The organism is Candidatus Magnetaquiglobus chichijimensis (genome assembly GCF_045865675.1).
GTDB lineage: Bacteria > Pseudomonadota > Magnetococcia > Magnetococcales > Magnetaquicoccaceae > Magnetaquiglobus > Magnetaquiglobus chichijimensis.
Genome location: NZ_BAAFGK010000004.1, coordinates 922,742 through 1,038,084, shown reverse-complemented (window position 1 = coordinate 1,038,084; position 115,343 = coordinate 922,742). Strand labels below are relative to the sequence as shown.

Genomic DNA, 115,343 nt, shown 5'->3' with positions numbered 1-115,343 from the left:
GGTGTGTATGGCATGCGGGTGTGGTGGGTGATGGGTGGTCAGTATCTCCAGTCGTTCTATTGATGGATCGAGGAATGGATCGCATGCCTGAAATCCGTAGACGCGAGTTTCTTGTCGCCAGTGGCACGCTCCTCGCTTCCGCCGCGCTGCCTGCACCGGCGAATGCCATGGAGTTGGAACTGGGTGGCAAGAGCTATCATCAGTTGCGCACCTTTCATCCCCGCGTGCGCAGCCATTACGCCTGCACCCTCTGTCCCTACTGCGACGGCGGCTTCACCTATGCCGAGAACGGTCACATCCAGAAGGCCGAGGGCAATCCGGATCATGTGGCCACCCGCGGGAAGTTCTGTGCCAAGGGGTTGGCTTCGTTTTTGAGCGCCTGTGATCCGGATCGCATCACCATGCCGTTGAAGCGCGTCGGACCGCGCGGTTCGGGCAACTGGCGCGAGATCGGCTGGGACGAGGCGATCGCCGAGGTGGCGGGCAAGGTGGCCGAAGCCCTCTCCCAACCGGATACCATCGTGGTCAACGAGGGGGACTCCCGCGATGGCGCGGCGGCCCGTTTCCTGGCCACTGTGGGTTCGTCTTCGCTTTTCCGCAGCTGTGCGCCGGGTTTGGGCGGCGCGGCCAGGCAGGAAGGGTTGCGGCGCATGGTGGGGGTCTCCTACCTGTTGCCGGATCTCGAGCATGCCCGCTACGTGCTCAATTTTGGCTGCAACATCCTGGAGACCGCGCTTCCCCTGGCCCAGCGGCTTACCGACGGCCTGGTCAACAACCGGCTCAAGCTGGTCACCTTCGACGTGCGCATGTCCAACACGGCGGGGCGCAGCCATGAGTGGATCCCGGTTTTTCCGGGCACGGACGGTTTCGTGGCCCTGGCCATGTGTCGCCACATCCTGGAGAAGGGGCTGGCGGATGGCGACTTCATCCGCAACTGGACCAACACCACCCCGGAAGAGCTGCTTGTCGCCCTGGCGCCCTACACGACCCAGAAGGCCGCCGAGATCAGCGGCGTGCCGGAGAAGAGCATCAAACGCCTCGCGGTCGAGTTCGCCAAGAACAAACCGGGCGCCGTGGTCACCATGAACGGTGTCAGCCGGCGCGACAACGGCATCGATGCCGAGCAGGCCTGCACGCTGCTGGCGGTGATCACCGGCAACATCGACAACGAGGGTGGTCTCTGTCTGCCGAGGCAATTTCAGGTTGGCGTGCCGCAACCCGCGCCCAAGCCGGTCGAGGGTGGGGAGAAGCTCCGTTTGAACCACACCCTGCCGTTCGAGATCCTCGACAAGAGCCGGGTGGTCAAGGTGCTTTTCAACCATTTGAGCAACCCGGTCTATTCGGCTCCGGCGGCGAGCATTTGGCGCGAGGCGCTCAAGAACGAATCCCTGGTGCCGCTGGTGGTCGATTTTTCGCCGTTCATGAGCGAAACCGCCGAGTGGGCCGATCTGATCCTGCCGGATGTGGTGGGGGTCGAACGGCACGATCTGGTGAGTGCGCCGACCGCCTTGTGGCCGTGGGTGAGCATCAGTCAGCCGTCGGTCAAGCCGGTGGGGAGTGCCCGTGACGTGCGCGAGACCTTCAAGAAGATCGTCGAGGTCATCGACGCGGATGGTCAGAAGGGGATGAAGCCTCTGTGGGCCTTCACCAGCGCCAGGCAGTGGGTCGAACAGGCGAGCGCCGCCACGCCGGGTCTGGAGGGTAACTACAAAAAATTGCAGAACAAAGGGTTCTGGCCAGACCACGGCAAGATCGATCCGGCGGATCGCAAGATCGTCAAGGATGGCGAGGCGTTGCCCGTGGCCTACCACACCTTCCAGAAGACGGGTTTTGCCACCCCATCCGGGAAGATCGAGGTGGTGGTCCCGGATCTCAAGCCCAATCCGCGGCATGCCAGGCTGGAGAAAGGACAGTTCGTGTTGGCCACCTACAAGGTTGCCTATCACGCCTTGTCGATGACCACGAACCTGAAATATCTCGCCGAGATCCATCATGCCAACCCCTTGTGGATCAACAAGGCCCAGGCGCGGGAGTTGGAGATCGCGGATGGGGATCTGGTGCGCGTCACCTCCGAGGTCGGCTATCTGGTGACCAAGGCCTTTGTCACCAACGGCGTGCATCCCAAGGTGGTGGGGATCTCCACGTCCGTGGGTCGCACCAGTTATGGCCGGGTGGCCAAGGCGGATCCATTCGGCAAGGTGCCGGATTATGCCCGGAAGGAGCTGGTGGACGAGGATATCGACGACAATATCTGGTGGCGGGATCGGGGGGTGAGTCCCAACGAGATCTTGCCCCTGGCGGTTTCGGCGCGGCACGGCGAGCAGGCCTGGAACGATACCGTGGTCACCGTGACCCCCGCAGACCCTGGAGATGTCTACGGCACGGTCCATGTGGACAATGCCAGGCATCTGGCCATTTTCAAGCAGATGACGGGTCATCGGGCCGGTTAGCCTGTTTCAAGCAGATGACGGGTCATCGGGCCGGTTAGCCTGATTCCCTCTGGATACCGACGCGCGAGGAGAGGTTGGGGTGAACGTATTCAAGAACAAGTTGGTCGCCATCGTGGCTGGCGGCATGTTGCTGGTCATCCTGGTCGGGCTGGGCTGGAGCGCCCATCGCTTCAACCGCATCAGCCTGTGTACCTCCTGTCACGAGATCTTCGTCAACTACGACGAGTACAAGCCGGTGGGACGGTTGAGCAACTCCAAGGAGGATTTCAACCCCTCCAAGAGTCTGAGTCCGGGACTGTTCAACGTCACGGTCGGATGCGCCGAGTGCCATGCCTACCCCTATGAGGAGTATCGTGCCTCTCCGCATTTCGACAACGAGAAGGGGGTCAAGCCGGGTTGCATGGGGTGTCACAATCCCCACTCGGTCTTTCAGTTCATGAACTGGAAGTTCTTCTATCTCAACAAGGGCGGTTATGGAGAGAGTCCGTTCCACGAGATCTCCAGCGGTCTGCGCGACATCCCGGAGTGGGAGAAGCTGCGCGTGGAGCTGGCCAAGCGGGTGCGCAAGGAGATGGTCGAGGAGAACTCCATCAAGTGCAAGAACTGTCACAAGCCGGATGGCAACTGGTTCAAGAAGCTCGAGCCCCACAAGGCCACCAACGACAAGACCTGTGTGGAGTGCCACCACAACATCGTCCACAAGGCCGTGAAGTGGGAGATGGACTGAGCAGTCAACCGAAAAAAACATCCAGGATGATCGTGTCATGAAGCTTTTGTGACCTGAAACCAAACGTTCGACCTGGACGTGTTGTTGATAAAAAGGCTTGAGGTGTCTGGAAGATGTGGATGTTCATCTGGACGCCTTAAGCCTTTTTTATTAAATTTTGATGAAGATTTACTGCTCTTGTGAATTTCTCCATAATTATATTGTATAAAAAATCTGCATGCAATTTGATTTTGGTCAAGAACGTGTGCGAACCATCCTGTTAACATCTATTTAAAGTTGATAGCCTTCTGACTTAGCTGATTTAACGACAAATTCAAGGCATCTTTTCCACCCCATTTTGTCTCAAGGAGTTTCAATATGAAGAAGAAGAACTTGTTGTCCGTGCTCGCCGGAGCTGTGATGGCCGTGGGCATGGCTGGCGTGGCCATGGCGAATGCCCCGGCGGCCCCCGCCCTGCAACCGGAACCCACGTTGACGAAGGAGGAGTTCCAAAAAGGTCAACAGATCTACTTCGACCGTTGTTCCGGCTGCCACGGCGCGCTGCACAAGGGCGCCACGGGTCCGGACATCACCCCGGCCAAGACCCGTCTGAAAACCCTGGACGCCCTGGACAAGATTCTCTTCAACGGCACGGATGGCGGCATGCCCGGATGGGGCAAGAGCGGCTTCATGACCAAGGACGAGACCGCCCTGATGGCCAAGTATGTGCAAATCGAGGCTCCCATGCCGCCGGAGTGGGGCATGAAAGAGATGAAGAGCTCCTGGAAGGTGCATGTCCCGGTTGACAAGCGTCCCACCGAGCCGCCGAAGGGCAAGAACTGGCAGAACTATTTCGGTGTGGTCGAGCGTGACAAGGGTCAGATCGCCATCATCGACGGCGACACCAAGAAGGTTCTCGTGACCATCCCGTCCGGCTTCGCCACCCACATCCTGCGCACCTCCATGAGCGGACGCTACATGTTCGCCATCGGTCGCGACGGCAAGGCCACCATGATGGATCTGTGGGCCGATCCGCCGAATCTGGTCGCCGAAGTGCGCACCGGTCTGGATGCCCGCTCCATCGACACCTCCAAGTACAAGGGCTTCGAGGACAAATATGCGGTGGTCGGCGACTACTGGCCGCCCCACTATGTGATCCTCAAGGGTGACACCCTGGAGCCGCTGAAGATTGTGGGCACCCGCGGTTACACCTACGACACCAACGAGTATCACCCGGAGCCGCGCGTGGCCTCGATCGTCGCCTCGCATCATGCGCCGGAGTGGGTGTTGACCCTGAAAGAGACCGGCGTCGTGCTGCTGGTGGACTACAGCAAGTTGAACGTCGGCACCGTGACCGAGACCAAGATCAATGCCGAGCGGTTCCTGCATGATGGCGGATGGGATGCTTCCAAGCGTTATTTCATGGTGGCGGCCAATGCGCGTGACACCATCTCGGTCATCGACACCGTGGATCGCAAGCTGGTCAAGAACATCAAGACCGGTACCAAGCCCCATCCGGGCCGTGGCGCCAACTGGGTCGATCCGGAGTTCGGACCGGTCTGGGCCACCGTCCACCTGGGCGAGGGTCTGGTTTCGATGATCAGCACCGATCCGAAGAATCCCAAGGCCTGGACCGTGGTGCGCGAGTGGAAGCTCGGTGGCAACTCGCTCTTCGTCAAGACGCATCCGAAGAGCAAGAACGTCTACTGCGACAACACCATCAATCCCAACAAGTCCAACGTGCTGACGGTCTTCAACATCGACAAGCCGACCGAGGCTCCGCGCGAGATCACCTTCGCCAAGAAGGTGGTGCATATGGAATATGACAAGGATGGCGGCGAAGTGTGGGTGTCGCTGTGGGACAAGGAGGGTGAAATCGTCATTCTGGATGACAAGACCCTCAAGGAAAAGGCTCGCATCACCGGTCTGAACACCCCGACCGGCAAGTTCAACGTCTACAACACCCAGATGGACATCTATTGATCCTTCTGAGCGGTTGATCGTCTTTACCGGGCCGGAGTTTCTCTCCGGCCCGGACAGTCCACAAGGAAAACAGGAGACGAAACGATGAAGATGCAGGGTTTGTTGGTCACGGTGGCCGCCTTCGGTCTGATGGCGGTGGTTGGCGGACAGGCGGTGGCCGCGGATCGGCAGATCCCGACCGCTCCCGCGGATTTCCTGAGCAAGACCAGTCCGATCAAGGTGGATGAAGCCGACGAGGCCACGCTGAAAGAGGGCGGCAAGATCTACACCAAGAAGTGCCAGAAGTGTCACGGCGAAACCGGTGACGGACAGGGTTCGGCGGCGGGTGAGCTGACCATCAAGCCGACCAACCTCTCCGCGCCCGGTTACATGGCCAGCCGCAAGGATGGGCAATTGCTGTGGATCACCATGAACGGCAGCCCGAACACCGAAATGAAGGGGTTCGGACCGGGTTCGGAGCAGAACTACTCCGAAGATGATTTGTGGAAGGTCATCGCCTACATGCGTTCCGCGTTCACCAAATAGTGGGATTGGTGGACGGAAGGGCCGTTGGATCAAACGGTCGCAGTGGATCCCATTGCGACCGTTTTTTTTACCGTGGAACTCCCGTCCGGGAGTGGCGCGGTCGGGGAGTGAGGGGGGGCTCCCCCCATCAGGCAAGTTTACCGCGCCCCTCCTGTCCGGGAGTGGTGCGGTCGGGGGTGAGGGGGTTCTCCTCCCATCAGGCAAGTTTGGTGGTGTTCATTTTTTTGTGCAGGTGAAAATTTTTATATTTTAAAATGGGGTTGTCATGTGGAAGCGGTTCGGATTGGCGGGGATGGTATGGGTCGCGGCGCTCGCGTGCGGCTGGGCCGAGGTTGTCGAAACGCGGGATGAGCCTCAACCCGCATGGCGCGAACCGCGCACGGACTTGCCCTTTGTTCACATCCCCGCCGGTTGCTTCGAGATGGGTTCAGCCGAGCCGGTGCTGGGCGCGGCGCCGATCCATCGCGTCTGCCTGCATGGCTTCTGGATGGGACGTCACGAGGTGACCAACGGGGCGTATGCCGCCTGTGTCGCCGATCAGGCCTGTCAACCCCCGGAACGGCGCGACTCCGGGATCAACGAACACTTTCGCACCGGCAACGAGGACCATTACGAGCGGTTCGGCATGGCGCTGGATGCTCCGGATCATCCGGTGGTGGGGGTGTCGCTGGTCGATGCCAGGGCTTTTGCCGCCTGGTTGAGCGCACAGGGGGAACATCACTACCGTTTGCCCACCGAGGCGGAGTGGGAGTATGCCTGTCGGGCCGGCGCGGGGGATCAACCGGTTGGCGAAGCGGAGAGTCTGGATGGGGTGGGATGGTTTCGCCACAACAGCGACGGTCGTCCCCATGCAGTGGGCGGGAAGCAGGCCAACGGCTTCGGGCTGTACGACATGCGCGGCAATGTCTGGGAGTGGGTGTTGGATCACTTCGATCGCGGCGCCTATGCGCACCATGCCGACCATTCGCCGCTCTTCGTGAAGGAGGATCTGTTCCACGTCACGCGCGGTGGATCGTGGTCGAGCGTGCCGGTCCATCTCCATTGCGCCTTTCGCGGCGTGGGCGAGGAGCGTGACCGGGACGACAATCTCGGGTTCAGGCTGGTGCGGGAGGAGTGAGCCATGGGACGGGCCTCTGGATGGTTGGAGCGGGCGTGTGTCCGAGGGTGGGCGTGGCGCGGTTTGTTTGTGTTGGGGGGGATGGTGGTGGTTTCCGCCGGCTGGGCGGGGGATGAGGCCATCCAGCCGACGCGTCAGAAGGAGCTGTTCCATCTGTTGCGCCAGGATTGCGGCTCCTGCCATGGCATGACCCTGAAAGGGGGGTTGGGGCCGGCGCTTTTGCCCGAGAATCTGGCCGGCAAGCCGGCGGATCTGTTGGAGGATATCGTCTATCACGGTCTGCCCGAGCGGGCCATGCCGCCCTGGGAAGGGCAGTTGACCCGCCAGGAGATCCGCTGGCTGGTGGAACGTTTGCGAAAAGGAGAGGTGCCATGAGAGGATTCTGGTCACGCGCGCTGCGTCGTCCCTGGTTGATGGCTGCCTGTCTGGCCTTGCCTTTGGCGCAGGGGTGCGCCCCGGTGCGCGGCGTCGGTGACATGGGGGTCGTCATCGAACGGGCCTCCGGGAGCGTGGAGGTGGTCGAAACGACGGGTCAAACCGTTCTCTCCCGTGTCGAGGGGTTGGGGGATCTCTCCCACGCCTCGTTGGTCTACTCCCGGGATGGACGGTTCGGGTTCGTTTTCGGTCGCGATGGCGGGTTGAGCAAGGTGGATCTTCTGACCGGCCAGCTGGTCGGACGGGTGATGCAGTCCGGCAACAGCATCGGTGGCGCCATCTCCCAGGACGGCAAACTGGTGGCGGTGGCCAACTATCAGCCCGGCGGGGTGCGGGTTTTCGATGCCGAAACCCTGCGACAGGTGGCCGACATCCCGGCCATCGGCGCGGATGGACGCTCCTCGAAGGTGGTGGGGATCGAGGATTCCACCGACGGTTGTTTCGTGTTCTCGCTGTTCGATTCCGACGAGATCTGGGTGGCGGATCTGAAAGTGCCGGCCAAACCGGTGGTCACCAAATTCACCGGGATCGGCAGCAAGCCGTATGATGCCCTGATCTCCCCGGATGGACGTTACTACATCGCCGGTCTGTTCGGCGAGGATGGTTTTGCGCTGTTGGATCTGTGGAATCTGGATGCCGGGGTCAAGCGGGTTCTGCCCGACTACGGACGCGGCGAGAAGCGTACCGCGGTCTACAAGATGCCGCACCTGGAGGGGTGGGGCATGACCGAGGATCTGGTGTTTCTGCCGGCCATGGGACGGCATGAGGTGTTGATCGTCGAGCGGGCCGGCTGGCGCGAGGTGGGACGGGTGCCGGTGGTCGGACAGCCGGTCTTCGTGATGGCCCAGCCGGACGGACGGCGCATCTGGGTCAACTTCGCCCATCCGGACAACGGCCATCTCCAGGTGATCGACGTGCCGAGCCGCAAGGTGGTCAAGTCGTTGCAGCCGGGACCGGCGGTGATGCACATGGAGTTCACGCCGCGCGGCGAGCATGTGTGGGTATCGGTGCGCGACGGGGATCGGGTGGAGGTGTACGATACCGCCACCTTCGAGCGGATCTCCACGCTGCCGGCCACCAAGCCGAGCGGCATCTTTTTCACCAGTCGCGCCCACAAGATCGGCTTGTGACGGCGTGGTTCGAAGGGGAGCTGGAAGGGATGCGCGCACCGCTTCATGAAGACGACCGGCAGCCGTTGGATCATCGGCTGCTCAACGATTTCCAGCACGATTTTCCCCTGGATCCGCGCCCCTTTCGGGTGATCGCCGAGCGGTTGGGGATTGCGGAGTCCGAGGTGTTGGAACGGCTCAATCGGTTGAAGGCGAGCGGTCACATCAGCCGGGTCGGGGCGGTGTTGCGGGCCCGGCGGGTGGGGATGAGCACCCTGGCGGCCATGCGGGTGCCCTTGGAGCGGTTGGAGGCGGTGGCCGAGATCGTGAACGCCATTCCGGAGGTCAACCACAACTACGAGCGCGAACACGTTTTCAATCTCTGGTTCGTGGTGACGGCCCGGAGCGCGGCGCGGTTGGCCGAGGTGATCGCCGCCATCGAGGAGCAAACCGGTCTTTCGGTCTGTTCCATGCCGATGGAAGAGGATTTTTATATCGATCTGGGTTTTCAGATTCACGGGTGAGACATGCTCGACGAACGGGAACAGCGGTTGGTGGCGGGATTCCAGAACGGTTTCCCTCTGGTGGAGCGTCCTTTCGAGGCGATCGGGCGGGCGATCGGTCTTGATGAGGCGGATGTTCTGGATGGCTTGCAAATGCTTAAAGAAAAGGAGATCATCAAGCGCATCGGGGTGGTGGTGCATCATCACGAGCTGGGCTATCGCGCCAATGCCATGGTGGTCTGGGATGTTCCCGACGAGCGTACCCGCGAAATCGGGGAGCGGATCCGGGCCTCGGGACTGGTGTCGCTTTGTTATTTGCGACGTCGTTGTCTGCCGCATTGGCCGTACAATCTCTATTGCATGATCCACGGTCGCGATCGCGAGGAGACCGCGCAACGGGCCGATTGGATCACCCAGGGTTGTGACATGCAATCCTATGCCAGGGAGATTCTGTTCAGTCGTCGTCGATTCAAGCAGTGCGGCGCCCGATATTTCTGATCGAATCTCCTCGAGCACCTTTTCAGGGGGGTGGGCATGCCGATGGATCCGCGCGCGATACGCATCATCAATGGTCTGCAAAGCGGTTTTCCGCTGGTCGGACGCCCCTACGCCATGGCGGCGGAATCCCTTGGGGTGTCGGAAGACGGCTTGATCGAGGGGATTTCCGAACTCGCCGCCACCGACCTGATCACCCGGTTTGGTCCGTTTTTTCACGCCGAAAGGCTGGGCGGTGGATTGACCCTCGCGGCCTTGCGGGTTCCGCCCTCGGATTTCGACTGGGTGACCGAAGTCGTCAACGCCCAACCCGAGGTGGCGCACAACTATGCCCGCGAACACCCCTTCAACATGTGGTTCGTGGTCGCCACGGAAAAGAGGGACGAGATCGCCGGGGTGTTGGAGCGCATCCAGACACTCACCAGTCTGGAGGTGTTCAATCTGCCCAAGCTCGAGGAGTACCGGCTGGGTTTTCAGGTGCAGCTGGATGAGCATGGCGGCATCGACACCACCCCACTGTTCGATGAACCGGTGGAAGAGGACGCGCCCTGCACCCCGGATGAACTCGACCGCGCCCTGATCGCCGCCACCCAGGCCGGTTTGTCGCTGGTGTCCGAGCCCTACCATCAGGTGGCCGGACAGTGTGGCGTGACGGTGGAGACGGTGATCGAACGGTTCCAGGCGATGCAGAGGCGTGGGTGGATCCGGCGCATCGGACTGGCCTGCAACCATCACCGCCTGGGATTGAAAGGCAACGGCATGTCGGTGTGGGATGTGCCGGACGACAAACTCTGCCTGGTCGGCAACACCGTGAGCGAACTGGATTTCGTCACCCATTGCTATGCCCGTCCGCGTCACCCCCCGGCGTGGCCTTACAACCTGTTCGTCATGGTGCATGGACCGGATCGCTCGGCGGTGATGGAGAAGATCCGCATTCTGGAGCGGATTATCGGCAAGCGGCAGAGGGGACATCTGGTTCTGCACAGCACCCGGATCCTGAAAAAGACCGGTTTACGCATCAAAGCTCCTGGAGCCGCCGACGGATGTTCCGTTTGACCCAGTTCATGCGACGTCTGTTCGCGCCCGGACAACAGCCCCGTCCCCGTTTGCCGGTCGAGGGAGGACCGGTGATCGTCTGGAATCTCCTGCGTCGCTGCAATCTCACCTGCGCCCACTGTTACGCCGCCTCGGCGGATCGTCCCTATTCCGGGGAGCTTTCGTTCGCGGAGTGCGTCCGGGTTCTGGAGGATCTGCGCGCCAACGGCGTCTCGGCATTGATCCTCTCCGGTGGCGAGCCGCTGCTGCGTCCGGATCTTTTCGAGATCGCGGCGATGGCCAAGGGGTTGGGGTTCTATCTCGGGTTGTCCAGCAACGGCACCCTGATGGACCCCGCGATGGCCAAACGGATCGCCGGAGCCGGATTCGATTACGTCGGGGTGAGCCTGGATGGACTCGAGGCCAATCACGATCGCATGCGCGGCATGGTGGGGGCTTTTCGGCGTTCGGTGGACGGGATCGGTCATTGTCGCGCCGAGGGGGTGAAGGCCGGGATCCGTTTCACCCCGACCCGCGACAACATCGATGATCTGCCGGGGCTGTTCGAGCTGATGCGCGCCGAGGGGACGGATCGCTTCTATCTCTCCCACTGGAACCATGCCGGACGCGGCAAGGTCAACCGGGAGGAGAACGCCGAACTGCGCGCCACCCGTGCCCTGATGGCCCGGCTGTTCGACATGACCTATGCGGATGTGCGTTCGGGCGCGGCGCGGGAGATCGTCACCGGCAACAACGACGCGGATGGGGTGTTCTTTCTTTTCTGGGTGCGGGAGAATCGGCCCGATCTGGCGGAACGGGCCGAGGCGATGTTGACCCGCTGGGGCGGGAACGCCTCGGGAGTCGGCATCGCCAACATCGACGAGTTGGGAGAGGTCCATCCGGACATCTTCTGGCGCCACCACTCCCTTGGCAACGTGCGTGACACGTCGTTCGGGGCGATCTGGGGCAATCCGGACGACCCCTTGCTGGCCGGTTTGCGTGCCCGTCCCAGACCCTTGAAAGGGCGCTGCGGGGCCTGTCGGTATCTGGCCATCTGCGGCGGCAACACCCGTGTGCGTGCCTGTCAGGTGAGCGGCGATCCCTGGGAGGAGGATCCGGGCTGTTATCTGACCGACGCCGAGGTTCTCCCCTGATCGCTCCCCCGCGCAAACAATCACATTCTCGAAACAAGGTTGACAGGATGAAATCGTTTTTCGTGTTTCTGGCGGTTCTGCTGTTCGTGTCGCAGGCCGAGGCCAACGACCTCTACCGCGAGCATTGCGCTCAGTGCCACCATCCGGATCGTCTGGGGGCCATGGGACCGGCCCTTTTGCCGGAGAATCTCGAGCGCGTGCCCAGGAAGGAGTCCGCCGAGGTGATCGCCAACGGGCGTCCCGCCACCCAGATGCCGGGCTTTGGCGACAAGCTCTCCCCCGAGGAGATCCAGGCCATGGTGGGGTATATCTATGGCCCGGTCACCCCGGCCCCAACCTGGAGCGACGCGGATATCCAAGCCAGCCGGATCACCTGGATCGCCAACGAAAAACTCCCGAAAAAGCCGGCTCACGACGCGGATATCCTGAATCTGTTCATGGTGGTCGAGCTGGGGGATCAGCATGTCACCGTGCTCGACGGCGACCGCTTCGAGCCGATCGCCCGCTTTCCCTCCCGTTTTGCGCTGCATGGGGGCATCAAGTACGCCCCGGATGGCCGCTTCGCCTACATGGCCTCCCGCGATGGCTGGATCAGCCGTTTCGATCTGTTCTCCCTGAAGATGACCCACGAAATCCGCGTGGGCATCAACACCCGCAACGTGGCGGTCTCCGGGGATGGCCGGTACGTGATGGTCGCCAACACCCTGCCGCGCAGCCTGGTGGTGCTCGACGCCCGCGATCTGTCGCTGGTCAAGACCATTCCCCTGGTCAACGCCAAGGGAGAGAGTTCCCGCCCGAGCGCGGTCTATTCGGCTCCGCCGCGCCAGTCGTTCATCGTCGCCCTGAAGGATATCGCCGAGGTGTGGGAGATTCCCCTGGCCGACAAGACGGGCAAGCCGGTCTCCGATTTCACCGTGCGTCCCATCGTTCTGGACGCGGTATTGGATGACTTTCTCTTCGATCAGGCGTATAAGCTGTTGATTGGCGCCTCGCGCAAGGGGCCGACCGGGCAGGTGGTGGATCTGGATGCCGCCAGAAAGATCGCCGAAGTGGCGTTGCCCGGCATGCCGCATCTGGCCTCCGGGATCATCTGGCCCTACAAGGATACCGAGGTTCTGGCCACCCCGAACCTCAAGGAGGGGGAGGTGACCGTGGTGGATCTGAAAACCTGGCAGGTGATCAAGCGCATTCCTACCCTGGGACCGGGCTTTTTCATGCGCAGCCACGAAAACAGCCCGTATGCCTGGGTGGATGTTTTCAACGGACGCGACAAGGATTCGGTGCATGTGATCGACAAGGCAACCCTGGAGGTGGTCAAGACGCTCCGTCCCGCGCCGGGTAAGACCTCGGCCCATGTCGAGTTCACCAAGAGCGGGGGGCACGTCCTGCTGAGCATCTGGGAGATGGATGGCGCGTTGGTGATCTACGATGCCAAGAGTCTGGAGGAGGTCAAACGCATTCCCATGAAGAAACCTTCGGGTAAATACAACGTTTCCAACAAGATCAACCGTTCCGCCGGGACCAGCCACTGACATGCCCATCGATCTGAAAAGTCCGTATCCGGAACCAGGGATGGTGCTTCTGGTCGGGGCTGGCCCCGGCGATCCCGATCTGTTGACCGTCGCCGCCCTGAAGGCGCTCCACAACGCCGACGCGGTGGTCCACGACGCCCTGGTCTCCCCGGAGATCATGGCCCTGATCCCGGATGGCTGCGAGAAGATCCACGCCGGCAAACGCGGCGGTTCGCCGTCGTCGAGCCAGAAGGACATCACCGAAACCCTGGTGCGTCTGGCCAAGGCGGGACGGCGGGTGGTGCGGCTCAAGGGCGGGGATCCCTTCGTCTTCGGGCGCGGCGGGGAAGAGGCGGAACGTCTGGCCGAGGAGGGGATCCCGTTTCGGGTCGTGCCGGGTCTCACCTCCGGCATCGCCGGTCCGGCCTATGCCGGCATCCCGATCACCCACCGGGATGTCAACGCCAACGTCGCCTTCCTGACCGGTCATGAATCCGCGGAAAATCCCTCCTTCATGGAGGGGTCCCCCTCGTCGCGCATCCATTGGGAGTCGGTGGCCCAGGCCTTCCCGGTGCTGGTGCTCTATATGGCCATGCAGAACCTCTCGGTGGTGGTGGAGCGGTTGGTGGTGGCGGGGCGTTCCACCGACACCCCGGTGGCGGTGATCCGCTGGGCCACCACTCCGGAACAACAAACCCTGGTGACCACGCTGGGAAGATTGGAGATGGACGTGGCGTTGCTGGATCTGCAACCGCCGGCGGTGATCGTGATCGGCGACGTGGTGAAATATCGCGCGCAGCTGCGTTGGTTCCAGGACGAGACGCTGGTCGTGCCGTCTTGAAGGGAGGTTTGAGATCATGCTCATGGTACGTGCGTGGATGGTGGGGGTTTTGGCGGCGCTGCTGCCGGTCGTGGCCCTGGGCAAGGGGGTTGACGAGACCCTGGTGGCCCGTTTGAAGACGGAAAAGAGCTGCCAGAAGTGCGATCTTCAAGCCACCAACTGGGAGGGGGTGGATCTTTCCGGTGCCGAGGTGAGCGGAGCCTTTTTCCTGCGCGGCAAGATGCGCGGGGTGAAGCTGGTCGAGGCCAAGCTGGTCTGGTCGAGCCTGGAGATGACCGACCTGACCGAAGCGGATCTGAGTCGCGCCGATTTGACCGGCGCCGATCTGCGCGGGGCGGATCTGAGTCGCGCCAAACTGGTGAAATCCTATCTCTACGGGGCCAACATGACGGGCGCCAAGGCCGAAGGGGCGGATTTGACCGATGCCTTCATGAAGGGGGTCAATCTGATGGGCGCGGATCTGCGCGGGGCCAATCTCAAGGGGGGAAATCTGGAGCGCGCGGTGTTGACCGATACCCTGCTGGATGGGGCCACCTGGACCGATGGTCGCGTGTGCGCGGCCCAATCCAGGGGGGCGTGCCGGTGAGGCGAAGCGTCGCTTTTGGGGTCTGGCCCTGGGTTGGGGTGTGGATGGTGTCCGTGGGGGTCCCCGTCGCCTGGTCCGGGGAGGGTGGGGTCGCGTCGCGCGAGGAGGTGATCAAAAGTCGCCGCTGCGTGAAGTGCGATCTGACCGGGGTGGATCTGTCCGGTGCGGCTTTGAAATCGGCGATGTTGCAGGGCGCGACGTTCGATCAGGCCAATCTGCGCGGAGCGGATCTGACCGAAGCGCGGTTGTTCAAGGCGCGCATGCGCCGCGCGGACGCCTCGGGGGTCAAGATGGAACACGCCCAGTTGCGCATGGCCGATCTGGGTGGGATCATCCTGCGCGATGGGGATCTGAAACGGGCCAGTTTCGAGCAGGCCAATCTGGAGGGAGCCGATCTGCGGGGCGCCGATTTGCGCAAGGCGACCTTCGAGGGGGCTTTCATGAAAGGGGTGCGATTGACTGGCGCGGATTTGCGCGATACCGTATTCTTCGGTGCCAATCTCATCGATGTGGATTGGCGCGACGCGCAATTGAGCGGGGCCTACTGGTTCAGCGGCCAGCGGTGTCGCGAGGGTTCGGTGGGTCGGTGTGATTTGGGTGAGTGAGGTGGGGGGCAAAACGATCCTGCGAACATGGTTCGGAATGGGTCGTCCGGGGGGCGGCGGACAGGCGGGGATCCGATCTTCGATCGTTTGTGATGCAAGGAGAAACACAGCATGACGCGTCAGGACCGACGTCAGGTCGGGATATGGTTGTTCATCTGTTGCGCGCTGGTCTATGCCATGCTGGCGCTGGGAGGGGTCACCCGTCTGACCGGTTCGGGTCTGTCGATGGTGGAGTGGCAACCGCTGATCGGCGTGCTTCCACCGATGGATCAGGCCGCCTGGCAGGAGCTGTTCGCCAAATATCAGCTCACCCCGGAGTTCCGTCATGTCAACCACGACATGGATCTGGAAGGGTTCAAGGGGATCTTCTGGCTGGAGTATTTTCACCGTTTGCTGGGGCGCTCGGTGGGCGTGGTCTTCTTCGTCCCCTTCGCCTGGTTCTACCTGAAACGAAAACTGGATCGCCCGACGCTGATCCGTCTGGGGGCGATCTTCTTCGTGGGCAGCATGCAAGGGGTGATGGGCTGGTTGATGGTCAAAAGTGGCCTGATCAACGATCCCCACGTCAGCCCGTATCGCCTGACCGCCCATTTGGCCCTGGCCTTCATCGTCTATGGCTGGATGTTCTGGACCGCTCTGGAGTTGGTCGTCGGGGGCGAGGGGTTGCCGACCGGACGTCCGCCGGGGTGGCTCAAGAGTTTTTCGTGGGTGGTGTTGGTGTTGATCTCGATCACCGTGATCAGCGGCGGCTTCGTGGCCGGGGCCAAGGCGGGGTATGGGTACAACACCTTCCCGACCATGCATGGTCAGTGGTTCCCGGACGCCTATTGGGATCTGCAACCTGCCTGGTTGAACCTGTTCGAAAACCCGGTCGCCATTCAGTGGGATCACCGGTTGCTCGCCACGATCACCTTTTTTTCGGTGCTCGCCTATGGCCTGTTGGGACGACGCGCCGGCGCGCCACGGCGAATCCATGTCATGTACCAGCACATCATGTTCGCCGTGCTGCTCCAGGTGGCGCTCGGCATCGCCACGCTGATGCTGCATGTGCCCATCGGACTGGCCTGGGCCCATCAGGTGTGGTCGATGATGCTCTTTACCTACGCCCTGTACATTCATTACTACATGCAAACCGGTCAATCGAGGGAGTCATGGAGCTGATACCGATCCTGCCTCATTTTCATGCGGCCTTGAATCTCGCTTCGGCGCTGCTGCTGTTTGCCGCTTTTCAGGCCATCCGGCGCGGCGACGCGGTGACCCATCGGCAGCGCATGGCCGGTGCCCTGATCGTATCGGCGATCTTTCTGGTCTCTTACCTGACCTATCACGCCGCGGTCGGCAACGTGAAGTTCGCCGGAACCGGTTGGGTCCGTCCGGTTTATTTCACCCTGTTGATCACCCATGTTGCCCTGGCCGTGGTCTCTTTGCCGATGATCTTCTTGACCGTGCGACGCGCCCCCTGGCGGCTTGTCACCACCAGCGATGCGCATCGCCGCATCGCCCGATTGACCTGGCCGGTCTGGATGTATGTGTCGGTCTCCGGATTGGTGGTGTATGCGATGGCGTTCCATCTCTATCCGCCGACCCCTTGACGCCAACGGGCGGGGCCGGCAGGTCCGGTTCCGGCAGGTCCGGTTTGTGGGGCTTGGCGAGGTCGTCTTGGTTACCTCCTCGCGGGGGGAGTCTTGGTTCGTGCCCGCGAGGGTCAAACGGTCATGGAATCACCAAACCGCCTCTAAGCGAGCTGCGTATACCGGAAGCAGTCGAGGGTGTGGTCCATGACCAGGCCGGTGGCCTGCATATGGGCCTGGATAATGGTTGTGCCCACGAAGTTCATGCCGCGTTTGATCAGATCCTTGGACAAGGCATCGCTTTGCGGCGTGGAGGTGGGGATCTCCTGCCAGGTTTTCCAGCTGTTGATGCGCGGTCTGCCATCCACGAAGCGCCAGACATAGGCATCAAAACTCCCGAACTGCTCCTGAATGGCCAGAAAGACCCGTGCGTTGCGGATCGCGCTCTCGATTTTCAGGCGGTTGCGCACAATGGCCGGGTTGAGCCGCAACGCCTCGACCTCGGCGACCCCGTATCGGGCCACCACCGCCGGATCAAAATCGGCGAATCCCTGCCGATACCCATCCCGCTTGCGCAGAATCGTATCCCAGCTCAACCCGGCCTGGGCTCCCTCGAGAATCAGAAACTCGAAGTGGCGCCTGTCGTCATGGACCGGCACCCCCCACTCTTCGTCGTGATAGGCTACGTAGTACGGCTTGGCCAGATCGACCCATCCGCAGCGACAGGGTGGTTCCATGGGGGTCTCCCGTAACATGTATCAAACCTGGTGATGACGAAGGATAAGCGAGGGGTGGACGATCAGCCCATCAATTCGGCCAGGGCCTCGTTCATCTTTTCGAGACGCTCGACGATGATGATCACCAGTTGCTGGGTGAGCTTGAGTTGAAAGGCGCATTCGAAATCGGCCAGGGCGGTGCGGTCGAGCCGGAAGACGTTCACCAACCCCTCGGCGATGACGCTGGCCATGCGGCGTCGTCCGCCGACCAGAAAGGCCGCCTCGCCGATGATTGAACCGGTCTCCAGATAGGCGATGATGTGCTCCGGGTGGTCATCCTTGCGCACGAAGGCCGCGCCGCTCAAGATGATGTAGAGCGCCGAGTCCTGGATATCCCCCTCCTGGATGATGGTCTGTCCATCCTTGAACAGCTCGAAGCAGTGGCCGTGATCGGCCAGGAGCCGTTTTTCCTGGTTCGTGAAGGGGTCGAAAAAGGGGATGGCCTCCATCATGTCGAGAATCGTGCTCATGTCCGCTTGCTCCTCGGATCCACCCGGATCCGGTCAGAAAGGCATGCGCTTGATGTCGGTGGAACGGGTGCCGTTTTTCTTTTCCTTGGTTTTCACGGAGGCGGCCAGTCGCAAACCCAGGTCCGGACGGCGTGAGTTGTCGGATTGGAATCCCCGGTTGGCGCAACGCAGGGAGTGGGCCTCATCCTGCCAGCCGCCACCACGGATGGTGAAGAATTCGGTTCCTCCGGCGCTGTTCGGAGCGGCTTTGTTGTTGGAGCCGTAAGAGGATTGATAGCGATCCTGAACCCACTCCCACACATTGCCGCTCATGTCCTTGAGTCCCAGCTGGTTGGCCGGACGCAATCCCACCGGCTGGGAGGTGCCGAGGCTGTTGGGACCGAACCAGGCGTAACGGGTCGGATCGCTGCCGCCGGGAAAGATGGTCCGCTGACCGCCGTTGCGACAGGCGAACTCCCACTCCGCCTCGCTGGGCAGACGGAACTGCACGTTGATGCGCGCGCGGGAGTTCAGTTGGGCGATGAACTCGTTGATCTCCTCGCGGGTGGCGTTTTCCAGCGGATAGTTTTCGCCCTTGCGAAAACGCGAGGGGTTGTTGTGCATCACGCGCCGCCATTGACCTTGCGTGACTTCGGTTTCGCCGAGCCAGAACCCTTTCACGCACTCCTGATGAACCGGTCCCTCGTCCGACTCCCGTCCTTCGGCCCTGGGTGGCGAACCCATGTCGTAGCAACCGCCGGCGATCCAGAGCAGGTTCACCTCGCTCATCGGATCGCGCCAGTTTTGACCGGGTTGAATGGTCACTGTCGGTTTGGGCCGGGCGGCTTCGGTGTCGAGGGGTTCCCACTCGTTGATGAGCGAGGCCTGGGCGGTCGATAACGGCATCAGACCGGCGGAAAGCGTCAGGGTCGCGGCCAAAAACCGGATCCCGGCCAACCGGGTCAGCGCATGGGAGTGGGTCACAGTTCTCCTCCGGTGCGGGTCAAACGCATCTGGGTCGGGACCGAGAGGATCGGATCCGCGGGTGGTTTGTTCTGGGCCAGGCCGACTTTCAGGTGGGCGAAGGCCTCGGAGAGATCGACCCAGCCATCCTTTTTGCCGACCGGAAAGCCGTCCCCCTCACCGAGCATTGATTTGAGCAGATGCCAGGTGAAGGCGCCCTGCTGGCCGGATCCGTGGATGGGCAGGCCTTTCTTGTCTGCGGCCACGGCGGTCGATTTGCCGGCGGTCAACAGCGCGCGGGGGGCGCTGGCGTCGGACTGCTTGCCCTGCACCGCGCACTCCGGGGTGTTGTTGAAGCAGGTATCCAGGAGCACGGCCACCTCCTTGTTGGGCAGACGCCCGAGGGCGCCTTGCAGCCAGGAGAGCGAAACCGCGTGGCTGGTATCCAGGTGATCGAGCTGGCTGTTGGCCGGAAGCAACAGGGCGTCGTTGCCGCTCGGCACGCCCAGACCGGAGAAGAAAAACAGCAGCGCGGCATTGGGATTGTTCTGGCCCTGCCGGATCAGCCACTCCAGATCCTGACGCAGGGTATCGAGATCGGCGGCGGCGTTGATGCGCAGACGCATGTGATCGGCATCGTCGTTGAAGATGCCGCGCCGGGTGATGAGTTTGTGGAAGTTGGTGGCATCGCGATCCGCGTAGTGCTTGGCGCGGATGCGTTTGTAGTGGCTCACGCCGACCACCACCGCATAGGCGTCCGATCGTTTCTGCCAGGCGGCGAGGGCGGGCAGGGCGGCGATGTGGTTGTCGAGCACCGCGCTCTGGTCATCGACGTCGCCGGTCTTGGCCCAGGCTTCGTGGGGCAGGGCGCGCGGGAAGGGGATCTCCGCTTCCGGATCGGTGAAGGCCACCAGGAGTTGATCCTTGGTGCGCGCGAAGGCCGCCTCGCCGGGATACTCTTTGGTCAACAGGTTGATCGACTGCCGCAACGCCTCCATCCGTTCGCCCTGGCGGAACTGACGCCACAGGGTTTCGGCCACGTAACCGGCGGCCATCTCCCGCCAGGACTGGATGCGCTCTCCCTTGAGTCCGGTGCCCGGTTCCTCGTGTTCCTGGACCTGCATGCGCATGATCCAGTCGTAAGCCTCCAGATAGTTGCCGCGCCGGAACAGCGCGAACAGCTTGGTGTGGGCGAGGGAGAGGTTGCCGGGGTGCTTGGAGAATCCTTCCGAGGCCAGAAGGTGCGCCTTGTGATCGTTGCCCTCCTCGAAGTGGCTCCAGGCGAGATTGGCGATGGTTTTAACGTGGTCCGGAAACGCTTCGTGGACCTGGGTCCAGACCGTCAGGGACTGCTGTTTCTTGCCGGTTTGATGGAGCGCGAGTCCGAGGTTGAAGCCGATGGCCACGTCGGTCGGGCAGGTGGTCCGCGCCTTTTCGAACGCTTGGATCGCCTCTTCGGGTTTGTGATCCAGCAGGGCGATCGCCTTGGTCTGGATTTCGCGGGCCACGGCGCACGGGTTGGATTGTACCGCCTCGGCGGGGAGGGTGGTCAATCCGATCAACAGGGTCAGAAGCGGGACGATGGGCAACAATGTCCTTAATCCTTGATGCTGGGATCCAGGCGTCCAGCCGCGTATTCGGCGGCCATGGTTTCCAGATCGATGACCCGGATTCGCGAGGCGTTGCCGGCGCATCCGAACTGCTCGAAACGCTCCTTGCAGACCCGATAGGCGGCATCCTCGGCGGGACGCAGATACTTGCGCGGATCGAACTCGGCGGGCTTTTCGGCAAACACCTTGCGAATCGCGCCGGTCATGGCCAGGCGCAGATCGGTGTCGATGTTGATCTTGCGCACCCCGAATCGGATGCCGACCTGGATCTCTTCCACCGGCACGCCGTAGGTTTCGGGGATCGAACCGCCGTGGGCGTTGATGATGGCCAGGAGTTCCTGGGGCACCGAGGAGGATCCGTGCATCACCAGATGGGTGTTGGGGAGTCGGGCGTTGATCTGTTTGATGCGGTCGATGGCCAGGATCTCGCCGGTGGGCTTGCGGCTGAATTTGTAGGCTCCGTGGGAGGTGCCGATGGCGATGGCCAGGGCATCGACCCGGGTGGCCGCCACGAAGCGGGCGGCCTCGTCGGGATCGGTGAGCAGACGCTCCTTGCTGAGGGTTCCTTCGGCGCCGTGACCATCCTCCTCGCCGGCCTTGCCGGTCTCCAGCGAACCGAGAACGCCCAGTTCGCCCTCCACCGACACGCCGATGGCATGGGCCATCTTGACCACCTCGGCGGTGGTTGCGACGTTGTAATCGTAAGAGGCCGGGGTTTTGCCGTCTTCCTTGAGCGAGCCGTCCATCATCACGCTGGTGAAGCCGGAGCGGATCGCGGCATAGCAGACCGCCGGGGATTGGCCGTGATCCTGATGCATCACCACCGGCAGGTGGGGATGGACCTCGAGGGCGGCGAGGATCTGGTGACGCAGGAAGGCCTCGCCGGCATATTTGCGCGCCCCAGCCGAGGCTTGGAGAATGACCGGGCTGTCGGTTTCGTGGGCAGCGCGCAGAATGGCGCGTACCTGCTCCATGTTGTTGACGTTGAAGGCTGGAATCCCATAATTGTGTTCGGCGGCATGGTCGAGGAGTTGCCGCATGGAAGCCAATGGCATGAACGAATCCCCCGATGGTGTTGACGGCGTGTTGGATAACGCGCTAATTTGGTACGATGCGTAATTTTGGATCAAAGTTGCATTATACACAAGTCCACATGAAATGAATCAGAAAGATTCACCGTCTTGCCCCCATTTCTTCCCGAGGCCGTCGTGAGTCCCCCTGGAGCGGACCAGACCGTCCCCCTGCTCTCCGCGCATGGGCTGTCGGTCACCCTCGGGGGCGAGACGCTTTTGCGCGAGATCGACCTGGCGGTCCATGAACGCGAGATCGTTACCATCATCGGACCCAACGGCGCGGGAAAATCCACCCTGCTCTCCGCGCTGTTGGGGTTGATCCCCCTCTCCGGCGGGTCGGTGGGGCGGCGTTCGGGTCTGGTGATCGGGTATGTGCCGCAACGGTTGAAGGTGGATGCGGTGCTGCCGATGACCGTGGCCCGTTTCATCGCCCTGTCCGCCATCGGTACTGGCGTTCCGGACGATACCCTGCGTCTGCTTGGCTGCGATCGTCTGCTCGAACGCCCCTTGTACGCCCTTTCCGGCGGCGAGATGCAGCGGGTGCTCATGGCGCGCGCCTTGAGTCGGAATCCCCATCTGCTGGTTCTCGACGAGCCGGCCCAGGGGTTGGATCTGGCCGGCGAGGAGCAGCTGCACCGTTTTATCGAAACCTTGCGTCGCGAACGGGGCGTGGCTGCCCTGCTGGTCTCCCACGATCTTCACTTCGTGATGGCCGGGGCCGACCGGGTGATCTGTCTGAACCGCCATGTCTGCTGTTCCGGCTCCCCGACCGCCGTGCGCGCCACCCCCGAGTTTCAGCTCCTGTTCGGCGACCGGATACCGGGCGTGGGCTACTATCAACACCATCACGATCACTGCCATACCCCGCACGGTGTGGAAAGGGAGCGCCCCTGATGGATGATTTCATGATCCGGGCCATGTTGGCCGGCGTCGGCATCGCCGTGGCCGCCGGCCCGCTCGGGGTGTTCGTGGTGTGGCGACGCATGGCCTATTTCGGCGACGCGCTCTCCCACTCCGCCCTGCTCGGGGTGGCGTTGGGGCTGGTGACCGGCTGGAACATGAATGGCGTCATCGCCGCGGTCTGCGTCGGCGTGGCCCTGTTCGTCACCTGGATGCACACCCGTCCCGAAATCCCGGCGGATGCCGCCCTGGGGATCTTCTCCCAGGGCGCCCTCTCCCTCGGACTGGTCGTCGCCGCGCTCTCCCAGGGGGCTCGGGTGGACATGATGGCCTTTTTGTTCGGGGATGTGCTTGCCACCAGTTGGGGGGATGTCGTCTGGATCTGGTGCGGGGCCGGCGTGGTGCTGATCCTGATGCGTTTTTACTGGCACGCCTGGGTCAACGCCGCCTTGCATGAGGGATTGGCGATTCTGGACGGGGTTCCGGTGGCCCGATTGCGTCTGCTGTTCATGTTTTTGACCGCGTTGGTGATCGCCTCGGCCATCAAGGTGGTGGGCGCGCTGCTGATCACGGCCATGCTGGTGATTCCGCCGGTGGCGGCCCGCCCCCTGGCCCGTACCCCGGAAGGGATGGCCCTGGGCGCGGTGCTGATCGGCGCGGCCAGCGCACCCCTGGGCCTTTGGGCCAGTTTCCGCTGGGATCTGCCCAGCGGTCCGGCCATCGTGCTGGCGGCGTGCGTTTTTTTCGGGGTGTCGCTCCTCTTCGGGAGACGTCGGGGGTGAACGGCGTCCTGCCGGGTCGTGATGCGCCCGGCTTTCTTCATCCCTCCCGGATCTCCTTCGGGTCCAGCCGGATCCGCGCCTTCTCCAGATACAGATAGATCACCGGCGTGATGTAGAGCGTCAGCCACTGAGAGAGCAGCAGACCGCCCACCACCGCCAGCCCCAGGGGTTGACGCGCCTCGCCGCCCGCGCCCATGCCCAGGGCGATGGGCAGGGTGCCGACCAGGGCGGCCATGGTGGTCATCATGATGGGGCGGAAGCGGACCAGGCAGGCCTCGCGAATGGCAGCCAGGGCGTCGTCGTTGCCCTTGCGGCGCGATTCGACGGCGAAGTCGATCATCATGATGGCGTTTTTCTTCACGATGCCGATCAGCATGATCAACCCCACGAAGCCGTAGAGATTCAGTTCCATGCCGAAGAGCTTGAGGGTGAGCAGCGCGCCGAGTCCGGCGGCGGGCAACCCGGAGAGGATGGTCAGAGGGTGGATGTAGCTCTCGTAGAGCATGCCGAGCACCAGATAGATCACCAAGACCGCCAGTCCCAACAGCCATCCCATCCCGGCCAGCGACGACTGGAACACCTGCGCCGATCCCTGGTAGTTCGAGGCGATGGTGTCCGGCATGCCCATTTTGGCGCGCGCCTGGTTGATCGCCTCGATGGCCTGGCCCAAGGAGACCTCCTGGGCCAGGTCGAAGGAGAGGGTCACCGACGGCATCTGACCGCGGTGATTGATGGTGGCCGGTCCCACGGAACGGGAGATGCGCGCGATGGATTCCAGAGGGATCAGGGTGTTGTTGGCGCCGCGCACATGCAGCAGTCCGAGCACCGAGGGATCGGTTCTGTATTGTTCGTCGAGTTCGAGGAGCAGGGCGTATTGGTTGCTCGGGGCGTAGATGGTGGAGATTTGTTTGGGGCCGAAGGCGGCATAGAGGGTTTTTTCCAGTTTTTCCGGGGTGATGCCCAGGGTGGCGGCCTTGTCGCGGTCGATTTCGACCATGGCCTGGGTTTTGGCGAGCTGCATGTCGGAGGTGACGTTCTGGAATCCCGGCAGATCGCGCAGGGTCTTTTCGACCTTTTCCGCCCAGGCGTAGAGTTCGCCGGTATCGGTTCCCTGAAGGGTGAATTGATATTGGCTTTTGGTGAGTTGCGTGCCGACCCGGATCACCGGCAGGTTCTGGATGAAGGCCTTGATGCCCGGCACCTGGGCCAGTTTCGGGCGCAGACGCTTGACGATCTCATCCGCGTGGGGACGCTCTTCATGGGGTTTCAGGCGCACGAACACGCGACCGTTGTTGAGTGCCGAGGCGGATGCGCCGCCGCCGATGAAGGACATGGCGATGCTCACCCCCGGATCGGAGCCGATGATTTCGGCCACCTTTTTCTGCCGCTCCATCATGGCTTCAAAGCCGATCTCCTGTTCGGTCTCCGTGAAACAGAGCAGTTGACCGGTATCTTCGCTGGGCATGAACCCCTTGGGCATGTCGCGTCCCACCTGCACCGACCAGGCGGCCATGAAAATGAAGAGGATCAAGACGATGCGCCGGTGGGCGAGACACCAGTCCAGGCTTCGGGCATAGCCGTTGCGCAGGGCCAGGAAACCCGCCTCGCTGGCCCGGATCAGCCGGTTGGGGCGGGTGGCGGTTTGATGGGGTTTGAGCAGCCGCGAGCAGAGCATCGGGGTGAGCGACAGGGAGACCAAACCGGAGAGAATCACCGAGGCCATGATGGCGATGGCGAACTCGTGGAGCAACCGACCGAGGATGCCTCCCATGAAAAGCACCGGAATGAAGACCGCGGCCAGGGAGAGGGTCATGGAGAGGATGGTGAAGGCGATCTGTTTGCCGCCGATCAGGGTGGCCTGCCAGGGCGAAAGCCCCTCTTCCTCCATGTGTCGGGAGATGTTTTCGAGCATGACGATGGCGTCATCCACCACGAAGCCCACCGACAGGGTGAGGGCCATGAGGGAGATGATGTTGATGCTCATGTTGAGTTGGAGCATGATCGGGAAGACCCCGACCAGGGAGATCGGCAGGGCGAGGCTTGGGATCAGGGTGGCCGAGGCGTTGCCCAGGAACAGGTAGATGACCAGAATCACCAGGAACAACGAAAAGAGCAGGGTGAGTTGCACGTCGCGCACCGATTCGCGGATGCTCTGCGAGCGGTCGTAGAGCACCTCCACGGCGGTGGCGGCGGGGAGTTGCTGGCGCAGGGTCGGAACCAGGTCGCGGATCGAGTCGGCCACGGCGATGGTGTTGGAGCCGGGTTGGCGTTGGATGGCCAGGACCACGCCGCGCACGTTGTTGAACCAGGCGGCGGCCAGTTCGTTTTCGGGTGCGTCGGTGACGCGGGCGATCTCGTGCAGATGCAAGGGTGCGCCGTTTTTCTGGGCGACGACGATGGAACGGTAGCTTTTGGCCGAGGGGAGGCGTTCCGGGGTTTCCAGGGAGATCATCCGGTTGGCGCTCAACAGGTAGCCGGTGGGGACGTTGGGGTTGTTTTGCTGGATGGCGGTCTCCACGTCGTCGATGGCCAGTCCGTTGACCGCCAGGGCGCGCGGATCGAGCCGGACACGCACCGAGGGGTTCTGTTTGCCGTAGATGCTCACCTGGGCGACGCCCGGCAGGGTGGAGATGCGTTGCGAGAGGGTGGTGTCCGCGAACTCCGAGACTTCGGTCAACGGCAGGGTTTCGGAGGTGAGGGCCAGGTAGAAGATGGGCAGATCCGCCGGGTTGACCTTGCGGTAGTAGGGCGGGGTGGTGAGGTTGTTGGGCAGGCGGCGCTGCGCGGAGGAGATGGCGGCTTGCACGTCCTGGGCCACGGAGTCGATGTCGCGGTCGAGGGCGAACTGCAGGGAGATCTGGGTCGAGCCCAGGCCGCTGGAGGAGGTCATGGATTCGAGTCCGGCGATGGTGGAGAACTCTTTTTCCAGGGGCAGCGCCACGGAGTTGGCCATGGTCTCCGGCGAGGCGCCGGTGAGCGCGGCGGAGACCTGCAGGGTGGGGTAATCGACCGTGGGCAGGGCCGAGACCGGCAGTTGCTGATAGCCCAGGATGCCGAACAGAAACAGTCCGGCCATGGTCAGGACGGTCGTGACCGGGCGGTGGACGAAAAATCCGGTAATATTCATGGCAGGGACACCGGTGCGCGGGATGGACTGGTTTGACCGCGGAACCTCCGTCAGGGAGGTCCGGGGTCGGGGGATGAGGGGGGGGTCCCCCCCATCATGTCGGGTTATTGGGCCGTTTTGGGATCCTGATCGGCCTTGGTGTCCGGGGCGTTTTGGGAGATCTCCACCTTGGCGCCGGGTTTGAGCCGCCACTGGCCGACCGTGACCACGCGCTCGCCGGCGGAAACCCCGGAGGTGATCACGATCTCATCCTTGTCCTCCTGGGCGATGGTCAGGGGGCGGGACTCGACGGTCAAGTCCTTTTGAACCACGTAGACGAAGGGGCCGCTCGAGCCGGTTTGCACCGCGCGGGTCGGGATCACCAGGGCATCGGGACGCTCGGTGAGTTTCAGCGTCAGGGTGACGAACAGGCCGGGCCAGAGATGACGTTCGCCGTTGGTCGCCTGGGCCTTGAGGCGGATGGTGCCGGTCTGGCGATCGACGAGATTGTCGAGGGAGAGCAGGGTGCCCGGTACGCTGGGACCGTTGCCGCGGTTGGGCTGGATCTCCAGGGTGAGGGGTGTTTTGGCGTGATGGTGGCGGATTTCGGCCAGATGGGATTCGGCGACCGTGAAGGAGATGCAGATCGGATCCATCTGTTGCAGGGTGACCAGAGGGTTGGTGTCGTTGGCCTTGACCAGATTGCCGGGCTGGATGAGGATCCGACCGGCCATGCCGGTGATCGGCGCGGCGATGCGGGTGAAGGCCAACTGCAACTCCCCCTCGGCGATGGCGGCGCGATCGGCGGCGACCGTGGCCTCGGCGGCCTGTCGGGTGGCGACGAGACCGGCCAGGGTCTCCTCGGACGAGAGGTTCTGCTTGTTGAGCACCGACTGGCGATGCTCCTTGGTGCGGGCGTTCTCCAACAGGGCCTGGTCGCGCTCCAGATTGGCCTTGAGCTGCCTGAGCCGGTACTGGAAGGGGCGGTCGTCGAGATCGAAGAGCGGTTGGCCTTGTTGAACCTCCTGGCCATCGAGGATATGGGCCTTGACGATCTCGCCGTCCACCCGTGACTTGATCGTCACCGCGTGGCACGCCTCGGCATTGCCCATGGCCTGGATGGTGACCGGTCTGTTTTTCTGCGTCACGGGCTCCACGGTGACCAGCACCGGGGGTGGGCCGGCGGGTTTGACGTCGTTTTTCTCCGCGGAGCATGCGGCCAGAAGAAAGGTCGTCGCGACCATGGTTCGAAATGCGAACCTTGTCAGAAGCGGTTGCATGTGTTTTGCTGCCTCGTTGGTGTGACTGGATGGAGGGTCCCGGCGCCGGGTGGCGCCTGGTGGTTTCGCAGACCCGCGACCGTGAGGGGTGAACCCATTGGGCCGGACCTGGAATCATGTGGACCGACCGTGCCAGTATAGTCCCATCTTGACCGGTTGACTACCTGTCTTGACAGGGAATTTTCGATTGAATCGGGCGTGGATGGAAAGGATGATTTTTTGGTAACTTGCATGATGGGGGGAGCCCCCCCTCACCCCCCGTACCGTGGACCTCCCTGACGGGAGTTCCATGGTAACCATTCAGGCACCCTGCATTTGGCGGGATCTTGAATGGTTACGATTTTTTTGATCCAGTGCGGCAAGATGCATTTTTTGCCGTCATGAGGCTGTGCTACAATGGTAAACTGGCATGATGGGGGTGCTCCCCTCACTCCCGGACCGTGCATCTCCCTTGCGGGAGTGCCACGGGAATATCCCATGATGACGTCCGGAACCGTGTCGCGGCGCGGCGTGTCCGGGGATCTCCCGCAGTCGCTTTTCGGGTGCGGTGAGGGACGGGCATCATGATGCGTCAGTCTTGAAACCTGGAAGGGCCTCGCGGATGAATCTTCTTCTCACCGGCGGCATGGGATATATCGGCAGTCACACGGCGGTCGCCCTGACCCTGGCGGGTCATCGGGTGGTGCTCTACGACAACCTCTCCAACAGCGCCCAGGTCATGGCCGAACGGTTGGAACGGATCACCGGCGTGTCTCCGCTGTTCGTATCCGGCGACGTGCGGGATACCGATCGGCTTTGTCATACCCTGCGCCACCATGCCATCGAAACGGTCATCCACTTCGCGGGACTCAAAGTGGTCGGAGAGTCCCTGGAGATTCCCCTCGACTACTACGCCAACAACGTGCAGGGATCGATCAGCCTCCTGCAAGCCATGCATGTGGCGGGCACGCGCGCCCTGGTCTTCAGCAGCAGCGCGAACGTCTATGGCGAACCGCGCTATCTGCCGGTGGATGAATGCCATCCCACCGGGGTCACCAACCCTTATGGTCGCACCAAGCTGCACGTCGAGGAGATCTTGCACGACCTGGCCCGCTCCGATCCGGCGTGGCGGATCGTCTGTCTGCGCTACTTCAACCCGGTTGGCGCGCATGAAAGCGGGTTGATCGGCGAACATCCTCAAGGGCTTCCCAACAATCTCATGCCCTACATCGCCCGGGTCGCCACGGGAGAGTTGGCCGAACTCCAGGTGTTCGGCAATGACTATCCTACGCCGGATGGCACGGGCGTGCGCGATTTCATCCATGTGATGGATTTGGCCGAGGGGCATGCCTGCGCGGTGGCATACCTGAATGCGCACCCCGGATGGCAGGTGATCAATCTGGGCACCGGCCAGGGGTACAGCGTGCTCGAGATGATCCGGGCCTTCGAGGTGGCCAGCGGTCGGCCCGTACCGTATCGGATCGCGCCACGTCGCCCCGGTGATTCGGCCAGTTGCTACGCCAATCCGGAGAAGGCGCACCGACTTCTGAACTGGACCGCCCGACGGACGCTTGCCCAGATGTGCGCCACCACCTGGGCGTTTCAGTCCGGCATGGGCACGGAGGGGCCCGCATGATCCCTGAACCCCCGGATCTCCCGATCGCGTCGGATCGTGTCCCGAGAGGATCTCCGTGATTCTCACTGCTGAACGTCGATCGAGGGGCTTTTTATCTTGAGCAGGCCATCGAATTGGCCGACAAGGATACGGATCGCGCATGGCCTGCGTCGGCTGTTTGGCCCGTGCCAACAGCCTCATGACAGACAATCAAACAAACCATCAACGATTGGTCGTCCATACCCCTTGTTGCAAGGATCATTGGTCAAAAGCATGATTATCGGACCCCGTGCCATCGTCACCCCACGTCGCAAGATCCCCTTGAAGATCCCGGAAGGGATGTCCGCCGTGGAATTTTTCAACAGCGCCGCCAATCTGGAACATCTGGCCAAGGAGAACGGCCTGCTGGTCAATGAGGAGGGGTTTTTGCTCTATCGCAAGCTGCTCGGGCACAGTGTCGAGTTCGATACCTCGATCATGCTCGACACCTCGCGGCGCATCCTCGATCCCCTGGGCCGTCCGGTGCGTCGCGATCAGCTGACCAGACAGCAGAAAAACGTCTGGAGTCGCATGACCCAGATCATCCTTGAATACATGCTGGAAAAATATCCGGATCCGGCCAAGGCCCTGATCGTGTGCGGCGAGGCGAGCCTGGATGCCACCTGGCCGCTCAACAAGCCGGGCGTGCCGAGCATCCGGATGATCCACAACCATTTCATCGTCTTTCCCCAGGCGTCGATCGTCAATGCCCCCCTGGCCAACCCGGATGATCCCAATCTCACCGACAGCGGCCACAACAGCCTGTTCCTGCGCCATCTCTCCGATGTCTACCGACGGTTTCTGGAGGTTCTGGACTTGCGGATCCTTAAACCGGTGGAGGACGACTCCGCGCGCATCGCGGTGACCGGCTATCCCCACGGACTGCCGAGCTGGGAGGTGACCGGTGGCGCCGAACAACTGGGAAATCCTTGTTTTTGGAACGAATACGATCTGATTCTTAAGGGCTTTCTGGATTTCTACCGCACCTTTTTCGCCCAGGTCTCGACCCGTGGGGCCGGCATTCCCGAAGGGGTCTATTTCCCGGAACAGGTGGAGAAGATTCTGCTGTTCAGCAACCAGTTCGCCCAGGTGGCGCGGGACGTGCGCGATCATGTCAAGGCCGATCCCCGCTTCGCCAACGACATCCGCTGGCGTCCGGCCTACAAGCAGATCCTCTACCGGGATGATCACGACCGGCTCATCGTCACCATCAGTCAAAACTCGGTGGGCAATGCCATCACCGAATTGCTGGGGATCGTGGTCAACCGTCAGGAGGACGAGTCCGGATACGACAACATCGAACCGGCCCTGGTGGAACGGCTGCTCGAGGTTCGGCGTCGTCTGATCGCCGCCGACCTCGGCGAACCGATCCATGCTCCGGAGTGGCCGGATGGCCGTTTTGTGGGACGCTGGAGTTGAGAGGTGCCGGGGAACGCCCGAAAGATCGCTTTTCTGGAAGGGTGTTCTCCCATTTGGCCTGTTTTTTTTGAATGAGCAAGGATGTCCACCATGGAAAAAGTCAGCGAGGACGAATCGCGCGTGATCCTGCCCGACAGTCCCGCGCGTCGGGTGTGGAACTATCTGATCCTGGTGGCCACGATCTGGTATACCTGGACCGTGCCGCTGTTTCTGGTGCCGAATATCGGTGTTCCAGAGTGGTCTCAGACGGTCAATCTGGTGCTGACTGCGATCTATGTCATGGATCTGTGGCTCAACTTTCGCACCGCCATCATGGATGACGGAGAGCTGTTGACCCGTCCGGAGGCGATTCGGGAAAAATATCTCAAAAGCTATTTTGTCAGCGATCTGCTGGCCACCATCCCCTGGGATCTGGCCTGCATCATTCTGGGTTTGCCGGAATTGGCGATGTGGGCTGCCGCCGTGCGCATGCTGCGGATTTTTCGTCTGCCGCACCTGCTGCGTGTGCAGGGGAGCGCGCTGCCGGCCACGGTGACCGAGCAGCTGTTCGTGATGTTCTTTTGGATTCTGACCATCACCAGTTGGTGTGCCAGCATCTGGATGATGATCATCGATCAACTGCCGGATGATAGTTTACGAACCTTCATCATCAAGGGGTACTATTGGACCGTGACCACCATGGCCACGGTGGGGTATGGGGACATCACCCCGCAAACCGATGGCGGACGACTGTTCGCCATGTTCGTGATGATGTTGGGTGTGGCGATCTATGCGTACATCATCGGTCAGATCTCCACGTTGATCGTGAATTCCAACATTCTGCGCAAGCAGACCAAGGAGAAGATCGCCCATCTGGCCGCCTTCATGCAGCAATACGATCTGCCGGCCTCGTTGCAGAACGATATTTTCAGCTTTTATCGCCACTATCTGATGGAACACAGCGCCGGAGGCGCGGAGATTCTGCGCGATCTGCCCGCCAAGTTGAGCGAACGGATCCATCAACATGTCAACGTCCATCTGTTGCGGCGCGGACCTTTGTTCGGCAAGGCCAGCCCGGAGCTTCTGGAGGCCCTCGGCGTGCGTCTGACCAGCGAGATGTTTCTGCCCGGCGAAGAGATCATCCGAATCGGCGAGGTGGGACGCGAGATGTACATCCTGGTGCATGGCGTGGTGGCGGTGAGCAATCAATCGGGCGATTTGATCGCCAAGTTGCGCACCAAGGATGTCTTCGGCGAGATCGCCCTGTTGCAGGATACGGTGCGCACGGCCAATATTCGCGCCATCACCGCCTGCAACACCTTGAAGCTTGACAAGAAGGATTTTGATGAGGTGATGGCCGCGTTTCCCGAGTTTCGCAAGGAGTTGCGCAAGATTCAGATGCATCGGGTCGGCCTGGAAACCAGCAAGTCGAGTGATGGCATGGCTTCCGATTCCCGCGAGCAGGAGAGACGATGAGTGTTCCCAAGGTTCGAATCAACATCCAGGCCATGTCGGCCTACGCGCCGCCCTGGACCGGTCTGGACCGGACGCGGTATCTGCGTCTGGATCTGAACGAAAACACCCGCGCCCTGCCGCCGGAGATCCGTCCCGCCCTGGAACGGCTCTGGGAGAGCGGGGCGGTGTCGCGCTATCCGGAGTATCAGGCGTTCTTGCCGAAACTGGCCGCGCATGTCGGGGTGGCCGAGGAGAACCTGATCATCACCAACGGTTCGGATCAGGGGATCGAAGTGCTGTTGCGGGCCTTCTTGAATCCCGGCGACGGCATGGTGGTGGCGCGACCGGAGTTTCCGATCTTTTCGCATGTGGCGCAGGTGATTGGCGCCACGGTCCAGGGCGTGCCCTTCGACACCGGGATGCGTTTTCCCGAGGCGCGATTTTTCGAGGCCATCGATGCGCGCACACGTCTGATCGTGCTGATCAATCCGAACAATCCAACCGGTACCGTCGTGCCCCAGGGGGTGATTCGGGAGGTGCTGACCCGTCATCCGGAGTTGCCGGTGATCGTGGACGAAGCCTATTACGAGTTCACCGGCGTGAGTTGTCTGGATTGGCTGCGGGAGTTCCCCAACCTGATCGTGGTGCGCACCTTTTCCAAGGCGTATGCCATGGCCGGACTGCGTTTGGGGTATGTGGTGGCGCACAGGGAGCTGATTCGCGAACTCTACAAGGTGCGCGGCCCGTTCGATGTGAATGTGTGCGCGTTGGCGGTGGCCGATGCCCAGCTGGGTCTGCCGCACGCGGCCCGGTACGTGGAGGCGGTGATGGGGGAGGGCAAGCCGTTCACCGAGGCGGCGTTGCGGGAGTTGGGGGTCACGTTCTATCCGGCGGCGGCCAATTTCATGCTGGTGGAGCCCGAGGATCGGGATGGGATGGTGGCGTACATGAAGGCCAACGGGATTCTGGTGCGTCCGATGGTGGCCCCATCCCTGGTCAAGACCTTCCGTTTGACCATCGGACCGTTGGAGGAGATGCGCCGGTTCGTGGAGGTCTTGAGGGGGTATTTCGAAGCCCCTGTGGCTTGAATCCGCACGCACGTTGAGCGCGGCGTGACTGCCGGATGGGATCGTCATTCGAAATCCGCCATCCTGCTGACCGGAACCCGGCCTGCATTGAGATCTTCCAGTCGGTGTTGCGGATGCAGAGCATGGGCAGCATTTTGGCGATTTGGCTGGTAGCCTCTATTTGTAATGTGTGCTTATCCTGCCTGGCGAATCAGCGGTTTTTTTATGCCCATCTCTGTCCTGCCTTGATTTTTGCCAAACTTGCTGGCGTGTCGGCCACATAGGCCGTGATGAAGTTGGCAGATCCAGATCCCGTCAAAGCAATCACAACGATGTAATTGCCCAATGCCGCACCAGAACTGATTTGGCGCTGTTAGGCATGAGGCTGCCATTGAACTTGGCACTGATCGCACCGGTCAGCACGTCGGTCAGTTGGATCAATACAGATTCTTCGGATCGAACAGCCTGCACGCCGGAAATCGTGGAGGATAGGTTTGTATAAGCGAGGCAACGTTGCAATGTTGCCAACCGACTCATCAAGCGGTTGCTTTTGTGGTCACAGAAAATGGCGTAACGGTTGAAAACCAATACCCAATGATGGAGTGTTTGATAATAAAAATTATAAAATCCAAGTTCCCGATCTCCGTCATGCAGATGCCAGTCAACTTGGTTCTGAGCAATCAAAATACAGCGGAAACGCACGGCAAGACCTTGTTCCGCAAACCAGTTCATCAATGCGGTGTAAAAGGGGAGGCGCGATGGGGAGACTTTCTGCTATTTGAATTCTCCACCTACCCGATGGGCATCACGCAAGGCGTGGATGGTCTGCGGGTCACACCAAACGGCACCAAAACGTTCAGTTGGTGCCGCCGGACCAACGGCACCCTGGAACGGGTCACGATTGGGCGTTGGCCGGAATTGTCGATTGATGAAGCGCGACGTATCGCCACGCATCTGAACGCATCCACAGCCGATGGGGAAAATCCGGCTGAACAACGACGCCAACGGAAAGATGAAACGACGTTCGCAGAACTGTTCACTGTCTATCTGGAACGTTGGGCAAAGGTCAGAAAAAGGACCTGGCGGGACGATGAAAGCAAGTTCCGTATTCATCTCCTGCCGTTGCACAACAAGAAGATTTCGACCATCACTCGAAGCGATATCTCTCTGATTCATACGACCATCGGCAAGAAACAGCCGACCTACGCAAACAGAGTCCTGGCGTTGGTTTCCAAGGTTTATAACGTCGCCAAGGAGGTTGGTTTGTGGAATGGGGAGAATCCGGCATCGGGAATTCGGCATTTCAGGGAGGCGAGCCGTGATCGGTTCCTGTCGTCCGAGGAGATTCAACGGATGATGAATGCACTGCTCGAAGAGCCGAAATGGATGGTGCGCTCCTTTTTCCAGATCGCCCTTCTGACCGGTGCGCGGCGTGCGAACGTGCTCGCCATGCGCTGGGAGCAGATCGATACGGATCGGGCGGTCTGGCGAATCCCGGAAACCAAGAACGGCAAACCGGTCATCGTGCCGCTGGTCCCCATGGCGCTCGACGTGCTCGCTCAGTTGCCGCGAGAATCCGAATGGGTTTTTCCCTCTGCCTCCCGAACGGGACATTTTCAGGAGCCTCGCAAAGCTTGGGAACGCATCTTGAAACGCGCCCAGATCGACGATGCCCGCATTCATGATCTGCGTCGTACCATGGGATCGCATCAGGCCATCACGGGGGCTTCATTGCCCGTCATAGGGAAAAGTCTGGGGCATGCATCCCAGCAAGCGACCGCCATTTATGCGCGGTTGAGCTTGGATCCGGTGCGGATCGCCATGGAAAAAGCGACGGAATCCATGCTCGGAGTCCGGCAGAAGCCGGAAAGTGTACAAAATTGAGTGGAGAGATTTGGCCGGCTGGGTGATTCCCAAGGGGGAGGCCCTGGCGGTGGGCGGCTGGGTGTTCGCCGAGGGCGAGGCACTGGCGGTGGCGGTGAAGAGGTTGGCCGCGTGGTGGAGGCCCTGGCGGTGGGTAGAGGTTGGCCGCCCAGCGTGGAGACCCTGGCGGTAGGCGACTGGGTGGTGTCCCGAGGGCGAGGCCCTGGCGGTGGGGAGGTTGGCCGCGCCGCGTGGTGAAGGCTCTGGCGGTGGGCGGCTGGGTGGTTCCCCGGGCGAGGGCGTGGCGGTGGGTGGCTGGGTGGTTCCCCGGGCGAGGGCGTGGCGGTGGGTGGCTGGGTGGTGTCCCGAGGGCGAGACCCTGGCGGTGGGTGGCTGCTCGCGCTGCGTATGAAGGTCCTGTCGGTAAGGAGGTTGGCCGGCGGGATGGAGTCGCTCGGGGGGTGTGCATGACGGAAGGAGGTTTGATGCATGCATCGTTTTCATCTTGTGTATCAAGGTTGTGGATGGTCGTGCAAAATCAAGGATTGATTTGGAAAGCTTGGCATGATAACCTGATAATCATCTGTAATGATGTACGGATGATACACAAACGCCTTTTCCTTTTCGTGTCTTGCTTCGATCGCGACACAACAACTTCGTGGAATCCTCATGGCCGCTGAACCTGTCACGCTCACCCGCATCCGTTCGTTGGAGTCAGACCCGGAGACCCCATTCATGGGGGATTTATTCGGACGCAGGCAATTGGCCGAACGTTTGACCGGGATGGTCGAGCGGATGGCCGATGGCTACGTGATCGGCATTGACGCTCCATGGGGGGATGGCAAGACCTGGTTTGCGCGGCACTGGGCTGCCGACTTACGCAACAAGGGATTCAGGGTGGCCTATATCGATGCCTTCAAGCAGGATTACGCCGAGGATCCCTTTCTGATGGTGTGCTCCGAACTGCTTTCCGCAATCAAGAGTGACGAGTCGTCCTATGATAAGGTCATGGATGCTGGCAAGAGGGTGGCCAAGGCACTTCTGCCGGCGGCTGCCAAGGCTGCCGTCAACATTGTAGGTAGAAGCCTCCTGGGTACGATGGACCTCTCGGATGAGCTGAAAAAAGTCGCCGAGGGGATGGAGATGAAAATGGCGGATGCTGTTGAGAAGCATTTCGCCAAACGTCTGGAAGCCCATGCCGAAGAGAAAAAAAGTGTGGAGGGGTTTGCTTCCGTTTTGACCGATGCAGCCGCCACATCGGAGAAGCCGATCATCGTTTTCGTGGACGAGCTGGATCGCTGCCGACCGGATTTTGCGGTGCGGACTGTGGAGCGTATCAAGCACTTTTTTGATGTTCCGAAGGTGGTCTTTGTCCTCATAGTGAACCGTGAGCAACTTGAATCCTCGATCAAGGGGGTCTACGGCCAAGGGCTTAATGCCGGGACTTATCTGGGCAAATTTGTGCAGTTGTGGCTTCGGCTGCCTAAAATGACCTCTCTCGATTCGAGTTACTCGTGTCACAATCGGACTTACTGTGATGATCTCGCCCAGAGATTTAGAGTCGTGGGGGCAAGTGGACACAAAGATTTCCAGGACGTGTTTATCACATTGGCGAACATCACCGGGCTTTCCCTGCGAGACCTGGAGCGAGGTTACACCCTTTTTTCATTCGGGCAACCATTCGGTGCATTAGGAGCATTTGCCGCATGGGCGATCTGGCTGAAACTGAAGCATCCAAAACTTTTTGCCGGGGTGATGGCTGGTCAGCCAGATGAGAATCGGGAGGCATCAAAGATCGCGTCAGAATTGAAAACTCTTGCCTGGTTTAAGCACTTTAAGGTGATGCATGATTATGCTGTTAGTGGAGACAAAACTCTTTATTCTCAAGAGTTAATAAACCATACAAATAGAATATGTTTTACATCAGGAATAGATTCATATGAGATAATTCCATATATTTGTAAGGCGATTGATTTGACTGTGGATTGATGGTGAATGTCTATCTGCCACAATCATCCGCGAACGGTGGATGATTGCGCGGGTATCGATGGGGCATCCAGGTTCTCAGAAGAACGGTTTGCCAGGGTCTGGGTAATCCATTCATTCAGATCCCGTCCAAGGCGCGCGAAGCCCAACAAGCGCGCGACGGATCTCACCAACTCCTCATCGCCTACCGACCCGCTCTCCGCTTCGATCATTCGTGCCGCAGCCAGAATCTCAAGGGGTGCGAGATACTCTGGCCTGGTCGTTGGAGCGGATTCGGACGCGCGGTCCCGAATGGGCACCTTCTCCTTGTGCTCAGGCAACAGCCAGAACGGACCTTCTGAAATGATGCGTTGCTGGTGTTCCGCCTCACGCAAGCCTGACAGGACGGCCTGGTCGATGCGCGCGCCGCTGCGTTGTTTGCCAAACGCCACCACGATCCGGCGGACAACTTCATCGGTATGAATCGGTCCCTCAACCTGGACCACCTTGCTGACATACCCCGCCATCTCCCACGGCGATACTTCATGCGGCTCACGTATCGTCGAGACACGCACATCGCTCTTTCGGTACGGGGGCACCTTCAGGCTTGAGGCCTTGAGCGCATCGTAATTCACCGGCGCATCATTCACCGGTTGAACGGACAGAGGGTCGGGCTTTTTCTTGTTGCTGGCATTGTGCAAAGCGATGGAAGTCTGGGTGGTACGCGCGTCCTCCAGGGCTTGTTTGAGTCGGGAGATTTCCGACTCGCGGCGTTGAAACCAATCCGTACTCCAGATGCGATGAAAGTTCCAGCCCAGTCCTTCCAGCACATCCTGTCGCAGCCGATCCCGTTCCCGCGCCCAGATGGCCGAATGCCATGTGGCGCCATCGCATTCCACGGCCAGGATATAGTGCCCATGCGTTTCCGGGTGCCGCACCCCAATATCGATCCTGAAGCCAGCACTGCCGACCTGTAGATCCGGTTGATAACCCAATCCGGCAATCACGCTGGCGACATCTGATTCAAATGGAGAGTCCGCCATGCCCCCGGCAAGCAACTGTTCATCCAATATGCCGGATTTGGCGAATTCGAGAAAACGTTTCAGAATCTGGGGGCCCTCGTTTTGCGTGCGATTCAGGTCGATTTGGCTTGGATCAAACGAGGCAAAGACCTCGCACCGAATCCTGGCGCGACTGAAAAGCACGTTCAGACGGCGCGGGCCGCCCTCACCGTTGACCGGACCAAAATTCATGGAAGCAAGCACACCATTGGGCTCGTGCGGCCCATAGCCAACGCTGATCAGAATCACATCGCGCTCATCGCCCTGCACATTCTCGATGTTCTTGACAAAGGCATCCTCGACCTTGCCTTCGCGCAAGAAACTATCGAGCACCTCATCCTTGCGACGACGTATTTCCAACACCTCGGTGATCATATCACTCTGGACTCTGGAAAAGGCCACCACGCCAAGCGAAAGGGTGGGCCAGTCGCGGGCATGCTTGGCCACCGCCGTCGCGATCTGTTCGGCCTCGATCCGGTTGGTGCCAGGACGCCCACCGCCATGACCCTTTGGGATGTAGACTCCGGCGACGCGGGTGAATTTGAGGCCGTAATCTCGGTTCATCTGCCGAGGAGACGGCGGCAGGATCAACTGATTCTCGTAGAATTCGTGATTGGACACCTGGATCAAGGACGGATCTTTGGACCGGTAATGCCACCTGAGCATGCTGGACCTTATCCCCCTCGCTTGGCACAGGGTCAGGATGCTCTCCAATTCCGTGGCTCTGGCCGTACCGTAAATCCTCCCGCCGGCATCCGCTTCGTCCGCTTCCTCCTCGGGCGCATTGTCCGAAAGCCGGTCAAAAAAGCTCGTTGGCGGCAACTGCTTCTGATCACCCACCACCACAAGTTGCTTGACCCTGGCGATGGCTCCCAAGGCATCCTCGGGGCGCACCTGAGAGGCCTCGTCGATCACGAGCATGTCGAATTCCAGCGATCCAACGGGCAGAAACTGTGCCACCGAGATCGGACTCATCAGGAATACCGGTTTGATCCGGCATACCATGCGCCCCGCCGCCTCCATTAACCTGCGAATCGATTTGTGACCGCGCGTTTTGCCAATCTCACCGCGAATGAATCCCATCTCCCCCGCCGCACCCTTGGGTAGTTGCTCAAGATGGCGGGCATGAATCGTTTTCTGCACATCCGTGAAATGTTTGCGGTCGAAATGGCAGAAGCTCTTGACCATCTGATCCCGGTTGGATTGAGCCACCTCGGTGAGTTCCGGCAACAGGCGCCTGGCATGCGTCCATCGAGACTCTGCCAGAGCATACAGGAATTCGTCCGTGGCGCGACTTGCAGGCAGGGATCTCTTCTCCAAGGATTCGATCAGGGAGAGGAGTCCGGAGGAAATCACCGTCTGTTTGTTGCGTTCCAACGATACCCATTCGGAATAACGGTGGATCTCCTGGCTCATGCGGGTGAAACGTGCATGCAGATCCTCAAGAGGATGCCTGAATAACCTGGTGTCATTTGCTTCAACGAGGTCCAGCCGGTCGGAGACAACACGCAATGCAACCGTCGCTGCCTCATGCAATCGCATCCAGTCCGCCTTATGATTCGCGGCAGTTTGTCGTTTGCTGGCCAGTTTTTGAATGACTGCCTGAGTCGCATTGTTTTTGTAGGTACTCCGCAAAGCCTGAACCCACTCGTGAATGCTGATCATCCTGGTGAAATCCGTGCTCTCGCCGCGCCAGAAGCCGCCAAGCGCAGAGGACAACAACGCCTCATTCTGGGCCAGCGTCGCCCGGATCCGTTGGAGTGACAACAGGGTATCGATGAGGGCCAGTTTCTTTTCCGGTTCTTTTGGTGTCGGCACGTTAACAAGCACCTGGAGTGCCCGTGATGCTTCCCGGTATCCACCAAACAGCCGTGACCAGAACGAGCAGACGCCGTGGTAGATGCGGGTCCGCAGGTCATCAAGTGGGAACGTCAAGGCTGCTTCCGTGTAAAGGGCTGCCTCCTTCTCCCGGACACTCTGCCAGTCCTGACCGGCATGCAATGCCGTTCCCAACGCCTGGTCATCGGGACGCGAGAGAAAGAGCATCACCTCTGCCTCGGAACAATCCGGCATGGATCGGGCGAATTCCAGAAAATCGATGATGCTCTTGGCGTCTTGCAGCCTGAGTTGACGGTTTCCTGCCGGGAAGGATCCTTTCAAGGCATTCAGAATGGAACCCATGGCCTTGCACACCTGGTTGAGTTCGTCTGCCAATCTTTGGAGGTCTGTTGGTTGCAGATCAAGGGATCTGGTGCCGGAAAATGGGTGAGCTTCGGGCGTGCCTGCCTTTTGCAGGGTCTCCACATAATTGGCTATCGCCGCGACAATCTGGTCACGCTGTGCATTGGTCAGCAGATGCAGATTTTCCATTCTTAATGTCGGAGGCGGGACTCTGCGACCAAAAAATCCTGAGATTTCCGCCATCGCCGAGAATGGACTGAAATCGCATCCTGGTACATTGCGATGCAACAAGTCCGCAATCCGGTTCAGTTGGTCTCTCGATTTTCGGAGGGCGTCCGGAGTGGTTGCGTGACCTGGGATGCTCAATCCGGCGGTTAAGGTGCGTCCGAGTTCCTGCACCACGGCCTTTTTGTTGGCGTTCCGGGAGTGAAGTTCCAGACAGATATCCCGTAGACCTGCTTTCACCAGTCGATCATGCACAATCTTGAGCGCGGCCATCTTTTCCGCCACGAACAATACGGATTTTCCATCGTATACCGCGGCAGCGATGATGTTCGTGATGGTCTGCGATTTTCCCGTACCAGGGGGTCCCTGGACAATCAGATTCCTGCCCGCTCGAACCTCCTCGATCACCCGTGTCTGGGAGGAATCGGCATCCACCACCTGGATGATATTCGAGGGATCAAGCCGCTGGTCGAGCTTTTCGTTATCCCCGAATAACGGCTCCTCGTGTGAAAAACCTTCGAGCAGCAATCGCTGAATGAGCGGATGGTCGTTCAGTGTTGTTTTGGTTCCGCTCCAGGTATCTGGATGCAAGTCTCTGAGCATGAGCAGTTTCGAGAAGGAGAAAAAGCCAAGTTGAATGGCCTCTTCATCGATGCTCCAACTGCTCTGATTGCCGATGGCGTCCCGAACCGCCGCAAAATAGCTTGAGGGCGACCAGTTGTCGCTCTCTTCGATTTCTGGCAGGGTGACGTTGAAATCGGCCCAGAGTCGTTGCCGCAATGGCATGTTGGTCACGATATCGTCATCTCGGGCGCGAAGATCGAATGTGGATCCGCGTTCGTTTCTGACCAACTCAACAGGGAGGAGGATCAGCGGAGATTCGCGCTGTACACTGGAGGCTTTGTCTTCAAACCACACCAGAAACCCGAGAGCCAGATACAGAATGTTGACACCCTGCTCCTCTTCGGCGGTCTTGGAGTCGGTGAACAGGCGCAGAAGTCGGCGCTGCAGCGTTGAGGGTCCGTATGGGGTCCAAAGCACAAGCTCTTGATACCCCCCTGCAATGGCGCAGTCATAATCAAAGTCAAACAGTGGCAGCTCATCCTGATCCTCATCCGCATCCTTGATCAGTTCCTTGAAACGCATCCGCCTGTTGGAGAGGCGCAGCATTTCAAAGAGATCCTCGCTGCGTCTGTTGACAATGTTGAGCGAGATCGCGCGTTTGTTGGCGCGGTTTGCATGGATCAGGCGATTACGGCTCCCGGTTTCGACCAGTTTCCTTCGCGCATCTTCCAGTAGTTTGTCTACTCGTCCCGCCATTCACGGCGCTCCTTAGCATGGATCGCTCAATTTTTGAATGTTATTGAAAAACAATACTATAACAGCATTGTTATCTTTATTATCATTTATTGAAATATAAAGAGTTTGAATTCTTTCCAGCTTATCCGATCACCATTCAAATTTCCAGTTTGCCCGTTGTAAAAAGTGAAGATGCTTTTTCATAGAGGCAATCCGAAGGGTGATTCTGACAAACCACCCATCCCGATGCCCGGACGGGTGGAGGGTGTTCAGAGCGACATCGCGTTGCTCAGATACCCCAGAGCATCATCAAAGTCGCCGCGTTTGAGATGGCGGGCGCGGCGAATCTCGAAACGCTTGTGCAGGCTGCTCCAGATCTTTTGATGGGAGTGGCCGGAGTGACTGACAACTTGCTCCACCAGGGCGGTCAGGATGGCATGCTGCTGGTCGGTGATGGGTTGCTGCTGTTGATGAAGGGGCCAGCTCCCCACGGCCAGTAGCACGCCCGCAAAAGCGGTGAGCAGGAGAGCGCGAAGAAAGTGAGGGAGAGTTTGCGGGTGTTGAGGGGATGGCAGTGGCGTGGCGTCGGTGATGTTCCCCAGAAGTGTGGCCATCTCCTGGAGTCGTGACTGTTGTTCGGATTCGAATGGCGTGTTGTGCATGGCGATTATCCCTGTTTACCGTAGGTTATCCCGTCCGACGTGGCCGGTAAGGGTTATAACGGTTATAACAGGAATATTGCTCAGTTCTTTTTGATTAACAATGCCATAAATAATTCTGGTTTTCTCAAAAAACGATGGTGCAGCGGTATTGTGGCTCGACAGATCATGAAGCCGGATTCTGTCCGCGTACCAGCGTTTGGAAGATGGCGGCAATAGAGGTTGGCGAGAAGGCACTATACCTCAATCCAACATATAAATCATTGATCATATCAAGATTCATACTTAAATGAACCTGGTATCCGGCTAGTTCCATATGCTGAATTCCGAACAGGATGGACGCTGTTTCATTGAAAAACATATAGCCGATTCTTCCAGTTTCCTGGGGGTCATCCATGACCATGAAGGGTTTGAGCTTCCGGATCCAAAAGGTGTAATGCCCGGCCTTTTTGATCGGGGCCGGACCATCTCTTTGCGGAACCTGCGATAGCGTGATATCAGCCTGCTCGAATGCTTCGGAGGCGATCAAGGAATTAAAGTGGGTATCCGACAAATGAAGGATGCGTTCGGTGACTTCTCCGCAGCGGAATAACAGTCGCTCACGTCGCCCTGGAATGGACAAATAATTCAGTGGGTTGCGGTTCCACGCTCATCGTGCACCTTGTTCAACATCTCACCCAATTGCTCCAATTCAGCTTGGTTCCTCTCCACGAAGGTGGAAAAAACGACCTCGGCACGGCTGTACTCCTCAGGCATGGAACAGTTCTTCATATAGGGGCGCGCAATTTTATGCCGCTCCTGTTCTGTCAACGCTCTTGGGTGAATGATTTGCATTTCCTTGCTCCCCAGGTTCAGTTCCACCGGGCGCGAGATGGTGTCTGCGCAATTTTGATTGCTTGGATGATTGCAGGTGATTCGTTTGTACGATTCTTATAAAATTAATGAAGCGAGTCAAGCCTTATTGAGCGGCTTCATCCGGTTCTCGCAGATTGCCTTTGCAATCCCTACGAGCTGGCGGCCTTGAGGAAATCGGCAAAGCTCTCCATCCGGATGACGTTGCCCTCGGGACTGGCTGATTCGCTCGGCTGGCGCTGGCGCTCCTCGGTCACCAGGAATTTGCACAGCGCCTTGACCATCTCCACCTTTTTGTCCGCTGGCATGACCTTGCCGTTCCTGGACAACCACGAATCGATGAACAGCACCACATCCAGCACCAGCGCGGTGCCGATCTCCGGGTAGTCCTGGAAATCGTTGGCGTGCCGTCCTGTAATGGATCGGACTCCGGTCAGAAGGTATTGCGTATCAACTCCTAATTGAGCCAACGCCATCAGAAAATCCACACTTGGCTTTGTTTCTCCAGCCTCGTAAGCACAATACGAACTTCTTGAAACAGAGCTGTTTTTTGCCATGGTTTCTATGGTGATCTTTAAGCGTTTGCGCTCCGTTTTGAGTCGATCAGAAAAATAGTCCGACATAGTAAATTTTCCTATTGACATAATCCAGAATGTTGGATTATTTTGACACCAATCCAACCATTCAACCCGTTACAAGCACACGGTGTGCCAGGGATGGATCAGGCACGAGATGGTGAAGAGAAAGGCCGAAAAGAGCTCGCGAGAGGCTGTCAGAAACGTGATGTCCAGGGAACCGGAAGCGAAGCAACGGAATGGGTGGGGTGAGAGGAAGGTGGATAGTGATCAGGCGCGAAGGGATCAATGGCCAAGCAGCGTTTTCAGGATTGGCAAGACGTTCACGATGATGATCAGGGCCAGCATCCATTTGATGACCGCCAGATCGGTGCGGATGGAGGCGAATAGTTTGTCTGCATCCATGCCTGTTGATCGTTCAATGAGCCGGAAACATTTTGAGAACGGTGAGAATGAATAGTGCCTGTCCAGCAGAGACGCCAAACATCCACTTGATGATGTCAACCTTGGCTTCGGCGATGGCTTCCTTGAGATCACCCTTGGTGGCCAACTCGTTGAGTTTGGCCTCCTGAGCCTCACGTATGGTGTCGGAAAGCGCTTCGGCTTGTTGTTCGTCAAATCCGGCAGCCTTTAGACGCTTGATTGCGGTATGCGTATCGAAAGTGATGGCGGTCATGGCTGACTCCGCGTTTTGGATGGGTGATGAAACAAGCATACCACGGAACGCGGATGGATGCCACAAAGCTTTCAGGGCTTGCGGGCCATGGCCTTGGCGGTGATCAGGAGAGCGGCGCGGCCCGCCTCGTCGGCGGCGCGGTAGGCCTCCAGCAGGGCGGTTTCGTCGGGGGTAAGGGTTGGAGAACTGGAGGAGCGGAACATGTTCCCTTCACTGGTAAGAAGCCAGTCAATGTTCATGTCCATTTGAGCCGATAATTTTGTCAGGCTTTCCGGTCCTGGATCACGTTCATCCGCAAGGTATCCCTGAATAGTGCGATACGGTATGGCTGATTTTATTGAAAATTCTTTTAAATTCAATCCGGTATGGCTAATAAAAATCTGCAATCTTTCAGAAATGCTCATTTGTGCATTTTCACTCTTGGCTGTAGGCTCAATTGAGCATATTTTTGACACCAATCCAACCATTCAACCCGATACAAGCACATGGTGTGCCAGGGATGAATCAGGCAAGGGTTGGTGAGGAGAAAGGCCGGAAAGAGATCGCGAGAGGCTGTCAGAAACGTGATGGCCAAGGAACCGGAGGCGAAGCAAGGGAATGGGGGTCGGTGTGGTGAGAGGAAGGTGGATAGTGATCAGGCGCGAAGGGATCAATGGCCGGGGAACATCTTGAAGAGGGTAACAATGAAGACAGCCTGACCGGCGGCTACACCAAACATCCATTTGATGGTTTCGGCCTTGGCGGTTTCAATGTCTTTGCGGAGTTCAGCCTTCAGGGTCAATTCCAACTCTTTCAGATCCCGGCGCGTGGCCAGTTCTTCTAGATTTGTCTTGAAGACACTGGACAAAATCTTGGTTTGCGCTTCGGCCTGAGCTTCCGTAAACCCGGCAGCTTTCAGTTCCTTGATAAAAGCATGCGTATCAAAGGTGATGACGGTCATGGCTGGGCTCCGGGTGAGAGGGCGTCGTTCATCCAAACAGCGTTCTCAAAACGGGCAAAACGGTCACAACGATGATCATGGCCAGCATCCAACGATTGAGGCGGATCCCACCCATGACGCGGGCTTCGAATTCGCGCATTTTGCCTTCAAGTTCTTTGATATCACCCTTGATGGCAAGGTCGTCCAGATTTTTGTCAAGCACGTCCGCTTGCACTGCCGCCAAGGCCTCGGCCTGTTGTTCGTCAAACCCGGCGGCCTTGAGGGTCTTGACGTACTTGAGCGTATCGAAAGTGACGGCGGCAGAGGTCATGGCTGGATCTCCAGGTGAGATGGACGACGAGACCAGCATAGCACGGAATGCGGGCGGATGCCACAAAGCTTTCAGGCTTTGCGGGCCATGGCCTTGGCGGTGATCAGGAGAGCGGCGCGGCCCGCTTCGTCGGCGGCGCGGTAGGCATCCAGCAGGGCGGTTTCGTCGGGGGAGGTGGTGGCGGGGATGGTCGGGGTGAGGCCTTCCGATTTGTATTTAGGGCCTTCTCCGGTGATAAGCCAATCCAGAGATATTCGTTCCCGTTTTGAAAATTCAACCGCTCGGTCCAACGGGATATCGTTACGTTCACCCCAATTGATCACCGTCGGTTGAGCTACCCCAAGGGCAGACGCAATATCTTGATTTTTATTTAAATTAAGATGCTCACATATGCGTGCCAGAATGGGAGGAAATGTTTTTTTCATTATGGGAATTTTCCCTGTTGACTAATTTTCAAAATGAAAATATATTGACACCAATCCAACCATTCAACCCGATACAAGCACATGGTGTGCCAAGGAAAAATGGGTGGGACAAAATGTGGCATGCGGATACCAACAATCAACTTCGGGGGGGATCCAATGGAGATCGATAACCATGAGGTCGGTGGGTTCGACATCAATGCAATCGATATGGATGCATTGTGTATATTCCCGGAGAGCGATCCCATGGATCTCGAACTCCATGAACTCATTCAGTGCAATTTTGATGCGGTATTTGACTCCCTGGAGAACAATGATCTCTCTTGCGCAGAGCCCGCCGTGTCGGTGTCTTGATTGATATCAGTGTGAGAGAGAATATGCCAAGGCATGGTGACCGTATGGAAAGCCAGACCACAAAATTATTGAGTCTCCCCGAGGTGGAGAACCTGGTCGGGATGAAGAAAAGCTGGATTTACGAAAAAATCCAAGAGGGGCTGTTCCCGGAAGAGTACCGGAAGTTTGGCCACAGGTCTTTGTGGTCTCTGGAGCAGATCCTTCATTGGATCAACCACGATTCCGCCCAACTCTGTTCGAAGGGTACGAAATGATCGGGGATCCAGACATCCCATGTCCGTGTCTTGATTGAACCACCAGCATGAGTGCAGAAGATGAATGACATGATCTCCTTGACCGCTGCCGCCAGTTTGGTCGGTGTGCATCCGAACACCATCAAGAACTGGTTCGATCGCAACGAAGGGCCGCCCCGGCACTATGTCGAGAGTTCGAACTCGTTCCACTACAAGCGGTCCGAGGTGATGGCTTGGAAAGAAGCGAACCCTGACGGACCACCCAGGAAGCCGCGTCAGGGAAGACCTCGTACTTGATCAGCGTGATCCGAACAGGCTCAAGAACTGGAGCTGTCAAGGCAAGGGGCCACCCCGGCATAGCGTCGAAGGTTTACCGGTAGTCATCTACTACCGCTTCGAGACGTTGGCCTGGAAGAGGAAAAAAACAATCAATGGAGAGCATCCATGGTTGACTTCAGCCAGTTGATGACGACCGAGGAAGCCGCTGCGTATCTCCAGCTGCATGCGTCTACCCTGGTGATGTGGCGGGTGAAGAAGACGGGTCCCAAGTTTATCAAGATCGGCAAGAACGTCCGCTATACGCAAGCGCATCTGAATGAATGGCTGCAATCGCGGGTCGTGGATCCGACTCCCAAGGCTTCGGACAAGCCGGTCATCATCATCCAACGGATCAAGCAACCGGGCAGACGCATGCGGGATCTCCTGGATGAGCAGTTTCCCAATCAGTACCGGGTGCCGGGAGGCAGACCCCGAAAGAAAACCGGGGCAGCCATGGATGCGTGATGACCGCCGGGTATGCGCACCGCTCTTGCCGGTGGATGTCCAGGAGATCCTACGCGCGTATCAGGAAGATTACCGCACTATGGAAACCTTGGCCAAGGCGTTTGATGTACCCCTGTCCCGGATCTTGAAGATCCTGGACGATCACAACATCCCGAGGCGGGCCAAAAGCGATTATTCGACCAGGAGAATCACACAGCATTTCGCGCGGTCCCCGGCTACCGGTTCTCCTCGGTAGTGCCCTCGGGCTGGCCAGAAAGGGTTCGGCCCCCTTTGGTTGGCCATGGTTTTGGGTGACTCCCCCATACGGACGGCGATATCGTCTGGCCCACGAGACGGGCCTTTGCGATATTACCTTTCCACCTCTATCCAGGATCATTACCTATGAAGAGCAGCAATAATCAAACGCGGGGAAATACGAACAAACCGTCCACCACGAAATCCAAGCCCGCGACCACCACGAAACCGAAGAAGGCGTGTTGAGCGGTACCTGACGGTTTTCACTTCCGCTTCTGGAGGTGCAGACAGAGTACGCAGGATTTTTGTTCATCATAACAATTAAAGTTGTTTAATGAGGTGATCTCATGGAGCATGAACAGGAGGGTTTTTTAAGTTTTCTGGGAGAGTTGCGACGGGGCAAAACGCTTGTCGAGCTGGACGACACCCTTCGGCAGGTGGTTGGGGCGGTCCGGGATCTCCCCGCCTTGGTGTCCGGGGGTGCGCTGATTGTGATGTATGGGCTGTTGCTGCTGTGGCGGTGGCACAAAAGGCGATCTTCCAGAAGGTGGAACCGGTGCAAACCGTTGCAGAGCTTTCACCCCTGAGTGCCAATCCTTGATCTTCAATGACTCCAGGGAAACAAACCATGCTTACGTTATCCATCAAGGCCGACACCCCGGAGGAGCTGGCGCGATTCCTCGCCTTGATTCCCAACGGCCCTGCGCCGCTGCCTCAACCGGTCATGCAGGTTACACAGCCGGAGCATCCCCGGTTGATCGATGCGCCTTCATCACCGGGTGTTCCTGAAAGCCCCTCATCCATGCCTTTCGATGAGCTGGACAGTTCCGGCACCCCATGGGATCCCCGCATCCATTCTTGTGGCAAAACCAGAAGCAAGGACGGCACATGGCGCCCGAAGAGAGGCGTGGATCCGGCATTGGTTGATGCCGTGTTCGCCGAATGGCGGGCCAAAAGGGCCACCACCACGGACCCGTTGGTTGCGGACGACTCGGACCACGAGCAGACCCAACCTCAAGATGATCAGGAGGGGTGAGATGCACACCAGCACCGTGGCCGCCTACCAAAACGATGTGCGCCGGTTTCTTAATTGGGGTGGAGCCATTCCGGCCAGTGATCGCGTGGTGGCCGATTATTTCCGGGCGCATGCCAACAGTCACAAACTCGCCACCTTGAAACGCTGGCAGGTGTCGTTGAGCAAAGCGCATGCGGACAAGGGGATGGACGACCCCACCCGGAGCGAGCCGGTTGACACGGAATTCCGCATGATCGAGCAACAGCACGGGAGAAACCAGCGAAGCGTGGCCCAGCTCACGCCGAAGCAGGCCAAGGAACTGCTCAAGAAGATGGGGGATCGGCTGATTGATGTGCGGGATCGGGCGTTGTTCCTGGTCGCCATGTCGGGAGGCTTGAGCCGGTCAGAAATCATCGCCCTTACCGTGGATCGGGTGCGGGTGGACGGCGCGGTGATGATGGTCACCACCCATACCGGGCGCGCGGTGAGCATCCGCTTGGGAGAGGAGTCCTTTTGCGCGGTGCGGGCGCTCACCCGTTGGATCTCGGATGCCGGAATCATGCGCGGTGCGGTGTTTCAGCGGGTCAACCGCCACGGCGGATTGTCCGGAGTCCCTTTGACCGGCCACGGCGTGGCGCTGGTGATCAAGAAACGGGTCGCGTCCATCGGTCTGGATCCAACTCTGTACAGCGCGTGCAGCCTGAGAAGAGCCGGTTCCGGTTCCGCGCATGCGTTGCAGTAAGCTCCCGTCGCCTAATGGATAGGGCATCTGAATTCTAGTCAGTCTGGTGCGGGTTCGAATCCTGCCGGGAGTACCAGTTCCGTGATTCTCGCGTAAGCGGTTCACGGTTGGGAGTGTGTGGCCACTCCCAATATCAGGGCATGGCGCAGCCAGGTAGCGCTTCGGCTTTGGGTGCCGATGGCCGGAGGTTCGAATCCTCTTGCCCTGACCATCCACTAATAACACGAAGCTGCCGAACTCCAGGTTGAGGCTGAACGGTTGGAGCGGAGGCTCCCGAAATCGGCGAACTATCTGGAGAAAGCACAGGTACGAGAAAAATATTTTGAGGCGGAAGATGCGCGCAAGACCGCCCTTGCCAAGGCGAGAGGATAACGCTGGGGTGGGTCGGAAGGATGGCGGCGGTTACGATGGGAGGGTGTGCGTCATGAACGGGTTACCGTACAGGAAACATCTTGAGAAGCGTGACAATGAACACCGCCTGCCCGGCGGCCACGCCGAACATCCACTTGATGGTATCGGCCTTGGATTCGGCGATTTCACGGCGAACCTTCTCGATTTCTATGGTTACTTCCTTGATGTCCCCCTTGGTGGCCATCTCCTCAAGGCGGGAATCGCGCACCTCGCGTAGGGCGGCCACAACCTCTTCGGCCTGGCTGTCGGTGAATCCGGCGGCCTTGAAACGCTTGGCATAGGACAAGGTGTCAAACGTGGCGGCAATGGTGGTCATGGCGCTGCTCCAAACAAGGTGGATGACGAGCATAGCATAGCAGAATTTCGCCAGGGGGCGAGAGAAAGTTTTGCCTTCGTGGTGTCCGTTTACAGGTGGCGGACACTACTCAGGGGCTGAACCACACGGCTTGGGCTATTCCGAGGAGATCCTCGATATGCCGAAACAGGAGGTGTATGCACCAATCATCACTCATCCCATTGCTGACTTTTGAAGCCACATCCCTGGGGCATGCAAATGAATGTCTGATCCGGTTTGGACACAAAATGGGGCCAGTGAAGCGAGGAAATCAGAATGGAATATGCCATGTTTTGCGACATGACGGTCAATCCGTCGCGGTAACAACAGCTCATTCACTGATTCGAGAGACGGTTGGCGGTGGGAATGATCATCTGACGCGATCCAATACCATCGAGTTATCACGGCTGTGCGCCGACAGACCAGGTTTATGCCGCGTGGCACTCCGTATCTGGAGAGAATTTGTGTTTCCGGAGCTTGGGGTCAAGTTTGCCATAAGCTACCAGGATGCTGACCTGCATAACGGACTGACGTATCGATTTGACGGATGGAAGAGAACGGGCAATCTGGCCAGGTCTGGTACGGACTCCAGGTCAGGTCGCGATGGAAGGAGGAAATGGGTATGGCTGTGGGAGATAAAACCATGACCACCATCACCCGTTTTCACCAGTTTTGTGGCATCGGCAGCGGTTTCGATGGGAGAATTGGCAGAATGAACGGTCAGTGCGGAAAGAACGATTTCAGGATGATCGTGACGATACCTCCTACCGTGATTGCCATCCCCCATTTGAGAGGGGCCAACTCGATTTGCAAGTCGCGCTTGGTGACGAGTTCATCTTGAGCCTTGGCAATCACGCGAATCACCTCCTCTGCTTGTGCAGGTTGGAAGCCTGCTGCTTTGAGACGGTCAACCAGTTCCAGGGTATCGAAAGTGACGGTTGCCACGGAAGTCTCTCCAATCTAGGTTGATGACGACCACAGCATAGCAGAATTTGGCCAGGGGGCGAGAGAAAGTTTTGCCTTCGTGGTGGTCACCTTCTTCTGAATCCTGACCGAAAGCACCGCATGAAAGCTTACTACAACGAGATCGACCCGAAGAAGTCCGCCTGGCTGCGGGAGTTGATCAGGAACGGTGCCATTGCGCCAGGGGAAGTCGATGAATCAGACATCCGCGACGTTCGACCGTCCGACCTGGGCGGATTCACGCAACACCACTTCTTTGCCGGAATCGGAGGATGGTCCTATGCCCTGCGGCTCGCCGGATGGCCGGATGATAGACCTGTTTGGACTGGATCGTGTCCCTGTCAGCCGTTCTCCAATGCCGGAAAACGACTCGGGACAGAAGACAGACGCCATCTGTGGCCGGAATTTTTGCGTCTCATCCGCCAGTGTCGTCCTGCAATCGTTGTTGGAGAGCAGGTTACAGGCGGTATTGCCGATGCCTGGCTTGGATCTGTACTCGATGACCTGGAAGCCGAGAATTTTGCCGTCGGGGCGATCCATCTCCCGGCTGCAAGCGTCGGTGCGCCGCACATCAGACAGCGGGCATTCTGGGTGGGTTTCACCGACCAGTCAAGATGGGACAAGAGGCACGCAACCGGCGAGACCGTGGGATTCCGGGATACCTCTGTCGCAACAGGCAGCAGCCTGGGCCACACCATCGGCACGGGACTACCGGCACCCGAATCGTCGTCCGTACTCGGAACGGGGCGGTGGAAAGAAAGGGGAGTAACTGGTGAATCAAGAGATTCATTCTGGGATGGGGGTGAGTGGCAATCTGGATCAGACGGGAAGTCCAGGTGGGTTGAACCCGGAATTCGTTTGCTGGCTCTTCAATGCAGCGGAATGGATCAACCGCGAATCCACCGCCTTGACCGTCTACCGGCTGGCGCGGCAGAAGGGCATGTCCCAGGATGATGCGCTGCGGGAAGCGGAGGATCTGACCTACAGATCGCACAACGACTACTCCAGGGAAAACACGCCGCGCATTCTCCAAGGATTGGACATCACCTGTCTGCTTGAAGAGAATCAAAGTCTGCGCTAGAAAAACTAGTCTCTTCGGGAATTGGTTGCACGGCAGCAGGAGCAGATCGTCGAGCTGGTCAAACGGGTCGCCACGTTGGAAGAGCGATTGCAAAAGAATTCCAGCAATTCCTCCAAACCGCCGTCTCAGGATCCGCCTTCCGTGAAGCGTCCCAAGAAACCGGCAACGGGTCGTTCACGCGGTGGACAGGTGGGCATACCGGGATTGGGCGCAAAATGTTGCCGCTTGATCAGGTGGACCATGTGGTTGAGGTGAAGCCGGAAGTCTGTCAGGGATGCGGTGTACGATTGATGGGTGAAGATGAGCAACCCGGACGGCATCAGGTGGTTGAATTGCCAGTGATTCGTCCATAGGTAACGGAGTAGCGGATCCACGAACTGATCTGCTCGTGTTGCGGAGAACGCACGATCGGGAAGATGCCTGCCGGGGTTCCGACCGGGACAAGTACAGTGAGTTGTTCCTACTACTCTGCTGGATGAACTCTACACGAGCGTGTTCGTTCACACTGGCCGATAATGGTGCTTTATGGCCCCATGTCAACCACTCTGGTTCCAGGAAAAGGGCCAGGAGAATAGGGCACCAAATAGATACCCGATTATCAAATTAAACGGGTTGGTCAGATCAATTCATACGCAACTTCATCTTTAAAAATCAATAAGAGCGTTGATATAATTGACTATTTGTTCGGAACTGGTGCGTGTAGCTGTAGCACCAATTGCACCATTGATCATCGCATCCCCCCTGAATCCAAATAAGTAGCGAATGATCAGCAATCCGTCCGTCTTGTAGTCGGGAGTGCCGCCGCTACCATCTATATCCAAAAGTGCCAAGCCGCCAGTCAAATAGCTCTGGATAGCTGTAGCCGTTGTTCGCGTTCCTGAGAAATCTACTGCTCCCTTAATCAAGGCTTCATCCCTCATCCCATTTAAATAGCGCAGAATGAGCAACCCATCGGTCAATGCATCGTAGCGGCCATTGCCATCGATATCCAGATTAAAAGAAGGAACTTCCAGCGTAAATGCCTGAAGTGAAACTGTTTTGCTGCCATCATTAACAGATATTATAATATTTTTATATATACCGTTATCAGTTATTTTTGGGATTCCTGATAAAGAGCCAGTTTTTGTGTGAAAATTTGCCCAGACAGGTTTATTGAGAATTGAAAAAGTTAGTGTATCCACATCCACATCGCTGGCAACAGGTGTAAAGCTATATAGCAATTTGTGTAGTGCTGTAGTTGCAGGTGAGCCGCTGACTATGGGGGGATCATTGACTGGCTTGATGGTTATAGCTATGGTCGCGGTATTGGAATCCAACTTGCCATCACTGGTCTTGAAAGAAAAACTATCCGAACCATTGGCGTTTAAATTTGGAGTATATGTAAAAGCGCCAGTAGTTGTATTAGTTATCAATACCACACCTTTTATTGGTTGGCTTACAATAGAATAGGTCAATCCGTTATTATCCAAATCGGTTGCCAGCAATGTTCCATTATAGACCGTATCCTCATTTGTTGAGATGGAACCATTGGTGGCTGTAGGTGGACTGTTTATCAATTTGAAGTTTGCGGTTACGCTCTTGGCAGCGGTCATAAACACTGAACAAGTTCCCGAACCTGTACATGCTCCACTCCAACCATTGAACACAGAATCCGAGGCAGGTGCAGCGGTCAATGTAACATATGTTCCTGCACTATAATTTTCTGTGCAGTCGGTTTGGCAAGTGATGCCAGCCGGAACGCTGCTGACAGAGCCATTTCCTGTGGTTGCAACAGTCATGGTATTATTGAGTGGCAGATTTGATGTGGTTAGTTCAGAGCTTACAGACTCATTTGCTGTCAGTTGATTGTTTAAATATAGAGTAGCATCAACAATAGATCTTATTTCACCTAAACCGCCAACGAACCAAGTATTTCCTGATTCGGTTACATCAATATAGTTGCCGTTTACCCATCCCGATAATTTAGTAGAAAGTTGAACCTTGGCAGCCTGAAAAGTACCTGCTTGCACTGTGACGGTTTCGAATCCAGCAATATAGACGCTAGAACTGTAATTAAGGGCAAAGCTTTCATATCCTGTCAGGGTGAATGAGACCGTACCTGAGCTGGAATAGGTAGAACCCGTGGTTACGTTGGAAGTGGCATATTTTACGGGAGGAGAATAAATTATTGAATAACCAGAATACGATTCTTTAATTAAGTACAATCCTGAACTGCTTCTATAATAGTAATCTTTATTGTTATCATCATCCTTTACAACTGTTGCTTTATAACCATTAATATATTCTGTTCCGGTCACTGTGAATGTGGAGGTTGAGTTGCCTGTGGTGGAATCATAGCTATTGTAGGTCCATTTATTGCCCACATTTAAAGCGATAAAATCATCAATATTAAAAGAGGTCGGAGTGGCAGCATTTCCCGTCTTTATTGGACCAAGGTAGATCAAGGATAAAATCAGACAGAATTTGATGAGATATTTAAGCATATTGATAATGTTATTTAACCTGTCTTATTCATGAATTGATATGCTTAGGGTTGGTGGACTATCAGGCAGCACAAAAAAATGACCCAGCTGCCAGAATCTATGGCATATAGTCAGTCGCCAATACCCGCTTTCATGTGATCAGCACATCGTTTCTCAGGTTGCTGATACACTCTCCACTAATCCTGACTTCATGGCTTAGATTCAGAAAGCAATCCATAATGGTCATGGGGTTCCTCGCTGTTTCACGTGGGTAGGGTGAAGTTTAACTTGCCCCCGATGAGGTAGGCCATGGTGATGAAGTTGGCGTCCGAGCGGTAGCCTCTGGCCCGTGCCTTGGCGGCCTGGAGGAGGAGGCTATTGAAGCCCTCAACCAATCCGGTGGTCAGGCCGCTATGGAACCCGTTGAGTACACCATCCCAGTGGTTCTTGATGGTTTCCTTGTCTTTTCCCTTGGTTGCGAAGAGCAATTGGCTTTTATCCATGTCAAAGAACAGGCTGATGTAATGATGTCCGCGCCTGCTGGCTGTTTCGTCCATGCCTACCCGTCCAACATTGGACAGATCCAATCGCTTTTTGGCAGCGGCGACATGATGCCGAATGATTCGCCACAAGCGGGTGTCGTGTACGCCGAGGAGGTGGGCTACTTGCGCTACGGGCATTTCACGAACCAAAACCATGATCAATGCTTCGAACAGCAGCGTGAACCCACTGCCCGGTCGCGACCAAAAGGGACCTCGATCTTTTTGACGCCACAGCCCTGATCGCACTCCACACGCGAAACACGCGCTGTGAGCCACGCCTCATGCTGAAAAAAATTGAGATGCCGCCAACTCTTCTCGGTGGTGTCATAGGCTTTGGCCCCTTTGGAGCCACATGCCGGGCAGGTGAAAAGGCTTCCAAGAGGAAAACCGATGGAGATGTCCAACCTGCGCTTCTCTGGAGAGAAGCGGATGTTCCAAACTTCCCAGGGTGGGGTCAGTCCCAAAGCCAGTGTGAACAGGGTGGACGGGTCCATGTGCGCCTCCTTGGATGGTTACCAAAGCGCACATATTATCACACCCTACCCACGTGAAACAGCGAGGAGCCAAAAAGGCAATATGGAACTCTGCATGGTCATTACTTATCGCGGTGCGAATCCGCAACATATTGGTGATAGCTGCATAGCCCGCCACCACTGGCTTCATAGTCTCCTAAAGAGATCGGATTGTGGCAGATAACGCATGAACCGGACAACTCGAAGCCGCACATTAAGCAACAATTTTCTTCAAAAATATAAATCCCACCACATTCCGGGCAATCTTCATACGGCTGATCTCCACCTTCCTTGCAGGCAATATAGGATTCTCCAAACAGACTTTCTTCAATCGCAGATCGCACGAGTTCTTCTGAATCAATCAATTCACCACACTGATGACATTGAAACTTGGCGTTTCTCCAGTCAGTGTTATTTGCATCAAGTTGTTTGATGAGCACGGAGCCGCAGGCCTCGCACCGGAAATCTTCCAGCGAGGATTTGAGGGTTTCCGTCTCCCAGTCAATGGCAGAGAGGCTTTCTCTACATAGCTTCATCTCTTGATCAAAAATGTCCTTTATTTCAGTAAAAGTTTCCCAGACATTCTGACCAAACAAGTTGCTTGGATCCTTATGAAGATGTTGGCGGGTCAGATCCAAAATCACGATAAAAGCGTCGGCCAGGGCGTTTTCAATTTCCGCCGGGGTGTGTCTGGAATAGTAGTGCTCGATATCATTGCGAACCTTGGAGATACGATTGATCTTGCTCTCCTGAATCTGAAGCCCAAGAGACTTGAAACGGTCGAGAATTTCCTGCTTATCTATTGTTCGTCTTACCCGCCCTTCATGCGCTGGTTTAAATTGGATGCCATTTTCGCTTAGTTTTGGAACAACTTCCCAATGAAGCAACACTTCATCATCCGGAGACAGGCTTCGCAATACTTCCTTGCTCAACAGAAGAACACCAGCATAGACATTTCTGACGGCTGACAAGACGCGATCTTTGTCATTGTTACAGGCTTGGTAGTCTTCAATGCCGAGACGTATAGATGCCACCGCATTATCCAATAGCGAAGAAGATCCATTATTTGATTTTTTTTCACTACTTATTGCAATCTGAAGGTTCGGATCCATCAGGCCACCTCAACGGGATGGGAAGTGTGCGCAATGTTGCGTTCCAGGTGGGTTTCAAACAGAAAAGACGCCAGGGTGGCTGCAACCACCCCTGTCGCAAGACGGGCGTGGCCGGGCTGGATGCCTCGATTGGTCTTTGCTGACGGGCTGTGGCCGGTTCCGTAGAGATTCTGCAATTCGGCCATGCCCTGGGGGCACTGGGCTTCGACTATTCGCAAAGGGCATCCTGCCAGCGGGGATTTTTTTGCGTCCGAAATCGGCTTGTAACCCCAATCTGTAACCCCAATCTGTTTTTTCTGCTTTTCGTGCATCTGAGCCGTTGATTTCATTGGAGCCGACGAGGGGAATCGAACCCCTAACCTACGGATTACAAATCCGTTGCTCTGCCAATTGAGCTACGTCGGCGTGTCCGGTCTCGCTGGGGGATGCGAGGTGGGCAGATCGGTATTTTTACGAATTGATGACCAGATTGTCAATTGAGTCGTCGGTCAAACCGCGAGAATCCGGAATCACCCGGAACCCGGCGCCTCGCGCTGCACGTCCACGCTCACCTCCATGACCGGATTGCGTCCGCCACCCAGCACCACCCCTTTCAAGGGTGGGACGTCCGAATAGTCCCGGCCCCAGGCGAGCGTGACATGGCGATCGCCGGGCAACAGATCGTTCGTGGGATCGAAATCGATCCAACCCTGCACCGGACAGAGCACCGCGAACCAGGCATGCGAGGCGTCCGCGCCCACCAGACGGGGACGTCCGGGTGGGGGGAGTGTTTCGAGATAGCCGCTCACATAACGGGCCGCCAGTCCCAGCGACCGCAACACGCCGATGGCGATGTGGGCGAAGTCCTGGCACACGCCGTGGCGCTTTTCCAGGATCTCGGCCAACGGGGTCGAAATGGTGGTGACACGGGGTCGATAGGCGAACTCCTTGTGGATGCGCCGCATCAGCTCCGCGACTGCCATCAGCAGCGGTTGTCCGGGCGGAAAGGAGGGGGCGCCGTACCTCGCCAGATCCTCGGTGCGTCGCGTCAGGGGAGAGTCGAGTGTGAAGGCGCTGGCCATGCGAATGCGTGGATCCCAGGAGCGGGCGAAGAGATCCCGCGCCTCTTCCCAGGGAGGGGAGTCATCCAGAGGCACCGGCAGACGTTGCAGGATCTCCACCTGGCTCAAGCATTCGATTTCCAGGGAACGGTGCGGCTCCGTCACCTCGAAGTAGTGGGCGTGGTTGCCATGCAGATCCACCCTCGGGGCGAGAATGGCGGGTGAGGGGGTGATTTTGATTTCAAAGGTCAAGGGGGTTTGACGCGCCGTGGGGCGGGGTTGCAGCCAGGCGAGGTTGTGGCTCAACGAAACCGGTTCGGCAAACTGGTAACGGGTGATGTGTTGGACCCGGTAGGCCATGGCATCACCGGCTGACGCCACGCAGCGCGTGCGAGGAGGAGTGCTGGAAGAAGGCGTTGGCCAGCTCGACCGAGAGCAGAGGCAGCAGGTTTTTCAACCGGTCGAGCAGGTCGATCAGATTGGATCGTTTTCCCTCGTCCCCGACCAGGGCGAGCAGATCCGGATCGGAAAGGCGCAAGGCGTTGAACGCCTCGAGCACGATCCGTCCCGTGGCGGTGCGATGTCCGGGCATGGCGGCGTGGCGGGGCAGGGCCAGCACATGCTCTTCGATCAGGGCCAGCTGGCTGGCCAGACCGCGCGGGTTGGCCTCGTCCAGCAGGATCAGCTCCAGAAACGGCTTGATCGCCATGTGGGTCCGATAGCGGCGCCGATAGGTGATGCTGCTGTCGCCCACATTCAGCAGGGCCTCCAGAAGCAGACGCTCGCCTTCCGGAGGGAGGGCTTCGATCAGGGTGGCATGCAGCAGCGACACCACGAAGATGGCCCGTTCCAGCCGGCGACCCAACTCGAGAAACCGCCATCCCAGGCCGCGGGTCATGTTCTCCTGTCCCAGTCCCGCCAGGGCCGCCAGGGTGGTGATCAACCGTTCCATTTCGCCCACCATGTCGGCGCTGCTCTTCTCGCCGGCCAGGCGTTGGCGCAGGCCGCGCACCTGGATGATGACCCGCCAGGTGTCGTTGGAGAGGCGTTCGCGTACCCGATGGGCTGCCAGAATCAGGGATTGGATCGACGATGAGACGCTGCCCAGCCGTTCCGGTGCCCGGATGAGCGCGAGCAGTTCCTCTTCTGGATCGAGGAGACGTTCTTCCGCCCCTTCACCGATAAATCCGGGTTCCGTGGCGGTGATGGTGGTCAGGGCGCGGTAGAGCACCCGCAGGGCGGCGCGTTCTCCTGTTTCGCGCACCTCATCCCCTTCAGGACGGGGCAGAAGCAGCAGCACGCGCAACAGACGCGGCACGTTTTCGCTGCGTTCGGCGTAGCGGCCCATCCAGAAGAGATTCTCCGCCATGCGGCTGGAGATCTCGCCGGTGAAGAACGACGGTTCGGAGAGGCGATCGAGAGGCAGACGGTTGGAGCGGGCCACCGGATCCGGGGAGAGCACCCAGACATCCTTGGTGATGTCGGCGTGGCCGTTCAGGGTGTTGACCGGGCCGGGATCGAAGATCACCCGCGCCAGTCCGCCGGGCATGACTTCGGTATCGCTCAAACCTGCCGTGGAGAAGGTGCGCAGCACCAGATGACCGGGCCGGAACCCTTCCGGGGTCAATACCGGCAGGGTGGAGGGGCGCACCGGAACCTGGGCGATGAACTCCTGGGGGCGGGCGAGCAGGGCCTGGCGTACCGGGCAGTTCGGATCCGGGGTGAGCGTTCGGGCGGGTTGACCCGGTTGGGCGATCGCGCGGATCAGGAGCGGTTCGGGATCGGCCAGCACCTGGGCGAGGGAGTCCGGATCGCCGCACCACCAGGTTGGCAGTACCGGCAAGAGCGATTCTTCGCCCAGAAAGTGGTGACAGATCTCCGGGTAGTAGGCCAGCAGGGACGGATTTTCCAGAATCGCGGCTCCGGGATGGTTCAGGACCGCCACCTTTTGTCCGGCGATCGCCTGGATCAGACCGGCCACCCCCAGAAAGGAGGTTTCGTCCAGTTCCAGGGGATCGCACAATCGATCCTGCAACATGCGCAGCACCACGTCCACCGGATGGAGGCCATCCAGGGTTTTCAGGTGGACGCGTCCGTTGCGCACGGTGAGATCTTCGCCCTGCACCAGGGTGAGCCCCAGGTAGTTGGCCAGGAAGGCGTGTTCGAAGTAGAGTTTATCCTCCGGACCGGGGGTGAGGAGCACGGTGCGCGGATCCTCCTTGGGGAGGGGCGAGGCATCGTTCAGGTGGTTGCGCAGCGCGGTGAAGAAGGGCAACAGCAGCCGCACATGGTTTTCGTTCAGGGGCTGGCGCAGCAGTCGGAAGAGGATCTGGCGGTTTTCCAGGGCGTAGCCGTTGCCGGTCGGGGAGTGGAGGTGGTCGCCGATCACCAGGAAGTTGCCAGACGGGTCACGGGTCAGGTCCGCAGCCCACCAGGGAAGGGGCGAACCTTTGGGTCTGGGCAGACCGTGACAGGCGCGCAGGTAGCCCGAGGCACCGAAGATCAGCGGTCCGGGCACGACTCCGGCGCGGATCACCCCTTGATGGCCGTAGAGATCCTCGAGCAGCAGTTCCAGCACCCGGTGGCGTTGTTTGAGCCCCCGTTCCAGCTTGAGCCACTCCTCCTCGACCAGAATCAGGGGCAGGAGGTCCAGATCCCAGGAACGGGCGCCCTCGGTTTCGTTCTGGAACAGGTTGTAGGTGATGCCGTTTTCCAGCAGGAGTTGCCGGGCCTGCTGGCGCAGCGCCTCGACGCGCTGGATGCCCTGCTCGTCGAGGTGCTCGAACAGCGGATGCCAGCCGGGACGCAACAGGCCATCCGGTCCGACGGCCTCGTCGTATCCGATGGGTGGACGATACTCCCGCAACCGTGAGGTGACGGGCGAAGGGTTTGGGCGTGAATTCTCCATGGCGGGGGAATCAGTACCCGGATCGCCTCCGCATGTCAAGGGTATGGGGGTATTCACCCGGCGGTTCTTCGGGAGGAATGCCGCGCATGTTACCTGGGGAGTGGCCGAACTCCTGGAAGCGGATGCCGCGTCGCGCCTCGGCTTCGAAGCTGTTGACCGGAAAGAATTCGTGGTTGCGTCCACCCGGATGGGCGGCGTGATAGACGCAGCCTCCCAGCGAATGGCCGTTCCAGGTATCGACCAGATCGAAGATCAGCGGGGTGTGGACGCCGATGGTGGGATGGAGCGCCGACGGGGGTTGCCAGGCCCGGAAACGGACTCCGGCCACCTGTTCGCCGTGGGCGCCGGTGGGACGCAGAGGTACGCGCCGCCCGTTGCAGGTGAGGATGTGGCGTCCCTCGGTGAGGCCGATGACTTTGGCCTGGACCCGCTCCAGCGAGGAGTCCACGAAACGGGAGGTCCCCTGTCGGGTCAATTCTTCGCCGAGGACGTGCCAGGGTTCGATGGCCATGGTCAGTTCCAGATGAAGGTCGTCGAAGGTGACCGCGCCCAGGCGTGGAAAACGGAACTCGACGAACGGTTCGATCCAGTCATCCTGGAAAGGAATCCCGGCGCGACGCAATCCGGCGATCACCTCCAGCACGTCGCGACGCACATAATGGGGCAGCATGAAACGGTCGTGCAGCGCCGTGCCCCAGCGCACCAGCGGACCCTGGTACGGTTCGCGCCAGAACCAGGCGATCAGGGCGCGCAGCAGCAACATCTGCACCAGGCTCATCTGGGCATGCGGCGGCATCTCGAAGGCCCGCAGCTCCAACAGGCCCAGCCGACCGGCAGGTCCGTCCGGGGAGTAGAGCTTGTCGATGCAGAATTCGGCGCGATGGGTGTTGCCGGTCAGATCGACCAGCAGGTGCCGGAACAGCCGGTCCACCAGCCACGGTTGGTTCACATCGCCGACCGGCATCTGCTGGAAGGCGATCTCGAGTTCGTAGAGCGACTCGGGACGGGCCTCGTCCACGCGGGGGGCCTGGCTGGTCGGACCGATGAACAGACCCGAGAAGAGATAGGAGAGTCCAGGATGGTGCTGCCAGCAGGTGATCAGGCTGCGCAGCAGATCCGGACGTCGCAACAAGGGGCTGTCCGAGGGGGTGGCCCCGCCGAGTACCACATGGTTGCCGCCGCCGGTACCGGTATGCCGGCCATCCAGCATGAACTTTTCCGTGGCCAGACGGCTGAGATGGGCCTCTTCGTAGAGGGTGAGCGTGGTCTCTTCCATCTCCCGCCAGGAGGCGGCGGGATGGACGTTGACCTCGATCACCCCCGGATCCGGGGTGACCAGCAGGCGCACCAGGCGGGTGTCGTTGGGCGGTTCGTACCCTTCGATCAGGATCGGAACCGCCAGGCTCGCGGCCACCCGTTCGATGGCTGCGATCAGCTCCAGATAGTGCTCCAGCATCCCGACAGGTGGCAGGAAGATGTGCAACACCCCGTCGCGAGGTTCCACGCAGAGGGCGGAACGCACCACCCGCGCAAACGAAAACGGGGTGCGGGGCGGATCGTCCGGACTCTGGCGCAGCGGGTCGGCATCGAACCGGTCGCGGGGCGGCAGGGGCGGAAGCTCCGCGAACAGGGATCGCTCCTCCGGCATCTCCTCGGCGCGGGCGCAGGCATCGGGCAGGGCGTCGAAGGGCAGTCGCAATCCCATCGGCGAGTCGCCCGGCACCAGATAGAGATCCGATCTCTGAAACGGCCAGGGGGAGGAGCGCCAGCCGTCCGGATCGCGGGTGATTGGCAGCAGGTGTCCGGTGGGCGTTTCCAGTCCGCGATTGAGCAGCGTGGCCAGCCGTTTCCGGTCCAGGGGATCCTTCTCGTCCGCCCGGGTCGGATCCCGATCCACCGGCGCGCGCAACATCTGCCAGTGGTGGTAGAAGGGATCCTCGTAGGCCGGGAGCACGTCTTGCGCGCGTACTCCCAACCCGGCGGCCAGTTCGGTCAGGAAACGTTCGCCGAGGGCGGGGTCGTGGCCCAGTTGGCTCTTGCCCCAGGCCAGCAGGGTGGGATCGCGCCATACCGGCTCGCCATCCTTGCGCCAGAAACAGGAGTGCCGCCAACGCGGCAGAGGTTCGCCGGGGTACCATTTGCCCTGGCCGAGCTGCAACACCCCGCCCGGCGCGAACCGGTTGAAGAGTCGGGCGGTGAGGTCCGTGGCCAGGCGGCGCTTGTGGGGACCGTCGGCGGCGAAGTTCCACTCCGGGGCTTCGGTGTGTTCGGTGGCGATGAAGGTGGGTTCCCCGCCCATGGTCAGGCGCACGTCGTCGGCGTTGAGCCGTTCGTCCAGGTCGGCGCCCAGCGCGCGGACCGCGGCCCAGCTCTCATCGGTGTAGGGCTTGGTGACGCGCGGATGCTCCAGAATGCGGGTGACCGTGTTCTCGAAGAAGAATTCGGTCTCGCAGGGATCCATCAGGCCGGTCACCGGCGCGGCGCTGGCTGGTTGCGGGGTGCAGGCCAGGGGAATGTGTCCCTCGCCGGCGAAGAGTCCGGAGGTGGGATCGAGTCCGATCCACCCTGCGCCGGGAACATACACCTCGGCCCAGGCGTGCAGATCGGTGAAATCCTGTTCCGGTCCCGAGGGACCGTCCAGAGAGCGCACGTCCGGGGTGAGCTGCACCAGATAGCCGGAGACGAAACGCGCCGCCAATCCGAGATGGCGCAGAATCTCGACCAGCAGCCAGGCGCTGTCGCGACAGGAGCCGGTTTTGCAGGTCAGGGTCGCCTCGCTCTCCTGCACGCCGGGTTCAAGGCGGATCGTGTAGCCGATCTCCTGACAGAGTCGCTGGTTGATTGCCACCAGAAAGTTCACCGTGTTGACCGGCTCGCGCGGCACCTCTTCAAGCCAGGCTTGCAGCCGCGGACCCGCCGGTCCGGTGGCCAGATAGGGCGTCAGTTCACACTCCAGGCCCGGTTCGTAGGCGAAGGGGTAGTGTTCCGCGTACTCCTCCACGAAGAAGTCGAACGGATTGATCACCGACATTTCGGCGATCACCTCCACGTCGATCTCCATGGCGGTGCAGGGCTCCTGAAAGACCACCCGCGCCAGATGGTTTCCGAAGGGATCCTGGTGCCAGTTGATGAAGTGGTTGGCAGGCTCGATCTTCATGCCGTAGGCGCGGATCGGCGTGCGACTGTGGACCGCGGGGCGCAGCCGGAAAATGTGCGGCCCGAGGTTCACGGGGCGGTCGTATTGATAGCGGGTGTGATGGCGAATGGCAACGCGGATGGTCATGATGGTATGTTTGGTCTGTTGCAAGGGTTGCTTTGAGAGGCGGTTCGGCCCTGGCCGGAGAGCCTCGAAGACGAAGAATGTCTGATCGATGTGCTACAAGATCCGCGCCAAGGGGGGTTTTTGCAAGGGAATTCGACGGATAACCCGGACTGGGATGGAATTTGTTGTTTATATTTTGGTCAAAGAAGCATAAAGTAAGCAAGAATTGATTATTTGTCGGGCAGAATGGTGCCCATCCGATGCATGCGGGGGCGCCAGTCCGGCGCCTGAAACCAGGATTCTCGCGTGGAATCACCTGTTTGCCGGGCATGGCCCGGAGGTTGCGTTTTGGAGCGGTTAGAGAAACACGTTTCTCCCTTGGTCCTGATCCAAACAGTGCGGTGCATGGAGTATCACGAGCGATGAGCATGGCCTGGAGTTCCTATCCTTTCACCACGGCGCACGATGAACTGCTGACCCCGGCGTGTCAACCACGGGTTGGCGCTGAAGGTCTGTTCCGCTATTTGAGCGGTCTGGGCCTGGAGGAGTTGCGGGCGCGACAGCGCGCCGCCGAGGCGACGATCCTCAACCTGGGGATCACCTTCACGGTCTATTCCCAGGGTGACAACATCGATCGCGCCTGGCCGTTCGACATCATTCCGCGTCTGATCCCGTTCAAGGAGTGGCAGACCGTGGAACGGGGATTGATTCAGCGCATGACCGCCCTGAATCTCTTCATCGGTGACATCTACGCCGAACAGCGCATCATCCGCGAAGGGGTCTTTCCGGGTGACTTGTTAGCCATGTCGCGCAATTTTCGTCCGCAGTGCGTGGGCATCAAGCCGGCGTTCGGGGTTTGGGCGCACATCTGTGGCAGCGATCTGATTCGCGACCGGGACGGTCGCATGCTGGTGCTGGAGGATAACTTGCGGGTGCCTTCCGGGGTTTCGTACATGCTGGAGAACCGCCAGATCACCAAGCGGGTCTTTCCGGAATTGTTCGGCACCCAGCGCATTCTGCCGGTGGATGACTATCCGGCCCGTCTTTACGACACCCTGGCCGCCCTGGCCCCGCCGGGACGCGATCCGCCGCGGGTGGTGGTGTTGACGCCGGGGATCTACAACTCCGCCTATTTCGAGCACGTCTATCTGGCCCAGCGCATGGGGTTGGAGTTGGTCGAGGGGCGCGACCTGGTGGTGGACGAGGACAACCGGGTGATGATGAAGACCATCTCCGGGCTGCAACAGGTGGATGTGATCTACCGGCGCGTCGATGATCTGTTTCTGGATTCCGAGGCGTTTCATCCCGATTCGCAACTGGGGGTGCCGGGGTTGATGCGCGCCTGGCGGAGCGGTCGGGTGGCGCTGGTCAACGCGCCGGGCGCCGGGGTGGCGGATGACAAGGTGGTTTATGCCCATGTGCCGGAGATGATCCGGTTTTATCTGGGCGAGGAGCCGATTCTCTCCAATGTCCAGACCTGGAAGTGTCATCTGGAGGATGAGCGGCGTTATGTGTTGGAGCATCTCGACCAGTTGGTGGTCAAGCCGGCCAACGAGTCGGGCGGGTATGGGATGTTGATCGGTCCCATGGCCTCGACTGCCGAGCGCGAGGCGATGGCCGAACGGATCCTGGCCGACCCGCGCAACTACATCGCCCAGCCGATGATTTCGCTCTCGACCGTGCCCACGTTGACCGAAAGCGATCTGCTGGAGCCGCGACATGTGGATCTGCGTCCGTTCATTCTCCAGGCCAAGGAGAGCGCGGTCACGGCGGGCGGGTTGACGCGCGTGGCGTTGCGCAAGGGTTCCCTGGTGGTCAACTCCTCGCAGGGCGGTGGCAGCAAGGATACCTGGATCGTGGCGACGGAGGAGTGACACCATGCTTTCGCGAGTGGCGGAAAACATCTATTGGATGGCGCGTTATCTGGAGCGGGCCGAGAACACCGCGCGGTTGGTGAGTGTCACCGGGACGCTGTTGTTGGATCAGCCGAGCGTGGGGCGCACCCAGGGTTGGAACCGGTTGGTGACCATCACCGGCGGCCACGATGCGTTCGCGGCCAGCGGCGCGCCGCCGGGCGAGGAGGGGGTGACGCGCTTTTTGTTGAGCGACACGAACAATCCCTCGTCGTTGTTCTCGTCGGTGGATTCCGCCCGCGAGAATCTGCGCACCATGCGCGACATTTTTCCGGTGAAGATGTGGGAGTGGCTCAACGACATGACCCTGTTTCTCAAGGAACAGGGCGCGTATGGGGTGGAGGCGGCCCATCGGCACGATTTTCTGAACGAGGTGATCGGGCGTTGTCAGACCCTGGTGGGGATTCTGATGGGCACGTTGTCGCGGGGTCCGGCGTTTGATTTTTTCAGCATGGGCCAGCACATGGAGCGGGCCGACATGTGTACCCGGATTCTGGATGTGGATGTGACCGCCGTGAAGTTTCACGACGGCATGGATCTGTTGTGGTTGAACCTGCTGCGATCGGTCTCCGGCGAGGCGATGTACCGGCGTTATATCAATCCGCGTGTGACTGGCGTGGATGTGGTGACCTTTCTGCTGCGTGACCGCCGTTTTCCGCGTGCGTTTGCTTACTGTCTGCGCGAGGTGGAGCGGTGTCTGGACACGTTGGACCACAACGCGCTGGCGATCCAGTTGTTGAAACGGATGGAGCGGGAGGTGGATACCCAGGAGGTTGCGGCGTTGATCGAAAGCGGACCAGGCGCCTTCATGGACGCCTTGCAGCAGGAGTTGCAGAAGCTGCATGAGATCATGGATGCGATCTATTTTTGAGTGTTGTTTCAGCCCCCGAACCTCTGCCTGGGACCGGCCTGCTCCTCGGCAGAGGTTCGGGGGCAGTGCCTTCGAGGTTTTGTTTCTGACTTTGCTTGTGATTTTTTTCGCGGACCCCCCGAAGGGAAGAGTACGGTGTGAACAGCCCGGGTCATCCTGAATTTTGAGAATGCGCGGATAAGGGGTTGAATGTTCGTTGCGGATGGATTATTATCGTCTGATTTTATGTTCCCGGAAAGGATCGGGAACAGGTTTGATCAGGGTCCATTGTCCGGTTTCGGAAACAAAAGGAGGAGTGATCTTCTGTGAGGATTGACGTTTACGACAATAATGTGGATCAGGCCATTCGGGTTCTGAAAAAGAAGATGATCCGGGAAGGCATGTTTCGGGAGATGAAGAAGCGCAAGTTCTTCGAGAAACCTTCCGAGCGCAAACGCCGGAAAAAAGCCGAGGCGGTCCGCCGTCTGCGCAAGAAGATCCGGCGCTCCTCCGTGGCGGGTGGTTCGTCCTAGACCACGCTTCTTTTCGACCGCGAAACTCCCCAGGGGAGTCGCACGGATGGGGAAGCACAACGTCAATCCCATCTCGATCGTGGCGTTCCCGTCAGGGAATCCACGATCCGAAGGGTGAAGGGGGTTCCCCCGTCAGGCAGGTTGCCGTGGCGTTTCCGTCAGGAAAATCCACGGTCGGAGCGGTGAACGGGGCTATCCCCATCATGCATGTTTGTGAGAACCTGCCTGGGGGATCGGCACGCCAACCACGCTCTCGTGGGAGCGGATTCCCCCCAGGAATCCGTGGTGCGGGTTCGTGGGGAATTCATCCCCGCTTCGCGCACCAACGCAAGCGGTCGCCATGAGCTTTGTCGCAAGCGAAGATCTCCAGCCCTCGGACTCGGGTTGGAGATCTTCTTTATTTTGGCGCCTTCTGCTCAACACTCCACGACGTGGAACATTCATGCACCGTGCGCGCGACTAAAATTTCCAATAAGAACAAACCAATCATCCTGGTCGTGGATGACACCCCGGAAAACATCGATGTGTTGAAAGGGGCGCTGATCGATCACTACCAGGTTCGTCCCGCCCCGAACGGCGCCATTGCCCTGCGTGCCGCCCGTGTCCAGCCCTTGCCCGATCTGGTTCTGCTCGACATCATGATGCCCGGCATGGACGGCTACGAGGTGTGTCGTCGGCTCAAGGAAGATCCGGTCACCAGCGCCATTCCCGTCATCTTCGTCACCGCCAAATCCGAGGTCGAGGACGAATTGAACGGGCTCTCCCTGGGCGCGGTCGATTACATCATCAAACCGTTCAGCATCCCCATCGTTCTGGCGCGGGTGACCACCCATCTGGCCTTGCGCAAGGCCCATCGCGAGCTGGACGACCGCAACCGTTTCCTCTCCGAGGAGCGCGAGCTGATCGAACAGATCATCGTCAAGATGCGTCGCGCGGATCGCCTCGACGACCGTTATCTGCGTTGTCTGGTCACGCCGGTGGAGACCACGGCGGGTGATCAACTGCTCGCCTCGTTTGCTCCGGATGGTCGTCAACTGGTGCTGCTTGGGGATTTTACCGGTCACGGACTCACCGCCGCCATCGGCGGACCGCTGGTGGGGCATCTGTTCATCTCCGGGGTCAAGCGTGGCGAATCGGGGGGGGATCTTCTCAAGGAGATCAACCAGCAGCTCAACGCCCGCATGCCCACGGGGATCTTTTTCGGGGCCTGTCTGGCGGAGATCTCCGCGGACCGGCGTCAGGCCCGGCTCTGGAATGCCGCCATGCCGGATATTCCGCGTCTGCGCGGGGATGCGGTTCTGGACCGTTTCTCCTCGAACATGCTGGCCCTGGGGATCGTTCCCTGGAGCGAGGATCCTGAGCCGATGACCATCGACCTGGAGCCGGAGGATCGGATCTATCTGTATTCGGACGGCATCATCGAGGCGATCGACGCCAACGAGGTGCCGTTCGGAGACGAACGGTTGGAGGAGACCTTGATCCACATCGTGGCCCAGGGGACCCCTCTGGAGCTGTTGATCGACCGTCTGAACGCCCATGCCGGCAAGAGCACCCACGATGACGACATCACCCTGGCCGAGATCCGGGCCGGGTAGCGGGATGGACGTATCCCCTCGAACCTTATCCATTCGGAGCCGCGCCAAGGAGGAGGCATGAACGAAGCCGTGATCCGTTGGATCAGCGGGCCGGTGTTGCGAGCCACCACCCGCGCGCCGTTTTGCATTCACGAATCGGTCCATGTCGGCGGGAGAGGGTTGCTCGGCGAGGTGATCCGCATGCGGGACGACGAGATCACCGTGCAGCTCTTCGAGGATGGCACCGGACTCAAGCCCGGCGACGCGGTGGTGGGTCGGGGTACGCCGTTGTCGGTGCGGCTCGGACCGGGCCTGCTGGGTAACATCTTCGATGGTCTGCTGCGTTCGTTGGGAGGCGAGGGACGGGATTTTCTCGTGCCCGGACGGTTCCAACTGCCGCCGGGACGCTTCCTTTTCACGCCGAGGGTCGAGCCGGGCCGGATCTTGAAGGGCGGGGATGGTTTCGGCGTGGCGCGCGTTCTGGTCGAGGGGAGTGTGGAACAGCTCTGCCTGATCCCGCCGGACAAGGCCGGGGAGGTGATTTCGGTGGCGTCCGCCGGGGAGTATGACGACCTGGCCTGCGTCTGCCAACTGCGTGACGGGCGCGGCGAGGCGATCGAGATCGCCATGAGCCATGCATGGCCGGTACGCCATCCCCGTCCGGTGGCCAGGCGTCTGCCGGTCGGACCGCCGCTTCTGACCGGACAGAGAATCCTCGACACCCTGTTTCCCGTGGCGCGCGGCGGCAAGGCGATGGTGCCGGGTGGTTTCGGCACCGGCAAGACCGTGCTGTTGGAGACCATCGCCAAGTGGTGCGACGCGGATGTGATCGTCTATCTGGGCTGCGGCGAGCGCGGCAACGAGATGGCGGGCGTTCTGGACGAGTTCCCCAGGCTTGAGGATCCACGCACCGGTCGTCCGCTCATGGAGCGGATGGTGGTGATCGCCAACACCTCCAACATGCCGGTCGCCGCCCGCGAGGCGAGCGTCTATACGGGCATCACGGTGGCGGAATACTTTCGCGATCAAGGGTTGAAGGTGGCCCTGATGGCCGATTCGACCAGCCGATGGGCCGAGGCGCTGCGCGAGGTGTCGGGACGGCTCGGGGAGTTGCCCGGCGAGGCCGGTTATCCGGCCTATCTGAGCACCCGGCTGGCCGAGTTCTACGAACGGGCGGCGCGGGTGACCACCTTGTCGGGCAAGAGCGGCTCCCTGACCGTGATGGGGGCGGTGAGTCCCCCTTCCAGCGACTTTTCCGAGCCGGTCACCACCCAGACCAAGCGCTATGTGCGCAACTTCTGGGCGCTGGACCGCAAACGCGCCCAGGCGCGCTTCTATCCGGCCATCGATCCGATCGCCTCCTACTCCGAGGACGCCGAGGCCCTGGCTGCCTGGTGGAGCCACGAAGGGGCGCCGGCCTGGGCCAATCACCGTCGTCGTTTCCTCACCCTTTTGGAAGAGCAGACCCGTTTGGAACGCATGGCGCGCATCCTGGGCAAGGATGCGCTTCCGCCCGCCCAGCGGTTGACGCTGCTTTGCGCCGAGTTGGTGAATGAAGGGTTCCTGCGCCAGTCGGCCTTCGCGCCCAAGGATCGGTACGCCTCGCCGCGCAGGCAGATCCGCATGATGGGGTTGCTGATCCGTTTCATGGAGCGTGCCGAGGCCGCGGTATCCGCCGGGGTCGCGGTGGAGCGGATCGCGGGCTTGTCGGTGACGCGGCGTCTGCAACGCATGGGCGAGGAGATCGGCGAGGAGGAGTTCGAGCGTTTCGACGCCCTGGATGGTCTGCTGGAGGCCGATTTCGCCACCTTGAACGCCGCTTCCGGCGGGGAGGGAGGGTCATGACGCGCCATGTGGGGGATTTGAGCCTCGAGGAGGCGGTGACCCGCATCGAGGGGCCGCTGCTTTTCGTGCGGCGCACGGTGGAGGTGGGGCTCAACGATGCCGTGGAGGTGATCGGCGTCGATGGCCGGGTGCGTCTTGGACGGGTCGCCGCGCTGGATGAGTCGTTCATGACCATCGAGACCCTGGAGTCCACCTCCGGGCTCTCCATGGCCGGAACGCGCATCCGGCTGATCGGCGAGCCGATCACCTTCTCCCTGGGACCGGGAATCCTGGGTCGGGTGTTCGACGGGGTGGGACGGGTGGCCGATGGTGGTCCGCCGGTGGCGGAGCTGGTCAAGGCGCCCATCGACGGGGCGATCATCAACCCCTTGCGTCGCGCCAAACCCGAGGATTTCATCGAAACCGGCATCTCGGCCATCGACACCCTCGACAGCCTGGTGCGCGGTCAGAAACTGCCGATCTTCTCCGCCGGCGGTCTGCCGCACAACCGATTGGCCGTCGAGATCGCCCTTCATGCCCGCTTGCGCGCCACCTTTCGGGATGGGGCGCGCGCTGCGGAGCGTGAAGTCTCCGAAGATTCGGGTACGGTTGGCGAAACAGCCCCGTTCGCCATCGTGTTCGCCGGGATCGGCGTGCCGTTCGATCAGGCCGAGGCGTTCCGGCTGGCCCTCGAGGAGGGGGGTGCCCTCGGCCATACCGCGTTGTTCTTGAACCTGGCCTCGGATTCGAGCGCCCAGCGGCTGCTTACGCCCCGTTTCGCCCTGACCGCTGCCGAATATCTGGCCTATCACGAGGGGCGGCACGTTCTGGTGATCATCACCGACATGACCAACTACTGCGAGGCGTTGCGCGAGGTGTCGGCCAGTCACGGCGAGATCCCGAGTCGCAAGGGGTATCCGGGTTACATGTATTCCGATCTGGCCACCCTCTACGAGCGTGCCGGTCGCATCCACGGGCGTCCGGGTTCGGTGACGCAGATCCCGATTCTGACCATGCCCTCCGACGACATCACCCATCCGATCCCGGATCTCACCGGCTACATCACCGAAGGGCAGATCACCCTCGATCGCAAGCTCGACCGCGCCGGCATCCATCCGCCCATCGGGGTGTTGCCGAGTCTCTCCCGTCTCATGAAGGATGGCATCGGCGCGGGGTTCACCCATGCCGATCATCCGGCACTGGCCAATCAGCTTTATGCCGCCTATGCCCGCGCCATGGGGGCGCGGTTGCTGTCCAGCGTGGTGGGCGCCGAGGGATTGACCACCACGGACCGGCTTTTTCTGGAGTTCGGGCAGGGGTTCGAGCGACGTTTCATCGCCCAACCCGAGGGGGCGCGCACGTTGGAAGAGAGCATGGCCATCGGCTGGGAGTTGCTGAAGATCCTGCCGGTCACGGAGCTGACCCGTCTGTCCGACGAACAGATTCAACGCTACCTGCGTTCGGAATCCTGACCCGATGGAGATCACCCCTACCCGCGGCGCATTGCTGGAGAGTCGCGACGACCGGCAGGTGATGCGCGAGGGGTATCGTTTTCTCGACGAGAAACGGCTGCTGCTTGCTTCCGAGATCATGCGTCAGTTCACCGATTATCGCCGTCTGCATGCCGAACATCGGGACTGCCATCGCCAGGCGGTCGCCGCATTGGCCGACGCGGTGACCCTGCATGGCCTGCACGGATTGCAGCTGGTGTCGGTCCGGGCGCGGGAGACGACGCGCATCGAGCGGCGGGAACGGATGTTTTTCGGCGTGCCGTTGGTGGATGAGGTGCGGTTGGTGGCGGGGAGCGGAGGGGTGGGCGGTGGTGGCGCGGCAGCCGTGACGGCAGGGGTGCGGCGCTGCGCGGAGCTGTTTGTGGAGTTGCTGCGCGCCTCGGCGGTGTTGGCCGGAGTGGCGGGCAATCTGCACCGGTTGCTGGCCGAGTACCGTCGCACCGAACGGCGTGCCCGCGCCCTGGAGGATGTCATTCTGCCGGAGCTGGACGAGGCGATCCACGAGATGGAGATCCGACTGGAGGAGCTGGATCAGGAAGAGGCGATCCGCGTGCGTCTGGGCGGAAGATCAGAGTCCGATGGGTGACGTTGTCGGTCCTTTCTAACCGGTGGTCAAAGAGTCCACGAGCCGGGCATCCGGGATGAACGGTTGGGTGTTTTTCAAGAAACGGATCACCCCCTGAACCTGTTTTTCAGAGACCATGGGCGCTTGAATCCGGCGCAACTCCTGACCAGGGGCGATGAACAGACCATCTCCCTGGCCGAGCAGATTTTCCGCGCCACCCACATCCAGGATGATGCGGGAATCCATTTTTGAGGTCACCTTGAATGCCAGGCGAGCCGGAATGTTGGATTTGATCAATCCGGTCATCACGTCGCGGCTGGGTCGCTGGGTCGCCAGAACGAGGTGGATCCCGGCGGCCCGCCCCATCTGGGCCAGGCGCACTAGGGGTTCTTCCACGGCCTTTCCGCTTTGCAACATCAGATCCGCCAATTCGTCGATCACGACCAACAGCAAGGGAGGCGGTGCCGGGGTCACCTCCTGCTCCGGATTTCGTAACGGATCACGATAGAGGTCCTGCCATCCTTGCAGGTTGCGCACGCCGATTCCATTCATGGCCTGGTAACGGGCTTCCATCTCTCCGGTCAACCAGTGCAGACTGTTGCGGGCCTGGCGTACTTCGGTGACGATCGGACCCAACAGGTGTGGGGTCCCCTCGTACAGGGAGAACTCATTCCGTTTCGGGTCGATCAGCAAAATTCGCGCCTCGGTCAAGCGGGCGCGCAGCATCACGCCACACAAAATGCCATGCAGCATGACCGATTTTCCGGAACGGGTGGTTCCGGCAATCAAAAGATGAGGAAGGAGTTCCAGATTTTCCAGAATGGGTTCACCCAGAGTATCCACCCCCAAGGGAATCAGCAGAGGTTCGGGGGTTTCGCGGGCGTGCCGGGATGCCAGAATGCGTCGGAGGGGAATGGTGGATCGTTTCGGCTTGGGAATTTCGATGCCGATCACGCCATGGTGAAACAAGGGATCGATACGGAGTCCGGGACAGGTGAGAGCCAGGGAGAGTTCAGGCTCCAGAGTGGTCACGCGGCTCAACCGGACCCCTGGTGCCGGAGACCATTTGAAGGTCATGAGAATCGGGCCGGAATCCACACCCACCAGATGACCGCGCACATGGAAATCGTTGAGCGTGCGTGTGATCGAATCCGTCAATTGCGTGATCTGATTGGGATCGTCATCTGGTTCAGGGGTGTCGTCGGGTGGCAACAAGGAGAGGGGCGGATGGGGTGGAGGGACGATGTCGTCCGGGTCGTGAACGGCGATGTTGAAATGGCTGACCAGTGCCTGCATACCTTCGGAGAATCCTTGTCCTATCGCGTTGAGACGCCAGGAATTCTCTTTGCGGTAGATCTTCAAGAAGAGTATGGCGCGCTCCCCATGGGTGAACAGATTGCCCGGCAGGGTCAATTGCCCTGTGATCGAATCTCCCTGAATCAGAAAAATATCAATACTGGCGATGTTTGAGAAGTTTTTCGGAGCTTCCACGCTGGCGGCGAACACGAGAGAGGCGATGGCGTCGGGAAGGGCGGAGAGGTTGATTTCGAAACCATCCTGACTTGCCGTTGGGACGGCTAGGGCGATGCCACCACAGGGGGAGACGGGTTGGTTGAAAAAGATCATGTAGCGATCATCGTGGACCCGGTTTTGTTCGTCCGTGCCGAGACAGAGACAATCCACGGAGAGATTCGTGGCCTCGAAGCGCATGCCGATCACGAAAGGCACGTTCGGATCCACCAATTGAGTGAGCTGGAGGCGTTGCCCGCTTTGCAGAATCATGTTGGGACTCGTGGATGTTGAAAAGAAATGGTCATGAAAATGGAGAGATCTTGTTTTTTGGTCGGATGTGGTCTCTGCGGGCTTGGATGATTGCGACTGCCTGAAGACCATGCTATCGCGTAAAAGAGTTCCGGGCAATTTTTCTGTTGTTTTTTTGAGCGATTCAGGATGGGGGAAAAGGGTTTGGGACCGGGGCGTGGTCATCCGGTCCAGAGGCAAGGGGTGGGGATGGGGCTCGTGTTTGCCGTGGAACGCCCAAGGGAGCCCCACGACAAACGCCGCGCGGGCCCCCTTGAAGTGATTTGAACGTGGGATTTGGATGGCTTCAGGCCGCGCCACCCTTGCCGGGGGTGATGGCCGCCGCGGCCATGGCCACGTTGCGGCTGCGCTCCATGGACTGCTGGGCCAGGTAATCGTCGCCGTAACGCTTGATGTTGCTATTTTCGTCGTCATACTGCCGGAAATGGCGCTCCTCGTCCATCACCAGCGATTCGAACAGCTTGCGGCTGATCGAATCGGCTCCGCACTGCATCGATGCCGTGTTGTAATCCTCGACGCTCTCCTCTTCCATCCGACGGGCCTTGTCGAGCATCTGTTTGACATCCTGGACGGTCTCCACCCCTTTCGAGGGCTTCATCACCACATCGCCCTTGAGAAACAGGATCCGTTCCGCCAGTCGTTCGATGTGCATCATCTCCTCGATGGCGGTGCGGCGGAAGAGTCCGGCCAGAAGATCCAGCCCCTGATCGTCGCAGTGGAAATGGAAGTACATGTATTGATGTACCGCGGAGAGTTCATCCGCGACCGCCGTGTTGAGCAGTTCGACGCTTTTTTTGTACATGGGGGTTGTCTCCGGTCTGACTGATGGTGGATGATCTCATGGTGGCAATGCGCATGAGACTCATGATTGTTCAGTCATATAAGGTATCTCTGAACAGGCAAAACGCGCAAGGCGATAAGTAGCCAATGCCCAGTGGATCGTGTAGATTATTCGACCCATGGGATGGGACTTGGCAATGGGTGAGGTTTGGACTTTTGCAGTCAAGGGGGAGCATCGCATGAAAAAAAGAGTGTATGGGCGTCGTCAGGTTCTTCAGGGCGCGGCCTTGGGATTGGCCGGCCTGTTGCTGGCGCCGCAGGCGTTCGCCGAGGCGAAAAAGGGGGAGTTGACGCTGCTCACCTGGCCGGATTATATCGATCCGGAGGTGATCGCGGCCTTCGAGAAGAAACAGGGCGTGACGGTGCGACTGATTTTCTTCGAGAGCGATCAGGAGCGCGATCAACATATCGTGCGCAAGGGCAGCGACGCTTTCGACGTCATTGTGGTCAACCGGGCGCATCTCCCTTTCTACGCCAAGCAGGGGTGGCTGACGCCGATTGACAAGGGAGGGCTCAAACAGTTCGCCCACCTGGATCCACGCTGGGTCCCCGAGGTGGATCCAGCCGGCAAACTGCCGGGCATCCCCTATTTTTGGGGAAACATCGGCCTGGCCTATCGCGACGACAAGGTGACGAACAAACCGGAGAGCTGGATGGATTTCTTCCGTCCCGCCGAAGCGCTGCGCGGGCGCATCCAGGCCATGGAGTCGGATCGGGAACTGGTCGGCATGGCGTTGAAGGCGCTGGGGTTCTCGGTCAACAGCGAGGAGAACGTCGAGTTGTTGGCCGCCGAGGCGCTGCTCAAGGAGCAGCAACCCCATGTCATGAGTTACCGCTACACCGATCTGACCGTCGAGGCTCCGCTGGTCAAGGGCGAGGCGTGGATGGCCATGGTTTTCAATGGCGACGCCTTGAAACTCAGCGAGTTCCAACCCGCGATCCGTTATCTTCACCCGCGCGAGGGGAGCGTGTTGTGGATCGATGATCTGGTGATCGGCGGCGGGAGCAAACGGCGTGATCTGGCCCTGGCTTTCATCGACCATCTGTCCGAACCGGGCATGGCCGCGCGCAACGCGGAGTCGCTGCACTTCGCCACGCCCAACAGGACGGCCATGCAACAGGTCTCCAAAGCCTATCTGAACGATCCGATCATCTTTCCGCCCGAGGAGGTGTGGGGGCTCTCCGAGACCATTCGTCCGTTGGCGCCACGCATGCAGAGGCGGGTCAACGACATCGTGTCGCGGTTGTTCCAGCCATGACCCATCCGTCCGGGGATCGGGAGCCTGAGGTCGTCGGGGGCGAGCGTGCCGACGTGCGCCGGAATCTGCAACTGCGTCTGGCGCTGCTGGTCTTGCCGCTGCTGATGATCTCCCTCGCGACCCTGGGCTATCTGGCCTTCGACGAACTGCGCGACTCCCGTTTGGAGGGGGCGCGCGTCGAATTGAAAAACGCGCTCGATCACGCCAGAAACGCCATTCTGTACCGCATGGAGGCGCTGCACTCCCATCTGGAGGTGTTTACCCGTTCCGAAATTCTGGAAAAGTATCTCGATATCGAAGACGAGCAGGAGCGTTACACCCTGTTGCAGCCCTCCTTGATTCGTCTTTTTTCCGGTTACCAAAGGGCGATCGGGGCCTATTTCGAAGTGCGACTGCTGCTCCCGGATGGCTATGAGGACACCCGCGTCACCTCGTTCGAGTTGCCGAACCTCTCCGAGATGGAGGGGGACTCCCCCTTTTTTCAGGAGTTGACCCGTCATCCGCACGCCCCCTATCACCGCATGGCCATCCATCCGGACAACGGGGAGTGGGTGGTAATGGCCGGCAAGGCGCTCCTGACCCTGAGCAAGGCGGGATTGCGCCTTACCGAGCGCGGATCCCCGCGCGGCTATCTGGCGGTGAGCATGCGGGCATCCTTTCTCGCCGATCTGGCGGAGCGGCGGCACATCGGTCGGGATGGCGGGTATCTGATCGCCGATGGCGCGGGACGGATCCATTTCGCCTACCGCAAGGAGTTGGTGAACGATTCCCTTCCGGAGTTTCCGCTCGGTCAGGCGCATGGGGACCTTTCGCGGCTCGAGCCGCGCGAGGTGATGTTGCGCGGCGAGCGGGTTCTGGCGTTGGGGGTGGCGGTGGAACCGGATCTGGTGGTTGTGGCGGTGGAGCACCTGGAGGAGATCTATCGCGACACCGACGCGTTGTTGCTCACCACGCTTCTGGTCGGGATGGGCGCCACACTGGTGATGGGTCTGGCGATTCTCTATTTTCTCCAGCGTCTGGTGGTGCGACCACTGCGCAAGCTGCGCCAGGTAAGCGGACGCATCGGCGGCGGGGATCTGGCGACACCGGTTCCGGTTCTGGGTCAGGACGAGATCGGTCAGGTGGCCGCGGCCATGGAGAAGATGCGTTTCAAGCTCTCCGGGCTTTACGACGATCTGGCCAGCGCCCGTGATCAGGCCGAGAGCGCCAACCGCGCCAAAAGCGCCTTTCTGGCCAACATGAGCCATGAACTGCGCACGCCGATGAACGCCATCCTGGGCATGAGTCAGCTGCTCATGAACGGGGATCTTGCCCCGCGCCAGAGGGAGATGTTGGGGAAGATTCACGGAGCGGCCCGTTCCCTGACGCGCATGATCACGGATTTGTTGGATTTCTCCCGCATCGAGTCCGATCGGTTGGAGTTGGCGGTGGTGGCGTTTCGACTTGAGGATGTGTGGTGCGGGGTGGAACGCCCCTGCGAGGCGCGCGCCCTGGAAAAGGGGGTGACCTTGAGTTATCGGCAGGTCGGGGAGCTTCCCGATCGTCTGGTGGGGGATTGTCACCGCTTGCGGCAGGTGTTGTTCAATCTGGTGGACAATGCCGTGAAGTTCACCGACCGGGGTTGGGTGCGGGTCGAGGTCTCCGAGGTCGAACGAATCAGCGAGGAGGTGGTGGTACGCTTCGAGGTGGCCGACAGCGGTATCGGCATGACGACCGAGGGATGCAGGCTGCTTTTCGAGCGGTTCACTCAGGGGGATGGTTCCGCCGCGCGTCGGCATGGGGGCACTGGTCTGGGGTTGGCGTTGAGTCAGGCGTTGGTGAACCGCATGGGTGGGACGATCGGGGTCGAGAGCGTTCCGGGCGAGGGGAGCCGATTCTGGTTCACGGTCCGGTTGAGACGCTCCACGGGCACCGAATCGCCGCCGCCGGAAGAGATCGCGGGCGGCGAGGAGGTTCTTGCGGTTCCAGCGGAACCTGTTCCCGGCGATGAATCCGCCGTGCGGCAGACCCCATCCGCCACGGGGCTGGACATGACCCTGGCCCGTTCCCTGGTCAAGCCGTTGCGGGATCGACAGCCTAAATTGTGTCTTGAGATCCTGGAACGTCTGGAGGCTTCCAATCCGGGAGATGAGATGGTGGGCGATATGATCCGACTGGTGAAGCGTTATCGATTGAAGGAAGCGGAACAGCGGTTGGAATCATGGCTTGACGGTGTGGAGCGGGCATGATATCGATCCAGAAAATCTCGCAAGAGCGATTGACCGGTATTTATTTTCGTTAGAAGATGCTGGACGTGATTCTCCCCGTTTCCGAGGAGCGCGTCGGGGTTGAGTGTCTTTGGGAATCCATCATCATCCACGGGGAGAGTCAGCATGAAGATCGGGCAACGGGTATTCAAGGACGGCATGATCCATGCCGGGGCATTGCGGGAGTTGGCTGGGATCGATCCCGATCTGGTGCTGGTGTTCGGCGCGGCGGCATCCTTTGCCCGAGGTGACTTGCATGCCGGGTTGCGGGCGTCGTTTCCGACCGCCCGACTGGCGGGCTGCTCCACGGCGGGGGAGATCGCCGGCGAAGAGGTGCACGATGGCGCGCTGGTGGTGACCGCGATCCGCTTCGAGGCCACGGCGTTGCGACTGGTGAGCGAACGGGTCGCGGCGATGGAAGAGTCGGAGGCCGCCGGCGGTCGGATCGGGGAGCGGTTGAACGGTCCGGATCTGCGCGCGATCCTGTTGTTTTCCAAGGGACTCGGCGTGAACGGCAGTGCGATCATCGGCGGGATCACCTCCCGCATCGACGCTTCGGTGGCGGTCACCGGGGGGCTGGCCGGGGATGGCGGGGCGTTTCAACGTACCTGGGTGCTCGACGACGACGGCGTACACGATGATGGTGTGGTCGGCATCGGCCTGTATGGCGACGCGGTGCGGGTGGGGTATGGATCCTATGGCGGCTGGGAGCCGTTCGGACCGGCGCGACGGGTGACCCGTTGCGCGGGCAACGTGCTTTTCGAACTCGACGGCGAGCCGGCGCTCAACGTTTACAAGCGCTATCTGGGCGATTATGCCAAGGATCTGCCTGCCTCGGGATTGCTCTTCCCCTTCGAGATGCTTGGCGAGGATCATGGCCGCCTGGGTCTGATCCGCACCATCCTCGGCATCGACGAGCAGGCCGGAAGTCTGGTGCTGGCGGGCGACATCGATCCGCATGGCTATCTGCGTCTGATGCACGCCTCCACCGATGCCCTGGTGAACGGCGCCGAGACTGCCGCCGAGACCACCCGCGACATGGTGCGCGACTGTGGTGCCGGTTTGGCGGTGCTGGTGAGCTGCGTGGGTCGCAAGCTGGTGATGGGCGATCATGTGGACGAGGAGGTGGAGGTGGTGGCCGAGGCCCTGGCCGAGGGGACTGTGACCACCGGATTCTACTCCTATGGCGAGATCAGCCCGTTCTCGACCACCACAGAGTGCAAGCTGCACAACCAGACCATGACGATCACTTTTGTTGCCGAGGACGCGCATTAAGATCATGAACCGGTTACTGGCGCGGCAGATCAAGCGGGTTTGTGGTCTGAACGAGGCGGAGTTTTCCGAGTCGTTGTCGGAGTTGCGCCGTCTGATGGAGCGGGAAGAGGGCCATCCGGGGGCGTTGCGGCTCGCGGCGGGACTCGAGGCGTTGATGAACCGGGTCGGTTCGAGCTACGAGCAGAACGAGCGCGATCTTGAGCTGCGCGACCGCAGCCTGAGGTTGAGTTCCGAGGAGCTGACCCGCACCAACGACCAGTTGCGTGCCGCCGCCGATCGGCAACGGGTGGTGATCGAATCGTTGCGCGCCACGGCCAACCAACTGCTCTCCCTGACCGATCACGAGGAGATCGGCAAGGACGATGCCGGACTCGAGCAACTCACCCAGCTCATGAGTTCGCTGGTGGAGGATTATCTCAAGGCCCAGGCCAGTCTCAACGAGGTCAACGCCCAGTTGGTGCGCCAGAAGTTCGCCCTCGATGAACACGCCATCGTCAGCATCACCGACACCGCTGGACGAATCCTTTACGCCAACGACAAGTTCTGCTCGATCAGTGGTTTCGAGCGCGAAGAGCTGTTGGGCGCGGATCACCGCATCGTCAACTCCGGCCATCATTCCAAGGCGTTCTTTCGCGAGTTCTGGCGCACCATCGCCTCGGGCGAGGTGTGGAATGGCGAGATCTGCAACCGCTCCAAGGATGGCCATTTCTACTGGGTGGCGGCCACGGTGGTGCCGTTTCTGGATGAGCGCGGCAAGCCGGTGCAATACATCGCCATCCGTACCGACATCACGCCGCAAAAAATCCTGGAAGAGCAGTTGCGTTCCAGCCGGAAGTTTCTGGAGAGCCTGACCGAATCCATGGGCGAGGGGGTGTATGCGCTGGATGACGCGGGACTCTGCACCTTCTTCAACCACGAGGCGGAACGGCTGTTGGGCTGGAGCCGTGACGAGATGCTCGGACGCCATTTCCACGGCACGGTCCATTACCAGGATGGGGTAGGCGAGGCGCTGCCGGCCACCCTGTGTCCGGTGTGGTTGAGAAATCGCGCCGGCGAGAGCTACCGCTCCGAGGAGGACCACTTCACCCACCGCTCCGGACGGATCTTTCCGATTTCGATCGTCGCCGTCCCCTTGAAGGAGGAGGGGCGGATCGTCGGTTCGGTGGCGGTGTTCCAGGATATCACCGCGCGCAAGGCGGTGGAGGATCAGCTCAAGTCGGCGATGCGCACCGCCGAGGCGGCCAGTCGCGCCAAGAGCGATTTTCTGGCCAACATGAGCCACGAAATCCGCACGCCGATGAACGCCATCATTGGCATGAGCCATCTGGCCCTGAGCACGGAACTCAATCCCCGTCAGAAGGATTACGTTGCCAAGATCCATACCTCAGCCAAGGCGTTGTTGCGGATTTTGAACGATATTCTCGATTTCTCCAAGATCGAGGCCGGACGCCTGGAGCTGGAGGACGTGATCTTCCGCATGGACGAGGTGCTGGAGACCGTCACCACCCTGATTGCGCCCAAGGCCCACGAAAAGGGGTTGGAGCTGCTCTGTTCCCGAGGCGTCGGGGTGCCGCAGCAGGTGCGTGGCGATCCGCTGCGTTTGCAGCAGGTGTTGCTGAATCTGCTGGGCAATGCCATGAAATTCACCACGCGCGGCGAGGTGGAGTTGCGCGTCGAGGTGGCGTCGCGGCTGGGCGCCAAGGTGGAGCTGCGTTTTCTGGTGCGCGATACCGGCATCGGCATCCGTCCGGAGCAGGTGGAGCATCTGTTCGAATCCTTCACCCAGGCCGACAGCTCCACCACCCGTCAGTTCGGGGGCACCGGTTTGGGGTTGGCGATCAGCCGCCGGCTGGTGGAGTTGATGGGTGGCGGCATCACCGCTCGTGGCCAGCCGAACGTGGGCAGCGAATTCATCTTCACCGTGGTGATGGGGGTGATGGAGGAGGATCGTGGCATCTTCCAGCCGCAACCGGAGCTGCGCGGCCTGAGGGTCGGACTGGCGATGGACAATCCGCGCGGTCGGGAGATCCTGTTGGAGTTGTTGCACTCCCTCACCTTTCGTGTTGGTCTGGAGCGGGAGGGGACCGTTCATTCGGTGGGGGTCGAGTGGCTGGAGAAGCCGGACCTGTTGGTGATCGACGCCCATTACGCCCATCAGGACGGTCTGGACTGGTTGCGGCGCGTGCGAGAACGTCCAGGATACGGACGGCTGCCGGCGGTGGTGCTCTGTCCGCAACCGGAGATGGTCAACATGCAGGAGTGGTGCGGCAGCATCCCGGAGACCCGTCCTCTGCCCAAGCCGGTGACCGCCTCCCAGCTTTTCGACGCGGTGGCCGAGCTGTTTGGCGCGGCCCCGACCCGACAGATGCGCCATCTGATTCAGGATGGGGCCGCCCTGGTGGGTTTTCGCGAGCTTTCCGGCAAACGGGTGCTTTTGACCGAGGACAACGTGGTCAACCAGCAGGTGGCGGTGGACTTGTTGGAGATGGTCGGCATCGTCGTCGAGGTGGCCGGCAACGGCGCAGACGCGGTGGAGATGCTGCGTCGCAACCGCTACGACGTGGTGTTGATGGATGTGCAGATGCCGGTGATGGACGGCTACGAGGCGACGCGGCGGATTCGCGGAGAACTCAAGCTCGATCTGCCGGTGATCGCCATGACCGCCAACGCCATGGTCGGGGATCGGGAACGGAGTCTGCAATCGGGCATGAACGACCATGTGGCCAAGCCCATCGATCCGCAGCATCTCTACCGTACCCTGCATCGCTGGCTGGTCAAGGGGACGCCCCCCCAGGAGAACACGGGACGCGATGCGGAGAAAACCGCGCCCGGCGAGGATATCCACCCCATGCCGCCGGACGTGCCGGGCATCGACATGACCGTGGCCCTGCAACGGTGCGCCGGGAGTCGGGCCCTGTTGTGGCGGTTGTTGCATCGTTTTGTGGTGGATCAGAACGGCGCCATCGACCGGTTGCGCGAGGTGTGGGATCGGGGCGAGAGCGGCGAGGCGGTGCGACTGGCCCACACCCTCAAGGGGTTGGCGGGCAGCCTGGGGGCCGAGGAGTTGCGGGTGGCCGCGCAGAATCTCGAACATGGTCTGGGGGGCACGCCCGAGGCGGTTCCGGAGTTGCTGTCCGCGGTGGATGCGATTCTGTGCCCCCTGCTGGTGGCGCTGAAGGCCCTGCCCGATCCGGGGAGCCAGGCCGGAGTCAAATCGATTTCTCCGCGCAGCGTGACCAGCGCGGAGGCGTTGCTCGAACTGCTCGGGCCGTTGCGGGAACCGATCCGGACCCGTCAGCCGAAGTCGTGTCAGACCCGGCTCGAACAGCTCGAAAGTCTGGATCTCCCGCCCGCCATGCGTTCCCGGGTGAGCGAGCTGGTGAAGATGATCCGCAAGTATCGTTTCCGGGAGGCGGAGCAGGCGCTTGAGGCGCTGTTGAACGCATCGTCCCCTGTCGCGCCGTGATCGTGAACCGATCGGAACGTTTGTTCGTTATGAAATGGAGAGTTGCATGTCGGATGATAGCCTGTCGCGGATTTTCGTGGTGGACGACACGGAGACCAACATCGATATCCTGTTGGAGACCCTCGGGGACAGCTACGAGGTGAGTGTGGCCCTGGATGGTCCCACCGCCCTGGAGGATATTCCGGAGCGCGAGCCGGATCTGATCCTGTTGGATGTGATGATGCCGGGGATGGATGGTTATGAGGTGTGCCGCCGTTTGAAACAGGATCCGCGCACCCGGAAAATTCCGTTGATCTTCGTCACCGCCAAGCAGGAGAGCGAGGACGAGACCTATGGCCTGGAGTTGGGGGCGGTGGACTACATCACCAAGCCGTTCAGTCCGGCGGTGGTGCTGGCGCGGGTGCGCACCCATCTGCAACTGGCCAAGGCCCGGCAGGAGTTGGCCCAGGCCAACGAGGTGCTCGAGGATCGGGTCCGGCAGCGCACCGAGGAGTTGAACACCAAGAATCTGGAACTCGAGGAGACCCGCCTGGAGATCATCCGGCGTCTGGGTCGGGCGGCGGAATACAAGGACAACGAAACCGGCCTGCACGTCATCCGCATGAGCCACTATTCGCGGTTGTTGGCCCTGGCCGCCGGCATGGACGAAAAGTGGGCCGAGACCCTGTTTCAGGCCGCGCCGATGCACGACATCGGCAAGATCGGCATCCCCGACCTGATCCTGTTGAAACCGGGCCGGTTGAACAACGAGGAGTGGCACGTCATGCGCCGCCACCCGGACATCGGCGCCGGGATCATCGGCAGGCAATCCTCGCCGTTGCTGGAGACCGCGCGGGTCGTGGCCCAGACCCACCACGAGAAATGGGATGGTTCGGGCTATCCGAGCGGTCTGTCCGGCGAGGGGATTCCGATCGAAGGGCGGATCGTCGCCATCGCGGATGTCTTCGATGCCTTGACCACCAAACGTCCCTACAAGGATGCCTGGCCGATCGCCAAGGCGGTGGCGTTGTTGGTGGAAGGGGCAGGCAGCCACTTCGATCCGCGTCTGGTCCCGTTGTTCGTGGAGATCCTGCCCAAGGTGCTCGAGGTGCGCGAAAGCTGGAAGGAGCAAGAGGAGGAAGACGGTGGGGTCGAGCTGCGCTAGACCAACCCGTCTCGTGGCATTCGGTCTGCTGCTCGGCTGGTTGGCGGGCGCCAGCGGATCTCTTGCCGGGGAGTTGCGCCACGAACCGGTATTGCCGGTTCCCACCTGCACGGCCATGGATGGCGAGAAGGTGCAGTTGGGAAAACGGCTTTATCACGACGTGCGTCTGTCGGCGAACAACTCGATAAGCTGCGCCACCTGCCATCCCCTCGACGGCTGGGGCATGGACGGGATCCCCCGGTCCACCCGCGTCGATGGCGACATCAACACCTTGAATACCCCCACGGTCTTCAACGCCTTGTTCAACATCGGGCAGTTCTGGAACGGTCGCGTCACCTCCCTGGAGGAGCAGATCGAAGAGACGGTGCGGGTGGAGATGGGCTCCAACTGGAACGACGTGCTGCGCAAGGTGGCCCAGGACGATGCCTATCGTCAATCCTTCGCGCGGGTCTATCGGGGTGGCGTGCAGGCGGTGAACATCCGGGATGCCATCGCCGAATTCGAACGCTCCCTGATCACCCCGAACAGCCGTTTCGACCGCTATCTGCGCGGGGACGACCAGGCGATCACCCCACGGGAGAAACAAGGTTACGAACTGTTCAAAAAACTGGGTTGCGTCTCCTGCCATCAGGGGGTGAATCTGGGTGGAAACCTGTATCACCGCACCGGTGTTTTCAACAGACTGGAAAGCGGGGCACCTCCTGCCGGCACCAAGGAGCCGGAGCCGGATCGCATGGCGGTGACCGGCGACCCCGAGGACGCGCGGGTCTACAAGGTTCCCTCGTTGCGCAACGTCACCCGCACCGCCCCCTATTTTCATCACGGCGATGTCGAAACCCTGGAGGATGCGGTGATGCTCATGGCGCGCGGACAACTGGGACGCAGCATCTCGGTGCCTGAGCGCGATCTGCTGGTCGGCTTTCTGGGCACTCTCGAAGGGATCCTGTACGGAGAGTGTCGATGAAACGGGTCGAGTGGGCGCGATGGTCGGCGGCGCTGCTCGTGGCCGTGGTTTTCGGGTGGGTCGGCACGCTCACCCAGGTGGAGCGTCGTCCCTATCAGCGTCAGGAGGAGCTGGTGTCGCGCATGCTCAACTCCGAGACCGGGATCAACCAGAAGCTGGTCATGGCCCGCTCGGGCATGCTCGAACATTACGACGACACGGTGATCTACCACCGCGAGGTTGTCTGGGCCCTGGAACGGGCCAAGGAGATGCTTCCGTCGCTCGAAGAGGATGGAGAGGAGTATCTGACCGCCTGGCGGAAACTGGAGCAGGACCTGAAAAGGAAGCTCGTGTGGATCGAGGGGTTCAAGTCCGGCAATGCCTTGCTGCGCAACTCTCTGAGCCATCTGCCGGTGGTGGCCATGGAGCGTACCGGTTCCCTGCCGGGAGAGTCCGATCGGGCGCGTCACCACACCAAGACCGAGGCCATGCTGCACCTGATGCAGGACATGCTGCTCTATTCGGGCCGACATGCCGGCGAGGAGGTGTTGCACCAGATCGAAGCCCATCTGGGGGATCTGTCCGATCTTCCCGATTTTGCCGAACTGGTGGTTCATGTCCGCCTGATTCTCGAGTGGAAGCCACGCACCGATCAACTGCTGGAGAAGATCCTCAACCTGCCGATCGCCGATGGGTGGCGGCAGTTGGATCGGATTTCGGCCCGTCATCTCCAGAAACGTCAGGAGATCGCCCGCAACTATCAGATCGTGCTGTTCGGGGCCTCGATTCTGCTGTTGGGGGTGCTGTTGCGGGTGTTGTGGAGCCTCAAGATCGCCACCACCCGACAGCGCCGCCTGCAACAGGCGGTGGACGCTTCGGGCGATGCAATTCTTACCAGCGATCCGTTTGGCGTCATCCAGTTCGTGAATCCCGGTTTTTCGGCCTCCACCGGCTGGCGCGCCAGCGAAGTGGTCGGCAAGACCTTGTTCGAGATCGAGGGGTATCTGACCGAGCAGGAGTCGCGCGAGTCGTTGCGGGTGGCCATCGAGTTCGGACAGCCGTGGCGTGGCTTGTTGCCGGTCCGAACCAGGCCGGAGGATGCCGGGGAAGGCTCCAGGATCTGTTGGCAGCAGTTCGGATTGATGCCGATTCTCTCCAAGCGCGGACGCCTGGAGGGGTTCGTGATGCTCGCCCACGACATCACCGGTCTCAAGCAGACCGAAGAGCAGTTGCTGCGCGCCAAGGAGCAGGCCGAGAACGCGGATCGCGTCAAGGGGGTGATCAACGAGATTCTGGAACTCTCCCTGTTGCCCGAAACGCTGCCTGTGGTGCTGCATCGCGCCTTGCAACGGATCCTGACCATTCCGTGGTTGCCGGTGGAGTCCAGGGGTTCGGTTTTTTTGAAGGATCTCGTTGCGGATCGGTTGTTGATGATCACTCAGGTGGGCATGAACCCGGAGTTGCGGGTTCGCTGCGCGCGGGTGCCGATCGGTACCTGTCTGTGCGGACGGGCAGCCCTGGAGGGACGTCCGATCTTCGCCAATCATCTGGATGAACGGCACACCATCCGCATCCCCGAGATGACCCCGCACGGTCATATCTGTCTGCCGATCCAGTCGGGCGAAAAGATGTTGGGGGTGTTGAATCTCTATCTCAAGATCGGGACGAGCCGGGAGTCGATCCTGGAGGATTTTTTGCTGCTGGTGACCACCACCCTGGCCGGGCTGATCGAGCGCAAGCGCGCCGAGGAGATGGTGCAGAAGCTCTATCACGCCGTGGAACAGAGCCCGGTGGCGGTGGTGATCACCGATCTGTCCGGCATCATCGAGTATGTCAATCCCAAATTCAGTCAGAATACCGGCTATGCCCGCGAGGAGGCGATCGGTCAGCACACGCGGATCCTGAAATCGGGTCACACCCCGCCGGAAGAGTATCGCACCCTCTGGGCGTCGATCCTGGCGGGTCAGGAGTGGCACGGGGAGTTCCACACCCGCAAGAAGAACGGCGAATTGTTCTGGGAGTCGGTGTCGATCTCGCCGTTGCGCGCCACCCAGGGAGAGATCACCCATTTCATCGCGGTCAAGGAGGACATCACCGATCGCAAGGAGATGGACGATCAACTGCGTGCCGCCAAGGCCTCCGCCGAGCAGGCCAACCGCGCCAAGAGCGAGTTTCTGGCCAACATGAGCCACGAGATCCGCACGCCGATGAACGCCATCATCGGCATGACCGCCCTCTGCCTGCACACCGAGTTGACCGGCAAGCAGGAAAACTACCTCAAAAAAATCGAACGGGCCGCCCAATCCCTGTTGCGGATCCTGAACGACATTCTCGATTTCTCGAAGATCGAGGCCGGGCGCCTGGAGATGGAGAGCAATCCCTTCCGGACTCGTGATGTGATCGATCATCTGACCACGCTTTTTGCGATTCCCGCCAGCGAGAAGGGGCTCAAACTCGGCGCGTTCATCGGCGAAGACGTGCCGGAATATCTGGTGGGGGATGCCCTGCGTCTGGGTCAGGTGCTGATCAACCTGGTGGGCAACGCGGTGAAATTCACCGCCCAGGGGGAGGTGTCGATCGCGGTGCGTCTGGTTTCGGCGGGGCGGGAGGCGATCGAGTTGTGTTTTTCGGTGCGCGATACCGGGATCGGCCTGAGCCCCGAGCAGCAGTCACGGCTGTTCCAATCCTTCTCCCAGGCCGACTCCTCGACCACCCGGCGTTATGGCGGCACGGGATTGGGATTGTCGATCTCCAGGCGGCTGGTGGAGATGATGGATGGCGCGTTCCAGGTGACCAGCGCCCTGGGCGAGGGGAGCGAATTCGCTTTCACCGCCCGGTTCGGCGTGCCCGATTCCGAGGCGTTGTCCAATCTGGCCACCCATCAGCAGGCCCGTCCGGTGGAGGCCTATGGACGGATGTTGAAGGGGTTGCCGCCCCATCCGCTGTTGCTGGTGGAGGACAACGAGTTCAATCAGCAGGTGGCCCGTGATCTTCTGGCGCTGGCGGGCTTGTCGGTGCGGATCGCCAACAACGGCGAGGAGGCGTTGCAGATGCTCGACGAGGGGCCCTGTCTGGCCATCCTGATGGATCTGCAAATGCCGGTGATGGACGGTCACGAGGCGACGCGGCGCATCCGGGAGCTTCCGGCGTGGCGGAGCGTGCCGATCATCGCCATGACCGCCAACGTGATGAATGGCGAGCGCGAGCAGTGTCTGGCCAATGGCATGGATGCGTATCTCTCCAAGCCGGTGGAGGTGGACAAGCTTTTCTCTACCCTGGTGCGCATGTTGTGTCCGGACGGGGAACGGTTGTTGACGGCTCCGGTGGAGTCGGGACCGGAGACGGAGGTAGTGTCTGGCGAGATCCCTTTGCCGCTGTTGCCGGGGATCGAGCGCGACGCGGCGCTCCTGCGTTTGGGGGGCAACAGGAGCCTGTATGTGAAGCTGTTGTTCCGTTTCCTGGAGGGGCACAAGCAGAGCGATCGGGAGGTGCGCGACGCGCTGGAGGCCGGAGACCGGATTTTGGCGGGCCGTTTGTTGCACACCTTGAAGGGGGTGGCCGGGAGTGTCGGAGCGACCGGGTTGCAGGGGGTGTGCGCCACGTTGGAGAACGATGTGTTGGCCGGAGTGGTGATCGAGGAGAGTCGGCTGGACGCGTTTTCCGTAGCGTTGCGGTCGGTCGTGACGGTGATCGAGGCGGGGTGCGTCGATTTGACGGGCGCGGAGCCCGAACCGGTCCAGGGGTCGTCGAGCGCGCCCAAGGGGGATGAGTTGCTCGTCCTGATCGACGAGATGCTCCCCCATGTGCGCGAGAGCCGTCCGCGTCCCTGTCTGCCCTTGGCATCCGCGATGCTGGCCATGGGGTGGCCGGGCGAGATCGGGACCGCCATCACCCGACTGGAACAGTTGACGCGCAAGTACCGCATGAAGGATGCGCTGGTCGAGCTTGAGAGTTTGCGTGGTATGGTTGTTGCATTGAATGGTTGAGTCGGATGCGAAGGTCGGGCCGGACGGTCGCGTTGAGAACGGGAACGGGTTCTGCGTTGCAAATTTACCGAAATGATGTTAATCTTGATTTAGGATACCGTTTCCATGATGGTGCCGCACTTTTTCACAAGGGTCGGACGCCATGGATCGAAGCTTTTCCATGGCATGGGCGAACCCCATTTGTAACATCGAGGTCAAGATGACGATTCAAGTTTCCAAGGAGGGGGAGTACGTCACGGTTCGTCTTCCGAAGCTGTTCGGTTTTTCCGTGCGGAGCGAATTCAAGCAGGCGACCGGAAACAATCCCACTGGCACCAAATACAAGCTGGATTTCCAGGAGGTCGAGCGCATGGACAGTTCGGCCTTGGGCATGCTTTTGTTGTTGCGTGAAACCTCGGGCGGCATCACTTCGGACATCCTGATCGTCAATTCCCGTCCCGAGATTCGCAAGCTTTTGCAACTGGCCAACTTCCACACGCTCTTCAATATCTTGTGACCCTGGTTCGGATTCTGCCGCCGCGACTCGTCTCCCTTGCGCAGGGGGTTGAACACGGATATCAGCGGTTTCTTGATCTTCTGTTCCCCCCTGTCTGTCCGAGCTGTCGTCAATCGGTACGGGCTGTTCATCGTCTGTGTCGGAACTGTCTTGACTCCTTGCCTCCCCTGCCGGAAAATCACTGCATGCGATGCGGAGCGCGCACCGCGCGACCAGAACCTGGTTGTGGCGCCTGTCTGAACAACCCGCATGCGATGGATGCGGCCTATTTTGCGTTTCCCTACGATGGACGGGTAGCGGAGTTGATCCTGGGCTTCAAGTTCTTGGATCATCCCGAGCGGAGCCGTCTGTTGGCCACGCTTTGTTGGGAACGTCTGGAGCGGGCCTTGTATTGGGAGGATCCGGATCTGGTCGTGCCCATGCCGTTGCATTTCCGGCGTTTGTTGTGGCGACGCTACAACCAGTCCGCCCTGTTGGCTGGAGAGATGGGCGCGCGATTGGGCAAACCGCTTGTGACCGATCTGTTGATCCGTCACAAGCGGACCCGCCCCCAGACCCGTTTGAATGCCCATGCCCGTCGGCTCAATGTCCAAGGTGCGTTCAGCGTGATCCGTCCGGAACGTCTCACGGGTCGTTCGGTGTTGCTGGTGGATGACGTCTTCACCACGGGTGCGACGATGCAGGCTGCCGTGGTCACCTTGAAGAGAGCCGGTGCCAGACGGGTGAGCGGTCTTTGTCTGGCGCGGGTCGATGCGGATGGGCCGTGAATGTTTTTTTGATCTCGAGCAACCTTGACAAGGAGTTTTTCATGCCTGAAATCGTCCTGTACAGCACCACGGTCTGTCCTTTCTGCATTCGTGCCAAAATGCTGTTGAACAAGAAGAACGTCACCTTCGAGGAGATCAACCTCGACAAGAATCCGGAGCGTCGCGACGAGATGGTCAAGCTGGCCGGTGGACGCCGCACCGTGCCGCAGATCTTCATCAACGGTCAGCATATCGGCGGGTGTGACGATCTGTATGCCCTGGATCAGGCGGGCAAGCTCGATCCGTTGCTGGTGGCGTGATGGCTTCCCTGGGTGCCGTGATTCAGATGAACTCCAGTCCGGATCGGGCGGCGAATCTCTCCGTGGCCGAACGGTTGATGGAGGCGGCGGTCGGGCAGGGGGCGCGTTTGTTGGTGTTGCCGGAGAACTTCTCTTTTTTCGGGGGCAGCGAGGAGGAGAAGCGGGCCATGCGCGAGGATCCGGCCAACGGACCGAGCCTGACCTTTTTGAAGAGTTTCGCCGTTCGTCATCGGGTGTGGATTTCGGGTGGATCGATTCCCGTGGCGGATCCGGGTTCGAGCAAATCCTTCAATGTGTGTTATCTGATCGACGAAGTGGGCGAGGTGCGGGCTCGTTACGACAAGATCCATCTGTTCGACGTGGATATCGGCGACGGGGTGCGTTATCGCGAGTCGGATTATGTGCGTCCGGGCAAGAAGCCGGTGGTGGTGGACAGTCCGTTCGGGCGTATTGGTCTCACGGTTTGTTATGATCTGCGATTCCCGGAGCTGTTTCGTTCGCTGAGTGCGCAGAATGCCGAGATTTTCACGTTGCCTGCCGCTTTTACGGTGGTCACGGGGCGGGATCACTGGGAGCCGCTCATCAAGGCGCGTGCGATCGAGAATTTCGCGTATGTGCTGGCTTCGGCGCAGTGGGGTCAGCATGCGGGCGGGCGTCAGACTCATGGGCGTTCGATGATCGTCGAGCCGTGGGGGAGTGTGGTGGCGCAGTGTGCGGACGGGGTGGGGTATGTGCTGGCGTCGATCGAGCGGGAGCGGGTGGCCCGGTGTCGGCAGAGGATTCCTTGTTTGACCCATCGGCGGTTGTGACGGGGGGACAAGGTACGGTGCCAACATGATGGGGGGAGAACCCCCCCTTACCGTGGATCTTCCCTTCGGGAGTTCCATGGTAAGTGCCATTGGGTTCTGGTTCCTGTTCCGCCGATGAAGAACAGGAGGAGATCGTTCAAGTGCTTCGTTCAGTTGATGGTTCCAAAGATGAAGTGGGGGATCAACGGCATAGGACAAGGCGTGTCCAGAAAGAACTTATCAACCAAATGATGAACCCTGTTCAGTCATGGTTGGCGTAATATTTTACGAAGAAAACCTGGTTGAATGGATGCTCCTGGACACCCTCTCCAGCCATAATAGGACGCGCTACGTCGTCTCCCTGGCGTTCCTGGTCCCGGAGGTGCCATGAAATTCGAGGATTTCCACTCCGGAACCTTCCGCCAGCAGTACCAGTACAAGAGTTTCCACCCCGCGCCCATCAATCAGGAGTGGTCCTGGGACGACCCGCGCATCAGCACGTTGCTGGAGCGGGCCTCCAAGGCGTTGGGAGAGTTGAACGCCTTCACCCTGATTGTGCCCGAGGTGGACCTGTACCTGCAAATGCATGTTCTCAAAGAGGCCAACCTTTCCAGCCGCATCGAGGGCACCCGCACCGAGATGGACGAAGCGGTGCTGGAGGAGGAGGAGATTCTTCCGGAACGGAGAAACGACTGGCGCGAGGTGCAAAACCATGTCCGCGCCATGAACGAGGCCATCGCCAGCCTGCGCGACCTGCCTCTGTCGCTTCGCCTGTTGAAACAAAACCACGCCATCCTCATGCAGGGGGTGCGCGGAGAGCGCAAGACGCCTGGGGAATTTCGCCGCAGTCAGAACTGGGTGGGCGGGGCGACCCTGGCCGACGCCGCTTTCATCCCGCCGCATCAGGACGACCTGCCCGATTTGCTGACCGACTTGGAAGCCTTCTGGCACAACGATGCCATCCAGGTGCCTCATCTCATCCGTTGCGCCCTCTCCCATTACCAGTTCGAGACCATCCACCCGTTTCTCGATGGCAATGGCCGCATCGGTCGCCTGCTCATCACCCTCTATCTGGTGAGCCATGGTTTGTTGGCCAAACCCTCCCTCTACCTTTCCGCCCACCTGGAAAAACATCGGGGCGCCTATTTCGACGCCCTGACCCGGGTGCGGGAATCCAACGACCTTGGCCACTGGTGCCGCTTTTTCCTCCAGGCCGTGGAGGAGACCGCCGAAAAGGGCAAGGAGACCTTCCGCCAACTGTTGGCCCTGCGCCAGGAGATCGACGGACGCATCGTCACCCTGGGACGGCGAGCGGAGAATGGGCGGCGATTGATTCAATTCCTCTACCGGCGTCCGGTGGTCAACGTCGGGCTGGTGGCGGCGGAACTGGGGCTCCAATACCAGGCAGCCAATCAACTGGTGGCGGCCCTCGGCGAGTTTGCGTTGCTGGAAGAGATGACCGGTTACCAGCGGAACCGCCTTTTCCGGTTCCGCCCCTACCTGGATATCTTCCAGGCCGAAAAATGAATATGGAATTTTTTATTGTGATTTCGCGTCATCATATCACAATAAGAAATTCGTCATGGTGATTTGCCCACAGGGAGCGCTCTGGATGTTCAACGAAGAAAACACCGTCGAACGGAGGCTCCTGGACACCATTTTTGCCAACAGGTCATAGCATGTCACAATCGGGGAAAATATCCGGTCATGAAAGGCAGCTTTCTGCTTCTCCAGAATTTGGAGGATGAAGCCGGACGACACAACATCTCCGAACGGTTGGCCATCCCTCAGGGAAAAAGGGCGTTTTCAATTTTTTGATTTGGAGCACAGCCGCGCTCCGTGTAGACTTGGAACAGGATCGATCTCTTTGTTTGGTCATGGCTTGACGCTTGAGATACGTTAATCATGCAGCATCAGGGGGTCGATGTCACAGTCAATTGAAATCGGAAATAAATTTCCTATCTAAGCGCCAATGCTCCTTGGATCCCACCAGGGGCCATTGGTCCTTGGATCCCACCAGGGGCCATTGGCTCCTCCCTGGACCCCGCTGAATTTGGCTCTCCTGACAGGTTCCCATGTGGCAGGATTTCATCGCCCTTCACGCACGCACACGGGCCGGGCAGTTGGCACTGCTGGACCGTCAGAGCGGACGCTCCTTCACCTACGCCGAATTGCACGCCGAAATCAACCGCCTGGCGGATCTCTTGTGGCGCCTCGGGGTGCGTGACGACGATCGGGTGGTGCTGCTCGCCCCGAGCCGGGTGGAACACATCACCCTCTTTTTCGCCTGCATCCGCATCGGCGCGATTCTGGCGCCCCTCAATCACCGCCTGGCTGACCAGGAGATCGCGGCGATCCTCGCGGATCTGGAACCGAAATGTCTTCTCGGCGAGCGTCCCGGTTTCATCGGGCTGGACACCCTGAACCAGGATGCCCCACCTCGCCCGCTCCCGGAGCGGACGATTCCCCTGGAACAGGTGCTGATGATCCTCTACACCTCCGGTTCGTCGGGAACCCCGAAAGGGGTGATGTTCCATGCGGGCATGATCCGCGCCAACATCGACAATACCCTCTCCGCCGACGTGCTGCGCGCGGACGATGTGTCGATCGTCAACACCCCGTTTTTTCACACCGGGGGCTATCACGTCTTCTGTCTGCCGATGCTCTGCGTGGGCGGAACCCTGATCCTGCACGAACGGTTCGACGCCGGTTGGGTGCTCGAGGAGATCCGTGAGGCCGGGGTGACGGTTTTTTGGGCCGTGCCGACCATGTTCCAGGCCATGTTCGATCATGCGGATTTCGCGCGTACCGATTTCTCCCGCATCCGTTTTCTGTTGTCCGGGGGTGCGCCTCTGAGTCTGGCCCTGATCCAGGGGTATCACCAACGGGGCGTGCCGTTCAAACAGGGGTTCGGACTCACCGAGGTGGGGCCGAACTGTTTTTTGTTGCAGACCTGTGAGGCCCCGCTCCATCCGGATTCGATCGGCAGACCGATGAAGAACTCCGACGTGCGGGTGGTGGACGAGCGCGGCAACCCGGTCGCGCCAGGTGAGGTCGGGGAGATGTGGATCGCCGGACCGCATGTCTGCAAGGGGTACTGGCGTCATGCGGCCCTGTTTGCCGCTGCCATGCATGAGGGCCATTTCGCGACCGGGGATCTGGTGCGGGTCGATGCGGAGGGGCTGTTTTACGTCATCGGACGCAAGAAGGAGCTGTACATCTCCGGGGGCGAGAACGTCTATCCTGGCGAGGTGGAACGACAATTGGCCTCCCACCCGCATGTGGTCCAGGCGGTGGTGGTCGGAGTGCCGGATGCGAAATGGGGCGAGGTGGGACTGGCCTGGTGCGTGATTCGCGCGCCGCTGGATCTGGTTGGGATCCGCGCGTATCTCGATCCACGCCTGGCGCGCTACAAGCATCCGCTGCATGTGCGGATTCTCGAAGCCATGCCGCTTTTGGCCAATGGCAAGATCGATCGACCCATCTTGAAGCGGTGGGGATTGGAGATATTTTCCAAGAAAGATTAAAAAGTGTTGACAAGCGTTTGAAGCCTTGGGATGCTGCGTTTTTTTCAAGGTTTCGTAAGTGGAGAGGAGCGAGGATGAACGCCCGTTGGATCTGGTTGCTGGTGGCTTGTTCCTGCATGGCGCCGTTGGCCGGCTGCGAACGCAAGGAGGGGGTGGATGGCGCGGCCAAGGCGGCTCCGGCTGGGCCTCCGCCCATGGAGGTGGAACGGGTGGCGGCGGTCAAGAAGGTGATCGCGTTGCGCCAGGAGGTGCCGGGTCGGTTGCAGGCGATCAAGAGTGCCGAGATCCGTGCCCGTGTCGAGGGTGTGGTGGAGCAGCGATTGTTCGTCGAGGGGAGCGAGGTGGAGGTCGGCGCGCCGCTGTATCGGCTGGATGGGCGTCAGTTGGAGGCGCGGGTGAAGCTGGCCCAGGCCAATCTGGCGCGGGCCGTGGCCGAGCGCGATCTGGCGGGCAAGACTTTGGGCCGTTACAAGCATCTGGTGGAGCAGGATGCGGTGAGCCGGCGGGAGTTCGATCAGGCCGACGCGCAGAATCGCAAGAGCAATGCCGACATCCTGGCCGCCGAGGCGGAGTTGACCCGTGCCCGGTTGGATCTGGAGTATGCCAACATCACCGCGCCGATCGCCGGTCGGGTGGGGCGGACGCTGGTGACCGAGGGGGCGCTGGTGGGACAGAAGGAGGCGACCCATTTGACCACGGTGGAGCAGTTGGATCCGATCTGGGTGAACTTCACCGAGCCGGGACCGGAGATCTTCCGCATGCGCCGGGCGATTCGCGCGGGGGAGGCCAAACCGGTCGAGGAGGTGGAGGTTCGCCTGCTTCTGGACGATGAACGGGAGTATCCGTTGCCTGGAAAATTGCGTTTCACCGACATGGCGGTGGATCCTCAGACCGGGGCTGTGGCGTTGCGCGCCGAGTTTTCCAATCCGGAGCGGGTGTTGTTGCCAGGTCAGTTCGCGCGGGTGCGGTTGGCGATGGCGACGCGCGAGGGGGTGGTGATTCCGCAGAAGTCGGTGCAGTACTCCCCGCAGGGTCAGATCGTGATGATGGTGGACGAGGCCAACAAGGTTGTGGTGCGTCCGATCAAGACCGATGGTTTTTCGGGAAGCGAGTGGATTGTCACCGAGGGGTTGAAGGAGGGCGAGAAGGTGATCGTGGAGGGGGTGCAGAAACTGCGTCCCGGCACGGTGGTGGTCCCGAAGGATGCCAAGGATACCGTACCCGCCAAGCCCGCTGGTTGATCCGCTTTGCCTGGACTGTTGGGTGGGGCTCCCACCCATCAAGCCAATTCTGACAGTGACCTGAATGGTTTTGGAATCGCGCCATGCTGCCTAAATTTTTCATCGACCGACCGATTTTTGCCTGGGTGATCGCCCTGGTGATCCTTTTGGCCGGGGGACTCTCCTTCAACAAGCTGCCCGTGGCCCAATACCCGGATGTGGCGCCGCCGGCCATCACCGTGACCGCGGTCTATCCGGGGGCCTCGTCGCAGGTGGTCGAGGAGACCGTCACCTCCCTGGTCGAACAGGAGATGAACGGTCTGGAGCGGCTGCTCTACATGGAATCAACCAGCGACGCCCTGGGCGCCATGACGCTGACCCTGACCTTCGAGACCGGCACCAACCTGGATATCGCTTCGGTGGAGGCGCAAAACCGCATCAAGCGCGTGGAGGCCAGACTGCCGGAGGAGGTGCGGCGCCAGGGGGTGACGGTGACCAAGGCCCGGCGCAACTATTTGATGTTCATCACCATCTACTCGCCGGACCAGAGCCAGGATTTTATCGCGTTGGGCAGTTACACCGCCGCATCGGTGCTCGAACAACTGCGTCGCGTTCCCGGCGTGGGCGAGGCGCAGCTTTTCGGCACCGAGTACGCCATGCGCATCTGGCTGGATCCCGCGCGCCTGACCGAGTTCGGCATGTCCCCCGGCGAGGCGGTGCGCGCGGTGCGCGCCCGCAACACCCAACTGGTCACCGGAGAGTTGGGCAACCTGCCGGCCCTGCCCGGACAGCAGATCAACGCGCCGATCCTGGTGAAAACCCGCATGACCAGCCCCGAGGAGTTCGGCGAGATCATCCTGCGCGCCGATCGCGACGGGGCCACGGTGCGGGTCAAGGATATCGCCAGGGTGGAGTGGGGCGCCCAGGAGTATGCGATTCGCGCCCGTCTCAACGGCCAGTCCACCGCCGCGGTCGGCATCAAGGTGGCCCCCGGCGCCAATGCCCTGGAGACCGCCGAACGGGTGCGCGCCCGCATGGGCGAGCTGGAGAAGTTCTTTCCAGCCGGCATCGCCTGGGATATCCCCTACGACACCTCGACCTTCATCAAGATCTCCATCCACGAGGTGGTCAAGACCCTCGCCGAGGCGATGGTGCTGGTGTTTCTGGTGATGTATCTGTTTTTGGGTAACCTGCGCGCCACCTTCATCCCGGCCATCGTCGTGCCGGTGGCGCTCACCGGCGCCCTGGTGGGGATCTACCTGTTGGGCTACTCCATCAACGTGCTCACCCTGTTCGCCATGGTGCTTTCCATCGGCATCGTGGTGGACGACGCCATCGTGGTGGTGGAGAACGTGGAACGGGTGATGGCGGAAGAGCACCTGCCGCCCCGCGAGGCGACCCGCAAGGCGATGACCCAGATTTTTTCCGCCATCATCGGCATCACGCTGGTGCTTCTGGCGGTCTTCATCCCCATGGCCTTTTTCTCGGGGAGCGTGGGCGCGATCTATCGGCAGTTCTCGGTCACCCTCGTGTTGACCATGATCTTCTCCGTGCTCATGGCCCTCACCCTCACCCCGGCTTTGTGCGCCACCCTGCTCAAGAACGAACACGTCACCGGAACTTCCGGGCTCGGTTTCGGTCCTCTGGCCCTTTTCGCCCGGTTTTTCAACAGTTCCACCCGAGGCTATCGGGGGTCGGTGGGGTTCATCCTCAAACGCCCGTTCTTTTTCATCCTGCTCTATCTGGCGGTCGCCGCGAGCGCCGGGTGGCTGTTCCTGAAACTGCCCAACGGCTTTCTTCCGGATGAGGATCAGGGCTATTTCGTCACCATCATGCAACTGCCCCCCGGCGCCACCCAGGAGCGGACCCTGGAGGTGCTCGCCGAGGTGGAGAAACACTATCTGCAACAACCTGGCGTGGCCAAGATCGTCGGCGTGGCCGGCTTCAGCTTCTTCGGACGCGGCCAGAACTCGGCCATCGCCTTCGTGCGTCTGAAAGACTGGAAGGAGCGCACCGCGCCGGAGCTTGCGGCAGGCTCTCTGGTGATGCAGGCCAACATGGCCCTCTCGCGCATCAAACAGGCGTTGATCTTCGCCGTCAACGTGCCGCCCATCCCGGAGTTGGCGGCGGTGGGCGGGTTCGACCTGCGTTTGCAGGATCGGGTCGGCATCGGACGCGACCGCCTGCTCGATGCCCGCAACCAACTCCTCGGCATGGCTGCCCAGGATCCGGTTCTGGCCGGGGTCCGCCCCGAGGGGCTGGAGGCCGGACCGCAACTGCTCCTGAAGGTCGATCACACCAAGGCCAACACCCTCGGGATCGACCCCGACGAACTCAACGAAACCCTCCAGGTGGCCCTCGGGTCCGCCTACATCAACGATCTCACCCGCGATGGACGCATCCTGCGCGTGCTCATGAGCGCCAACGCCCAAACCAATGCCGAACGCGAGGCGATCCTGCAAGTGCGGGTGCGCAACCGCGCCGGCGGACTGATCCCGCTCTCCGAGTTCGTCACCAGCGACTGGATCACCGGATCGCCCAAGCTCGACCGTTACAACGGCATGCCGTCCATGAAACTCTCCGGCAATCCGGCGCCGGGACGCAGCACCGGCGAGGCCATGGCCGCCATGGATCGGCTGACCAGACAGCTCCCGTCCGGCTTCGGCTACGAGTGGTCGGCCACCTCTTTTGAGGAGTCTCTTTCCGGGGCCCAGGTGCCGATGCTGTTCGGACTGTCGCTTCTGGTGGTGTTTTTGTGTCTGGCCGCCCTCTACGAGAGCTGGTCGATTCCGTTCGCGGTGATGCTGATCGTGCCGATCGGTCTGTTGGGATCGGTGGCCGCGGTGATGGCGTTGGGCATGCCCAACGACGTTTATTTCAAGGTGGGACTGGTGGCGATCATCGGATTGTCGGCCAAGAACGCCATTTTGATCGTCGAGTTCGCCCGAACCCTCTCCACCGAAGGGAGCATGTCGTTGATCGATGCCACCCTGGAGGCGTGTCGCATGCGATTCCGGCCTATCGTCATGACCTCGGCGGCCTTCATCCTCGGCGTGCTCCCTTTGGCCACCTCCACCGGCGCCGGGGCCAACAGCCGCCGCGCCATCGGCACCGGCGTGATGGGTGGCATGCTCTCGGCCACCGTCCTGGGGCTGTTCTTCATTCCTGTGCTGTTCGTGGTGATGCGCCGGCTCTTTCCGGAGAAGCGTCGGATCGAGTCGGAGAGCTGAGGAATCAGGCGTGGGAATCAGGTGTGAGAATCAGGCGTGGGTTTGTGTCTCCTGGGGCATGGGCGGCAGTTGATAGAGCCGGACCAGATCGCTGATCCCCGCTTCGACCGTTTTCGGATCCGAGACCAGTTTCCGGATGCGTCGTAAACTCTTGAAGGCGTCGCAATCGCTGCCCTTGCACTTGTCGCACTTTTTGGTCTTGAAATCCTGGTCGTGCAGGTTGGGCAGGTTGTCGAACAGCCAGAAGACCCGGTGACTGAACGTCGATTCGCGGGTGATCTGCATCAAGAGTGCGACCTTGATGGCCAGCAGGGTGTCGTGCTCGTTTTTGCAGACCATCCCGGAACGTTTGGATTCCTTGGACACGGGTCGCATGCTCCTTTTGACAAGGGATCATCGATGACAGAGGATTGTAACGTGCATGATGGGGGGGAGAACCCCCTCACCCCTCGACCGTGGATCTCCCGGACGGGAGTTTCATGGTAAAACCTAAGCTAAACATGATTCTCACCCCTTGTCAAAAAAAAACAGGAGGAACATCCTGTCGAACGGTTCCAGCTGGAACCTCACCTCAGTCAGGATCCGGCAGTGTCGGGTGATGGTATGAGCAACCGATGGGTTCATAAGGTGAATTGCAGTAAACCTAAGTCGTTTTGCCGGTGATGATGATTTTTTTGATGTGCCGGATGGGTTAATAGGTTGTTATGGGTGATGCCCGCAACTTCCGGATCCGGGTTCAGATCAATGCTGGGAGTCGGACAGGGGGTCTGGTGACTCTTGGTGGGTGATGAGATTCCGGATTTGTGTGATCGCGGCGTTTCCACCCATGGGCAGGGCGATGTGACGGCCAGGCGGGATCCAGCTGTCGCGGGGATTGATGCGGATCAGACGGGCGGCGTATTTGCGGGCGAAGTGCTCCGAACTTTGGCGGATGGTCGGCACCGCGTTGCCGGCGCCGATTTCGAGGATCAGCAGGCGCGCGTGTTGAATATGGACCTCGGAGAGCCAGTGCTGCATGCGGGCCTCCTGTTCGGCGCTCCGTTTTTCCAGCCAGTGGCCATCCGAAAACATCAGGATGTTGGGACGGGCCAGGGCGCCGCAGCGGGGACAGACGGGCAGAGACCCGGTGACGCGGAAGCTTTCGGGGTCGATCTCCAGGGAGAGCCGTTCGTCGCTCCAGATTTCCGAGGAGCAGGGACGGGTACACTGGAGTTGGTGGATCGAGCCGTGACACTCGGCGACCCGCTCCTCGGGCCAGCCGGCTTTCTGGAAATGACCATCGACATTCGAGGTCAGGACAAAGCCGCCGTGCGGTTTCTCCTGAGCGATCTGGAGGAGTTGGGCGAACCCCGCGTGGGGGTGGACGCGGCGGTAGAGATCGAGTCGATGGCCGTAGAAGGCCCAGGCCAGGCGCGGATCGCGGCGGAACCAATCCGGGTTGGCCATCTGGGGAAAGGAGAGTCCCAGTCGGGCGATGACGGGATAGGCGTTCCAGAACCCCTCCTTGCCGCGAAAGTCCGGCAGCCCGGAATCGACCCCCATGCCCGCCCCGGCGGTGATCAGGAGCGCGTCGGCATCCAGGACGGCATGGGCCGCGAAGATGAGGGGATCGTCGGGCAGGGTGCTCATGCGCCAGCCTTGGTCAGGGCGAAATCGAGAGGAAAGAGTATCTCTGCGGCAAAGGGATCTCCCTCCAGGGTGAACGTCTGATGGACGATCACCACCGCTGAGGCGTCGTGCTCCGGGAAGGGTTCGCCGGGGGTGACACGGGTGGGAGGGGTCATGCCCACGCTGCCGTGGCTGCGATCTTCGAAGCGGGTCACCATGCCGCCGGCGATCATGTTGGCCACCTCGCCGAAGGCATCCCCCAACTCTTCGTCCCACGCCTCGCGAGAGTCGCCGAGCAGCGCGCCGGCCAGTCGCAACGCCGAGGCTTCGGTGGCGATCAGATGGAACCGGGCGATGATGCCTCCGTCGAGCGCGATCCAGGCTCCATGGGCCATCTCCATCCCGCAGGGCCCCAGCGAGACCTCTCCCGCCCCGATGGGCACGAACAGCATGGTTTCGGCGATCTCCCGCACCGCTTCGCCGATGGTCGAGCCGATCTCCAGCAGGAACTCATTCAGTTTTGCGTCCATGATCCAACCCCGTTGGATTCCTCCCCGGCCAGCTTGCCGAGCAGGTCGCGCAACGTCGCCAACGCCTCGGCGACCGGCACTTGCAGAGGATCGCCCCCCTTGCGGATTTGGATCTCCACCTTGCCCTCCTTGAGGGCGCGTCCACCGGCCATCACCCGCAGCGGACAGCCGATGAGATCCGCATCCTTGAATTTCACCCCCAACCGGTCGTCGCGGTCATCGAGCAGCACGCCGATCCCCATGGCGGTCAATCCGGCGTAGAGGGATTCGGCGGTCTGGACCGAGAGCGCATCGTTGGGGTTGGCCAGCAGGATCTCGACTTCGAAGGGGGCGAGGGCCACCGGCCAGATGATGCCGTTGTCGTCGTGGTTCTGTTCGATGGCCGCGGCCACGATGCGCGAGACGCCGATGCCGTAGCACCCCATGATCGGGGTGCGCTCTTTGCCCTCGGGATCGAGCACGGTCACGTTCAGGGCCTTGGAGTATTTCTCGCCCAGTTTGAAGATGTGTCCCACCTCGATGCCCCGATCCAGGCGCAAGTGTCCCTCCGCGCAGCGCGGGCAGGGATCGTCGGGCTGGACGTTGCGCAGATCGGCGCAGGCGGGTCTGGGCAGATCCCGCTCCCAGACCACGCCGGTGAGGTGGTGATCGGTCTGGTTGGCCCCACAGGCGAAGGAGACGAGGGATTCGGTGGCCCGATCGGCCAGGATCGGCAGGGTGGTTCCCACCGGCCCCATGTAGCCGACCGGCAGGCCACCGGTCAACTCGGCGATCCGGCCTGGTTCCGGAACCTGGACCGCATCCACCCCCAGGGCGTTGGCCGCCTTGACCAGGTTGAGTTCGTGATCCCCGCGCAACAGCAGCAGATGGGGCCGTCCCCCGGCCTCGACCACCAGGCACTTGACCAGTCGCGACTCGGGGAGATTCAGGAAGGCGCTCACCTCCGGGATCGATTTTTTGCCGGGGGTGGCGACCAGACGCATCGGTTCGTCGTCCGGCGTGGCGCTGGCGGACAGGGGGGCGCTGGTGGCCTTTTCCAGGTTGGCCGCGTAGTCGCAGCGGGTGCAGGAGGCGATCACATCCTCGCCCGAGGAGGCCAGCACATGGAATTCATGGGACGAGGAGCCGCCAATGGAGCCGGTGTCGGCCTCCACCGGACGGAATCCGAGTCCGCAGCGCTGGAAAATGCGCGTGTAGGCGGCATGCATGGCCCGATAGGTGACATCCAGCCCCGTGGCGTCCATGTCGAAGGAGTAGGCGTCCTTCATGAGGAATTCGCGTCCGCGCATGATGCCGAACCGGGGTCGGATCTCGTCGCGGAATTTGGTCTGGATCTGATAGAAGTTCACCGGCAGTTGGCGGTAGGATTTCAGCTCCCGGCGCGCCAGATCGGTGATCACCTCCTCGTGGGTGGGGCCGAAACAGAACTCCCGTTCGTGGCGGTCGAGGATGCGCAGCAGCTCCTTGCCGTAGAAATCCCAGCGGCCCGACTCGCGCCACAGCTCGGCAGGCTGCACCGCCGGCATGAGCACCTCCTGGGCGCCGGCGGCATCCATTTCCTGGCGGACGATCGCTTCGACCTTGCGCAGGATCTTCAAGCCGACCGGCAACCAGGTGTAGATGCCCGAGCCGAGGGGTCGGATCAGACCGGCGCGCAGCATCAGCCGGTGCGAGACGGTGTGCGCTTCGACCGGGGCTTCCTTGAGGGTGGGGATCAGGGCGACGCTGAATCTCATGGGGTCTCTTCCTCCCGGCTGCTTTCGATGAAGGCGTAGGCCGAATGGTTGTGAATGGATTCGAAATTCTCCGCAGCTACCGAAAACCAGGAGATGCGCGGATCGGCATCCAGGGTCGCGGCCACGGAACGAACCATGTCCTCGACGAAGCGGGGGTTGTCGTAGGCTTGTTCGGTGACGAATTTTTCGTCCGGGCGTTTCAGGATCGGGTAGAGCTGGCAGGAGGCGTTGGACTCCACCTGCTCGATGATCTCCTCGACCCAGACGAATTTTTTGAAACGGACCCGTACCGTGACATGGGAACGCTGGTTGTGGGCGCCGCGTTCGGAGATCTCCTTGGAGCACGGGCAGAGGGTGGTCACCGGCACCGTCACCTCCAGGATCATCCGGTAACGCTTCTTGTGCAGCGTGCCGATGAAGCGCACCCGGTAATCCATGAGTGCGGCGGCGCCCGAAACCGGAGCCGACTTGCGCAGGAAATAGGGGAACTCCAACTCGATGTGGGCCTCCTCGGCGGTGAGCCGATCTTGAACCTTGTGCAGCAGGTCCGGCAGGCTGTCCACGGAAATGGCCTCGTCGTGCTCCGCCAGCACCTCCAGGAAACGGGACATGTGCGTTCCCTTGAAGTGGTGCGGAAGGTTGACATACATATTGATCGATGCCACCGTGCGTTGGCTGCCCCGGCTGCGATCCTTGACCACGATCGGATAACGGATCCCCTTGACGCCCACGCGATCGATGGGCAAACGGCGATCATCCGGTTGTGACTGAACATCCTGCAAAGGTTCCATCCGCGACTCCATCCGGGGATACTGGGAAAATAAGGCCCAACGGCGTAAACAGTCAGTCTATGACGAATCCCGGATGTTGGGCAAGAGCTTGGCTTTCGGTAGCAACGATCCAAGGATTTCAAGATTGACCGTGGCGCTCCCGCCAGGGAGGTCCACGGTACGGGGGGTTAGGGGGATTCCCCATCATGCACGTTATTTGATTGGAGTCGAGCGCGCAATGGATATGCATCATATCGGCATCATCACCAAACTGTCCGATCCGCGTGCCCTGGAGGCGACGCGACAGATGGCTGAATGGTTGCACCAGGATGGACGCCGGGTGACCGTGGTGAACGAAATCGCCCAGGCCGCATCGATTCCCAAGCAGTGCGCGGCGCGCAAGGTCCAGGAACAACTCCCCGAGGGGCAGGACATGGTGGTGGTGATCGGCGGGGATGGCACCTTCATCGCGGCGGCGCGCGCGGTCGAGGAGGTGGATGTTCCGCTGCTGGGCATCAACATGGGGCGGTTGGGATTTCTGACCGAGACCTCCCGCGACGACATGTTCGAGGCCATGACGCGGGTTCTGGCGGGCGAATACCGTGTCGAGGAGCGGATGCGCCTCTCCGTGCAGGTGCTGCGCCAGGGACGCATCCCCCTGACCTGTCGGGTGCTCAACGACGTGGTGGTCCACAAGGGTGAGCTGGCGCGTATGATGGAGTTCGACGTGTCCATGGACGACCAGTTCGTCTTCTCCAGCCGCGCCGACGGACTGATCGTCGCCACCCCCACCGGTTCCACCGCCTATGCCCTCTCCGCCGGGGGGCCGATCCTCCACCCGTCGGTGAACGCCATCCTTTTGGTGCCGATCTGTCCCCACACCCTCACCAACCGCCCCATCGTCGTCCCCGGCATCGGCACCGCCTGCATCACCCTGACCGCCAACGGAGTGGATCGGCTGTTGACCCTGGACGGACAGGCCGGTTTTGCGCTTGCCGATGACGATCAGATCCTGGTGCGTCGCTCCACCCATTCGTTGCGGGTGCTGCACGCGCCGGACCGCAACCACTACACCATCCTGCGCGAAAAGCTGCGTTGGGGGGAGTGATTTTTGTAACCATCCCGAACCCCCACTGTCGCCGGGATCCTGGGAGCCCAAAGTCTCCGGCTTGAGTGCGGAGGCAGAGCCTCCAAGGTTTGGCTTTTGGCTCTGGTTTTTAGCAGGATCCGGCGCGTCGATGGGGTCTGCGGTCAAGCCTCGATCTCCCAAGGAGTGGAAGATGGAACAAACCGATACACAAAACCGTTCGCTTCCCGTGTGGGCAACGATCCATGAGGTCTGGCGGCTGCTGCACACCGATGGCAAGGCGATGGTGCGGCTTGTCTGGCCGTGGCTGTTGGGGTGGTTTGCCGTGACGATCTCCTTTCCGGTCTGGGAGTGGCTCACGCCCGTTCCGTTTTCCGACATGGCGATTCGCCAGTTCACGGAACAGGGGGTTCTGATCGGCGCTTTTCTGGTCACGGTGCCGGTTTCGACGGTGTTGATGCGTTGGGCGGTGGAAGGGGCGCAAAACCGGATCACCGTGGGTGCGCGCGAGTTGGCGTATGTGAAGTATACTGTTTATATGCTTTTTATGGTGTTTGCCTTTGGCGCGCTGGCCTTTATTTTTGTAAAAATGGCCATTCAGTTCTATTATATACCAATCGTTCTGGAAATTGTTGTTCTTTCGTATCTGCTTCCCAGGCTCTCCCTGTCGCTGGTCCATGCGGCGCTGGGCGTTGTCGGCTTTGAGTTCTACGATGTGTGGCGTGTGACCCGCGGGAATGGGTGGCGGTTGGGCGGTGTCGTGGCGGTGGTGAGCGTGCCGCTGGTGATTTTGAGTGACGTGTTGCCGACCATCACGCTGTTTTTCCAGATCCAATCGGGCGCGGTTGTCATCCTCTCCGCGGTCATCAACCTTGTGTCCGATGTTCTGTTCATGATCGTGATGCCGGTCACCTTGGGTGTGATTGATCGCTGGTTGCGGGAGTTTGGCCCCAAGGATCCGGATGAGCTGGAGCCGGAGGCGTGCGCGCCGGGTTGAGGCTGGATCTCTGCCGGGAGGGGCGACCGATCCCGAGGTCAGAAAAAGAAACGGCCCGTTTCCCTTGAGTGGGAGACGGGCCGTTCTTCGTTTCGCGCGCTCGGAACCTGGAGGCGCGCCGGGATCAGCGGGCACGGTGCGCGACGGGACGGATGCCATCCGGGCGGAAGGTTTCGATCAACTGCTTGTGAACCTTTTCGACGATCGCCAGCACGCGGCGCAGTTCGGACTCGGCCAGACGATGCAGGGCGGTGAGTTGCTCGAGCAACGACAATTCCGTGTCGCTCAGGCGGCTGAGGATGCGCTTGAACTCGCTTTCGGTCAGGCCGAGATGTTCGATTTTTTGCAGGGTTTCGTTGATGCGTTGTTTCATGGTGACGCTCCATGGCGAGAAAAAGGGTGTTCATGAGGGTGGTTGCGGCCACCGGATGAACGATTGACAAGCAAGGAGCAGGCCAAGATAGGAGTGTGGGATGGGTTGGTCGCGTGTCGCCATCCCAGTGGATGAAAAAAAAACTCCTGATCGACTGTATCGGATCGAAACCGACGCGACTTGAGTTGAAAATCGGCTTGGAATTTTTTTTTCTTTCCAAGCCGGTCATCCGGCTGCGCGCGCGCCTTCATCGCGACAGGACGCGGCACGGAGCGGGTGGTTCGGGTTGAAAAAGCGAAACAATGGATTGAAACTCAACAAAAACCTCCTAAAATTTTCATGGCATAAAATACCCCTTATCGGATTTATCGGTTTTTTCGTATTGCGACTTTAGTAAAAAGAAATACTGTATGAAATACTGAAAAAATCAACCAACCTCGAACAAATCAACTTTGTCAAGTTGATTTGTTCGAATAAAAAATCAAAAACAGTCCATTTTTTTGTTAAGATTGTCTTGAGGTGGGTCGATAAACAGGGCAAGACGAACCGGAACCGGCATGACCGGGTTCGAACAAATCAACTCGTCACGCGCCTGTTCCTTGGATCATGAATGCGCATCACCCACTATTTGTCAGGAGTCTTGAATCATGGCGATTTCCATCAATACCAACATGGCCTCGATCATGGCGTACAAGGGGCTGCAATCCACCTCGAATGCGTTGGGAAAAAGCATGCAACGCTTGGCCAGTGGCCTGAAAATCAATACCGCGCGGGATGACGCCGCCGGGTTGGCCATCGCCACGCGCATGCAGGCCCAGATTCGCGGCCTCAACGCGGTGCAGCAGAATGCCAACGATGGCGCCTCCTTGAGCGACGTGGCCTATTCGGCCCTGACCGAGACCGACAATGCCTTGCAGAGCATTCGGGAGATCGCCGTGGAGGCGCGCAACGCCACCCTCTCCAGCTCGGATCGTACCGCCCTGCAACTGACCGTCTCCGAGTTGGTCTCCGAGGTGCAGCGCATCGCCACCGGAACCGCCTTCAACAAGATCAACCTGTTGACCGGATCGTTCGCCAACAAGTCGTTCCAGGTGGGCGCCAATGCCGGGGATACGGTGAAGTTCACCATCAATACCGCCAGCCTGGAGGGTTTGGGCATGGGTGCCGCCGGGGTCAACGCGGATGTCACCACCGCCGCCTTGGCCAGTACGACCATCACGACGATCGATACGGCCATCAGCAGTGTCAGTGCCATTCGTGCCCAGTTGAGCGGCATGCAGAGCCGTTTCGAGTCGGTGCTCTCCACCGCCATCGCCACCGCCGATGCCTACACCGCTTCGCGCTCTTCGATCATGGATGCGGATGTGGCTCTGGAGTCGGCCAACATGACCAAATATTCGATTTTGCAGCAGGCGGGTATTTCGGTGTTGGCGCAGGCCAATCAGCAGCCGAGCATGTTGTTGAAGCTGTTGGAATGACGCTTCGGTTCGGGCGCCGGCGGTTCGCGTCGGCGCCCGAATGGTGGCGGGATCATCGCGAGGCGGGAAGCAGTTGGTCGAAGAGCGTGGCCAGTTTTTGGGCCTGGAGGCGTCTGGAAAAGCCGGCGACCACAGTGGGATCCGGGAGTTGCGGGGTTCCGGCGCGCAGATGCTCCAGGAACGGGACGAGGGCAGCTTGAAGGGCGGTTTCGTCGTTCAGCGAGGTGATCGACTCCAGACCTGCCTGCCGCAGGATGCGCGCCGAATCCCCGTGTTGGCCGGTGAGCGCCAGGATCGGACGCCGGGCGCGCAGGTATTCGAAGAGTTTGGCCGGGATGAGGTGATCGAACCCCTCGCCCTGAAAGAGCAGCAGACCATCGACCTGGAACATCTCCTGGATCGCTTGAAAATAGGGCAGTGCCGGAGCGGTGACCACCATGTCGCTCAGTCCCCGCTTGCGGATCATGGCCTGAATGATCTCGTCGTGGGCCGTGGCGCGCAGAATGATCCGGAGTCCGATGCACTCCGGGCCGTTCTCGTCGGGTGAGCCGATCGCGCCGAGGCGGCGCAGTTCTGCCAGGACGTTGAGAAACGCGCCGGGATTGCGTTCGTCGCCACCGGTGTAGAGCGTGCCGCCATGCACCAGGGTCAGGGGTTCGGGGTTGGGCAGGAGCGGCCTGGAGAGCGCGTCGCAGCGGCGGAAAATCCGTTCGTCATAGCCGTTGAGGATGATCTCCCATTTTTCCGTCGGAATTTCCGGGTAACGGGTGCTCAAGAAACGGTGCAGTCCGGGTGTGGTGACCGCGATGCGCGTGCAGTGTTGGATGGTCTTGCGTTCCAGGTTGGCGAAGGTTCTCTTGAGCGCGGGATCGGTCGGGTGTTGCCCGGTGACCAGCGGATCGCGCAGGTCGGCCACCCAGGGGATGCCGGTGAGCCGGTGCAGGGTGCGGGCGATCAGCAGCGTGGTGGGGATCGGATAGGTGCTCCAGATCACCTGGGGGCGGTGCTTGAAGATCAGACGCAGCCCCTGGATCACGGCGCCGGGATACCAGCTTGACCAGCGGTCCGGCCAGGCGGTCAGACGGGCATAGCGACCGCGAATGGCCAGATGGCGTCCCGCATCCAGGGCGAATACCCGTTGCACCCGGATATCCGGGGGGATCTCTTCCTCCTGGGCCGGGTCGATTCGTTCGTGGGCCTGGGCGCGGGTGGTCAGAACGATCGGCTCCCAGCCGAACTCCGGCAGATCCCGCGTGAAACTCAATGCCCGATGGGTGCCGCTCGCCAGCGCGGGGGGATAGTGAAAGGCGATCATCAAGACGCGCTTCACCTTGGATCCTCCTTCGGGTTTGCCACGGTCGGGGCGTGCATGGGGTCTCCCCTTGTCAGCAAAGTTCGGCACGGTTGTCTCATTTCTCGGTTGTTCAGCCCCGTTCGGTTACCGTGGAACTCCCAAAGGGAGGTCCACGGTACGGGGGGTGAGGGGGATCTCCCATCATGCAAGTTTGTCGTTCCCAGCCAAGATTACCGGAATTCACATCCATTTTCCATGATCCTTTAACGGAATGTTGCGGGGATGCCTCTGGGAGCGTGGATCCCGCCATTGACCACGCCGGACCGTTTGCCCATAATGATTTTCATGTCCCAGGTGCGGCTGAGGGGCGTCGGATCGGGTTGAGAGGGAGGCGGTGAAGGAAGGGCGTGCAGTCGTCGCCAATCTCGCCACCCAGGAAGAGATGGATCCGCCCAACCTTGCGGGGGATCCTCAGCCAGACCGGCCCGGTCTGTTCGCGCCGTTTGACGAGGAGCTGGCCCGTTTCGAGCGCGAACCGTCCGTCATGCGCCGAGCTTGCGACTGACCACCCTTCTGGACGGCAAGGTCTGGTATCGGAGTGCGCCGGGGGTGGAATCGACCTTTTTTGTGGCGTTGCCATTCGGCGCCATGCCGACTCCGGGGGCGGTGCTGGCCGAAACCGAAACCGCGGATGGGGCCTGCGACCCGCAGCGCGGATGCCGGTGGCCTGAGCGACGGCATTCGAGCGTTGATCGCCTTGATCGACGCGCGGGATCCCAAGGCCGAAAAACAGGGCGCCCGGCTGGCCGTGGCCTCCACCCTCCACCCAACTGCGCGGCTCCCTGGCCAGCGTGGTCCAGGCCATCCGTCGGGAGGAGTACCCCGCCGTCGGAACCCTGGCGCGCAAACTGTCCAAGGTTTTGGCCGTTTTGAACGGATAGCGCATCAGCATGGACGCGGGACTCCTCTCACTGTTTCTGGCCGCGCTGCTGGCGGCCACCATCCTGCCTTTCTCCTCTGAGGCGCTCCTGGCCGGCATGGTCTTGAAAGGCTCCTTCGCCCCCTGGCATCTCTGGGTGGCGGCCACCGTCGGCAATGTCCTCGGCGCGCTGATCAACTGGTATCTGGCCCGGTTCTGTCTTAAATTCCAGGATCGACGCTGGTTCCCGATCGATGCCGAGACCCTGCGCAAGGGAGGGGAGCGGTTTCGCGTCTGGGGCGAGTGGAGCCTGCTCCTCTCCTGGGTTCCGGTGATCGGCGATCCGCTCACCTTCGCCGCCGGGGTGCTCGGGGTGCCGATCTGGCGGTTTCTGTTCTGGGTTTCCCTCGGCAAGGGGGGGCGCTATTATCTGGTGTTGACGCTGTTATGAGGGTGACCGTGGGAATCGGATGCGCTGGAAGGGTTTCCTTGAAAGGGGGCCGGTCTGGGCAGGGAGGAGACGGGTGAGCATTAACCTGGCGGATCTCGTCGATCCGCGCCAACTGCAGAGCATGGCGGAGGCGCTGTATCGGATCTCCGGCATCCCCATCGGCATCATCGGCGTCGATGGCCGGGTGCTGGTGGCCACCGGCTGGCAGGAGGTCTGCGCCAACTACCATCGCGTCCATCCCGCCTGTCTGGAGCGTTGTCTCGCCTCGGACCGTTACATCGTGAAGACCATCCCAACCCTCCCCCCGGATGGCTACATCGAATACAAATGCCTGAACGGCATGTGGGATCTGGCCATCCCCATCCTGGTGGACGGACACCATCTGGCCACCTGCTTTCTCGGTCAGTTCTTCTACGAACACGAACCCATCGATCTCGCCTTTTTCCGTGAGCAGGCCGGCCAGCACGGTTTCGATCCGGATGCCTATCTGGCCGCGCTCGAAAAGGTGCCGGTTTTCTCCAAGGAGAAGGTCCAGGGGATCATCGCCTACAACCGGCAGTTGGTGTCGATGATCTCCGAGTTGGGCCTGAGCCATCTGCGCCAACGGGAGCGGGCCTCGCGTCTGGAGACGATGCACGCCCAGCTCCTCATCGAAATCGGTCAGCGCATCGCCGCCGAGGAGGCGCGCGATCGATTCTTCAACCTCTCCCCGGATCTCTTCGCCATTCTGAGTCAGGACGGTCGCCTGTTGAATTTCAATGCCGCGCTTTGCGAGGCGCTGGGGTACTCCAGGGAGGATCTGGCCGAGATGCCCCTGGATGCCCGCATGCACCCGGAGGATCGCGAAGCGGCCCTCCAGGAGATCCAACGGGTCTTTTCGGGCGGGGAGCCCGGAGTCTTCACCCTGCGTCTGATCGATCGGAACGGCAATCCGCTCTGGACCGAATGGACCGGGGTGGTGGATGGTCAGTCGCTGCATGTGGCCGGTCGCGATGTCACCGAACAACACCGGCAACAGGAGTCCATGGCGCGCGAAATCGAGGCGCGCAAGCGGGCCGAGGCCGATCTTCTGGCTGCTCGTGATCAGTTGCGGCTCCAGATCGCCTGCATCAACCGCATCCAGGGGTTGTTCATCGGGGAGTCCGACCCGGACGAGCTGTTCGAAACCCTGCTGTTCGAGATCCTCACGCTCACCGCGAGCGATTACGGCTTCATCGTCGAGGTGCGCCGGGAAACATCGGGGGAGGTGAATCTCACCTGTCTCTCCGTGTTGACGCGCGATGGCGAGGGGGTGTTGCGTTCGGGGGAGGGAGGGGTGGCCTCTTCGTGGTGCGTCGTGGGGGATCACTGCCTGTTCGCGCGGTTGATAGACATGGCCCAGCCGCTCTTCGTCAACGAGGTGGACGCCAGCCTGGCGCTGTGCGGCCTGCCGCAGGGACATCCCCCGATTCGTGCCATGCTCGGCATGCCGATCAAACGGGGCGGGGAGATCCTGGCGGTGCTGGGTCTGGCCAACCGACCCGCCGGATACGACGCCGGCATGATCGACTATCTGGAACCGGTGGTCGCGGCCAGCGCGCGGATTCTCGAGGGGTTTGGCAATCGGCGTCGCCGCCTGGAGACCGAAACCCTGCTGCGCAAGAGCGAGGAGTTGTTGCGCGCCACCTTCGAATCGACCCGGAGCGGCATCCTGGTGGTCGATCGTCACGGTTGTATCCTGCGCACCAATGCCCGTTTTCGGGAGATGTGGCGCATTCCCGCCGATCTGCTCACGGATGGTCGCGATGACGTTCTGCTGCCATTCGTCCTCCGCCAGCTCAAGGAGCCGGATCGGTTTCTGGCTCGGGTGAAAGCGATTTACGAAACCGACGCCATCGATGTCGATCTGCTGTCCTTCGTCGATGGACGGCTCTTCGAACGCTATTCCGAGCCCCTCTCCGGCGAGGGCGAACCCCGTGGTCGGGTCTGGATCTTCACCGACATCACCGAACGGATGCGCGCCGAGGCCGCCGTGGCGGAGAACGAACGGCGTCTGCGCGAGATCGCCTCGACCCTGGCGGAAGGGTTGTACACGGTGGGTCGCGACTGGCGCATCACCTTCATCAATCCCACCGCCCTGCGCATTCTCGGCTGGCGCGAAGAGGAGGTGCTGGGCCACTCCTCCCACCTGCTGTTCCACCACTCCTATCCGGATGGCACGATGTATCTGGCCTCGGATTGTTATATCGCCCAGGTGATGAAGGGTACGGTGGTCAACACCGATACCGATTGGCTGTGGCGCAAGGATGGCACCTGTTTCCCGGTGGCCCTGATCGCATCGCCCATCGAGCGGGATGGCGTGATCCAGGGGGCGGTGGTGGCGTTTCGAGACATCACCGAGCGCAAACAGGCCGACGAGGAGCTGCGTCTCGCCAAGGAGCAGGCCGAACAGGCAGCACGGGTCAAGGGGGATTTTCTGGCGGCGATGAGCCATGAAATCCGCACCCCGATGAACGTGGTGCTGGGCATGTCGGAGCTGTTGCTCGAGACCTCCCTCGACGTCAATCAGCGTCGCTACGCCGAAACCATGCACTACTCGGGCAAGGCGCTGCTCGGGGTGCTCAACGACGTGCTCGACTTTTCGCGCATCGAGGCCGGACGCTTCTCCCTGCTCGATCTGCCCTTCTCTCCGGTGCGGGTGGTCGAGGAGACCGCCCGTCTGATGCGCGTCGCCGCCCGCGAGAAAGGGTTGGTGCTGGGCGAGACCATTGCCGTCGATCTGCCCGAGCTGGTTTTGGGCGATGATGGCCGGGTGCGGCAGGTGTTGTTGAACCTGTTGAGCAATGCCATCAAGTTCACCCATCAGGGCAGGGTGGATGTGGGGCTCTCCTGGTACGATCAGGGACAGGATGCGCTGTTGTTTCAAGTCGCCGATACCGGCATCGGCATCTCGGAGGAGCAGGCGCGCAATGTGTTCGAGCAGTTCACCCAGGCGGATGCCTGGATCACGCGCCGCTATGGTGGCACGGGGCTGGGATTGGCCATCTGCCGGCGGCTGGTGGAGTTGATGGCGGGACGGATCTGGGTGGAGAGTCGGCTGGGCGAGGGGAGTCTGTTCCGGTTCGTGCTGCCGGTCCGACGGGTCATGAAGCGCGACGCGACCGCATCCGGGGAGATGGTATCCGTCGCGCCGGTCGAGGAGCGTCCACTACGGATTCTGTTGGCCGAGGATGTGGAGGAGAATCGGGAACTCATGGCCGCCTACCTGGCCAAGACTCCCCATCGGCTGACCATGGTCGAGGATGGGGAGGAGGCGGTGCGACAGGTTCGCGCGGAGCCGTTCGACGTCGTGGTGATGGATGTGCAGATGCCGGGCATGGACGGTTACACGGCCACCCGTCTGATTCGCTCCTGGGAGGCTGAACAGGGCCGCTCCCCCCTGCCGGTCATCGCCCTTTCCGCCCACGCCATGGAAGGGGAGATGGAGCGCAGTCGCGAGGCGGGTTGCACGCTGTATCTTTCCAAACCGATCCGCAAGAAGGTGTTGATCGACGCCTTGCGCGGGATCGGCTCCAGGGCTGGAGGGCAGGCATGAAGGAACGTCCCCATTTTTTTCGTGGAACTCCCGAAGGGAGGACCATGCTACGGGGGGTGAGGGGGATCTCCCCCCATCATGCAAGTTACCTCGAGTTGTTGCATGGTCGGGTCACCGGCTGGGTGATTCTCGTCGTTTCGGTGATCATCACGGTGCTTGCCTGGCACACCTCCAACGTCTATCAGGAAAAACGGGCCCAGGAGCGGTTCGATTTTCGGGTCGAGGAGGCCAAGTGGTCGATCCTGAAGCGCATGCTCGAGTATGAGCAGGTGTTGCGTGGCGGGGTGGGGCTGTTCAACGCCTCGGACGAGGTGA

General features: G+C 60.4%; 97 protein-coding genes, 3 tRNA genes and 3 pseudogenes (2 of these 103 running past the window's edge). 66 read left to right on the top strand and 37 right to left on the bottom strand.

Annotated elements, in window-relative coordinates; translation table 11 throughout:
- The 18 genes from nrfD to ACOY6C_RS08595 form a co-directional block, all read left to right on the top strand.
- Window positions 1-63: the end of an NrfD/PsrC family molybdoenzyme membrane anchor subunit gene (gene nrfD / locus ACOY6C_RS08680; protein WP_420905078.1), read on the top strand. The gene continues 846 nt to the left of window position 1, outside the view; only the last 63 of its 909 coding nucleotides appear in the window; its start codon lies off the left edge, out of view; the stop codon is at window positions 61-63.
- Between the two features lie 20 nt (window positions 64-83).
- A complete protein-coding gene (locus tag ACOY6C_RS08675; protein WP_420905077.1) occupies window positions 84-2,450 on the top strand; it encodes a molybdopterin-containing oxidoreductase family protein in 2,367 nt (788 codons plus the stop codon).
- Between the two features lie 79 nt (window positions 2,451-2,529).
- Window positions 2,530-3,177 (top strand): NapC/NirT family cytochrome c, encoded by a 648-nt coding sequence (locus tag ACOY6C_RS08670; protein ID WP_420905076.1) that lies wholly within the window; start codon window positions 2,530-2,532, stop codon window positions 3,175-3,177.
- 357 nt (window positions 3,178-3,534) lie between these two features.
- Complete coding sequence (locus ACOY6C_RS08665; protein WP_420905075.1) at window positions 3,535-5,139, top strand: cytochrome D1 domain-containing protein; 1,605 nt, start codon at window positions 3,535-3,537, stop codon at window positions 5,137-5,139.
- 84 nt (window positions 5,140-5,223) lie between these two features.
- A complete protein-coding gene (locus ACOY6C_RS08660; RefSeq protein ID WP_420905074.1) occupies window positions 5,224-5,664 on the top strand; it encodes a c-type cytochrome in 441 nt (146 codons plus the stop codon).
- Between the two features lie 265 nt (window positions 5,665-5,929).
- Window positions 5,930-6,781, top strand: a complete 852-nt coding sequence (locus ACOY6C_RS08655) for a formylglycine-generating enzyme family protein (RefSeq protein ID WP_420905073.1) — start codon at window positions 5,930-5,932, stop codon at window positions 6,779-6,781.
- Window positions 6,782-6,784: 3 nt separating this feature from the next.
- On the top strand, window positions 6,785-7,156 hold the full coding sequence (locus ACOY6C_RS08650; RefSeq protein WP_420905072.1) for a c-type cytochrome: 372 nt from the start codon (window positions 6,785-6,787) through the stop codon (window positions 7,154-7,156).
- A 20-nt stretch (window positions 7,157-7,176) separates the two neighbouring features.
- Window positions 7,177-8,346, top strand: a complete 1,170-nt coding sequence (locus ACOY6C_RS08645) for a cytochrome D1 domain-containing protein (RefSeq protein ID WP_420906107.1) — start codon at window positions 7,177-7,179, stop codon at window positions 8,344-8,346.
- A gap of 29 nt (window positions 8,347-8,375) precedes the next feature.
- Window positions 8,376-8,849, top strand: coding sequence for an AsnC family transcriptional regulator (locus ACOY6C_RS08640; RefSeq protein ID WP_420905071.1), 474 nt, complete (start codon window positions 8,376-8,378; stop codon window positions 8,847-8,849).
- A 3-nt stretch (window positions 8,850-8,852) separates the two neighbouring features.
- Window positions 8,853-9,326: a siroheme decarboxylase subunit beta gene (gene ahbB, locus ACOY6C_RS08635; RefSeq protein WP_420905070.1), complete on the top strand. Its 474-nt coding sequence runs from the start codon at window positions 8,853-8,855 to the stop codon at window positions 9,324-9,326.
- 36 nt (window positions 9,327-9,362) lie between these two features.
- Window positions 9,363-10,379: a siroheme decarboxylase subunit beta gene (gene ahbB, locus ACOY6C_RS08630; protein WP_420905069.1), complete on the top strand. Its 1,017-nt coding sequence runs from the start codon at window positions 9,363-9,365 to the stop codon at window positions 10,377-10,379.
- Window positions 10,367-11,512, top strand: coding sequence for a heme d1 biosynthesis radical SAM protein NirJ (gene nirJ / locus ACOY6C_RS08625; protein ID WP_420905068.1), 1,146 nt, complete (start codon window positions 10,367-10,369; stop codon window positions 11,510-11,512). The genes ahbB (ACOY6C_RS08630) and nirJ overlap by 13 nt, the downstream gene beginning before the upstream one ends.
- 47 nt (window positions 11,513-11,559) lie before the next feature.
- Complete coding sequence (locus ACOY6C_RS08620; protein WP_420905067.1) at window positions 11,560-13,044, top strand: cytochrome D1 domain-containing protein; 1,485 nt, start codon at window positions 11,560-11,562, stop codon at window positions 13,042-13,044.
- 1 nt (window position 13,045) lies between these two features.
- A complete protein-coding gene (gene cobA / locus ACOY6C_RS08615; RefSeq protein ID WP_420905066.1) occupies window positions 13,046-13,864 on the top strand; it encodes a uroporphyrinogen-III C-methyltransferase in 819 nt (272 codons plus the stop codon).
- Between the two features lie 16 nt (window positions 13,865-13,880).
- Complete coding sequence (locus ACOY6C_RS08610; RefSeq protein WP_420905065.1) at window positions 13,881-14,450, top strand: pentapeptide repeat-containing protein; 570 nt, start codon at window positions 13,881-13,883, stop codon at window positions 14,448-14,450.
- Between the two features lie 53 nt (window positions 14,451-14,503).
- Entirely contained in the window at window positions 14,504-15,055 is a 552-nt protein-coding gene (locus ACOY6C_RS08605) for a pentapeptide repeat-containing protein (protein ID WP_420905064.1), read from the top strand.
- A 111-nt stretch (window positions 15,056-15,166) separates the two neighbouring features.
- On the top strand, window positions 15,167-16,216 hold the full coding sequence (locus tag ACOY6C_RS08600; protein ID WP_420905063.1) for a COX15/CtaA family protein: 1,050 nt from the start codon (window positions 15,167-15,169) through the stop codon (window positions 16,214-16,216).
- Complete coding sequence (locus ACOY6C_RS08595) at window positions 16,207-16,647, top strand: DUF420 domain-containing protein (RefSeq protein WP_420905062.1); 441 nt, start codon at window positions 16,207-16,209, stop codon at window positions 16,645-16,647. Before ACOY6C_RS08600 ends, ACOY6C_RS08595 begins: the two co-directional genes overlap by 10 nt.
- Window positions 16,648-16,790: 143 nt before the next feature.
- Here ACOY6C_RS08595 and ACOY6C_RS08590 read toward each other — a convergent pair whose 3' ends face one another.
- The 5 genes from ACOY6C_RS08590 to fba form a co-directional block, all read right to left on the bottom strand.
- A complete protein-coding gene (locus ACOY6C_RS08590) occupies window positions 16,791-17,363 on the bottom strand; it encodes a DNA-3-methyladenine glycosylase I (RefSeq protein WP_420905061.1) in 573 nt (190 codons plus the stop codon).
- 62 nt (window positions 17,364-17,425) lie between these two features.
- On the bottom strand, window positions 17,426-17,872 hold the full coding sequence (locus ACOY6C_RS08585; protein WP_420905060.1) for a cyclic nucleotide-binding domain-containing protein: 447 nt from the start codon (window positions 17,870-17,872) through the stop codon (window positions 17,426-17,428).
- A 33-nt stretch (window positions 17,873-17,905) separates the two neighbouring features.
- A complete protein-coding gene (locus tag ACOY6C_RS08580) occupies window positions 17,906-18,835 on the bottom strand; it encodes a formylglycine-generating enzyme family protein (protein WP_420905059.1) in 930 nt (309 codons plus the stop codon).
- Complete coding sequence (locus ACOY6C_RS08575; protein WP_420905058.1) at window positions 18,832-20,406, bottom strand: hypothetical protein; 1,575 nt, start codon at window positions 20,404-20,406, stop codon at window positions 18,832-18,834. Before ACOY6C_RS08575 ends, ACOY6C_RS08580 begins: the two co-directional genes overlap by 4 nt.
- Window positions 20,407-20,411: 5 nt before the next feature.
- Window positions 20,412-21,479: a class II fructose-bisphosphate aldolase gene (gene fba, locus ACOY6C_RS08570; protein WP_420905057.1), complete on the bottom strand. Its 1,068-nt coding sequence runs from the start codon at window positions 21,477-21,479 to the stop codon at window positions 20,412-20,414.
- A 126-nt stretch (window positions 21,480-21,605) separates the two neighbouring features.
- Here fba and ACOY6C_RS08565 point away from each other — a divergent pair, with 126 nt between their 5' ends.
- A complete protein-coding gene (locus tag ACOY6C_RS08565; RefSeq protein WP_420905056.1) occupies window positions 21,606-22,391 on the top strand; it encodes a metal ABC transporter ATP-binding protein in 786 nt (261 codons plus the stop codon).
- Window positions 22,391-23,179 carry a metal ABC transporter permease gene (locus ACOY6C_RS08560; protein WP_420905055.1) on the top strand — a complete coding sequence of 263 codons (789 nt, stop codon included), beginning with the start codon at window positions 22,391-22,393 and terminating at the stop codon, window positions 23,177-23,179. Before ACOY6C_RS08565 ends, ACOY6C_RS08560 begins: the two co-directional genes overlap by 1 nt.
- Before the next feature lie 37 nt (window positions 23,180-23,216).
- On the opposite strand, the gene ACOY6C_RS08555 is transcribed toward ACOY6C_RS08560, so the two are convergent.
- Window positions 23,217-26,306, bottom strand: a complete 3,090-nt coding sequence (locus tag ACOY6C_RS08555) for an efflux RND transporter permease subunit (protein WP_420905054.1) — start codon at window positions 26,304-26,306, stop codon at window positions 23,217-23,219.
- A 104-nt stretch (window positions 26,307-26,410) separates the two neighbouring features.
- Window positions 26,411-27,529, bottom strand: a complete 1,119-nt coding sequence (locus ACOY6C_RS08550; RefSeq protein ID WP_420905053.1) for an efflux RND transporter periplasmic adaptor subunit — start codon at window positions 27,527-27,529, stop codon at window positions 26,411-26,413.
- A gap of 637 nt (window positions 27,530-28,166) precedes the next feature.
- On the opposite strand from ACOY6C_RS08550, the gene galE reads away from it, so the two are divergent.
- The 4 genes from galE to ACOY6C_RS08530 all read left to right on the top strand — a co-directional run bounded on the left by galE (window position 28,167) and on the right by ACOY6C_RS08530 (window position 33,139).
- On the top strand, window positions 28,167-29,180 hold the full coding sequence (galE, locus tag ACOY6C_RS08545) for a UDP-glucose 4-epimerase GalE (protein ID WP_420905052.1): 1,014 nt from the start codon (window positions 28,167-28,169) through the stop codon (window positions 29,178-29,180).
- Window positions 29,181-29,432: 252 nt separating this feature from the next.
- Window positions 29,433-30,617 (top strand): hypothetical protein, encoded by a 1,185-nt coding sequence (locus ACOY6C_RS08540; RefSeq protein WP_420905051.1) that lies wholly within the window; start codon window positions 29,433-29,435, stop codon window positions 30,615-30,617.
- A gap of 90 nt (window positions 30,618-30,707) precedes the next feature.
- Window positions 30,708-32,072 carry an ion transporter gene (locus ACOY6C_RS08535; protein WP_420905050.1) on the top strand — a complete coding sequence of 455 codons (1,365 nt, stop codon included), beginning with the start codon at window positions 30,708-30,710 and terminating at the stop codon, window positions 32,070-32,072.
- The gene (locus tag ACOY6C_RS08530) at window positions 32,069-33,139 is read left to right on the top strand and encodes a pyridoxal phosphate-dependent aminotransferase (RefSeq protein ID WP_420905049.1); all 1,071 of its coding nucleotides are present in this window, start codon (window positions 32,069-32,071) and stop codon (window positions 33,137-33,139) included. Before ACOY6C_RS08535 ends, ACOY6C_RS08530 begins: the two co-directional genes overlap by 4 nt.
- A 303-nt stretch (window positions 33,140-33,442) precedes the next feature.
- Here the strand turns inward: ACOY6C_RS08530 and ACOY6C_RS08525 are convergent, their stop codons facing one another.
- Window positions 33,443-33,850: a DUF3800 domain-containing protein gene (locus tag ACOY6C_RS08525; protein WP_420905048.1), complete on the bottom strand. Its 408-nt coding sequence runs from the start codon at window positions 33,848-33,850 to the stop codon at window positions 33,443-33,445.
- Here ACOY6C_RS08525 and ACOY6C_RS08520 point away from each other — a divergent pair.
- Together ACOY6C_RS08520 and ACOY6C_RS08515 are read left to right on the top strand one after the other, a co-directional pair.
- Window positions 33,830-35,002: a tyrosine-type recombinase/integrase gene (locus ACOY6C_RS08520; RefSeq protein ID WP_420905047.1), complete on the top strand. Its 1,173-nt coding sequence runs from the start codon at window positions 33,830-33,832 to the stop codon at window positions 35,000-35,002. The two genes, ACOY6C_RS08525 and ACOY6C_RS08520, sit on opposite strands and share 21 nt — an antisense overlap.
- A gap of 648 nt (window positions 35,003-35,650) precedes the next feature.
- On the top strand, window positions 35,651-36,970 hold the full coding sequence (locus ACOY6C_RS08515; protein WP_420905046.1) for a KAP family P-loop NTPase fold protein: 1,320 nt from the start codon (window positions 35,651-35,653) through the stop codon (window positions 36,968-36,970).
- 23 nt (window positions 36,971-36,993) lie between these two features.
- Here the strand turns inward: ACOY6C_RS08515 and ACOY6C_RS08510 are convergent, their stop codons facing one another.
- The 10 genes from ACOY6C_RS08510 to ACOY6C_RS08465 form a co-directional block, all read right to left on the bottom strand.
- Entirely contained in the window at window positions 36,994-41,733 is a 4,740-nt protein-coding gene (locus ACOY6C_RS08510; protein ID WP_420905045.1) for a DUF3320 domain-containing protein, read from the bottom strand.
- Between the two features lie 248 nt (window positions 41,734-41,981).
- Window positions 41,982-42,374 carry a hypothetical protein gene (locus tag ACOY6C_RS08505; RefSeq protein ID WP_420905044.1) on the bottom strand — a complete coding sequence of 131 codons (393 nt, stop codon included), beginning with the start codon at window positions 42,372-42,374 and terminating at the stop codon, window positions 41,982-41,984.
- A 163-nt stretch (window positions 42,375-42,537) separates the two neighbouring features.
- The gene (locus tag ACOY6C_RS08500; RefSeq protein ID WP_420905043.1) at window positions 42,538-42,924 is read right to left on the bottom strand and encodes a hypothetical protein; all 387 of its coding nucleotides are present in this window, start codon (window positions 42,922-42,924) and stop codon (window positions 42,538-42,540) included.
- 74 nt (window positions 42,925-42,998) lie between these two features.
- Window positions 42,999-43,205, bottom strand: a complete 207-nt coding sequence (locus ACOY6C_RS08495; RefSeq protein ID WP_420905042.1) for a hypothetical protein — start codon at window positions 43,203-43,205, stop codon at window positions 42,999-43,001.
- A gap of 170 nt (window positions 43,206-43,375) precedes the next feature.
- Window positions 43,376-43,846, bottom strand: a complete 471-nt coding sequence (locus ACOY6C_RS08490) for a helix-turn-helix domain-containing protein (protein ID WP_420905041.1) — start codon at window positions 43,844-43,846, stop codon at window positions 43,376-43,378.
- Between the two features lie 370 nt (window positions 43,847-44,216).
- Window positions 44,217-44,474 (bottom strand): CCDC90 family protein, encoded by a 258-nt coding sequence (locus ACOY6C_RS08485; RefSeq protein ID WP_420905040.1) that lies wholly within the window; start codon window positions 44,472-44,474, stop codon window positions 44,217-44,219.
- Window positions 44,475-44,545: 71 nt separating this feature from the next.
- On the bottom strand, window positions 44,546-44,878 hold the full coding sequence (locus ACOY6C_RS08480) for a helix-turn-helix domain-containing protein (RefSeq protein WP_420905039.1): 333 nt from the start codon (window positions 44,876-44,878) through the stop codon (window positions 44,546-44,548).
- Between the two features lie 245 nt (window positions 44,879-45,123).
- Window positions 45,124-45,414: a coiled-coil domain-containing protein gene (locus tag ACOY6C_RS08475; RefSeq protein WP_420905038.1), complete on the bottom strand. Its 291-nt coding sequence runs from the start codon at window positions 45,412-45,414 to the stop codon at window positions 45,124-45,126.
- A 28-nt stretch (window positions 45,415-45,442) separates the two neighbouring features.
- Entirely contained in the window at window positions 45,443-45,724 is a 282-nt protein-coding gene (locus ACOY6C_RS08470; protein ID WP_420905037.1) for a CCDC90 family protein, read from the bottom strand.
- A gap of 71 nt (window positions 45,725-45,795) precedes the next feature.
- Complete coding sequence (locus tag ACOY6C_RS08465; protein WP_420905036.1) at window positions 45,796-46,149, bottom strand: helix-turn-helix domain-containing protein; 354 nt, start codon at window positions 46,147-46,149, stop codon at window positions 45,796-45,798.
- A gap of 156 nt (window positions 46,150-46,305) precedes the next feature.
- Between ACOY6C_RS08465 and ACOY6C_RS08460 the strand changes: the two genes are divergently transcribed.
- The 8 genes from ACOY6C_RS08460 to ACOY6C_RS08425 all read left to right on the top strand — a co-directional run bounded on the left by ACOY6C_RS08460 (window position 46,306) and on the right by ACOY6C_RS08425 (window position 49,718).
- Entirely contained in the window at window positions 46,306-46,500 is a 195-nt protein-coding gene (locus tag ACOY6C_RS08460; RefSeq protein ID WP_420906129.1) for a hypothetical protein, read from the top strand.
- 23 nt (window positions 46,501-46,523) lie between these two features.
- A complete protein-coding gene (locus tag ACOY6C_RS08455) occupies window positions 46,524-46,754 on the top strand; it encodes a helix-turn-helix transcriptional regulator (protein ID WP_420906106.1) in 231 nt (76 codons plus the stop codon).
- Between the two features lie 60 nt (window positions 46,755-46,814).
- Window positions 46,815-47,030, top strand: coding sequence for a helix-turn-helix domain-containing protein (locus tag ACOY6C_RS08450; protein ID WP_420905035.1), 216 nt, complete (start codon window positions 46,815-46,817; stop codon window positions 47,028-47,030).
- Window positions 47,031-47,177: 147 nt separating this feature from the next.
- On the top strand, window positions 47,178-47,516 hold the full coding sequence (locus ACOY6C_RS08445) for a helix-turn-helix domain-containing protein (RefSeq protein WP_420905034.1): 339 nt from the start codon (window positions 47,178-47,180) through the stop codon (window positions 47,514-47,516).
- Window positions 47,517-48,378: 862 nt separating this feature from the next.
- On the top strand, window positions 48,379-48,786 hold the full coding sequence (locus tag ACOY6C_RS08440; protein WP_420905033.1) for a hypothetical protein: 408 nt from the start codon (window positions 48,379-48,381) through the stop codon (window positions 48,784-48,786).
- Between the two features lies 1 nt (window position 48,787).
- Complete coding sequence (locus ACOY6C_RS08435; protein ID WP_420905032.1) at window positions 48,788-49,507, top strand: tyrosine-type recombinase/integrase; 720 nt, start codon at window positions 48,788-48,790, stop codon at window positions 49,505-49,507.
- Window positions 49,508-49,583: transfer RNA gene (locus tag ACOY6C_RS08430), tRNA-Arg, on the top strand.
- Between the two features lie 58 nt (window positions 49,584-49,641).
- Window positions 49,642-49,718, top strand: a tRNA-Pro gene (locus tag ACOY6C_RS08425).
- Window positions 49,719-49,940: 222 nt separating this feature from the next.
- Here the strand turns inward: ACOY6C_RS08425 and ACOY6C_RS08420 are convergent.
- Both ACOY6C_RS08420 and ACOY6C_RS08415 read right to left on the bottom strand, forming a co-directional pair.
- Window positions 49,941-50,234 carry a CCDC90 family protein gene (locus tag ACOY6C_RS08420; RefSeq protein ID WP_420905031.1) on the bottom strand — a complete coding sequence of 98 codons (294 nt, stop codon included), beginning with the start codon at window positions 50,232-50,234 and terminating at the stop codon, window positions 49,941-49,943.
- Between the two features lie 738 nt (window positions 50,235-50,972).
- Window positions 50,973-51,197 carry a CCDC90 family protein gene (locus tag ACOY6C_RS08415; RefSeq protein WP_420905030.1) on the bottom strand — a complete coding sequence of 75 codons (225 nt, stop codon included), beginning with the start codon at window positions 51,195-51,197 and terminating at the stop codon, window positions 50,973-50,975.
- A gap of 120 nt (window positions 51,198-51,317) precedes the next feature.
- On the opposite strand from ACOY6C_RS08415, the pseudogene ACOY6C_RS08410 reads away from it, so the two are divergent.
- From ACOY6C_RS08410 to ACOY6C_RS08400, 3 genes and pseudogenes are all read left to right on the top strand, one after another.
- Window positions 51,318-51,782: pseudogene (locus ACOY6C_RS08410) on the top strand (DNA cytosine methyltransferase); the annotation flags it as partial.
- Between the two features lie 205 nt (window positions 51,783-51,987).
- Window positions 51,988-52,296, top strand: a complete 309-nt coding sequence (locus tag ACOY6C_RS08405; RefSeq protein WP_420906128.1) for a hypothetical protein — start codon at window positions 51,988-51,990, stop codon at window positions 52,294-52,296.
- Window positions 52,297-52,317: 21 nt separating this feature from the next.
- Window positions 52,318-52,551: a DUF6444 domain-containing protein gene (locus tag ACOY6C_RS08400; protein WP_420905029.1), complete on the top strand. Its 234-nt coding sequence runs from the start codon at window positions 52,318-52,320 to the stop codon at window positions 52,549-52,551.
- Between the two features lie 389 nt (window positions 52,552-52,940).
- Here the strand turns inward: ACOY6C_RS08400 and ACOY6C_RS08395 are convergent, their stop codons facing one another.
- The 8 genes and pseudogenes from ACOY6C_RS08395 to ACOY6C_RS08360 form a co-directional block, all read right to left on the bottom strand.
- Entirely contained in the window at window positions 52,941-54,779 is a 1,839-nt protein-coding gene (locus tag ACOY6C_RS08395) for an Ig-like domain-containing protein (protein WP_420905028.1), read from the bottom strand.
- Between the two features lie 242 nt (window positions 54,780-55,021).
- Window positions 55,022-55,794: pseudogene (locus tag ACOY6C_RS08390) on the bottom strand (helix-turn-helix domain-containing protein).
- Window positions 55,795-55,895: 101 nt separating this feature from the next.
- Entirely contained in the window at window positions 55,896-56,924 is a 1,029-nt protein-coding gene (locus ACOY6C_RS08385; RefSeq protein ID WP_420905027.1) for a hypothetical protein, read from the bottom strand.
- Window positions 56,924-57,235: an abortive infection family protein gene (locus ACOY6C_RS08380; protein ID WP_420905026.1), complete on the bottom strand. Its 312-nt coding sequence runs from the start codon at window positions 57,233-57,235 to the stop codon at window positions 56,924-56,926. Before ACOY6C_RS08380 ends, ACOY6C_RS08385 begins: the two co-directional genes overlap by 1 nt.
- An 18-nt stretch (window positions 57,236-57,253) precedes the next feature.
- Window positions 57,254-57,329: transfer RNA gene (locus ACOY6C_RS08375), tRNA-Thr, on the bottom strand.
- A gap of 104 nt (window positions 57,330-57,433) precedes the next feature.
- Window positions 57,434-58,324, bottom strand: a complete 891-nt coding sequence (locus ACOY6C_RS08370; RefSeq protein ID WP_420905025.1) for a transglutaminase family protein — start codon at window positions 58,322-58,324, stop codon at window positions 57,434-57,436.
- A 4-nt stretch (window positions 58,325-58,328) separates the two neighbouring features.
- The gene (locus ACOY6C_RS08365; protein ID WP_420905024.1) at window positions 58,329-60,872 is read right to left on the bottom strand and encodes a circularly permuted type 2 ATP-grasp protein; all 2,544 of its coding nucleotides are present in this window, start codon (window positions 60,870-60,872) and stop codon (window positions 58,329-58,331) included.
- A 10-nt stretch (window positions 60,873-60,882) separates the two neighbouring features.
- Window positions 60,883-64,155: a transglutaminase family protein gene (locus ACOY6C_RS08360; protein WP_420905023.1), complete on the bottom strand. Its 3,273-nt coding sequence runs from the start codon at window positions 64,153-64,155 to the stop codon at window positions 60,883-60,885.
- Between the two features lie 401 nt (window positions 64,156-64,556).
- Here ACOY6C_RS08360 and ACOY6C_RS08355 point away from each other — a divergent pair, with 401 nt between their 5' ends.
- The 7 genes and pseudogenes from ACOY6C_RS08355 (at window position 64,557) to ACOY6C_RS08325 (ending at window position 72,925) form a co-directional block, all read left to right on the top strand.
- On the top strand, window positions 64,557-66,008 hold the full coding sequence (locus ACOY6C_RS08355; RefSeq protein ID WP_420905022.1) for a circularly permuted type 2 ATP-grasp protein: 1,452 nt from the start codon (window positions 64,557-64,559) through the stop codon (window positions 66,006-66,008).
- A 4-nt stretch (window positions 66,009-66,012) separates the two neighbouring features.
- A complete protein-coding gene (locus ACOY6C_RS08350) occupies window positions 66,013-66,918 on the top strand; it encodes an alpha-E domain-containing protein (protein WP_420905021.1) in 906 nt (301 codons plus the stop codon).
- 305 nt (window positions 66,919-67,223) lie between these two features.
- Window positions 67,224-67,421: pseudogene (rpsU, locus tag ACOY6C_RS08345) on the top strand (30S ribosomal protein S21); the annotation flags it as partial.
- Between the two features lie 458 nt (window positions 67,422-67,879).
- Window positions 67,880-69,025, top strand: a complete 1,146-nt coding sequence (locus tag ACOY6C_RS08340) for a SpoIIE family protein phosphatase (RefSeq protein ID WP_420905020.1) — start codon at window positions 67,880-67,882, stop codon at window positions 69,023-69,025.
- 57 nt (window positions 69,026-69,082) lie between these two features.
- Window positions 69,083-70,849, top strand: a complete 1,767-nt coding sequence (locus tag ACOY6C_RS08335; RefSeq protein ID WP_420905019.1) for a V-type ATP synthase subunit A — start codon at window positions 69,083-69,085, stop codon at window positions 70,847-70,849.
- Window positions 70,846-72,300, top strand: a complete 1,455-nt coding sequence (locus tag ACOY6C_RS08330) for a V-type ATP synthase subunit B (RefSeq protein WP_420905018.1) — start codon at window positions 70,846-70,848, stop codon at window positions 72,298-72,300. Before ACOY6C_RS08335 ends, ACOY6C_RS08330 begins: the two co-directional genes overlap by 4 nt.
- A 4-nt stretch (window positions 72,301-72,304) precedes the next feature.
- Entirely contained in the window at window positions 72,305-72,925 is a 621-nt protein-coding gene (locus ACOY6C_RS08325) for a V-type ATP synthase subunit D (protein ID WP_420905017.1), read from the top strand.
- 15 nt (window positions 72,926-72,940) lie between these two features.
- Here ACOY6C_RS08325 and ACOY6C_RS08320 read toward each other — a convergent pair whose 3' ends face one another.
- On the bottom strand, window positions 72,941-74,686 hold the full coding sequence (locus ACOY6C_RS08320; RefSeq protein WP_420905016.1) for a DNA translocase FtsK: 1,746 nt from the start codon (window positions 74,684-74,686) through the stop codon (window positions 72,941-72,943).
- A gap of 325 nt (window positions 74,687-75,011) precedes the next feature.
- Window positions 75,012-75,527, bottom strand: coding sequence for a ferritin-like domain-containing protein (locus tag ACOY6C_RS08315; protein WP_420905015.1), 516 nt, complete (start codon window positions 75,525-75,527; stop codon window positions 75,012-75,014).
- Between the two features lie 217 nt (window positions 75,528-75,744).
- On the opposite strand from ACOY6C_RS08315, the gene ACOY6C_RS08310 reads away from it, so the two are divergent.
- The 15 genes from ACOY6C_RS08310 (at window position 75,745) to ACOY6C_RS08240 (ending at window position 100,211) form a co-directional block, all read left to right on the top strand.
- A complete protein-coding gene (locus ACOY6C_RS08310) occupies window positions 75,745-76,824 on the top strand; it encodes a polyamine ABC transporter substrate-binding protein (protein WP_420905014.1) in 1,080 nt (359 codons plus the stop codon).
- Window positions 76,821-79,052 (top strand): ATP-binding protein, encoded by a 2,232-nt coding sequence (locus tag ACOY6C_RS08305; protein ID WP_420905013.1) that lies wholly within the window; start codon window positions 76,821-76,823, stop codon window positions 79,050-79,052. Before ACOY6C_RS08310 ends, ACOY6C_RS08305 begins: the two co-directional genes overlap by 4 nt.
- Before the next feature lie 144 nt (window positions 79,053-79,196).
- On the top strand, window positions 79,197-80,345 hold the full coding sequence (locus tag ACOY6C_RS08300; protein WP_420905012.1) for an FIST signal transduction protein: 1,149 nt from the start codon (window positions 79,197-79,199) through the stop codon (window positions 80,343-80,345).
- 4 nt (window positions 80,346-80,349) lie between these two features.
- Window positions 80,350-83,811, top strand: coding sequence for a PAS domain S-box protein (locus ACOY6C_RS08295; protein ID WP_420905011.1), 3,462 nt, complete (start codon window positions 80,350-80,352; stop codon window positions 83,809-83,811).
- Window positions 83,812-83,857: 46 nt separating this feature from the next.
- Window positions 83,858-84,955 carry an HD domain-containing phosphohydrolase gene (locus ACOY6C_RS08290; RefSeq protein WP_420905010.1) on the top strand — a complete coding sequence of 366 codons (1,098 nt, stop codon included), beginning with the start codon at window positions 83,858-83,860 and terminating at the stop codon, window positions 84,953-84,955.
- Window positions 84,936-85,919, top strand: coding sequence for a cytochrome-c peroxidase (locus ACOY6C_RS08285; protein ID WP_420905009.1), 984 nt, complete (start codon window positions 84,936-84,938; stop codon window positions 85,917-85,919). Before ACOY6C_RS08290 ends, ACOY6C_RS08285 begins: the two co-directional genes overlap by 20 nt.
- Complete coding sequence (locus ACOY6C_RS08280) at window positions 85,916-89,884, top strand: PAS domain S-box protein (protein WP_420905008.1); 3,969 nt, start codon at window positions 85,916-85,918, stop codon at window positions 89,882-89,884. The genes ACOY6C_RS08285 and ACOY6C_RS08280 overlap by 4 nt, the downstream gene beginning before the upstream one ends.
- A 199-nt stretch (window positions 89,885-90,083) precedes the next feature.
- Window positions 90,084-90,380: an STAS domain-containing protein gene (locus ACOY6C_RS08275; RefSeq protein ID WP_420905007.1), complete on the top strand. Its 297-nt coding sequence runs from the start codon at window positions 90,084-90,086 to the stop codon at window positions 90,378-90,380.
- Window positions 90,377-91,147: a ComF family protein gene (locus tag ACOY6C_RS08270; protein WP_420905006.1), complete on the top strand. Its 771-nt coding sequence runs from the start codon at window positions 90,377-90,379 to the stop codon at window positions 91,145-91,147. The genes ACOY6C_RS08275 and ACOY6C_RS08270 overlap by 4 nt, the downstream gene beginning before the upstream one ends.
- Window positions 91,148-91,188: 41 nt before the next feature.
- Window positions 91,189-91,446, top strand: coding sequence for a glutaredoxin 3 (gene grxC, locus ACOY6C_RS08265; protein WP_420905005.1), 258 nt, complete (start codon window positions 91,189-91,191; stop codon window positions 91,444-91,446).
- The gene (locus ACOY6C_RS08260; RefSeq protein ID WP_420905004.1) at window positions 91,446-92,255 is read left to right on the top strand and encodes a carbon-nitrogen hydrolase family protein; all 810 of its coding nucleotides are present in this window, start codon (window positions 91,446-91,448) and stop codon (window positions 92,253-92,255) included. Before grxC ends, ACOY6C_RS08260 begins: the two co-directional genes overlap by 1 nt.
- A 366-nt stretch (window positions 92,256-92,621) precedes the next feature.
- Window positions 92,622-93,761 carry a Fic family protein gene (locus ACOY6C_RS08255; protein WP_420905003.1) on the top strand — a complete coding sequence of 380 codons (1,140 nt, stop codon included), beginning with the start codon at window positions 92,622-92,624 and terminating at the stop codon, window positions 93,759-93,761.
- Between the two features lie 548 nt (window positions 93,762-94,309).
- On the top strand, window positions 94,310-95,761 hold the full coding sequence (locus ACOY6C_RS08250) for a class I adenylate-forming enzyme family protein (protein ID WP_420905002.1): 1,452 nt from the start codon (window positions 94,310-94,312) through the stop codon (window positions 95,759-95,761).
- A 74-nt stretch (window positions 95,762-95,835) separates the two neighbouring features.
- The gene (locus ACOY6C_RS08245; RefSeq protein ID WP_420905001.1) at window positions 95,836-97,002 is read left to right on the top strand and encodes an efflux RND transporter periplasmic adaptor subunit; all 1,167 of its coding nucleotides are present in this window, start codon (window positions 95,836-95,838) and stop codon (window positions 97,000-97,002) included.
- Between the two features lie 83 nt (window positions 97,003-97,085).
- Window positions 97,086-100,211, top strand: coding sequence for a multidrug efflux RND transporter permease subunit (locus ACOY6C_RS08240; RefSeq protein ID WP_420905000.1), 3,126 nt, complete (start codon window positions 97,086-97,088; stop codon window positions 100,209-100,211).
- A gap of 30 nt (window positions 100,212-100,241) precedes the next feature.
- Here ACOY6C_RS08240 and ACOY6C_RS08235 read toward each other — a convergent pair whose 3' ends face one another.
- The 5 genes from ACOY6C_RS08235 to folE2 form a co-directional block, all read right to left on the bottom strand.
- On the bottom strand, window positions 100,242-100,577 hold the full coding sequence (locus tag ACOY6C_RS08235) for a hypothetical protein (RefSeq protein WP_420904999.1): 336 nt from the start codon (window positions 100,575-100,577) through the stop codon (window positions 100,242-100,244).
- 375 nt (window positions 100,578-100,952) lie between these two features.
- Complete coding sequence (locus ACOY6C_RS08230; RefSeq protein WP_420904998.1) at window positions 100,953-101,840, bottom strand: SIR2 family NAD-dependent protein deacylase; 888 nt, start codon at window positions 101,838-101,840, stop codon at window positions 100,953-100,955.
- Window positions 101,837-102,349: a chemotaxis protein CheX gene (locus ACOY6C_RS08225; RefSeq protein WP_420904997.1), complete on the bottom strand. Its 513-nt coding sequence runs from the start codon at window positions 102,347-102,349 to the stop codon at window positions 101,837-101,839. Before ACOY6C_RS08225 ends, ACOY6C_RS08230 begins: the two co-directional genes overlap by 4 nt.
- Window positions 102,334-104,085, bottom strand: coding sequence for a proline--tRNA ligase (locus tag ACOY6C_RS08220; RefSeq protein WP_420904996.1), 1,752 nt, complete (start codon window positions 104,083-104,085; stop codon window positions 102,334-102,336). Before ACOY6C_RS08220 ends, ACOY6C_RS08225 begins: the two co-directional genes overlap by 16 nt.
- Window positions 104,082-104,876, bottom strand: a complete 795-nt coding sequence (gene folE2, locus ACOY6C_RS08215) for a GTP cyclohydrolase FolE2 (protein WP_420904995.1) — start codon at window positions 104,874-104,876, stop codon at window positions 104,082-104,084. Before folE2 ends, ACOY6C_RS08220 begins: the two co-directional genes overlap by 4 nt.
- Window positions 104,877-105,093: 217 nt before the next feature.
- Between folE2 and ACOY6C_RS08210 the strand changes: the two genes are divergently transcribed.
- Both ACOY6C_RS08210 and ACOY6C_RS08205 read left to right on the top strand, forming a co-directional pair.
- Window positions 105,094-105,963, top strand: coding sequence for an NAD(+)/NADH kinase (locus ACOY6C_RS08210; protein ID WP_420904994.1), 870 nt, complete (start codon window positions 105,094-105,096; stop codon window positions 105,961-105,963).
- Window positions 105,964-106,135: 172 nt separating this feature from the next.
- Complete coding sequence (locus ACOY6C_RS08205; RefSeq protein ID WP_420904993.1) at window positions 106,136-106,939, top strand: hypothetical protein; 804 nt, start codon at window positions 106,136-106,138, stop codon at window positions 106,937-106,939.
- A gap of 124 nt (window positions 106,940-107,063) precedes the next feature.
- Here ACOY6C_RS08205 and ACOY6C_RS08200 read toward each other — a convergent pair whose 3' ends face one another.
- Window positions 107,064-107,312 (bottom strand): hypothetical protein, encoded by a 249-nt coding sequence (locus ACOY6C_RS08200; RefSeq protein ID WP_420904992.1) that lies wholly within the window; start codon window positions 107,310-107,312, stop codon window positions 107,064-107,066.
- Between the two features lie 647 nt (window positions 107,313-107,959).
- Here ACOY6C_RS08200 and ACOY6C_RS08195 point away from each other — a divergent pair.
- Window positions 107,960-108,790: a flagellin N-terminal helical domain-containing protein gene (locus ACOY6C_RS08195; RefSeq protein ID WP_420904991.1), complete on the top strand. Its 831-nt coding sequence runs from the start codon at window positions 107,960-107,962 to the stop codon at window positions 108,788-108,790.
- A 52-nt stretch (window positions 108,791-108,842) separates the two neighbouring features.
- Here ACOY6C_RS08195 and ACOY6C_RS08190 read toward each other — a convergent pair whose 3' ends face one another.
- Window positions 108,843-110,120: a glycosyltransferase gene (locus ACOY6C_RS08190; RefSeq protein ID WP_420904990.1), complete on the bottom strand. Its 1,278-nt coding sequence runs from the start codon at window positions 110,118-110,120 to the stop codon at window positions 108,843-108,845.
- Between the two features lie 358 nt (window positions 110,121-110,478).
- On the opposite strand from ACOY6C_RS08190, the gene ACOY6C_RS08185 reads away from it, so the two are divergent.
- The 4 genes from ACOY6C_RS08185 to ACOY6C_RS08170 form a co-directional block, all read left to right on the top strand.
- The gene (locus ACOY6C_RS08185) at window positions 110,479-110,649 is read left to right on the top strand and encodes a hypothetical protein (RefSeq protein WP_420904989.1); all 171 of its coding nucleotides are present in this window, start codon (window positions 110,479-110,481) and stop codon (window positions 110,647-110,649) included.
- 385 nt (window positions 110,650-111,034) lie between these two features.
- The gene (locus tag ACOY6C_RS08180; protein ID WP_420904988.1) at window positions 111,035-111,454 is read left to right on the top strand and encodes a YqaA family protein; all 420 of its coding nucleotides are present in this window, start codon (window positions 111,035-111,037) and stop codon (window positions 111,452-111,454) included.
- 73 nt (window positions 111,455-111,527) lie between these two features.
- Window positions 111,528-115,028 carry a PocR ligand-binding domain-containing protein gene (locus ACOY6C_RS08175; protein WP_420904987.1) on the top strand — a complete coding sequence of 1,167 codons (3,501 nt, stop codon included), beginning with the start codon at window positions 111,528-111,530 and terminating at the stop codon, window positions 115,026-115,028.
- A 44-nt stretch (window positions 115,029-115,072) separates the two neighbouring features.
- Window positions 115,073-115,343, top strand: partial view of a CHASE domain-containing protein gene (locus ACOY6C_RS08170; protein ID WP_420904986.1) — the start only. 2,450 nt of this gene lie beyond the right edge of the window; the window shows 271 of its 2,721 coding nt (coding positions 1-271); its start codon is at window positions 115,073-115,075; its stop codon lies off the right edge, out of view.

What these genes read in the sequence shown, in the direction of transcription:
- ACOY6C_RS08675 (WP_420905077.1), top strand. Translation starts at nt 84, where the DNA reads ATGCCTGAAATCCGTAGACGCGAGTTTCTTGTCGCCAGTGGCACGCTC.
- ACOY6C_RS08665 (WP_420905075.1), top strand. Translation starts at nt 3,535, where the DNA reads ATGAAGAAGAAGAACTTGTTGTCCGTGCTCGCCGGAGCTGTGATGGCC.
- ACOY6C_RS08660 (WP_420905074.1), top strand. Translation starts at nt 5,224, where the DNA reads ATGAAGATGCAGGGTTTGTTGGTCACGGTGGCCGCCTTCGGTCTGATG.
- ACOY6C_RS08655 (WP_420905073.1), top strand. Translation starts at nt 5,930, where the DNA reads ATGTGGAAGCGGTTCGGATTGGCGGGGATGGTATGGGTCGCGGCGCTC.
- ACOY6C_RS08650 (WP_420905072.1), top strand. Translation starts at nt 6,785, where the DNA reads ATGGGACGGGCCTCTGGATGGTTGGAGCGGGCGTGTGTCCGAGGGTGG.
- ACOY6C_RS08640 (WP_420905071.1), top strand. Translation starts at nt 8,376, where the DNA reads ATGCGCGCACCGCTTCATGAAGACGACCGGCAGCCGTTGGATCATCGG.
- ahbB (WP_420905070.1), top strand. Translation starts at nt 8,853, where the DNA reads ATGCTCGACGAACGGGAACAGCGGTTGGTGGCGGGATTCCAGAACGGT.
- ahbB (WP_420905069.1), top strand. Translation starts at nt 9,363, where the DNA reads ATGCCGATGGATCCGCGCGCGATACGCATCATCAATGGTCTGCAAAGC.
- nirJ (WP_420905068.1), top strand. Translation starts at nt 10,367, where the DNA reads ATGTTCCGTTTGACCCAGTTCATGCGACGTCTGTTCGCGCCCGGACAA.
- ACOY6C_RS08620 (WP_420905067.1), top strand. Translation starts at nt 11,560, where the DNA reads ATGAAATCGTTTTTCGTGTTTCTGGCGGTTCTGCTGTTCGTGTCGCAG.
- cobA (WP_420905066.1), top strand. Translation starts at nt 13,046, where the DNA reads ATGCCCATCGATCTGAAAAGTCCGTATCCGGAACCAGGGATGGTGCTT.
- ACOY6C_RS08610 (WP_420905065.1), top strand. Translation starts at nt 13,881, where the DNA reads ATGCTCATGGTACGTGCGTGGATGGTGGGGGTTTTGGCGGCGCTGCTG.
- ACOY6C_RS08600 (WP_420905063.1), top strand. Translation starts at nt 15,167, where the DNA reads ATGACGCGTCAGGACCGACGTCAGGTCGGGATATGGTTGTTCATCTGT.
- ACOY6C_RS08595 (WP_420905062.1), top strand. Translation starts at nt 16,207, where the DNA reads ATGGAGCTGATACCGATCCTGCCTCATTTTCATGCGGCCTTGAATCTC.
- ACOY6C_RS08590 (WP_420905061.1), bottom strand. Translation starts at nt 17,363, where the DNA reads ATGGAACCACCCTGTCGCTGCGGATGGGTCGATCTGGCCAAGCCGTAC.
- ACOY6C_RS08585 (WP_420905060.1), bottom strand. Translation starts at nt 17,872, where the DNA reads ATGAGCACGATTCTCGACATGATGGAGGCCATCCCCTTTTTCGACCCC.
- fba (WP_420905057.1), bottom strand. Translation starts at nt 21,479, where the DNA reads ATGCCATTGGCTTCCATGCGGCAACTCCTCGACCATGCCGCCGAACAC.
- ACOY6C_RS08560 (WP_420905055.1), top strand. Translation starts at nt 22,391, where the DNA reads ATGGATGATTTCATGATCCGGGCCATGTTGGCCGGCGTCGGCATCGCC.
- ACOY6C_RS08555 (WP_420905054.1), bottom strand. Translation starts at nt 26,306, where the DNA reads ATGAATATTACCGGATTTTTCGTCCACCGCCCGGTCACGACCGTCCTG.
- ACOY6C_RS08550 (WP_420905053.1), bottom strand. Translation starts at nt 27,529, where the DNA reads ATGGTCGCGACGACCTTTCTTCTGGCCGCATGCTCCGCGGAGAAAAAC.
- galE (WP_420905052.1), top strand. Translation starts at nt 28,167, where the DNA reads ATGAATCTTCTTCTCACCGGCGGCATGGGATATATCGGCAGTCACACG.
- ACOY6C_RS08540 (WP_420905051.1), top strand. Translation starts at nt 29,433, where the DNA reads ATGATTATCGGACCCCGTGCCATCGTCACCCCACGTCGCAAGATCCCC.
- ACOY6C_RS08535 (WP_420905050.1), top strand. Translation starts at nt 30,708, where the DNA reads ATGGAAAAAGTCAGCGAGGACGAATCGCGCGTGATCCTGCCCGACAGT.
- ACOY6C_RS08530 (WP_420905049.1), top strand. Translation starts at nt 32,069, where the DNA reads ATGAGTGTTCCCAAGGTTCGAATCAACATCCAGGCCATGTCGGCCTAC.
- ACOY6C_RS08525 (WP_420905048.1), bottom strand. Translation starts at nt 33,850, where the DNA reads ATGAACTGGTTTGCGGAACAAGGTCTTGCCGTGCGTTTCCGCTGTATT.
- ACOY6C_RS08515 (WP_420905046.1), top strand. Translation starts at nt 35,651, where the DNA reads ATGGCCGCTGAACCTGTCACGCTCACCCGCATCCGTTCGTTGGAGTCA.
- ACOY6C_RS08510 (WP_420905045.1), bottom strand. Translation starts at nt 41,733, where the DNA reads ATGGCGGGACGAGTAGACAAACTACTGGAAGATGCGCGAAGGAAACTG.
- ACOY6C_RS08505 (WP_420905044.1), bottom strand. Translation starts at nt 42,374, where the DNA reads ATGCACAACACGCCATTCGAATCCGAACAACAGTCACGACTCCAGGAG.
- ACOY6C_RS08495 (WP_420905042.1), bottom strand. Translation starts at nt 43,205, where the DNA reads ATGCAAATCATTCACCCAAGAGCGTTGACAGAACAGGAGCGGCATAAA.
- ACOY6C_RS08490 (WP_420905041.1), bottom strand. Translation starts at nt 43,846, where the DNA reads ATGTCGGACTATTTTTCTGATCGACTCAAAACGGAGCGCAAACGCTTA.
- ACOY6C_RS08485 (WP_420905040.1), bottom strand. Translation starts at nt 44,474, where the DNA reads ATGACCGCCATCACTTTCGATACGCATACCGCAATCAAGCGTCTAAAG.
- ACOY6C_RS08480 (WP_420905039.1), bottom strand. Translation starts at nt 44,878, where the DNA reads ATGAGCATTTCTGAAAGATTGCAGATTTTTATTAGCCATACCGGATTG.
- ACOY6C_RS08475 (WP_420905038.1), bottom strand. Translation starts at nt 45,414, where the DNA reads ATGACCGTCATCACCTTTGATACGCATGCTTTTATCAAGGAACTGAAA.
- ACOY6C_RS08470 (WP_420905037.1), bottom strand. Translation starts at nt 45,724, where the DNA reads ATGACCTCTGCCGCCGTCACTTTCGATACGCTCAAGTACGTCAAGACC.
- ACOY6C_RS08465 (WP_420905036.1), bottom strand. Translation starts at nt 46,149, where the DNA reads ATGAAAAAAACATTTCCTCCCATTCTGGCACGCATATGTGAGCATCTT.
- ACOY6C_RS08460 (WP_420906129.1), top strand. Translation starts at nt 46,306, where the DNA reads ATGGAGATCGATAACCATGAGGTCGGTGGGTTCGACATCAATGCAATC.
- ACOY6C_RS08455 (WP_420906106.1), top strand. Translation starts at nt 46,524, where the DNA reads ATGCCAAGGCATGGTGACCGTATGGAAAGCCAGACCACAAAATTATTG.
- ACOY6C_RS08450 (WP_420905035.1), top strand. Translation starts at nt 46,815, where the DNA reads ATGAATGACATGATCTCCTTGACCGCTGCCGCCAGTTTGGTCGGTGTG.
- ACOY6C_RS08445 (WP_420905034.1), top strand. Translation starts at nt 47,178, where the DNA reads ATGGTTGACTTCAGCCAGTTGATGACGACCGAGGAAGCCGCTGCGTAT.
- ACOY6C_RS08440 (WP_420905033.1), top strand. Translation starts at nt 48,379, where the DNA reads ATGCTTACGTTATCCATCAAGGCCGACACCCCGGAGGAGCTGGCGCGA.
- ACOY6C_RS08435 (WP_420905032.1), top strand. Translation starts at nt 48,788, where the DNA reads ATGCACACCAGCACCGTGGCCGCCTACCAAAACGATGTGCGCCGGTTT.
- ACOY6C_RS08420 (WP_420905031.1), bottom strand. Translation starts at nt 50,234, where the DNA reads ATGACCACCATTGCCGCCACGTTTGACACCTTGTCCTATGCCAAGCGT.
- ACOY6C_RS08395 (WP_420905028.1), bottom strand. Translation starts at nt 54,779, where the DNA reads ATGCTTAAATATCTCATCAAATTCTGTCTGATTTTATCCTTGATCTAC.
- ACOY6C_RS08385 (WP_420905027.1), bottom strand. Translation starts at nt 56,924, where the DNA reads ATGGATCCGAACCTTCAGATTGCAATAAGTAGTGAAAAAAAATCAAAT.
- ACOY6C_RS08380 (WP_420905026.1), bottom strand. Translation starts at nt 57,235, where the DNA reads ATGCACGAAAAGCAGAAAAAACAGATTGGGGTTACAGATTGGGGTTAC.
- ACOY6C_RS08370 (WP_420905025.1), bottom strand. Translation starts at nt 58,324, where the DNA reads ATGGCCTACCGGGTCCAACACATCACCCGTTACCAGTTTGCCGAACCG.
- ACOY6C_RS08365 (WP_420905024.1), bottom strand. Translation starts at nt 60,872, where the DNA reads ATGGAGAATTCACGCCCAAACCCTTCGCCCGTCACCTCACGGTTGCGG.
- ACOY6C_RS08360 (WP_420905023.1), bottom strand. Translation starts at nt 64,155, where the DNA reads ATGACCATCCGCGTTGCCATTCGCCATCACACCCGCTATCAATACGAC.
- ACOY6C_RS08355 (WP_420905022.1), top strand. Translation starts at nt 64,557, where the DNA reads ATGAGCATGGCCTGGAGTTCCTATCCTTTCACCACGGCGCACGATGAA.
- ACOY6C_RS08350 (WP_420905021.1), top strand. Translation starts at nt 66,013, where the DNA reads ATGCTTTCGCGAGTGGCGGAAAACATCTATTGGATGGCGCGTTATCTG.
- ACOY6C_RS08335 (WP_420905019.1), top strand. Translation starts at nt 69,083, where the DNA reads ATGAACGAAGCCGTGATCCGTTGGATCAGCGGGCCGGTGTTGCGAGCC.
- ACOY6C_RS08330 (WP_420905018.1), top strand. Translation starts at nt 70,846, where the DNA reads ATGACGCGCCATGTGGGGGATTTGAGCCTCGAGGAGGCGGTGACCCGC.
- ACOY6C_RS08325 (WP_420905017.1), top strand. Translation starts at nt 72,305, where the DNA reads ATGGAGATCACCCCTACCCGCGGCGCATTGCTGGAGAGTCGCGACGAC.
- ACOY6C_RS08320 (WP_420905016.1), bottom strand. Translation starts at nt 74,686, where the DNA reads ATGATTCTGCAAAGCGGGCAACGCCTCCAGCTCACTCAATTGGTGGAT.
- ACOY6C_RS08315 (WP_420905015.1), bottom strand. Translation starts at nt 75,527, where the DNA reads ATGTACAAAAAAAGCGTCGAACTGCTCAACACGGCGGTCGCGGATGAA.
- ACOY6C_RS08310 (WP_420905014.1), top strand. Translation starts at nt 75,745, where the DNA reads ATGAAAAAAAGAGTGTATGGGCGTCGTCAGGTTCTTCAGGGCGCGGCC.
- ACOY6C_RS08305 (WP_420905013.1), top strand. Translation starts at nt 76,821, where the DNA reads ATGACCCATCCGTCCGGGGATCGGGAGCCTGAGGTCGTCGGGGGCGAG.
- ACOY6C_RS08300 (WP_420905012.1), top strand. Translation starts at nt 79,197, where the DNA reads ATGAAGATCGGGCAACGGGTATTCAAGGACGGCATGATCCATGCCGGG.
- ACOY6C_RS08295 (WP_420905011.1), top strand. Translation starts at nt 80,350, where the DNA reads ATGAACCGGTTACTGGCGCGGCAGATCAAGCGGGTTTGTGGTCTGAAC.
- ACOY6C_RS08290 (WP_420905010.1), top strand. Translation starts at nt 83,858, where the DNA reads ATGTCGGATGATAGCCTGTCGCGGATTTTCGTGGTGGACGACACGGAG.
- ACOY6C_RS08280 (WP_420905008.1), top strand. Translation starts at nt 85,916, where the DNA reads ATGAAACGGGTCGAGTGGGCGCGATGGTCGGCGGCGCTGCTCGTGGCC.
- ACOY6C_RS08275 (WP_420905007.1), top strand. Translation starts at nt 90,084, where the DNA reads ATGACGATTCAAGTTTCCAAGGAGGGGGAGTACGTCACGGTTCGTCTT.
- grxC (WP_420905005.1), top strand. Translation starts at nt 91,189, where the DNA reads ATGCCTGAAATCGTCCTGTACAGCACCACGGTCTGTCCTTTCTGCATT.
- ACOY6C_RS08260 (WP_420905004.1), top strand. Translation starts at nt 91,446, where the DNA reads ATGGCTTCCCTGGGTGCCGTGATTCAGATGAACTCCAGTCCGGATCGG.
- ACOY6C_RS08255 (WP_420905003.1), top strand. Translation starts at nt 92,622, where the DNA reads ATGAAATTCGAGGATTTCCACTCCGGAACCTTCCGCCAGCAGTACCAG.
- ACOY6C_RS08250 (WP_420905002.1), top strand. Translation starts at nt 94,310, where the DNA reads ATGTGGCAGGATTTCATCGCCCTTCACGCACGCACACGGGCCGGGCAG.
- ACOY6C_RS08245 (WP_420905001.1), top strand. Translation starts at nt 95,836, where the DNA reads ATGAACGCCCGTTGGATCTGGTTGCTGGTGGCTTGTTCCTGCATGGCG.
- ACOY6C_RS08240 (WP_420905000.1), top strand. Translation starts at nt 97,086, where the DNA reads ATGCTGCCTAAATTTTTCATCGACCGACCGATTTTTGCCTGGGTGATC.
- ACOY6C_RS08230 (WP_420904998.1), bottom strand. Translation starts at nt 101,840, where the DNA reads ATGAGCACCCTGCCCGACGATCCCCTCATCTTCGCGGCCCATGCCGTC.
- ACOY6C_RS08225 (WP_420904997.1), bottom strand. Translation starts at nt 102,349, where the DNA reads ATGGACGCAAAACTGAATGAGTTCCTGCTGGAGATCGGCTCGACCATC.
- ACOY6C_RS08220 (WP_420904996.1), bottom strand. Translation starts at nt 104,085, where the DNA reads ATGAGATTCAGCGTCGCCCTGATCCCCACCCTCAAGGAAGCCCCGGTC.
- folE2 (WP_420904995.1), bottom strand. Translation starts at nt 104,876, where the DNA reads ATGGAACCTTTGCAGGATGTTCAGTCACAACCGGATGATCGCCGTTTG.
- ACOY6C_RS08210 (WP_420904994.1), top strand. Translation starts at nt 105,094, where the DNA reads ATGGATATGCATCATATCGGCATCATCACCAAACTGTCCGATCCGCGT.
- ACOY6C_RS08205 (WP_420904993.1), top strand. Translation starts at nt 106,136, where the DNA reads ATGGAACAAACCGATACACAAAACCGTTCGCTTCCCGTGTGGGCAACG.
- ACOY6C_RS08200 (WP_420904992.1), bottom strand. Translation starts at nt 107,312, where the DNA reads ATGAAACAACGCATCAACGAAACCCTGCAAAAAATCGAACATCTCGGC.
- ACOY6C_RS08195 (WP_420904991.1), top strand. Translation starts at nt 107,960, where the DNA reads ATGGCGATTTCCATCAATACCAACATGGCCTCGATCATGGCGTACAAG.
- ACOY6C_RS08180 (WP_420904988.1), top strand. Translation starts at nt 111,035, where the DNA reads ATGGACGCGGGACTCCTCTCACTGTTTCTGGCCGCGCTGCTGGCGGCC.